99 protein-coding genes and 3 pseudogenes (1 of these 102 only partly in view) are annotated in these 97,940 nt (G+C 61.5%); 66 read left to right on the forward strand and 36 right to left on the reverse strand.

Annotation, left to right across the window (positions count from 1 at the left end):
• The 13 genes from HUS57_RS17300 to HUS57_RS17360 all read left to right on the forward strand — a co-directional run.
• Positions 1–1,213, forward strand: the 3' portion of a protein-coding gene (locus HUS57_RS17300; RefSeq protein WP_210256089.1) for a site-specific DNA-methyltransferase. It extends 161 nt beyond the left edge of the window; 1,213 of the gene's 1,374 nt are visible here — the last part of the coding sequence; its start codon lies beyond the left edge, outside the window; the stop codon is at positions 1,211–1,213.
• A complete protein-coding gene (locus HUS57_RS17305) occupies positions 1,210–1,440 on the forward strand; it encodes a hypothetical protein (RefSeq protein ID WP_173935098.1) in 231 nt (76 codons plus the stop codon). Before HUS57_RS17300 ends, HUS57_RS17305 begins: the two co-directional genes overlap by 4 nt.
• Positions 1,441–1,510: 70 nt before the next feature.
• Entirely contained in the window at positions 1,511–1,903 is a 393-nt protein-coding gene (locus HUS57_RS17310; protein ID WP_173935099.1) for a hypothetical protein, read from the forward strand.
• A 93-nt stretch (positions 1,904–1,996) separates the two neighbouring features.
• Positions 1,997–2,467 (forward strand): phage terminase small subunit P27 family, encoded by a 471-nt coding sequence (locus tag HUS57_RS17315; RefSeq protein WP_173935100.1) that lies wholly within the window; start codon positions 1,997–1,999, stop codon positions 2,465–2,467.
• Positions 2,451–4,244, forward strand: coding sequence for a terminase TerL endonuclease subunit (locus HUS57_RS17320; protein WP_173935101.1), 1,794 nt, complete (start codon positions 2,451–2,453; stop codon positions 4,242–4,244). Before HUS57_RS17315 ends, HUS57_RS17320 begins: the two co-directional genes overlap by 17 nt.
• Positions 4,245–4,271: 27 nt before the next feature.
• Positions 4,272–5,582, forward strand: coding sequence for a phage portal protein (locus HUS57_RS17325; RefSeq protein WP_173935102.1), 1,311 nt, complete (start codon positions 4,272–4,274; stop codon positions 5,580–5,582).
• On the forward strand, positions 5,579–5,734 hold the full coding sequence (locus HUS57_RS17330) for a hypothetical protein (RefSeq protein WP_173935103.1): 156 nt from the start codon (positions 5,579–5,581) through the stop codon (positions 5,732–5,734). Before HUS57_RS17325 ends, HUS57_RS17330 begins: the two co-directional genes overlap by 4 nt.
• The gene (locus HUS57_RS17335) at positions 5,731–6,576 is read left to right on the forward strand and encodes a head maturation protease, ClpP-related (protein WP_173935104.1); all 846 of its coding nucleotides are present in this window, start codon (positions 5,731–5,733) and stop codon (positions 6,574–6,576) included. The genes HUS57_RS17330 and HUS57_RS17335 overlap by 4 nt, the downstream gene beginning before the upstream one ends.
• An 11-nt stretch (positions 6,577–6,587) precedes the next feature.
• Positions 6,588–7,862, forward strand: a complete 1,275-nt coding sequence (locus HUS57_RS17340; protein WP_173935105.1) for a phage major capsid protein — start codon at positions 6,588–6,590, stop codon at positions 7,860–7,862.
• A gap of 94 nt (positions 7,863–7,956) precedes the next feature.
• Positions 7,957–8,346: a hypothetical protein gene (locus HUS57_RS17345; protein WP_173935106.1), complete on the forward strand. Its 390-nt coding sequence runs from the start codon at positions 7,957–7,959 to the stop codon at positions 8,344–8,346.
• Positions 8,347–8,399: 53 nt separating this feature from the next.
• Positions 8,400–8,999 carry a head-tail connector protein gene (locus tag HUS57_RS17350; RefSeq protein WP_173935107.1) on the forward strand — a complete coding sequence of 200 codons (600 nt, stop codon included), beginning with the start codon at positions 8,400–8,402 and terminating at the stop codon, positions 8,997–8,999.
• A complete protein-coding gene (locus HUS57_RS17355) occupies positions 8,999–9,343 on the forward strand; it encodes a head-tail adaptor protein (protein WP_173935108.1) in 345 nt (114 codons plus the stop codon). The genes HUS57_RS17350 and HUS57_RS17355 overlap by 1 nt, the downstream gene beginning before the upstream one ends.
• A 33-nt stretch (positions 9,344–9,376) precedes the next feature.
• Entirely contained in the window at positions 9,377–10,210 is an 834-nt protein-coding gene (locus tag HUS57_RS17360; protein ID WP_173935109.1) for a hypothetical protein, read from the forward strand.
• 74 nt (positions 10,211–10,284) lie between these two features.
• Here HUS57_RS17360 and HUS57_RS17365 read toward each other — a convergent pair whose 3' ends face one another.
• The 4 genes from HUS57_RS17365 to HUS57_RS17380 form a co-directional block, all read right to left on the reverse strand.
• Positions 10,285–11,082, reverse strand: coding sequence for a hypothetical protein (locus tag HUS57_RS17365; RefSeq protein WP_173935110.1), 798 nt, complete (start codon positions 11,080–11,082; stop codon positions 10,285–10,287).
• A 43-nt stretch (positions 11,083–11,125) separates the two neighbouring features.
• The gene (locus tag HUS57_RS17370; protein WP_173935111.1) at positions 11,126–11,773 is read right to left on the reverse strand and encodes a DUF924 family protein; all 648 of its coding nucleotides are present in this window, start codon (positions 11,771–11,773) and stop codon (positions 11,126–11,128) included.
• 100 nt (positions 11,774–11,873) lie between these two features.
• Entirely contained in the window at positions 11,874–13,823 is a 1,950-nt protein-coding gene (locus HUS57_RS17375) for a cation-translocating P-type ATPase (RefSeq protein ID WP_246727919.1), read from the reverse strand.
• 76 nt (positions 13,824–13,899) lie between these two features.
• Positions 13,900–14,127, reverse strand: coding sequence for a heavy-metal-associated domain-containing protein (locus tag HUS57_RS17380; RefSeq protein ID WP_173935112.1), 228 nt, complete (start codon positions 14,125–14,127; stop codon positions 13,900–13,902).
• 108 nt (positions 14,128–14,235) lie between these two features.
• On the opposite strand from HUS57_RS17380, the gene HUS57_RS17385 reads away from it, so the two are divergent.
• The 6 genes from HUS57_RS17385 to HUS57_RS17410 all read left to right on the forward strand — a co-directional run bounded on the left by HUS57_RS17385 (position 14,236) and on the right by HUS57_RS17410 (position 20,068).
• The gene (locus HUS57_RS17385) at positions 14,236–15,168 is read left to right on the forward strand and encodes a LysR family transcriptional regulator (protein WP_173935113.1); all 933 of its coding nucleotides are present in this window, start codon (positions 14,236–14,238) and stop codon (positions 15,166–15,168) included.
• A 96-nt stretch (positions 15,169–15,264) separates the two neighbouring features.
• Positions 15,265–15,663, forward strand: a complete 399-nt coding sequence (locus tag HUS57_RS17390; protein WP_169289221.1) for a cupin domain-containing protein — start codon at positions 15,265–15,267, stop codon at positions 15,661–15,663.
• A gap of 227 nt (positions 15,664–15,890) precedes the next feature.
• Entirely contained in the window at positions 15,891–17,825 is a 1,935-nt protein-coding gene (locus tag HUS57_RS17395) for a cation-translocating P-type ATPase (RefSeq protein WP_173935254.1), read from the forward strand.
• Positions 17,826–17,958: 133 nt separating this feature from the next.
• Positions 17,959–18,405 (forward strand): pseudoazurin, encoded by a 447-nt coding sequence (locus HUS57_RS17400; RefSeq protein WP_173935114.1) that lies wholly within the window; start codon positions 17,959–17,961, stop codon positions 18,403–18,405.
• Between the two features lie 45 nt (positions 18,406–18,450).
• Positions 18,451–19,584 carry a copper-containing nitrite reductase gene (gene nirK / locus HUS57_RS17405; RefSeq protein ID WP_173935115.1) on the forward strand — a complete coding sequence of 378 codons (1,134 nt, stop codon included), beginning with the start codon at positions 18,451–18,453 and terminating at the stop codon, positions 19,582–19,584.
• Positions 19,585–19,729: 145 nt separating this feature from the next.
• Positions 19,730–20,068, forward strand: coding sequence for a cupin (locus HUS57_RS17410; protein WP_173935116.1), 339 nt, complete (start codon positions 19,730–19,732; stop codon positions 20,066–20,068).
• A 709-nt stretch (positions 20,069–20,777) separates the two neighbouring features.
• Here HUS57_RS17410 and HUS57_RS17415 read toward each other — a convergent pair.
• On the reverse strand, positions 20,778–21,245 hold the full coding sequence (locus tag HUS57_RS17415) for a very short patch repair endonuclease (protein WP_173935117.1): 468 nt from the start codon (positions 21,243–21,245) through the stop codon (positions 20,778–20,780).
• 67 nt (positions 21,246–21,312) lie between these two features.
• On the opposite strand from HUS57_RS17415, the gene HUS57_RS17420 reads away from it, so the two are divergent.
• On the forward strand, positions 21,313–22,953 hold the full coding sequence (locus tag HUS57_RS17420; protein ID WP_173935118.1) for a DNA cytosine methyltransferase: 1,641 nt from the start codon (positions 21,313–21,315) through the stop codon (positions 22,951–22,953).
• A gap of 994 nt (positions 22,954–23,947) precedes the next feature.
• On the opposite strand, the gene HUS57_RS17430 is transcribed toward HUS57_RS17420, so the two are convergent.
• The 16 genes and pseudogenes from HUS57_RS17430 to HUS57_RS17500 form a co-directional block, all read right to left on the reverse strand.
• Positions 23,948–24,856: a hypothetical protein gene (locus HUS57_RS17430; protein WP_173935119.1), complete on the reverse strand. Its 909-nt coding sequence runs from the start codon at positions 24,854–24,856 to the stop codon at positions 23,948–23,950.
• Positions 24,853–25,173, reverse strand: coding sequence for a hypothetical protein (locus HUS57_RS17845; RefSeq protein WP_210256090.1), 321 nt, complete (start codon positions 25,171–25,173; stop codon positions 24,853–24,855). The genes HUS57_RS17430 and HUS57_RS17845 overlap by 4 nt, the downstream gene beginning before the upstream one ends.
• The gene (locus HUS57_RS17435; protein WP_210256091.1) at positions 25,113–26,720 is read right to left on the reverse strand and encodes a hypothetical protein; all 1,608 of its coding nucleotides are present in this window, start codon (positions 26,718–26,720) and stop codon (positions 25,113–25,115) included. The genes HUS57_RS17845 and HUS57_RS17435 overlap by 61 nt, the downstream gene beginning before the upstream one ends.
• Positions 26,717–27,730, reverse strand: a complete 1,014-nt coding sequence (locus HUS57_RS17440; protein WP_173935120.1) for a PD-(D/E)XK motif protein — start codon at positions 27,728–27,730, stop codon at positions 26,717–26,719. The genes HUS57_RS17435 and HUS57_RS17440 overlap by 4 nt, the downstream gene beginning before the upstream one ends.
• Positions 27,723–30,332, reverse strand: coding sequence for a Z1 domain-containing protein (locus HUS57_RS17445; protein ID WP_210256092.1), 2,610 nt, complete (start codon positions 30,330–30,332; stop codon positions 27,723–27,725). Before HUS57_RS17445 ends, HUS57_RS17440 begins: the two co-directional genes overlap by 8 nt.
• A 137-nt stretch (positions 30,333–30,469) precedes the next feature.
• Positions 30,470–30,850, reverse strand: coding sequence for a hypothetical protein (locus HUS57_RS17450; RefSeq protein ID WP_173935122.1), 381 nt, complete (start codon positions 30,848–30,850; stop codon positions 30,470–30,472).
• The gene (locus HUS57_RS17455) at positions 30,847–32,157 is read right to left on the reverse strand and encodes a recombinase family protein (protein ID WP_173935123.1); all 1,311 of its coding nucleotides are present in this window, start codon (positions 32,155–32,157) and stop codon (positions 30,847–30,849) included. The genes HUS57_RS17450 and HUS57_RS17455 overlap by 4 nt, the downstream gene beginning before the upstream one ends.
• Positions 32,154–32,342: pseudogene (locus tag HUS57_RS18045) on the reverse strand (DUF2924 domain-containing protein); the annotation flags it as partial. The pseudogene HUS57_RS18045 and the gene HUS57_RS17455, both read right to left, overlap by 4 nt.
• 11 nt (positions 32,343–32,353) lie before the next feature.
• Positions 32,354–32,923, reverse strand: coding sequence for a hypothetical protein (locus HUS57_RS18050; protein ID WP_173935124.1), 570 nt, complete (start codon positions 32,921–32,923; stop codon positions 32,354–32,356).
• Positions 32,924–32,926: 3 nt separating this feature from the next.
• Positions 32,927–33,823, reverse strand: coding sequence for an ATP-binding protein (locus HUS57_RS17470; RefSeq protein WP_173935125.1), 897 nt, complete (start codon positions 33,821–33,823; stop codon positions 32,927–32,929).
• Positions 33,820–34,110, reverse strand: a complete 291-nt coding sequence (locus HUS57_RS17475; RefSeq protein WP_173935126.1) for a hypothetical protein — start codon at positions 34,108–34,110, stop codon at positions 33,820–33,822. Before HUS57_RS17475 ends, HUS57_RS17470 begins: the two co-directional genes overlap by 4 nt.
• Positions 34,111–34,259: 149 nt before the next feature.
• A complete protein-coding gene (locus HUS57_RS17480; protein ID WP_173935127.1) occupies positions 34,260–35,882 on the reverse strand; it encodes a DEAD/DEAH box helicase in 1,623 nt (540 codons plus the stop codon).
• A gap of 11 nt (positions 35,883–35,893) precedes the next feature.
• On the reverse strand, positions 35,894–36,577 hold the full coding sequence (locus tag HUS57_RS17485; protein ID WP_173935128.1) for a sigma factor: 684 nt from the start codon (positions 36,575–36,577) through the stop codon (positions 35,894–35,896).
• Positions 36,578–36,736: 159 nt separating this feature from the next.
• On the reverse strand, positions 36,737–37,270 hold the full coding sequence (locus HUS57_RS17490) for a hypothetical protein (RefSeq protein WP_173935129.1): 534 nt from the start codon (positions 37,268–37,270) through the stop codon (positions 36,737–36,739).
• Positions 37,271–37,370: 100 nt separating this feature from the next.
• Positions 37,371–37,841 (reverse strand): hypothetical protein, encoded by a 471-nt coding sequence (locus HUS57_RS17495; RefSeq protein ID WP_173935130.1) that lies wholly within the window; start codon positions 37,839–37,841, stop codon positions 37,371–37,373.
• On the reverse strand, positions 37,810–39,009 hold the full coding sequence (locus HUS57_RS17500) for a hypothetical protein (protein ID WP_173935131.1): 1,200 nt from the start codon (positions 39,007–39,009) through the stop codon (positions 37,810–37,812). The genes HUS57_RS17495 and HUS57_RS17500 overlap by 32 nt, the downstream gene beginning before the upstream one ends.
• 233 nt (positions 39,010–39,242) lie before the next feature.
• Between HUS57_RS17500 and HUS57_RS17505 the strand changes: the two genes are divergently transcribed.
• The 21 genes from HUS57_RS17505 (at position 39,243) to HUS57_RS17595 (ending at position 54,282) form a co-directional block, all read left to right on the forward strand.
• Positions 39,243–39,449 (forward strand): DUF6511 domain-containing protein, encoded by a 207-nt coding sequence (locus HUS57_RS17505; protein WP_173935132.1) that lies wholly within the window; start codon positions 39,243–39,245, stop codon positions 39,447–39,449.
• Positions 39,449–40,195 (forward strand): PD-(D/E)XK nuclease family protein, encoded by a 747-nt coding sequence (locus HUS57_RS17510; RefSeq protein WP_173935133.1) that lies wholly within the window; start codon positions 39,449–39,451, stop codon positions 40,193–40,195. The genes HUS57_RS17505 and HUS57_RS17510 overlap by 1 nt, the downstream gene beginning before the upstream one ends.
• Positions 40,192–42,582 carry a phage/plasmid primase, P4 family gene (locus HUS57_RS17515; RefSeq protein ID WP_210256093.1) on the forward strand — a complete coding sequence of 797 codons (2,391 nt, stop codon included), beginning with the start codon at positions 40,192–40,194 and terminating at the stop codon, positions 42,580–42,582. The genes HUS57_RS17510 and HUS57_RS17515 overlap by 4 nt, the downstream gene beginning before the upstream one ends.
• Positions 42,583–42,698: 116 nt before the next feature.
• Positions 42,699–43,238, forward strand: a complete 540-nt coding sequence (locus tag HUS57_RS17520) for a hypothetical protein (protein WP_246727920.1) — start codon at positions 42,699–42,701, stop codon at positions 43,236–43,238.
• Positions 43,235–43,435, forward strand: a complete 201-nt coding sequence (locus tag HUS57_RS17525) for a hypothetical protein (protein ID WP_173935134.1) — start codon at positions 43,235–43,237, stop codon at positions 43,433–43,435. The genes HUS57_RS17520 and HUS57_RS17525 overlap by 4 nt, the downstream gene beginning before the upstream one ends.
• On the forward strand, positions 43,428–43,808 hold the full coding sequence (locus HUS57_RS17530) for a DUF6362 family protein (RefSeq protein ID WP_173935135.1): 381 nt from the start codon (positions 43,428–43,430) through the stop codon (positions 43,806–43,808). Before HUS57_RS17525 ends, HUS57_RS17530 begins: the two co-directional genes overlap by 8 nt.
• Before the next feature lie 5 nt (positions 43,809–43,813).
• The gene (locus tag HUS57_RS17535; RefSeq protein ID WP_246727921.1) at positions 43,814–44,320 is read left to right on the forward strand and encodes an HNH endonuclease signature motif containing protein; all 507 of its coding nucleotides are present in this window, start codon (positions 43,814–43,816) and stop codon (positions 44,318–44,320) included.
• 139 nt (positions 44,321–44,459) lie between these two features.
• The gene (locus tag HUS57_RS17855; RefSeq protein ID WP_210256094.1) at positions 44,460–44,993 is read left to right on the forward strand and encodes a ParB/Srx family N-terminal domain-containing protein; all 534 of its coding nucleotides are present in this window, start codon (positions 44,460–44,462) and stop codon (positions 44,991–44,993) included.
• The gene (locus HUS57_RS17860) at positions 44,994–45,833 is read left to right on the forward strand and encodes a DNA methyltransferase (RefSeq protein WP_210256095.1); all 840 of its coding nucleotides are present in this window, start codon (positions 44,994–44,996) and stop codon (positions 45,831–45,833) included. It abuts the gene before it with no gap.
• Positions 45,830–46,060 (forward strand): hypothetical protein, encoded by a 231-nt coding sequence (locus HUS57_RS17545; RefSeq protein ID WP_173935136.1) that lies wholly within the window; start codon positions 45,830–45,832, stop codon positions 46,058–46,060. Before HUS57_RS17860 ends, HUS57_RS17545 begins: the two co-directional genes overlap by 4 nt.
• 16 nt (positions 46,061–46,076) lie before the next feature.
• Positions 46,077–46,547 carry a phage terminase small subunit P27 family gene (locus HUS57_RS17550; RefSeq protein WP_173934296.1) on the forward strand — a complete coding sequence of 157 codons (471 nt, stop codon included), beginning with the start codon at positions 46,077–46,079 and terminating at the stop codon, positions 46,545–46,547.
• Positions 46,531–48,312, forward strand: a complete 1,782-nt coding sequence (locus tag HUS57_RS17555; protein WP_173935137.1) for a terminase TerL endonuclease subunit — start codon at positions 46,531–46,533, stop codon at positions 48,310–48,312. The genes HUS57_RS17550 and HUS57_RS17555 overlap by 17 nt, the downstream gene beginning before the upstream one ends.
• Positions 48,313–48,342: 30 nt before the next feature.
• Positions 48,343–49,641 carry a phage portal protein gene (locus HUS57_RS17560; protein WP_173935138.1) on the forward strand — a complete coding sequence of 433 codons (1,299 nt, stop codon included), beginning with the start codon at positions 48,343–48,345 and terminating at the stop codon, positions 49,639–49,641.
• The gene (locus HUS57_RS17565) at positions 49,638–49,790 is read left to right on the forward strand and encodes a hypothetical protein (RefSeq protein WP_173935139.1); all 153 of its coding nucleotides are present in this window, start codon (positions 49,638–49,640) and stop codon (positions 49,788–49,790) included. The genes HUS57_RS17560 and HUS57_RS17565 overlap by 4 nt, the downstream gene beginning before the upstream one ends.
• Positions 49,790–50,635: a head maturation protease, ClpP-related gene (locus HUS57_RS17570; protein WP_173935140.1), complete on the forward strand. Its 846-nt coding sequence runs from the start codon at positions 49,790–49,792 to the stop codon at positions 50,633–50,635. The genes HUS57_RS17565 and HUS57_RS17570 overlap by 1 nt, the downstream gene beginning before the upstream one ends.
• Positions 50,636–50,644: 9 nt before the next feature.
• The gene (locus HUS57_RS18055) at positions 50,645–51,016 is read left to right on the forward strand and encodes a hypothetical protein (protein ID WP_246727922.1); all 372 of its coding nucleotides are present in this window, start codon (positions 50,645–50,647) and stop codon (positions 51,014–51,016) included.
• Entirely contained in the window at positions 51,013–51,927 is a 915-nt protein-coding gene (locus HUS57_RS17575; RefSeq protein WP_246727923.1) for a phage major capsid protein, read from the forward strand. The genes HUS57_RS18055 and HUS57_RS17575 overlap by 4 nt, the downstream gene beginning before the upstream one ends.
• A 56-nt stretch (positions 51,928–51,983) precedes the next feature.
• Positions 51,984–52,424 (forward strand): hypothetical protein, encoded by a 441-nt coding sequence (locus tag HUS57_RS17580; RefSeq protein WP_173935141.1) that lies wholly within the window; start codon positions 51,984–51,986, stop codon positions 52,422–52,424.
• A 53-nt stretch (positions 52,425–52,477) separates the two neighbouring features.
• On the forward strand, positions 52,478–53,077 hold the full coding sequence (locus HUS57_RS17585) for a head-tail connector protein (protein ID WP_173935142.1): 600 nt from the start codon (positions 52,478–52,480) through the stop codon (positions 53,075–53,077).
• Complete coding sequence (locus tag HUS57_RS17590; protein WP_173935143.1) at positions 53,074–53,421, forward strand: head-tail adaptor protein; 348 nt, start codon at positions 53,074–53,076, stop codon at positions 53,419–53,421. The genes HUS57_RS17585 and HUS57_RS17590 overlap by 4 nt, the downstream gene beginning before the upstream one ends.
• Before the next feature lie 33 nt (positions 53,422–53,454).
• Positions 53,455–54,282 carry a hypothetical protein gene (locus HUS57_RS17595; RefSeq protein ID WP_173935144.1) on the forward strand — a complete coding sequence of 276 codons (828 nt, stop codon included), beginning with the start codon at positions 53,455–53,457 and terminating at the stop codon, positions 54,280–54,282.
• A gap of 601 nt (positions 54,283–54,883) precedes the next feature.
• On the opposite strand, the gene HUS57_RS17600 is transcribed toward HUS57_RS17595, so the two are convergent.
• Genes HUS57_RS17600 through HUS57_RS17610 form a run of 3 tightly spaced genes read right to left on the reverse strand, consistent with a single transcriptional unit; the run spans position 54,884 to position 57,869 of the window.
• On the reverse strand, positions 54,884–55,549 hold the full coding sequence (locus HUS57_RS17600) for a response regulator transcription factor (RefSeq protein ID WP_173935145.1): 666 nt from the start codon (positions 55,547–55,549) through the stop codon (positions 54,884–54,886).
• A complete protein-coding gene (locus HUS57_RS17605; RefSeq protein WP_173935146.1) occupies positions 55,546–57,357 on the reverse strand; it encodes a PAS domain-containing sensor histidine kinase in 1,812 nt (603 codons plus the stop codon). The genes HUS57_RS17600 and HUS57_RS17605 overlap by 4 nt, the downstream gene beginning before the upstream one ends.
• The gene (locus tag HUS57_RS17610; RefSeq protein ID WP_210256096.1) at positions 57,354–57,869 is read right to left on the reverse strand and encodes a molybdopterin-dependent oxidoreductase; all 516 of its coding nucleotides are present in this window, start codon (positions 57,867–57,869) and stop codon (positions 57,354–57,356) included. The genes HUS57_RS17605 and HUS57_RS17610 overlap by 4 nt, the downstream gene beginning before the upstream one ends.
• Positions 57,870–58,047: 178 nt before the next feature.
• Here HUS57_RS17610 and HUS57_RS17615 point away from each other — a divergent pair, with 178 nt between their 5' ends.
• The 4 genes from HUS57_RS17615 to HUS57_RS17630 are packed head-to-tail and all read left to right on the forward strand — an operon-like array spanning position 58,048 to position 62,495.
• The gene (locus tag HUS57_RS17615; RefSeq protein WP_173935147.1) at positions 58,048–59,025 is read left to right on the forward strand and encodes a hypothetical protein; all 978 of its coding nucleotides are present in this window, start codon (positions 58,048–58,050) and stop codon (positions 59,023–59,025) included.
• A gap of 26 nt (positions 59,026–59,051) precedes the next feature.
• Complete coding sequence (locus HUS57_RS17620) at positions 59,052–61,067, forward strand: VWA domain-containing protein (RefSeq protein ID WP_173935148.1); 2,016 nt, start codon at positions 59,052–59,054, stop codon at positions 61,065–61,067.
• A complete protein-coding gene (locus HUS57_RS17625; protein ID WP_173935149.1) occupies positions 61,068–61,934 on the forward strand; it encodes a hypothetical protein in 867 nt (288 codons plus the stop codon).
• A 24-nt stretch (positions 61,935–61,958) separates the two neighbouring features.
• A complete protein-coding gene (locus tag HUS57_RS17630) occupies positions 61,959–62,495 on the forward strand; it encodes a hypothetical protein (RefSeq protein ID WP_173935150.1) in 537 nt (178 codons plus the stop codon).
• Positions 62,496–62,716: 221 nt separating this feature from the next.
• On the opposite strand, the gene HUS57_RS18165 is transcribed toward HUS57_RS17630, so the two are convergent.
• Positions 62,717–63,166 carry a BA14K family protein gene (locus tag HUS57_RS18165; protein WP_348640576.1) on the reverse strand — a complete coding sequence of 150 codons (450 nt, stop codon included), beginning with the start codon at positions 63,164–63,166 and terminating at the stop codon, positions 62,717–62,719.
• Positions 63,167–64,417: 1,251 nt separating this feature from the next.
• Here HUS57_RS18165 and HUS57_RS17640 point away from each other — a divergent pair.
• Positions 64,418–65,056: a hypothetical protein gene (locus HUS57_RS17640; RefSeq protein ID WP_173935151.1), complete on the forward strand. Its 639-nt coding sequence runs from the start codon at positions 64,418–64,420 to the stop codon at positions 65,054–65,056.
• A gap of 39 nt (positions 65,057–65,095) precedes the next feature.
• Here HUS57_RS17640 and HUS57_RS17645 read toward each other — a convergent pair.
• Positions 65,096–66,044 (reverse strand): IS630 family transposase gene (locus HUS57_RS17645; RefSeq protein WP_173931600.1). Its coding sequence is split into 2 segments (ribosomal slippage): positions 65,096–65,707 and positions 65,709–66,044, totalling 948 coding nucleotides; the frame shifts between segments, so codons are not numbered across the junction.
• 147 nt (positions 66,045–66,191) lie between these two features.
• On the opposite strand from HUS57_RS17645, the gene HUS57_RS17650 reads away from it, so the two are divergent.
• Positions 66,192–67,361: an abortive infection family protein gene (locus HUS57_RS17650; RefSeq protein WP_210256097.1), complete on the forward strand. Its 1,170-nt coding sequence runs from the start codon at positions 66,192–66,194 to the stop codon at positions 67,359–67,361.
• 185 nt (positions 67,362–67,546) lie between these two features.
• Positions 67,547–70,885 carry a hypothetical protein gene (locus HUS57_RS17655; protein WP_173935153.1) on the forward strand — a complete coding sequence of 1,113 codons (3,339 nt, stop codon included), beginning with the start codon at positions 67,547–67,549 and terminating at the stop codon, positions 70,883–70,885.
• Between the two features lie 197 nt (positions 70,886–71,082).
• Here HUS57_RS17655 and HUS57_RS17660 read toward each other — a convergent pair whose 3' ends face one another.
• From HUS57_RS17660 to HUS57_RS17690, 7 genes are all read right to left on the reverse strand, one after another.
• Positions 71,083–71,574, reverse strand: a complete 492-nt coding sequence (locus HUS57_RS17660; RefSeq protein WP_173935154.1) for an RES family NAD+ phosphorylase — start codon at positions 71,572–71,574, stop codon at positions 71,083–71,085.
• Between the two features lie 577 nt (positions 71,575–72,151).
• Entirely contained in the window at positions 72,152–72,532 is a 381-nt protein-coding gene (locus tag HUS57_RS17670; RefSeq protein WP_173935155.1) for a hypothetical protein, read from the reverse strand.
• Positions 72,529–73,587, reverse strand: a complete 1,059-nt coding sequence (locus tag HUS57_RS17675) for a recombinase family protein (RefSeq protein ID WP_348640577.1) — start codon at positions 73,585–73,587, stop codon at positions 72,529–72,531. The genes HUS57_RS17670 and HUS57_RS17675 overlap by 4 nt, the downstream gene beginning before the upstream one ends.
• Positions 73,500–73,853, reverse strand: coding sequence for a recombinase family protein (locus HUS57_RS18170; RefSeq protein ID WP_348640578.1), 354 nt, complete (start codon positions 73,851–73,853; stop codon positions 73,500–73,502). Before HUS57_RS18170 ends, HUS57_RS17675 begins: the two co-directional genes overlap by 88 nt.
• A complete protein-coding gene (locus tag HUS57_RS17680) occupies positions 73,850–74,305 on the reverse strand; it encodes a DUF2924 domain-containing protein (protein ID WP_173935156.1) in 456 nt (151 codons plus the stop codon). The genes HUS57_RS18170 and HUS57_RS17680 overlap by 4 nt, the downstream gene beginning before the upstream one ends.
• Before the next feature lie 781 nt (positions 74,306–75,086).
• Positions 75,087–76,157, reverse strand: coding sequence for a glycine betaine/L-proline ABC transporter substrate-binding protein ProX (gene proX, locus HUS57_RS17685; protein ID WP_246727924.1), 1,071 nt, complete (start codon positions 76,155–76,157; stop codon positions 75,087–75,089).
• 172 nt (positions 76,158–76,329) lie between these two features.
• Entirely contained in the window at positions 76,330–76,620 is a 291-nt protein-coding gene (locus tag HUS57_RS17690) for a hypothetical protein (RefSeq protein WP_173935157.1), read from the reverse strand.
• A gap of 102 nt (positions 76,621–76,722) precedes the next feature.
• Here HUS57_RS17690 and HUS57_RS17695 point away from each other — a divergent pair, with 102 nt between their 5' ends.
• Positions 76,723–76,977 carry a helix-turn-helix transcriptional regulator gene (locus HUS57_RS17695; protein WP_246727925.1) on the forward strand — a complete coding sequence of 85 codons (255 nt, stop codon included), beginning with the start codon at positions 76,723–76,725 and terminating at the stop codon, positions 76,975–76,977.
• A 1,497-nt stretch (positions 76,978–78,474) separates the two neighbouring features.
• On the opposite strand, the pseudogene HUS57_RS17865 reads toward HUS57_RS17695, so the two are convergent.
• Both HUS57_RS17865 and HUS57_RS17700 read right to left on the reverse strand, forming a co-directional pair.
• Positions 78,475–78,597: pseudogene (locus tag HUS57_RS17865) on the reverse strand (ATP-binding protein); the annotation flags it as partial.
• 327 nt (positions 78,598–78,924) lie between these two features.
• Positions 78,925–79,683, reverse strand: a pseudogene (locus HUS57_RS17700) (IS5 family transposase).
• A 390-nt stretch (positions 79,684–80,073) separates the two neighbouring features.
• On the opposite strand from HUS57_RS17700, the gene HUS57_RS17705 reads away from it, so the two are divergent.
• The 17 genes from HUS57_RS17705 (at position 80,074) to HUS57_RS17780 (ending at position 97,103) form a co-directional block, all read left to right on the forward strand.
• Positions 80,074–80,439 carry an OB-fold domain-containing protein gene (locus HUS57_RS17705; RefSeq protein ID WP_173935159.1) on the forward strand — a complete coding sequence of 122 codons (366 nt, stop codon included), beginning with the start codon at positions 80,074–80,076 and terminating at the stop codon, positions 80,437–80,439.
• Positions 80,436–81,578 (forward strand): thiolase family protein, encoded by a 1,143-nt coding sequence (locus HUS57_RS17710; RefSeq protein WP_173935160.1) that lies wholly within the window; start codon positions 80,436–80,438, stop codon positions 81,576–81,578. The genes HUS57_RS17705 and HUS57_RS17710 overlap by 4 nt, the downstream gene beginning before the upstream one ends.
• A 12-nt stretch (positions 81,579–81,590) precedes the next feature.
• Complete coding sequence (locus HUS57_RS17715; RefSeq protein WP_173935161.1) at positions 81,591–82,814, forward strand: CoA transferase; 1,224 nt, start codon at positions 81,591–81,593, stop codon at positions 82,812–82,814.
• Complete coding sequence (locus HUS57_RS17720; RefSeq protein WP_173935162.1) at positions 82,811–83,950, forward strand: MaoC/PaaZ C-terminal domain-containing protein; 1,140 nt, start codon at positions 82,811–82,813, stop codon at positions 83,948–83,950. The genes HUS57_RS17715 and HUS57_RS17720 overlap by 4 nt, the downstream gene beginning before the upstream one ends.
• A gap of 28 nt (positions 83,951–83,978) precedes the next feature.
• Positions 83,979–85,472, forward strand: a complete 1,494-nt coding sequence (locus tag HUS57_RS17725; protein ID WP_173935163.1) for a class I adenylate-forming enzyme family protein — start codon at positions 83,979–83,981, stop codon at positions 85,470–85,472.
• A 15-nt stretch (positions 85,473–85,487) separates the two neighbouring features.
• Complete coding sequence (locus tag HUS57_RS17730; protein ID WP_210256098.1) at positions 85,488–86,459, forward strand: flavin reductase family protein; 972 nt, start codon at positions 85,488–85,490, stop codon at positions 86,457–86,459.
• 9 nt (positions 86,460–86,468) lie between these two features.
• On the forward strand, positions 86,469–86,711 hold the full coding sequence (locus HUS57_RS18175; RefSeq protein WP_348640579.1) for a hypothetical protein: 243 nt from the start codon (positions 86,469–86,471) through the stop codon (positions 86,709–86,711).
• The gene (locus tag HUS57_RS18180) at positions 86,668–86,916 is read left to right on the forward strand and encodes a glutathione S-transferase C-terminal domain-containing protein (RefSeq protein WP_348640580.1); all 249 of its coding nucleotides are present in this window, start codon (positions 86,668–86,670) and stop codon (positions 86,914–86,916) included. Before HUS57_RS18175 ends, HUS57_RS18180 begins: the two co-directional genes overlap by 44 nt.
• Before the next feature lie 11 nt (positions 86,917–86,927).
• The gene (locus HUS57_RS17740; protein ID WP_173935164.1) at positions 86,928–88,256 is read left to right on the forward strand and encodes an NtaA/DmoA family FMN-dependent monooxygenase; all 1,329 of its coding nucleotides are present in this window, start codon (positions 86,928–86,930) and stop codon (positions 88,254–88,256) included.
• A 165-nt stretch (positions 88,257–88,421) separates the two neighbouring features.
• Entirely contained in the window at positions 88,422–89,576 is a 1,155-nt protein-coding gene (locus tag HUS57_RS17745; RefSeq protein WP_173935165.1) for an LLM class flavin-dependent oxidoreductase, read from the forward strand.
• Positions 89,577–89,612: 36 nt separating this feature from the next.
• Positions 89,613–90,950 (forward strand): LLM class flavin-dependent oxidoreductase, encoded by a 1,338-nt coding sequence (locus tag HUS57_RS17750; protein ID WP_173935166.1) that lies wholly within the window; start codon positions 89,613–89,615, stop codon positions 90,948–90,950.
• A 141-nt stretch (positions 90,951–91,091) separates the two neighbouring features.
• On the forward strand, positions 91,092–92,471 hold the full coding sequence (locus HUS57_RS17755; RefSeq protein WP_173935167.1) for an amidase: 1,380 nt from the start codon (positions 91,092–91,094) through the stop codon (positions 92,469–92,471).
• Between the two features lie 113 nt (positions 92,472–92,584).
• The gene (locus HUS57_RS17760; RefSeq protein ID WP_246727926.1) at positions 92,585–93,778 is read left to right on the forward strand and encodes an ABC transporter substrate-binding protein; all 1,194 of its coding nucleotides are present in this window, start codon (positions 92,585–92,587) and stop codon (positions 93,776–93,778) included.
• Between the two features lie 25 nt (positions 93,779–93,803).
• Positions 93,804–94,670, forward strand: a complete 867-nt coding sequence (locus HUS57_RS17765) for a branched-chain amino acid ABC transporter permease (protein ID WP_173935169.1) — start codon at positions 93,804–93,806, stop codon at positions 94,668–94,670.
• Positions 94,667–95,668 carry a branched-chain amino acid ABC transporter permease gene (locus HUS57_RS17770; protein WP_173935170.1) on the forward strand — a complete coding sequence of 334 codons (1,002 nt, stop codon included), beginning with the start codon at positions 94,667–94,669 and terminating at the stop codon, positions 95,666–95,668. The genes HUS57_RS17765 and HUS57_RS17770 overlap by 4 nt, the downstream gene beginning before the upstream one ends.
• 26 nt (positions 95,669–95,694) lie before the next feature.
• A complete protein-coding gene (locus HUS57_RS17775) occupies positions 95,695–96,399 on the forward strand; it encodes an ABC transporter ATP-binding protein (protein WP_173935262.1) in 705 nt (234 codons plus the stop codon).
• Entirely contained in the window at positions 96,396–97,103 is a 708-nt protein-coding gene (locus HUS57_RS17780) for an ABC transporter ATP-binding protein (RefSeq protein WP_173935171.1), read from the forward strand. Before HUS57_RS17775 ends, HUS57_RS17780 begins: the two co-directional genes overlap by 4 nt.
• On the opposite strand, the gene HUS57_RS17785 is transcribed toward HUS57_RS17780, so the two are convergent.
• The gene (locus HUS57_RS17785) at positions 97,098–97,691 is read right to left on the reverse strand and encodes a TetR/AcrR family transcriptional regulator (RefSeq protein ID WP_210256099.1); all 594 of its coding nucleotides are present in this window, start codon (positions 97,689–97,691) and stop codon (positions 97,098–97,100) included. The genes HUS57_RS17780 and HUS57_RS17785 overlap by 6 nt on opposite strands.
• Positions 97,692–97,940: the final 249 nt, after the last annotated feature.

Consider the following 97,940-nt stretch of genomic DNA (forward strand, 5'->3'; position numbering starts at 1 on the left):
TTTTACCAACCCGGTGCTGATTGCCGAGGATGGAACCTTGATCGCCGGCCATGGCCGGGTGCTGGCCGCCCGCAAACTCGGCATGGAAACTCTGCCAGCCATCGTGCTGTCGGGCTTGTCGGAAACACAGCGCCGGGCACTGGTGCTTGCCGACAATCGCATCGCCATGAATGCCGGTTGGGACGAGGACCTGCTGGCGCTTGAACTTTCCGACCTGCAGGAGGCAGGCTTTGATCTTGGCCTCACCGGCTTTGACGATGACGAATTGCAGGATTTGCTTTACGGCAATCGCGATGAACAGGACGGGCTGCTTGAAGATGATGCCATTCCGGAGGTCCCAACGACGCCTGTTTCCCGGCGCGGTGATCTTTGGTTGCTGGGTGACCATCGTCTTCTCTGCGGTGACAGCACGGATCCAGATGATGTGACGCGCTTGATGAATGGCGAGCGGGCCGCATTATTCGCCACCGACCCGCCCTATCTCGTCGATTATGATGGCACCAACCATCCGACGAAAAAGAACGCCTCCAAACGAGCGAAGAAAATCGCCAACAAGGATTGGTCGGAAGATTATATCGAACAGCCGCACTGGGATGATTCCAGCCAAGGCCCGGAGTTTTATGAAGCCTTCTGCCAGGTGGCAATTGATCATGCCATCGACGAGAACGTCGCCTGGTATTGCTGGCATGCTTCGCGTCGCCAGCGCATGCTGGAAAATGTCTGGGACAAGTTTGATGTTCTGCATCACCAGCAGATCATCTGGGCCAAATCTCGCCCGGTGCTGACACGTTCGGTGATGCTATGGGCGCATGAGCCCTGCATGTTCGGCTGGATGCGTGGCAAGAAGCCAAGGATCAACCGCGAGGGATTTGAAAGCTGGCCGACGACAGTGTGGAATATTCCGTCGTCCGAGATCGAAACCCGTGATCATCCGACATCGAAGCCGGTGCGCGTGTTTACGCTGCCGATGCAGCTGCACACAAGGACCGGCGATATCTGCTACGAGCCGTTCTCTGGCTCGGGCTCGCAGGTAATCGCCGGCGAAAAGACTGGCAGGAAGGTTTATGGCCTCGAACTGTCAGAGGCCTTCTGCGACGTCGTCGTAAAACGCTGGCAGGAATATACGGGCAAGCAGGCGGCGCTCGAAGGCGATGGCCGCAGCTTTGACGCGATAGCGGCCGAGCGTGTGCCGGAACAGGTTGATGCGGCATGAAGCAGTCACGCGCCATGTCGCTGGTGGAGTCGCTCACCAATGTTGCAGTCGGTTATGGCATCGCGGTCATCACCCAGATTGTGGTGTTTCCGCTGTTCGGGCTGACGACGACGCTTTCCGAAAACATGGCGATGGGCGCCATCTTCACCGTGGTGTCGATCGCACGCTCATACATGCTGCGTCGCTTATTCGAAGCCGTGCGCTTGCAGCACTCGACGACCGGATGAAAAGTTCAACGTGCAGCGTTCAATCTGCACAACCTTGTTATTCTGAGAAACAGTCGGCACAATCCTGGCCATGAGCTCGACGACGATCTTTCTTGGCAAGCTGCTTGGCCTTTATTTCATCGCCGTTTCACTGGGCATGCTTGTTAGCAGGGAACGGACCTTGCTGGCCCTCGATGAGATGGCGCGCAACGGGCCGTGGATGTTGTTTTCTGGCATGGTCGCGACAGCCGTCGGACTTTCGATCATTTTGGGGCATGGTGTCTGGTCAGGCGGCGCATTGGCTGTTGCCATCAATCTGGCTGGTTGGGGTGCTCTCATCAAGGGAATAGCGTTGCTGGCCATTCCGCATCAAAGGATGGCCGACGCATATCAGGCCATGGGCCTGGTGCGGTTTTTCTATGGGTGGATGGTCATCATCCTGGCTTTGGGGCTGTGGATGACGCTGCTGTCCTTTTCAGCCTGAAAGCAACCGCTGACACCATCGGCATAAAATATACTGGACCCGAGCACAGCGCATCCGTGCTCGAGCCATCACACTTGAACCTGGAGTTTTGACATGGCCGGCCGCAAGCCGCTGCCGACACATCTGAAACTGGTCAAAGGCACCGCCCGTCCGCACCGCATGAACAAGGCCGAGCCAAAGCCAGTGGTGGCAGTGCCCACGCTGCCGGATCATCTTGATGAGGAGGCAAGCGCCAAGTTCAAGGAGATGGCCGAGATGCTGGCCCGCCATGGCGTCATGACCGAGCTCGATTCTGGCGCGCTGGCCCGTTATGTCGTCATCTGGCGGCGCTGGATTGAAGCGGAACAGGAAGTCAAACGCCGCGGGCACGTGGTGAAGACGTCCAACGACAACATCATCCAGAACCCGTTTCTGGCGGTGGCCAACAAATGTCTCGCCCAGATGCACCAGATCGAAAGCGAGTTTGGTCTGACGCCATCGAGCCGTTCGCGCATCCGCATGGCAGAGCCAGCCGAGACCACCGATCCATTCGAGGACTTTTTAACCCGTGGCCGAAAAGCGTAAGCCAGGAACACCGCGCGGCAGGACGAAATCCGCATGCCCGGTCACCGCATATGCAAACGCCGTCGTCAGCGGCAAGATCGTCGCTGGCCGTCTCGTTCGGCTGGCCTGCGACCGGCATCTCGCCGACCTCAAGCTCGGCGGCAAGCGTGGCCTCGTCTGGGATGTTGATGCCGCGCGTCATGCGATCGACTTCTTTGGCCATCTGCGCCATTCCACTGGCGAATGGGCCGGTGAACCGTTCGTGCTGCAGGACTGGCAGCAGTTCGTCGTTGGCTCGCTTTATGGCTGGAAGCGCAAGACCCGTTCGGGCCAACATTACCTGCGCCGTTTTCGTACGGCCTATGTCGAGGTGGCGCGCAAGAACGGTAAATCGGTGCTGCTGGCAGGGACCGCACTTTATGCCCTGATCGCCGATGGTGAACCGGGAGCGCATGTCTATTCGGCTGCCACTACTCGGGATCAGGCGCGGATCGTCTTTGGCGAGGCCGAACGCATGGTGGCGGCAAGTGCGGCGCTGCAAGCAAGGATTACCAGGACCGTGAACAATCTCGCCGTGCTGCCGACCTCGTCCTGGTTCCGGCCACTGTCAGCCGATGCCACCAAGATGGACGGATTGAACATTCACTTTGCCGCGGTCGATGAAGTCCATGAACATCCAGGCCCTGAGATCATCCAGAAGCTGAACACCGCCACCGGAGCACGGCGCCAGCCATTGATCTTTGAGATCACCACCGCAGGCTATGATCGCCATTCCGTCTGCCGCCAGCATCACGAATTCTCGGTCAAGGCACTGGAAGGCACGCTGCCGACGGACTCATCCGACAGCTGGTTTGCCTATATCGCCACCATTGATGATGGCGATGACTGGACCGATCCTGCGGTCTGGGTGAAGGCGAACCCGAGCCTTGGCGTCACCGTCAAGGTGGATGATCTGAAACGCCAGATCGATGAGGCGAAGGAAATGCCGGCGCAGCAGAACGCCATCCGGCGATTGCGGCTGAACGAATGGACCGAGCAGGTCACGCGCTGGCTCGATATGGCAGTGTGGGAGGAAGGAGGCCTGCCAGCCTCAACCGACTGGCGCATCGTCAAGCACGAGCTGGAGGAGCTCGAACAAAAACTGCTTGGGCGTGAATGTTTTGGTGGGCTAGACCTTGCCCGCGTCAACGACCTCTCGGCCTTCGTGCTGGTGTTTCCGCCGACACTCGATGATGAACTCGAGGCGCTTGCCAACAAATGGATCGTCACCTGCCGCTTCTTTATCCCCGAGGACGACATATTACGCCGCGTGCGCCGTGACCGCGTGCCCTATGATGTCTGGCGCGATCAGGGATTTTTAACAGCTACCCCCGGCAACGCTACCGACTTTGCCTTCGTGGAAAAAGAAATCCTGGATCTTGCCTCCCGCTATGACCTGCGCGAGCTTTCCTATGATCGCACCTTTGCCGGCGAGATTGTCCAGCATCTGCAGGATGAAGGCTTGAACCTCGTCCAGTTTGGTCAGGGGTTCCTCAGTATGGCAGCACCAACAGCAGAACTGGAGCGCCTCGCAGTATCACGCGCGCTCTGGCATGGTGGCCATCCGGTGCTGCGCTGGAATGCCTCGAACGTTGCGGTACGCCATGATCCGGCCGGCAACATCAAGCCGGACAAGGAACGATCGAAGGAACGCATCGACGGCATTGTTGCGATCTGCAACGCGCTCGGGCGCGCGCTGGTGCGTGACGTCAATGCCGGCCGCTCGGTCTATGAGAACCGCGGCATCCTGATGCTGTAGCGGCGGCTGCCTGGAAGAAGAGAACCGATGGCATTCTGGTCAAACTGGTTCGCTGGCACGAAGTCGCCGGCTGCATCGCCGCGCGCCTCATTGCAGGGCGCGGGCGGCGGCCTCGTCCTTCGGACCAGTGCAGAGTTTGAGGAGGCGCTGCGCACGGGATCGCTCACGGCATCCGGAACGCGCGTTACTCCCGATACCGCGATGCGGGTGGCCGCCGTCTATGCCTCGATCCGCATCATTGCCGGTGCCGTTGCCACCTTGCCGTTGCACATCAAGCGCCGGGTCGATGCGCGCACCCGCGAAGATGCGTCCGATACACCGATCTGGACGGTTCTGCGGAGAAAGCCGAACCGCTGGCAGACACCCTCGCAGTTCCGCCGCATGCTGCAGGCGCATCTGCTCTTGCGCGGCAATGCCTATGCAATGATCGTGCGCTCGCGTGGCAATGTACAGGAACTGATCCCGCTGCATCCCGATCGGATCGAGGTCAAGCAACACGACGATCTGGCGCTGGAATATCTTTATACGCGCCAGGACGGCCGCAGGATCCAGTTGGCACAGGCAGAGATGTTCCATCTCGTCGGGCTGACGCTGGATGGTGTCCATGGTGTCTCGCCAATCACCTATGCGCGCGAGACGATTGGCCTGTCGCTCGCCATGGAAGATCATGGCGCGGCGACCTTCCGCAATGGCGCCCGCGTCAGCGGTGTCCTGAAGCACCCGAACAAACTCGGGCCGGAAGCGATCGCCAATCTGAAGGCGGGTCTGGAAGAGTTCCGCTCCGGCGGCGAGCAGGAAGGCAAGAACCTGATCCTTGAAGAAGGCATGGACTATGCCCGCATCGCCATGACGGCCGAGGATGCGCAGTGGATCGAGAGTCGAAAATTCTCGCGCTCCGACATCGCCATGTTCTTTGGCGTGCCGCCGCACATGATTGGTGACACGGAAAAGAGCACGTCATGGGGCACCGGCATCGAGCAGCAGTCGATCGGCTTTGTCGCCTATACGCTCGAAGACCATCTGACCATGTGGGAAGAGGCCATCAACCGCGACCTGATTGGTGCGGATGACAAGCTTTATGCCCGCTTCAACCGGGCGGCCCTCGTCAAGGGCGATATCAAGGCCCGCTGGGAGGCCTACGTCAAAGGCCTGCAATGGGGCGTGTGGAGCCCGAACGAAATCCGCGCCCTTGAAGATGAAAACCCACGCGACGGCGGTGACGTTTTCTATCCGCCGCCCAACACGGCCGGTGTGCCAGCAGATGGCATGAGCCGTGAAAATACCCACGCCAGTGATGGCGACGCCAACGAACCTGATAGTGAGGATCGAACCCGATGAGTCTTTTGAACACGCTGAAGCTGACATCAGCCATGATCACCATTGCGGTGGTGGCCCTTGCCCTTGTCAGCCCCGCCTTTGACTTCGGCATTTTCATGAGCGGCTTTGTCCTTGGCTGGTTCCTGCTGCTTCTGATGGAGAGCAAGCCATGAGCCTGCGCAGCCTGCCCGAGGCGCGCACGCTCAAGCGCCCGCAAAACTATCAATGGGATGCACCGAGTGATGTGCTGGCCAAATGGGCGCAAATGCCGGTTGCCACCATAAAGGACAGCGACACCACCATCTCCATCCTCGACGTCATTGGTGAGTATTATTGGTCAGGCACCGGCGTCACGGCAAACCGCATCTCGGCGGCGCTGCGTTCAATCGGTGAGCAGAACATTACCGTCCGGATCAACTCGCCGGGTGGCGACATGTTCGAGGGGATTGCGATCTATAATCTCCTGCGGACCCATCCTGCAAAAGTCACTGTCGAGGTTCTGGGCTGGGCGGCATCTGCTGCCTCGATCATTGCCATGGCCGGCGACGAAATCCGCATGCGGCTTGGCTCCTTCATGATGGTCCACAATGCTTGGGGGCTGGTGATCGGCAATCGCCACGACATGCGCGAGGCCGCCACCCTGTTCGAGCAGTTCGATGCGGCGCTCGCCGACATTTACGAAGCACGCACCGGCATGAAACGTGCCGATATCGAGCAGCTGATGGATGCAGAGACCTTCATGACAGCGGCCCAGGCTGTCGAATACGGCTTTGCCGATGTCGTCGACCATACCGAAATCCACCCAGAGACCAATGCGTCCGCGCAGGTCCGCCCCGAAGTCCACGCCAAGCGCCGCATCGATGCGGCGTTGGCGCAACAGGGCATCTCGCGCACGGAGCGGCGCAAGATGTTTTGCCAGATTGCCGGCACGCACGACGCTGCCGACACCGCCACGCACGACGCTGGCTTCCATACAGTCGCCATCCAGCGGCTGATCGACACCATCAGATCATAGGAGATCCCGTCATGGGTATCGAACTCACCCCGCGTGCGCGCGGGATCCTCGCCGTTCGCGCTGATTCCGGCAGCACCACAAAGATCCTCGCCGAACTGCAGAAGACTTTTGAGGACTTCAAACTCGAGCGCGACAAGGAGCTGGCCGACATCAAGGCCGGCATGGCCGATGTGGTGCAGACCGAAAAGGTCGACCGCATCAATGCCGAGATCACCTCGCTGCAAAAGGCGCTCGACGAAACCAACGCCATGCTGGCAGCGGTGAAGGTCGGTGGTGTCGGCCGGACGACCGATCCGGACAAGGCCGAACACGCGCAAGCCTTCGACCGCTTCTTCCGCCGCGGCGTCGATGCCGGCCTGCGTGATCTCGAGGTCAAGGCCAAGCTGACCACCCAGTCCGACCCCGATGGCGGCTATCTGGTGCCAGAAGAAACCGAAGCCGGCATCGATCGTGTTCTCGGCACGGTGTCGACGATCCGCTCGCTGGCCCGCACCATCTCGATCTCGACCAATATCTACAAGAAGCTGGTCAATATGGGCGGCGCAACGTCCGGATGGGTCGGCGAGGAACAGGATCGTCCTGGCACGGCCACGCCGACGTTGCGTGAGATCGCCATCAATACCGGCGAGATCTACGCAATGCCCGGCGCCACGCAAACCTCGCTCGACGATGCCCGCCTCGATCTGGCGGCATGGCTGGCCGACGAGGTGTCGATCGAGTTCGCCGAGCAGGAAGGGGCAGCCTTTGCCCATGGCGATGGCATCAACAAGCCGCGCGGCATTCTCGCCTATGACACGGTGGCGAATGCTTCCCATGTGTGGGGCAAGCTCGGCTTTATTGCCTCGGGCAAAGCGGATGGCTTCCTGGCTGCGACCGCTTCGGTCAGTCCGGCCGACTGCCTGATCGATCTCTATTATGCGCTCAAGTCCGGCTACCGGAACGGGGCATCGTGGCTGATGTCGGATGCGACCATGAACACGGTGCGCAAGTTCAAGGATGCAGAAGGCGCTTATATCTGGGCACCGCCGTCGGGTGCTGCGGAAGTGGCCACCATCCTCGGCAAGCCGGTTCATACCGACGACAACATGCCGGCGGCCAGCGCCAGTGAGTTCCCGATTGCCTTCGGTGACTTCGCCCGCTCCTATCTGATCGTTGACCGCATCGGCATCCGGGTGCTGCGCGATCCGTTCACCAGTAAGCCGAACGTGCTGTTCTACACGACCAAGCGCGTCGGCGGCGGCGTGGTCAACTTCGAGGCGCTCAAGCTTCTGAAGATCAGCACCTGATCACCGGCGTGATCCAGCAGCGGGCGGCCATCACACGGTCGAAGGACGGTCGCCCGTCTCTTCATCATTCCCATTCATCGAAAGGACTTCTGTCATGAAGGACGGTATCTCCGGCCTCGGCCTTGTCGCGTCGCTCGCTCCCGCCGTGGTCACCGCCACCACCAAGGGCAGCCATGCCGATCTGCAAGGCTTCAATTCCGCAACCCTGATCATCAATACCGGCGCGATTGCTGGCGACGGCCTTTTCGTCATCGCCATCCAGGAAAGCGACACCACCACGGATGGCGACTTTGCCGATGTGGACGCCACTGACCTGCTTGGAACCCTGCCAGCGGCACTCGATGCCGACACGGTCTATGCCCAAGGCTACAAGGGCAACAAGCGTTTCATCCGCGCGGTTATCACCAAGACCTCCGGCACATCGATCGCTGCCAGCGCGGTCTTTGCGCTTGGTCATCCTCACGATGCGCCCGTCACCAGATAGTCATGGGTACCAGAAGGGATAGCTGATTGGCTGTCCCTTCGATGGAGAATGATATGCACCGTCCCGTCCTGATCACGCCGCCAGCGATCCAGCCCATCACATTGGCCGAAGCCAAGCTGCATCTACGTGTCGATCACAACGATGAGGATGCGCTGATCGAAAGCCTGATCAGGGCGGCAACGGAATACCTTGATGGCTGGACCGGCATTTTGGGCCGCTGCCTCGTTGAACAGGTCTGGCGCCAGGATCATGATCGCTTCGCGCGCCAAATGATCATTCCGCTCGGGCCGGTGATTGCCGTGCAATCGCTCACATGGCGCGATCCAGCCGGTCAGCTCAGTACCATACCATCTGGGAGCTATGACCTGCGCATCGATGAAGCGGGCAACGCCGTCATCCGCTTTGATGCAGATTACGCGTTCCCGACCAATCTGCATGAAAGCCGCGCCGTCGGCATCACATTCAAGGCCGGGTACGAGACCAAGCCGGGACCACCCTCGACCAGCACGGTTCCGGACCCGCTCAAAGTCGCCATCCTGCTTCTGGTTGGCCACTGGTATCAAAACCGCGAGGCCGTCAGTACAACGGGCATGGCTTCCTTGCCCTTTGCCGTGGAAGCGCTGATTGCGCCCTATCGCAGGATGCAGTTGTAATGACTGGCGCAGGCGACCTTCGCGACCGTTTCACTGTCCAGCGCGATATGGCCGAGCCCGACTGGACGGGTCATCCGGGTGAACCGGACTGGCAGGACCAGTTTACCGTCTGGGGCAAGATCATCTTCATGCGTGGCGGCGAAACCGTCATTGCCGCACGACTGACTGCCCGGCAGCCGGCAATCCTGACCATTCGCATCAGCGCACAGGCACTCACCATCCTGCCATCGGATCGCATCGTCGATGCGCGCACCGGCGAAATGTTCAACATCCGCGAGCAGCCACGGCTCTCACGCGATGATCCGGGCCTCCTCGAAATGCTGATTGAAGCCGGTGTCACCTGAACCGCCGGCATCAGCCAGTCAAGGATATCAACCATGACCACGACCTCGCCTCAAAGCGCGGCGCCGGACGTTGCGCACGACAAATATCATGTCTACCGGCCGCTGCTGGATCTCATCGGTTATGCCGAAGGTACCGACAGAAAGCGCGGCTACAACGAAACCTTGGCCTATGGCGCCTTCACCGGGGGTGATGTCGATCTCGTCACCATGACGCTGCTGGAGATTGATGCGCTGCAGACCAGGATGCTGAAGCATCCGAAAAACCGCTTCAACTCCTCAGCACTCGGCCGTCATCAGATCGTACGCACCACGCTGCGCGCTATCCGCAAGACGCTCAAGCTTTCACCATCGGCCCTGTTTGATGCCGAGATGCAGGATCGCTGCGCCTGCTACCTTCTCGGCTTGCGTGGCATCGACAAATATCTGGCCGGCCGTCTCTCGGAAGATACGCTGATCAACAATCTCGCCCATGAATGGGCGTCACTGCCAACAACCTCTGGTAAGGGGGCATATGCCGGTCAAAACGCCTCTGTCAGTCCGGATCGCGTGCGTCAGATGCTGGCCGAGGTCCGGCAACGCCATGGCGCCAGTCAGCCGACACGCGAGATTGTGGTAGAGAAAGAAATCGACAAGCCCATCGTTCCCGTCACTGTCGAAGCTGAAATTCGCAAGCGCACAGATCAGTGGAGCTGGATCACCACCATCTTTGGCAGCGGTGGAGCCGGACTTGCCGCACTTGCTGGCATGGACTGGCAGACTGTCATCGCCATTGGTGCGCTTGCGTTGGGTGGGTTGCTCATCGCGCTGCTGCTGCGACGACAGATCGTTTGTGCGGTGCAGGATGTTCGGAAGATGATCGAGGGGTGAGCCAAAGGATTTATCGAATGATAGGGTCTTCTGCGAACAACCTCTCCCGACTCCAAGTGTTCGATGGTCGTGACTTACATCACCATCATAAGTATTAGGAAGAGAAGGAAGCCGGCAGCGGCCATGGCAATTGTTCCGGCATTTTCCTTGATTTCGTATGCCTCTACCAGCAGTTCGGCAACCGCAGTGAACAGCAGCGCTGCAGCGCCAAATCCCAACCCCATCACCAGAAGGGGCGCTGAGACACCAGCAAAAACCAGTGCGCCAAGCACCGCACCGACAGGCATCATAGTCGCGACAAAGGCACTGACTCCGATCGACTGGCTGATCGACCCGCCACCTGCCCGCGTGGATCCAGCCGTGGAGGCGGCCACGAAGAGCAATTCTATCGAGAGTGCAACCGCAATCAGTAGGGCCGCTGCCCCACCGGCCGATACGGCAACGCCGATGATCGCCCCGTCAATCAGGACAACGATGGCGAGCGCGGTGATCAGCCGCAGATTGATGCCGGTATCATCTCCTTCACGGGTGACATCATGGACGTGAGCGTGGCTGTGGCCAGAGTGACCTTCGCCCGCGTGGCCGTGTGAGTGGCTGTGGCCGAAGCGGATGAGCAGTTCACGTATTGCCAGCATGAAGGCGGTACCCGCCACGAAACCCCCGATCAGTGGAATTCCACCGCCTAACTCCATTGCCTCGGGGATCAGATCGAGGGTGGCCGCGGCAATGATCAGACCGGCAGCGAAGTGCTGGACATAACTTGTCAGGGTGGAGGTCTCGCTGCGGGTCGCATAAGCCGCAATCACCGCGCCCATAAGGCCTGCCACCAGACCAATGGTCCCAAAAGCAAGCGCTGTTCCAAATAGTCCCATTGTTCAGTCTCCTTTAAGGGGGATGTCGCGGCACCGTACATCATCATTGAAATGCCCGTTCATGCGGAAAATCGCCATTCTTTAAATAGGTTTCTTCTGCAGGAGTGGATACCCGACCGAGAACGCGATTGCGGTGAGGATGACGACCGAAAGCTTCGATCACTTCTTTTACGTCCCGTGCCTGTTTCACCAGTGATTGGTAGATCGGCTGTAATGGCTCTGGTGCTTCTGCAGCGATCTCCTCGCGCAGCCCGATGAGGCGATTGATGCGTGCAAGGTGATCCGGCCCTTCGCAATGACCGAGCGGCAGGCCGTGAATGATCTTGAACCAAGGGGTTGGCAGGGCGGCATAGTGATCATTTGCCAATCCCTCCAGCGAAAGCTCCAGTGCCGCCGGGTCCTGCGCGAAGGCAAGTGGGGAGCCGCGCCAGACCGAGCGCGAAAATTGATCCAGCAATATGATGAGTGCGAGCCTTCCTTCAGGATCGGCGGCCCAGTGATCAAGATTGCCAGCCGCAGCTTGTGCGGTCATGTCTGAGAAGCGGGCGATGACCTCGCGGTCCGCGCCGCCTCGCATCCGCCAGAACCAATGTTCCCGGTGGGCGTTCAATGCGATTGCCGCGGAGCGTCCTTCGGGGAACCAGAACTGAAGAACCTCGTCCCAGGGTTGTTCGTGGGAGTGAGTATTCATGTCCGCGTCTCCGTCAAATCATTCCTGCCGTACATTATGTACCTTATCGTAAGTTCCATCCCCGCGCCGGTGGGCGCGGGGAGACTCGTCATGAACACAGTTAGGTTCTAACCGTGGCTATCGTTGCGGCGGACGCCTGCGTTTCCCGACTGATGGCCGCGCGCCGGGCCGCCTTCGGCACCCGCAGCAGCCGCATGCCATTGGCGATGACGATCAGCACCGACAACTGATGCACCAGCATGCCGCCCGCCATATGAATGTCGCCCGAGAACACACCGGCCAGCAGTCCGGCGACGGTCACCAGAGCGATCACCAGATTCTGGCGCATATTGCCAAGTGTCGCACGCGAGATCGCCATGGCCTCGGGGATCTTGCCGAGATCATCGTTGAGGAGCGCAATATCGGCGGTCTCGATGGCAACATCGCTGCCCGCGGCACCCATGGCAATGCTGGTGTCTGCAGCCGCAAGCGCCGGTGCATCATTGATGCCGTCGCCGACCATGGCGACATGGGCACCTTCTTCCTTCATCTTGCGGATCAGATCCAGCTTGTCCTCGGGCATCAGGCCAGCATGGACCTCATCAATCCCAACCTCGCGGGCAATGGCTTGCGCCGCGCCCTCCTGGTCACCGGTCAGCATGACGACGCGCTTTATGCCGATCTCGCGCAGGCGGGCAAGGGCATCCTTGGCACCCTCGCGGGCCATGTCGGACATGCCCAGCAACCCGATCAGCCTGCCGTCAGCCGCAACCAGGATCGGTGTCTGGCCGGCCTTCAGCAGCCGCTCCAGCCCGGCTTCAGCCTCCGCGCCGAGCGGGATGCCCAGCTTTTCCATCAGGCGGCGGTTGCCGGCGGCAACGTCATGCCCTTCGATGCGGGCGCTGATGCCCATTCCGGCATGTTCGTCCAGCGTCTCGGGCGTGGGCAGCGGACCTTGCTTGCGACCAGCTTCGACGATGGCGCGGCCAAGCGGATGGTCCGATCCGGATTCAGCAGTAGCGGCAAGGCGCAAAAGCCCATCTTCGCCGAAGCCTTCAAGCGCGATCACCGTAGCCAGACGCGGCTTGCCTTCCGTCAGCGTGCCGGTCTTGTCGAGCGCCAGCGTATCGATCCGTCCGGCACTTTCCAGATGCTGACCACCCTTGATCAGGATGCCGCTGCGTGCCGCCCGTCCGATACCGGCGACAATCGACACCGGCGTCGAGATCACCAGCGCGCCGGGGCAACCAACGACCAGCAGCGTCAGCGCCAGTCGGATGTCCTGCGTGAAGGCGAAGGCTAGAACGGCAAGCCCGATGATCGCAGGCGTATACCATTGCGCAAAACGCTCGATCATGCGCTGGCTTGGCGCCTTTTCATCCTGCGCCTCCTCAACACGCTGGATGATGCGGGCAAGCGTCGTATCTGCGCCGACATTGGTGGCGCGAATGCGTAGGAGACCGTTCTCCGCGATGGTTCCGGCATGGACGAGGCTGCCAGGTGCCTTCTCGGCCGGCATCGGCTCGCCAGTGATCGCAGCCTCGCTGACGGCAGCTGTGCCCTCGCTGACCTCGCCATCGACGGGGATGCGCTGGCCGGCCTTGACCAGCACGATTTCGCCAGGCTGCACTTCATGGGCGGGTATTTCGACCGGCTCACCATTGCGCAGGACGGTGGCGGTGGCAGGTGCAGCGTCCAGAAGTTCCTTCAATGCGCCGCGGGTCTGGCCCATGGTCCGCACTTCCAGCCATGCGCCGAACATGAAGAGAAAGGTGACGGCAGCCGATTCCCAGAATTCGCCAATCACCAGTGCGCCGACGGCGGCGACGGTGACCAGAAGTTCGATGCTGAGATGCTTGACGCGCAAAGCTCGCCAGGCGCGCACCGCAATGTCGGAGCCAGCTAGCAAGGCGGCGGCGACCATCAGAGCCGACCATAACTCGATCATGCCAAAGCCATAGCGCGCCAAAAGACCGATGGCGATCAGCCCGCCACTGCCCACAGTCAGCCAGAAGCGCCGGCGCGCTGGGTGCGCGACGGCGCTTCTGATCTTCATAGTGACACCGCTCATCTCAACTCTCCTATTTCAGCATCCGCGAGGCGAACCGGCCGCGCCCTTTCTCGACGCGGCCGGTGAGTGGGGTTGGTCAGAAGGCCGATGGTCTTGCTTCGTACCCGGTGCTCCTGACCGCCTCGACCAGCGCCTCGACGCTCGACTGGCTGGGATCGTGTTCAACCTCGATCTTGCCGGTATTGAAGCGCACAGCTGCCTTCTCGACGCCCGGCAAGGCATTTAGCGCCTTCTCGATCTTCGGCACGCAGGACGGGCAGGAAAGTTCGTCGCTACGCAGGACGGTTTTCATCGCTTGAGACATGGCTTGCTCCTTTCAGCTTCGGCCAGACGGGTGATGCTGGCCCTCGCTTTCAGATATGGTCTGTGCGAGACTGCATTTTGATTGGCAAAAGCAGCAAAGACATCTTGCATGGATGCAAAGGCACAAAATTGGGATGACCTGCGCTACTTCCTGGCAGTCGCGAAGACCGGGTCGCTATCTGGTGCTGCAAGAAGGCTCGGGGTGAATCACTCGACCGTATTTCGCCGCATTGGGGCCTTTGAGACGGAGCTTGGGGTTCGTCTGTTTGAACGCCTGCCAAGTGGTTACCTGCTTACCCAAGCGGGAGAGGAGATGCGCGAAGGTGCGCTGCGGGTCGAGGATGAGATTGCAAGCCTCAGCCGCAAGGTGACCGGGCAGGATCTGCGCCTCAGCGGCATGATCCGCGTGACCACGCTTGACATGCTGGCCTTTGGTTTGCTGCCGCGCCACCTTGCCAATTTCCGGACCGTCTATCCTGGCATCGAGGTGGAACTGATCGTTGGCAATGTAACGTTGAACCTGAACCGGCGCGAGGCCGACATCGCCTTGCGGGTTGGAAACGCTCCACCAGAAACCCTGGTCGGCCGCCGTGTCGGACAGCTGGTCTTCGCAATCTACGGCTCCGAGAACTATCTGGCCGGCAAGGGCGGCACCGGGCTGGAGCAGCATGACTGGATCGGCTTCGATACCGAGCACGCTGCGCTCACGCGACGTTTTAGTGCCTTCCTGCCATCGGCCCAGCCGCTGCTGCGGACAAATTCGATTGCTGCCGCCATCGCCGCCACAAAAGCTGGCTTGGGATTAGCTCCCTTACCTTGCGGGCTTGCCGACCTTGAAACTGATCTCGTGCGTGTGGCCGCGCTGCCGGAAGACTTCACGCTCGATCTGTGGCTTCTGACCCATGAGGATCTGCGTCAGACGGCACGGATTCGTGCGTTCCTTGATTTCATGGCCAAAGAATTGGCAAAGGAAGCATCTGTGCTGGAGGGACGGAGTTCCAGCGATGCCACGCGGACCGGATGGAAGGATGATCTTTGCTAAATACCTCCCACCGACGACAACTAGCCTTTCGCTTGAACGCGATCAAGATTCGACCCAGATTATTGGTACAAAGCTGATGAACGAAGGAGCAGATTAATGCACGGATTTGTCGATGACATCGAAAAGTTGACCGAGGAGAACGCCGACTATCGGCGGGTCCTCTATACGGCGAGGAACATGCAGTTGGTCCTGATGGCGCTACAGCCCGGCGAAGAGATTGGCGAAGAGGTGCATGACGGTGGCGACCAGTTCTTCCGTGTCGAGAAGGGGCAAGGCGAGATCCTGATCGATGGCGCCGCACACAAGATAAAGTCGGACATGGCGATGATCGTACCGGCGGGCGCGCGACACAATGTCAGGAATACGGGCGACGAGCCCCTCAGGCTTTACACGATCTACAGTCCTCCCGAACATGTCGATGGCGTCGTCCATTCGACCAAAGGCGAAGCCGACGCTGCCCACGAGCACTTCGACGGAAAGACGACCGAAGAATAGCTCGGCTTTGCCGACTCTGTCGGAAACCGGCACCAGTCTCACTGACAGGAGCCAGCGGCGACCATCGTCGAACGTTCATGATCTCGTCGCTACGGCGGGCGGCGCGCGTTGTTGCGCCCGGAAGCATAGTTTCGGCATGAGAGCCTGCGCCGCGATTAGGAGATGAAGTGGGAAAAGCATTCGAGATCGATCGTTCGTTCGTTTTGACGGTCCTGACCGTCGCTGGGATGCTTCTGGCCATACTCGCTCTTTGGCCGCTGCAGGGTGCCGCCGCCGCGTACTTTTCCCTCGCAGGTCTGTTGCTCGTTTATCTAGCGGGCGGACTGCCAGCCGCTTGGCGGGCGGCCGCCACCTTGTGGGAGGAGCGGATCCTCGACATCGACCTCTTGATGGTCGTTGCAGCGGTCGCGGCTGCGGCCGTCGGGGCGCCTTTCGAGGGCGCCGTCCTGCTGACGCTGTTCAGCCTCTCGACTACGCTGGAGGACCGAGCACTCGGCCGCGCGCGCCGCGCTATCGAGGCTTTGATGGAGCTCCGTCCAGAGACGGCGCTGCGCAAGGCGGGGGGCGCAGTTTCCGAGATCCCTGCCGCCGATCTCGAGATGGATGACGTCGTGGTGCTGCGACCAGGGGCGCGCGTTCCGGCGGACGGCGTGATAGTCGCCGGGCGCGGCTCGCTCGACGAAGCAAACATCACGGGCGAGTCGATGCCCGTCGCCAAGGAGCCGGGCGCACAGGTCTTTGAGGCGACGGTCAATCTCGATGGCGTGCTTGAGGTCGTCGTGACCAAGACTGTCGAGGAAAGTACGATTGCCCGCATGATTGCCCTTGTGACGGAGGCGCAGGCGGCCAAGGCTCCATCCGAACGCTTCAGCGCCTGGTTCGGCCAGCGCTATACGGTCGCGGTGATGGCGGGTGCGGTCCTCGCCTTTGCCGCCTTCTACTGGCTCGGGCGCGACTGGGAAGGAGCACTCTATCGCTCCGCGACATTGCTGGTGGCGGCCAGTCCTTGCGCCATTGTCATTTCTGTTCCTGCCGCAATTCTCTCTGCCCTCTCCGCTGCCGCGCGTGGCGGCGTGTTGTTCAAGGGCGGCGGCGCACTTGAAACCCTTGCTGCCGTCGACACTTTCGCCTTTGACAAAACCGGAACGTTGACGACCGGGAAGGCAACAGTCACCGCGATTGTGGCGCTTGACAGCGATGAACGAGGTTTTCTGTCGCTGCTCGCCGGACTTGAAGCCCATTCCGAGCATCACAGCGCGGCGGCAATCCGGCAGGAAGCAGCAAGCCGCGATATCGAACCTATGGTTGTCGCAAATGTTGCAACCCGACCGAGCGCTGGCATCGTTGGTGAGTGGGGCGATGATCAGGTTTGGGCTGGCAATCCACGCCTTGCTACCCAGATGAAGGCTGCGATCGACCACCCGGCCTTGAAAGTTCTGGCCGCCGACACTCAGACCGTCATTTATCTGGGTCGCGGTGCGCAGGTGTTAGGGGCGGTCACGATTGCAGACCAGATTCGCCCGACTTCGGTTCGCGCCGTTGCGGCATTGCGGCAAAGCGGGGTCGCCACCATCGTCATGATGACGGGCGACAGATTGCCCGTGGCGCAGCGGATCGGCGCTGAGCTTGGATTGAAGCCTGCAGAGATCCACGCGGACATGCTGCCTGAAGACAAGGTGCGGATGGTCAGCGAATTGGCAGCGGCAGGCAAGATTGCGTTTGTCGGCGATGGCGTCAACGATGCAGCGGCGCTGGCTCGTGCCGATGTTGGCATTGCCATGGGGGCGGCAGGGTCGGACGTGGCATTGCAGGCTGCCGACGTGGCGCTGCTTTCGGAGGATATGGGCCGGCTGGCCGATGCACATCGGCTGGCGCAGCGCTCGGCGTCGATTATACGTCAGAATCTGGCATTCGCGATGGGCGCAATGGCAATCCTCGTGACGGGAGGTCTATTCTTCGAATTGCCGCTGCCGCTCGCCGTGATCGGCCATGAAGGCGGAACGGTCCTTGTGGTCCTGAATGGCCTGAGACTGCTCAGAGATCCCATCCGTTACGAAAGGAACCAATCCAGATCAAGCTCTCACGCGCCGGCGATTTCACGCTCAACCTCGTCAGCTCAGCGGCAGGCCTATCATCGCAAAATCTCGCGGCGAGTGGGTTGAACTTGATCAATAGTTGATCTGCCGCCCCTGATTTAGTTCCAGCCGGCTGTGCGGACTGCAGATTGGCTGTAGCAGGAACAAGTACCACCGGAGGACGTTGCACCTCGATGCCCATCAGATGGAGGATTTTCTAATGAACATCAACAAGACAGCCTGCTTTGCGGCCGTTGCAGTTTCTGTTTTCGCAAGTGGTGCTCTGGCGGCAGATCACGAAGTCCAGATGCTGAACAGGGGATCAAACGGACAGCCAATGCAGTTTGAGCCCGCATTCCTAAGAGTTGAACCGGGTGACACAGTAACGTTCGTTGCCACCGATAAATCCCACAACTCGGAATCGCTGAAGGACGGCATTCCCGAGGGAGCTACGGATTGGAAGGGTAAGATCAACGAAGAGATTACCGTGACATTCGACGTCGAGGGACTCTATGCCTACAAATGCACGCCGCATCTTGGAATGGGAATGGTGGGATTAATTCAGGTCGGCGAAGATTCAAGCAACCTGGAAGCGGTCGAATCACTGAAGATTCCTCCGAAAGCAAAAGGCTTGATGGAAGAACTTATCGCTCAGATTGAGCCATAGGCGATCGATGCCGCACATTTTTTCCGTACCGAAAAGGACAAATTCATGAAAGATGACGACAGCCATCGCGACGAACATACCGATGCAGGAATTTCGAGACGATCCCTTCTCGCTGGCACGGCAAGTTTGACGCTGGGTACAATCGCAGCTGGCGCCGCAAGTGCGCAGGATGCACAACGTCCCGTTCACTTGGCAGCACACGGCGGCTCGCATGGGAGTTCATCGGGCAGTTTGAGCCAGCGCGCTTACTCGGTGCCCCCTCTCGTCGCCAATGACATTGCGCACGACCCGGCAGTGTTGCCGCCGCCCATCGACAGATCCGAGCCTCAAACGGTTCAGGTCGAACTCGAAGCGATTGAAGTGGAGGCTCGCCTCGATCAGCGTGCCACATTCCGCTTCTGGACGTTCAATGGCACGGTTCCAGGCCCCTTCGTACGAGTCCGAGTTGGCGATACGGTCGAGGTTCGTGTCAAGAACCACGAAGATAGCTGGATGATGCACAATGTGGACTTTCACTCCGTGAAAGGTCCGGGCGGTGGCGCGGAACTGACGAATGTCGCTCCTGGTGAGACGGCGGGCTTCAGCTTCAAGGCTCAGCGGCCGGGCCTCTATGTCTATCACTGCGCCGTGCCGCCCGTTGCCATGCATATCGCCAACGGGATGTACGGAATGATCCTGGTCGAACCCGAAGAGGGCCTGCCGCCTGTCGACCGGGAATACTATGTCATGCAAGGCGAAATATACACTACAGAGCCGTTCGGATCCGAAGGCCTTTTGAATGAAGATTACGATAAACTGCTGAACGAACGGCCAGAATATTTCGTCCTCAACGGACATGTCGGCGCGCTGACGGACCACTACCCGATGAAGGCTAATGTTGGAGAGACCGTCCGAATTTTCTTTGGTGTAGGTGGACCGAACTTCGTGTCATCTTTCCACGTCATCGGCGAGATATTTGACCGGGTTTACACCAATGGCAGCGTAACGACACCGCCGCAGACGGACGTGCAAACGGTGGTTGTTCCAGCTGGTGGAGCAGCAATCGTGGAGTTCACACCGCAAGTCCCTGGTAGGTACGTGCTTGTGGATCATTCGCTGTCGAGAGTGGAGCGAGGTCTCGCTGGCTGGCTTGATGTCGAAGGTGAAGAAAACCCTGAAATTTTTGCACCGTTGACATAAGCGGCGAGAAAGGACGTCGGGGGAGACACAACCGGCCGCTCCCCCGACACCTTACGACCTTGGTCGCCTATACGATCCTTCACTGACGTGACCAAGACTGGCGGCGCTCGGCTCTATCCATTTTCTTGCGGAGAAAACCATAGCAATGGCAATGCATCGTGCTATCCCCGGCGAGATTTACGATCTTGCACCTCTGGGCCCTAACCTGAAGGCAGCTCGAACCACCGCAATCGTCAAATCAGAGATGTTCGAGACCGTGCGCCTCATTGTCCACGCCGGCGTTGAGATCAAGACGCACAAGGTGGAGGGTCCCATTACCCTGCATTGCCTGGAAGGTCGGGCCCTGATCGGCTTGCCTGACAAGACGCTGGAACTATCAGGTGACCAGTGGCTCCATCTTGAAGGGGGTGTTCCGCACTGGGTCAAAGGAATCGAAGACACGTCTCTGCTGCTGACGATCCTCTTTCCCACTCGACTCCGGTAAGTCGGAAAAAGAAGCGGAATAGCCATAGGCAAGCTGGGCGGAAACGTTGATGATTGAGCTACGACAGACGGTGTTCGGCAGCACCATGCGGCATGCCCATGAAACAGCGAAGTCAATGACTTAAACGGAGATGGGGTGAATGTGGATGCTGCTCTCCCCTGACGGCGTCGCGATGTGCCAAGCTAGTGGCGTCGAAACAAGAGCTGGAAATATAGAATCTGAGCACCCTCGCGCGGCATGGTCAGTTCAGGCGGGGATCATGGATGAGTGACTGAGGACAGCCGGGTCTGCGGTGATGCATGCGCGTCATGATCCGACGAGATCAATAAAAATAATAACTTACAGGTGGAGACGGTTGGACTTCAGGCCCCTTCCCTCCGCCACTTGCCCCCGCGAAAGCGTTCTCCCCATCTGGCTCCGGCCGGATTTTCTCGTTGTTTTCGAGGGTTATGCGCGATGGGCTGAGCACTGGCCCCCGGTTCAGGAGGCCCGGAAGCGGTCTCTACGGGGCGATATTCTCCGGACCTGTTGACTGGACGTGCAAAGGTTCAGTTCATGCAAGATGTTGAAATATCATCGTTTCGGTCGATGCAAGGCTGTTGACTTCGACGACGGGGGCTGCCCGTCGAGATGGAACGGAGATCGAACCTTCGCCGATGAAGCGATGCGATCGGAGGATCAGGCAGGGTTGCTTTCAGCACTCCTCCAGTCATTCCGTGTCGCGAATGTCGCCTTCGCCGATCTCGATACTGGGCGCGCCAGTTGCCAGCCATGAGACCAGCGCAGCGCAGGTCGCCGTGACCTGGTTCGGCTTTCGCAACGCGCATTCCCATATCGTTGCCACGCGCCACCCATCTGCCACCAGCGCATCGCATGTCGCACGATCACGCCTGACATTCGCGGCGAACTTCTCTGCCCAGAACTCGGGGCGGGTCGCGGGCGTGGTCGCATAGCGGCAGCCTTCGTGACGGTGCCAGAAGCAGCCATGCACGAAGATGACGGCCCGGTGCTTCGCGAGGATCATATCCGGCCGACCGGGCACACCCTTTCCATGCAGCCGATACCGGAAGCCGCGCGCGTGCAAGGCGCGCCTCAGCACCATTTCCGGCTTCGTGTCCTTGCCCCGTATCCCGGACATCATCCGCGAGCGGGTCTGCCTGTCGACGATATCTGCCATTTGCCTCCTGGCCTCTGCGTCCGGACCTGGTATACAGCCTGAAACCCGAATTCGAGAGGCCCCTGATTTGCCAGCCACTTTCGGCATCGTCGATCTGTTTGCCGGCCCGGGCGGGCTGGGCGAGGGATTTGCGTCCTTCGATTTCGGCGGCCACGCGCCGTTCCGGATCGGCATCTCGGTCGAGAAGGAGGCCTCGGCGCATCGCACGCTGACCTTGCGCGCCTTCCTGCGGGCATATCAGGCGCGTCACGGGGTGTTGCCGCAGGCCTTCATCGACTTCCACGCCGGGCTGATCCCCGAGCCCGACTGGAGCGCGGTGGATGCGGCGGCCTGGCGGCATGCGACGGCGGAGGCGCAATGCCTCGAACTCGGGACGGAACCGGCTGCCGCCGCCATCGATCATGCCATCGGTATGCTGCGCCGGGAGTTCGACGACACCATCCTGATCGGCGGCCCTCCCTGCCAGGCCTATTCGCTTGTCGGGCGCGCGCGGGCAAAGGGGAAGGTCGGATACGTCCCCGAGGAGGACGAGCGGCATTACCTCTTCCGCGAGTACATCCGCGTGCTCGACCGCCTGCGCCCCGCCGCCTTCGTCATGGAGAACGTCAAGGGCATGCTGTCCTCGACGGTCGAGAGCCGCCTTGTCTTCGAGATGCTGATGGAGGACCTCGCCTCGCTCGGCACCGGGCGGCGGCATCACTACGAGATGCGGGCGATCCGGGTGGCGGACGGCAGCGCCAGCCTGCAGGAAGCCGCGCAGCCTTCGGATTTCATCGTCCGCGCCGAGGAATGGGGGGTGCCGCAGCGGCGTCACCGGGTGATCATCGTTGGCATCCGTTCAGATCTGGCGGACAGGGCTACCGGGACGAGTGTACCGGTTTCCGGGGTGACACGGACTGTCGATGACGCCATCGGCATGATGCCGGAACTGCGCAGCGGCCTGAGCCGCGGTCGCGATGACCCGGCGAGCTGGCAACGAGAGGTCGTCGAGGCCGCCCGGTTGCTGGCAGGCATCCACCGGGGCAAGGAAGACGGGCCGCTGCGCGACGTCTTCTCCGCCGTTGCAAGGGGCCTGCAGAACGGGCTGCCGGCACCCCGCCAGTCGGCACGTCTCCCAGAGGGCTACGGCACATCGAACGACGAACTCCTCGCCTGGCTGGAGCGCCCTGCGTTGCGTGGCATAGCCCAGCACGAGACACGCGGGCACATGCCCTCGGACCTCGGGCGCTATCTGTTCGCTGCCGTCTTCGGTGCGGTGCGCGGTTACAGCCCGAAGGCTTCCGATTTTCCGATGTCGCTCAGTCCCGACCACCGCAACTGGCACAGCGGCGTCTTCAACGACCGCTTCCGGGTCCAGCTCGCCGGCGAGCCATCGACCACGGTCACGAGCCACATCTCGAAGGACGGCCACTACTTCATCCACCCCGATCCCATGCAGTGCCGCAGCCTGACCGTGCGCGAGGCGGCGCGCCTGCAGACCTTCCCGGATGACTACCTGTTCCTCGGCAACCGGACGCAGCAGTATGTGCAGGTCGGGAACGCCGTGCCGCCCTACCTCGCCCGCCAGATCGCCCAGCTTCTCTTGCGCGGCCTTTCCGGGCCACCGTCTTGCGAACCGCCGGGGACCGAAGCCTCTGCCATGGCAGCTCGCAGGCAAGAGATTTCGTCGGCCAAGACGCCCGCGCCCGAGAGTTTGCCGAGGAGATAGTCGAGTGCGTTACGTTCGCCCCGGTCAAGATGAGCGTGGCCTTCCTGAAGGGTTTCGAGCGCGGATTGCGACTTCGGTGAAAGCCAACCGCGCTTCCCGGCTTCCTGCCTCACTTTCCGGGCAGCATCCGCCACGCTCGAACCTGGCATCGAGCGCTTGTCCTCGAGTGCCTCAACCTGCTTGTCGTCTTCTGATCGCCTGCTAGGTGCAGCGTCGGGGCCGTCCAGGACCCCCAATGTTCCGCCTCGAGTGGTGGCGGACTGATCGGGCACGCCGAAGACTCCGTCGAGAAAACTGGCGAGGTCGCCCGGCGGCAGGTCCGCAAGGGACCTGATCTCGTTGCGGACCCGGATGCGGAGGATCGCGCGACGCATGATGTCCTCCATGGCCCCCTTGCCATGATGGCGCGCAGCGCGGAGCCAGGCCTCTGCGACCGCAAGGGCAAGAACGTGATCGCCCCCGATGCTCGGTCGCTCGGTAATCTGCACGAGGGCATCTTCGGTCAGCGCATCGAGCAATCCCCAGCGCTCGGGATGCCCAGGCCCCCGGTCGAGTGCACGGCCACGCATCCAGAGCCTTTGGAAGGTATTGCGCACACCTCCGGCATAGCGCTCTGTCGAGTTGCCGAAGCGCCAGTAGGTGATGTCCGGGGCCATGACAGCGGCAACAAAAGCCCAGACATCATCCCGGAGGGCCTCGCCGGTAGTGAAGAGGTCGGATCGAGCAAGCCAGGCGGCGGCCTCGGCATCAAAGCCGGCATGGGACTGCCGGGCGCCCTGCTGTCCAAACCCATGTTTCCGGGCAATTGCGACGAGCTCTTGCCGCACGGATGCGAGGGATCCTGCAGGGACGGGTGCGCCGCCCGTCGCTGCAAAGCGTACCTGATCAGGAAGGTCATCGGAGCGAAAGCCGGCCCAAGCTGATGGTCCATGCTCGAGAAACCTGCGAACGATGACGTCGCAGGCAGGTCCGGGCAGTCTTGGAAGCAGAAACGTCATTCCGGAACTCCCGGCTCTGCGAGCGCAAGCATGGTTGAGCGGAAGACGCCCGGACGGCTTTCGAGTACGGAACGGATGAAGGAAGCGTCCTTGCCTGGCCACGCCTTGCGCAGCCACGTTGCGGCCTGAGCACCGAGCGACCCTGGCTCCGCCGCATCCATCATCGTCTCGGCTTCGGGGTCGGCAAGAAACCGCTCGCAGATCTGACACATGACATCGCCAAGAAGGAACTGGATCGTGACCGGGTCCTCGTCCTCGATCCGCTGAAGGGTCTCGGCGGACTTCGCGTTGAGGTAAAGACGAACCGCTCCGTGGAAATCGCGCGTCCACTCCCCCGGCGACCAATGCAGGTGCCACGGCGCAGCACCCGCTATTCCGCCAGCGAGCATCTGCGCGAGGTCCACCGTCTCGATCGGGAAGCGTGGCTCCTCGCCCTCGAGCCTGACCCGAATATTCTCCGACCAGAGCCGGTCACCGGGATGGACGGGCGACAGCGCCGAGGCCTCTGCGGGGGCATTCGTCAGAAGGAACTCCGTCTGCAGGTCGAGGACCATCGAAAGCCGGCGGCCCTCGATGGTCTGCTCGAACTCCCAGGAGGTGTCCCCCGAACGAAGTTCCCGACGCGTGCGGGAAAGGACCTGGCGGGGTAGCCTGCCCTGACCCGTCCCGATCCTCACCGAGGCCGCCGCGGCGAGATGATCGGCCGGGATGCCGAGGTCGGACGCTGCCAGTTCGAGATTCAGTCGCAGCGTCCTTCGAACTCGGATGTCGCTGGCGCTGTCCCAGTGAGGAAGGAACTCGCCCGCGGCGGACCATTCGGCACCGTCCAGAGAAATCTCCCATGCGGAGGCTTCCACGGCCGAATCGGAAAGCGTGAGGAACGGAAACGCAACCCGACGATTCATGTTCCGGCCTCCGGAATGACGTCAGCATCGGCCGTCACCGCGCAATCTTCCGGCACACGGACACGGATCTCGAACCGTCCTTCCCGGCCGCCAAGGTCGATGGTGTCGCCAACGGTTTCCGCATTTCCGTCCAGCCACCTTACCGACAGGACGTCAGGCCTGCCGACGGTGTCGTCGACTGATCCAAGCGTCGTGCCTTCCACTGCCACGGAGGCCGAAGCAATCAGCTTCGCACCACTTCGCAGCGCGTCCTGCGTCACCTCGGTGAGGAAGACGGCAATCCGTCCGGCATCGCCAGCCTCGAGGCGCTGAAACACGGGACGACTTGCCCGCGCCCTCGAGGGTCGCCCGCCTCCCGAACCTCCCGAACTGCGACGCCGCCCTGCGCCGTCGCCCCCGACGTTCTCGAGCACAGCCCCAAGGGCACAGCCCCAAGGCGCCCGGCAAGGCGGGCAAGCGGTGGGCCGGATCCGTCCCCCGGCCTGCGCGAGATCGGCTCCATGCCCATTCCGGAAGCGATTTCCTTCAGGCGCTTCAGCGCGATGTTGACGTAACGCTTCTCGTTGCCTTTCGGCAGGTTGTCGGGAACCCAGTCGTCATGGGCCGGCGGCTCGGCATCCGCAAAGGCCTGCTCTACCTCATCCTCGTCGCTGGCGATGAACACGCCTGCCCATTCCAGCCGCGCGTCGGGGTGTGGGTTGCCCTCGAGATACTTCACGACGAGCTCGACAGGCCGCATCAGTGCGATGTGGTGCATCTGCTCCGGGACAAGCCGGACGTCCTCATCCGCAGTCAGGTAGCGTCTCGGCGACCGCGGGCCCTTCTCGATCGCGAGCGTGCCGAGGAACTTCTGTGGCCTCTGGGACTCGATCCGCCGAACATCGTTCCCCTTGCGGGCCCGCGCCGCGCTCATCGCCTTGCACAACAGATCGAACGGGGCGAAGTCTTCAGGCGTCGGAACGGGTATTTCCCGATCCTCCACCATCACCCTGCAAGCAAACCGGTGCATGGCGGGAGCGTTGCGCATGATCCGCGGCCAGAAGTTCCAGAGCAGTGTCTCGATGATCCGGTTTCCGGTTGCCGTCAGATCGCCCTCGTCGGTCTGGAACCCGAGGATCATGATCGTGGTCCCCGATCGGCCGGGGCCGCGTGCCGGCAGACCGATATGACCGGCAAGAGCCGAGGCGGCAGCACCCGTTGCCGGATCGGCGATCCCGTCCGCCGGATCCCTGACGCCCCACCAGTGACGGCCCGTGAAGCGCCTCCTCATCCCGTTTTCCGGCTTCTCGAATGAGCGGCCGACATGACATGCCATCAGGCGCCGCCCCTCCGGACCGGCTCCGTCGGGCAGCGTATCGACGATGATCGTGCTGCACGCGCTGGCGCGATACAGGGCGACCTTGCCGAAGCCGTAGGTACCGCCCCCCTGTTCGGTGTCCCGAGCTGTGCCGATATTGCGAAGGAAGTCGATGAAGTTGGTCTGTCGGGTTCCTACAGGGATCCGGTCCGATCGTGTCGGGCCGCCAAGGCCGACAGTGCCGAAGTCGCAGATCTCGAGAACGACAGCCCTCTCGGCCTCGAGGAAGGCTGAAATCGTTGCGGACGACCCGGGTTCCTCGGGTATCTCGGCAAGGATGAAGCTGCGAAGGCCGTCGCGCTGGGTGTCCGAGAGAGTCCGCAGCCTGATCAGGATCTCGGGCCCGACGCCCGGTCGCGCGGCGTCGGCAATATTCTGGACCGCTTCCCGGATGACCGTCTGCAACGGATCAAGGGTTGGCGCACCGAGCAGACGGCGAAAGTTCTCGCCGATGTTTCCGGTCGAACCGTAGGGCTCGGAATGGAGTTCGAGCGGGCGCAACGTCATCCAGACAGCTCCCTTAGGAGCGAGGCGAATTCCTCCGGCGGGCATTCTGCGTCAGAGGCATGACCGAGATCGATTCGGTAGGTCGCATCGACGATGCCTGCTGGGATCGCTCCCCCGACAAAGCTCGAAGGCGCTATCCGGGGAAAACCCGGGCCGACATGATAGAGGCGCTCTGCCTCCGCCCTGAACGCAAAACGGTTCCATGCGGCGTCATGTACGTCCGTGCATCCGACCGCCGCGAACATCGCCCGCAGTCCCGCGGGGTCATCGGCCCGCAGCAACGCCCTGTCTCCAAGCGAAGCCACTGTGAGAAGCCCGCCCTCGACCGCTTCGAGGACCAGATGCGCAAGGTACAGAGACCCGCCCGCAGGCGGTTCCAGCTGATCGATCCCGTTTATGGTGACCTCGCGAACCCCTGCGCCGAGCGATGCCTTGACCTCGAGCGAGGTGTCTCCGGCCCGGAAGTCGTGCCGATCTCCGGCCGGTCCGCGCCAGCAGCGCCAGGCCGAGGGCGAAATGTCGAGCAGCCGGTTCAACACGACCAGCTCCGCCACGAGGCCGACAACCCGCGATCTGTCCAGCTCTCTCCCCACTGGTGGGACGAGAAGTTCGCGGAAGTCATCGAGCGCACCAGCCACTGCCGCGACCCCGTCCTTCCGGTCGGCCAGCCGGCGGACGATGTCATCCACGACCTCGCCGAACACGGCTTCGAGATCCGGCGACATGCAGATGACATCGAGAAACCGGATCGCGCGTTGCCCATGCGTGAGGGTTGTCAAGCTGATCGTCAAGGCACTGCCCGTCGCGAGAGCATCGATCTTCTCGCCCGCGGCAAGCGGCACCAGCAGCCGCGCCTCCCCGCCGGGGCCAACGGCAAGCCGGACGGGCCCCGTCTTCGTCATTGCGTCAAGAGGCAACGAGGGGATGCCGAGACCATCTCCGTCGATGTGCTCTGCCCGAAGGACATTCCAGCGTCCCTGCGGCGGGCTCTCCTGCTCGGGTCTAGACACCTGCCGCCTCCGTCTGCGCGGCCTCCTCTGCCTCGATCTCGGCAACTTCCTCGGCCGACAGCAGCTGCAGCTCCACCGAGACGAAGTTCCCGCCCTCCGTGACCGAGCCAGGGAAGACCATCCCGATACCGAGCACGTCATGCACGGCATCGAGCGGAACTCTCAACTGGCTCTCGCGCTCGGGGCGCGAGTCCCGCGCGATGGGATAAAGCAGGAGCAGCGGAACCTGTCCCAACGCGTCCAACCTCGCCGCCTTCAGTTCCTCCCAGCTTCCGTTGCCTCCGACAGCGTCAGCACAGTCGAAAACCACATCGCGTCTCGACATGAGTGCCTTGATGTCCGCGATCCCGTTCGTGTCCTTCAACCTCGCGCGGTTGACCGTCCTGACGGAACCGATCGTACCGAGAGGAGCATCGGAATCGCGACCGCGGCCGGACTCGACGATACCGATGTTCCATGATGAAAGGCGCGGATCCGGCCCGTCGATGAACGGCACCAGCATGGCAGGCAGCAGGTCCGCCTGGGAGGACTCGACCGAATAGGCCTCGAGGAATCTGCGGACCGACGACCTCGGCACGTTGCGCCAGAGCTTGCGATCCCCTGCGTCCCGATCGCGCAGTCCAAGCGCCTCGATACGGCTGACAAGTTCGCTGCCTGCAGCCCAGTTCCTTTCGAGCAGTCCGGCGTCGGTGTGAGCAAAACGGAACGTCTGGCGATGGGTTCCCCAATAGCTGACAGCACAGCGCCTCGCGGCGCGCATCTTGTTTGCCGCCGTGATCGCCATGCCGGGAATTGCCCTGATCCGGACCGCCAGGTCCATCGGCGTGAGGTCGCGGAGCCGATACTGCTCGATGTCTTCCCTGATTTCCTGTTCGACGGAGGCAAGCGCCCTGAATCGCAGCTTGAGATCGCTCGGCATCCAGATCCGTGGAAGATCCTCGTAGCCGGGCCGATAGCCGAACCAGCGTCCCATCTGGAGGAGCGTGTCGTACTGGTTTGCCGTTCGCAGGAAGTAACTGACCATGAGGCCTTCGAGGGTCAGCCCCCGGGCAAGGATGGAGCCGCCGACCACGATGTAGGTCTTCGGCCCGCCGGAATAATCGATCCTGTCGTCGCTTGCGCCGTTCTCGACCGGGAACTCGATGCCGTCGAGCACCTCCGGCAGATACCGGAAGACATCTTCCAGTGTGACCGGCTTCGCATCAGTCAGGTCGTCCGGCAGTCGTCCCTGTTCCTCGTCCCAGACCCGACCGAGCCGGGATCCGATGTCCGATGCCGGATCGACAAGATCCTTGCGGTGCACGTCGACCCAGCCCTCGATCAGCGCTGCAACCCGCTCGTGCGCGCGAACGTAGGCTGATGTGTGCACCAGCATCGTCATGTGCTGGTCCCCATGTCCGCGGGCGCGCCGTGCGGCGCAGCACGCGAGGAAGTAGAGGATGGCGGCCTCGAGACTCGGCGTCATGGCAGGCTGGAAGGCGTCACGCTCCTTCCTGCTGCGCGGCTGCAGTCCCGCCTCGTCCTCATCCGGCACGTCGCGGATCATGTCGAGCCCTTCCTCGTCGGGCCGCACGTCCTCCGGGTCGACCGGTGTCTTCCCGAACAGACGCTCGGTGCCGAAGTACCTATCCGGTTTCGGCAGTGCCGTGATGAAGTCCCGTGGATAGAGGTCGTCGAGCTCCTGGCCGTCGACACGATAGGGGTTGATCAGCACATTCGCAAAGGGCGTGGCAGTGTAGCCAACATAGGTAACAGCCGGGAGAAGGCCGAGAAGTTCCCGGATGCGATGGTTGATGGCCGTCATGTCGAGCTCGCCCCGTGCCGAGTTCACGCTCGCCTGGTCGCATTCGTCGTCGATGACCAGGACCCGGAGCTGCTGCAACACGGCCGGCAATGTCTCCCGGATGGCCTTGCGCAATTCTCCGAGGGGCGAAACGTTCTTCTTGATGACGGCCAGCTGCGCCTTGTCGGAATGGGAGAGGAAACCACCCTGAGGCGGTGCGCGGAAATCCCTGTCCACTTCGTTCGACGTGAGCACCTGCCAGTTAAGCGGATTGCGCCGCACCAGGTCGGAATACAACCTGATCTGGGTCTGATGGCGCAGCTTGTTCGTCAGACCGGCGAGGACAATCACGGTGTCGTAGCCGGCGTCGAGTGCCTTGGCGATCACGGCCGTCATGTTGGCCGTCTTTCCTGACTGGACGTGGCCCACGACCAGTCCGCGGCAGGAGAACTGGCTCCTCGCCGGATCCCGCGGGTTCTCGAGAAGCGAGACCACCTCGTTCGAGGCGTCATCGATGCCGCGCACGTCGTCCTCGTGCCACTTCTTCTCGTTGAGAAGGAAGGACTTTACGGCAGGCCAGTGCAGGTCCGTCGGTCTCGGACCAAAGTACCATTGCGGTCGCTTCCTGATCACCGAGTGGCTGTGGAGAACCTCGATCTGTTCGAACTCTCGGGCAACATTCGCGGTCGCCTCGTCGATTTCAGCAGACAGATGAGCCGCAAGCCCGGGGGAGAGGAGGTCGAGTTCTGCGCGAACGGCAGCAACCGCGCTTTCGAGATTGCCATGCCGAGGCAGCGCCTGGCGAATGCGTTCAACCAATCCATCAACCTGAGGCCCCGGCACAATGCCCTCCCGACTGCAACGCTGGCAATATCCAGAAGAACTGGATCAAGCCCAAGCAATCACGCGATGAATTCGGGATCAAGTCGAGGATTGGACTGGAAGTGCCGAAAATGTCAGAAAGACTCCCGCTGCCCCTCCCACTCCTTCGGGAACCCGTCCATCAGCCGGGCCAAGGTCACATCCGGTCCCTGCCTTCCCTCCAGGATCGCCTCGACGATGTCCGGCGCGAGCAAGGTCAGCCGCAGAACGCGCGTCATGTAGGATGGCGCGATCCCCTCGCGCTCGGCGAGCTCCGCGATGGTCGCGAACTCGCCCGACTCGAGCATCCGCTTCCAGCGGAAGGCGCGGGCCAGTGCCTTGACCAGGGCGTCGTCGGGGCGGCGGGGCGCGGATGCGCCGTCGGGGAGTGCGATTGCCTTCCGCCCGCCGCGCTTCACGATGCGGAACGGGACGTGTAGTATCACCGTGTCGGGGATGAGAGTCTCGCCGGTCATGCAGCCGCTCCCATGTTTCCGGCCATCATCTCGCACGCAAGGTTGTCGAGGCCGTCGATGCGCAGCCGGAGGTTCAGCCCGTCCGTGCCGATGTCCACGCGCTCGACCAGCAGCGCCACAATGCGCGCCTGCTCGGCGGGGAAGAGTTCCTCCCATAGCGCGTCGAGCTGCTGCAGGGCCGCGCGGGCGTCGGCCTCGGAGATGTCGTCGGCGTGGGCCCGCGCCGCCTTCCACGTCCCCACAATGATCTCGGGCTGGCGGAGCACGGCGCGCAGCTGGTCGATGACTGCTGCCTCGATCTCCCCCGCAGGCACGCGACCGATGGGGCACGACCCGGCGCCGTGCTTCAGCACCGTCTGGCTCACATAGTAACGGTAGAGCTTGCCGCCCTTGCGCGTGTGGGTCGGCGAGAACGCGGCGCCATCGGGACCGAACAGCAGCCCCTTCAACAGCGCGGGCGTGTCGGCGCGGGTGCGGGCGGCGCGCTTGCGGGGGCTCTCCTGCAGGATGGTGTGGACGCGATCCCACGTCGCGCGGTCGATGATCGCCGCGTGCTCGCCGGGATAGCTTTCGCCCTTGTGGACAGCCTCGCCGATATAGGCGCGGTTCGACAGCATCCGGTAAAGATACTTCTTGTCGATCCGGTTGCCGCGCGGCGTCCGAATGCCGCGCGTCGCCACCTCGCGGGCCAGCACCGTGCAGGACCCGATCTCGAGGAAGCGGGCGAAGATCCAGCGGACGTGCGCCGCGGCGTCCTCGTCGACCACCAGCTTCCTATTCTCGACGCGGTAGCCGTAAGGCGGCACGCCACCCATCCACATGCCCTTCTTGCGGCTGGCGGCGACCTTGTCGCGGATCCGCTCGGCCGTGACCTCCCGCTCGAACTGGGCGAAGGACAGCAGGATGTTCAGCGTCAACCGGCCCATCGACGTGGTGGTGTTGAACGACTGGGTGACGGACACGAAGGTCACGTCGTTGCGGTCGAAGACCTCCACCAGCTTGGCGAAATCGGCGAGCGAGCGGCTGAGGCGGTCGATCTTGTAGACCACGACCACGTCGACCAGCCCGTCCTCGATGTCGTCCAGCAGCCGCTTCAATCCGGGCCGTTCCAGCGTGCCGCCGGAGACGCCGCCGTCGTCATACTGATCGCGGACCAGCACCCAGCCCTCGGAGCGCTGGCTGGCGATGTACGCCTCGCAGGCCTCGCGCTGGGCGTGAAGGCTGTTGAACTCCTGCTCCAGCCCTTCCTCGGACGACTTGCGGGTGTAGATCGCGCACCGCAGCTTGCGGACAGCAGGCTTCGTCATCTCCGTGCCCTGTGATTCCTGAGCCCGAAGAACACCCAGCCGTTCCAGCGCGTGCCGGTGATGGCGCGGGCGATGGCCGAGAGCGACTTGTAGGGCCGACCCTGCCATTCGAAGCCGTCGGCGGTGACGGTGACGATCTGCTCGACGCCCTGCCACTCGCGCAGCAGCCGCGTGCCGGTGATCGGGCGGTCGCGATCTACTGCGCCGGGGGCGTTTGCGGCGGCGCCGACACCGCCTTGCCGGCCGAGGGCGCCGCCCCCATCACGGCGGCATATTGCGCGTGTTCGGGGCCGATCGCCGCCTTGATCACGTTGCGACCGGCATCGTCGGGGTTGTTGCGGTCCTTCTCGACGCCGACCTTGGCCACGAAATCGAGCCCGTTGAGATCGCCGAGGCTGCGGATCATCCGGGCCGTGCGTGCCACCTCTGATTGGTCGCTGGCCTTGATGCCGCGCGCCGATTCCAGAATGCCGCGAATGAGGGCGCGGCCACGGTTGGCATAGGTGTCCTCGCCGCGCTCGTTGACGCTTTTTCCCTTGAATCCGATGCGGGTGTAGATGCGCCGCCGGGCATGGGGGCCTTCCAGCACCACGGCTTCGGTGTTGAGGTAGAGGGCGGAACTGGTGCGGCTCTGGGAGAGCCAGCCCTCGGGGCCGGTGCCGCCGGGGCGAATGCTCAGCGTCACCTTGACGAGGGTGTTTGCCGGAATGAGGTCGAATGCGGCGTCCTGGGTCTCGGCGCCGTTGAAATCCATGCTGTCCGCCATGGGTCAGGCTCCTTTCGTCATGGGATTGGTCTGGGCCGGCTGCTGCGGTAGATCGAAGTCGAGATCGGCGCTCGCCTGCGCGCCGGAACCCGCGCGGATCTTCGCCATCAGGCGGCCGAGATGGGCCTGCTCGATCATCGAGAGCCGGCCGCTGCGGTCCTTCGCCGGAAAGCCGAAATCGTTGATCGTGGTGCAGACGAAGGCCCGGAAGGGCGCGCCTTCCTGGGGGCGGATTTCCGCGAGGGTGATGACCTCGTCGACGATGCCGGGCAACTCAAGGCCGGTCTTCGAGCCCTCGATCTGCATCGCGAAATACGGCTTGCCGAAATCGTCGATCTTCCGGTCGAGCAGACCCACGAGCCAGATGTTCTTTCGCGGCGTGTGCTGCAAATGCGTGAGCCAGCCGATCATTTCCTGGCCCAAAAGCCCGTAGGCGCCCCGCAGGTCGAGCTTGCCGCTGCGATCCGACTGCGCCTGCGGCTGCCCCTTGCACCACTGCATGCAGATGCGCGAGGCGACGGAGATCGAGTCGACGAAGATCGTGTCGTATTTGTCGAGCAGGGACGGATCGCCGAAGGCGGCGCAGACGCGGTCGTAGTCGCGCTGGCTGTAAGGTTGATCCTCGCGCATCGCCGGGTTGGGACCGCCGATCCAGCAGGCGAGGTCGCGGGCGCGCTCCCAGTCGCGGACCCGGATTTCGTCGCCGGGCCAGCCCTGAACGGCCAGTTCGCCGGCCTCGAGATTGACGAACAGGGTGCGCTCGGGATCGAGCGTCCAGAGCTGGCTGGTCTTGCCGATGCCGGAAATGCCGGTCAGCACCCCCTTGATGCCGCGCGTCTTGCGCAGGCGTTCGTCGGCGGTGATGATCTTCAGCGGGGCGGGTTGGAAGGGCGCGCTCATTTGCGCGCCTCCAGATCGCGGACGGCGGATGCGACGGCGTTGTCGCTGCCTTTCGCACCCTGACGCCGCGCCATGCGCAGCATGTCCTCCAGCGCCATGATGGTCTGGCCAAGGCTGCGGCGCTCTTCCTCGAGCGCGACGAGGGCAAAGGCGATGTCGTCGACGCTTGCGCGGTCCACCGGGCGTGTGCGCGCGGCGCGATCCGCCAGCGGCGGGATGGCGATGGTATCGGGAAGTGGCGCCAACCAGGTCGACTGCCGGAGTTTTTCGAGGGGGGATTTGAACATCTGCTGCTCCTTTTCGTCTTGCCCAGGGCTCGTCCGTAAGGTGTCGGCTGCCGGGCCCGACGCCGCCCTGGAGCTCGCGGTCGGGGTGTTTCCCTGAGGGTCTTTCATTCCCCCGAAGGCCCGGCATGAATTGGCTTGAGTGCTTGCCCTCACTTACCGGCGCGGGGCCGCAACTGTCGGGACAGCCTCGAAATACCCGTCGAGGCCCATCTCGGTGGCGATCTCGCGGATCCTGCCCAGACGCTCGTAGATCGTGCTCCGGTGAACGCCGAGCGCGCGTGCTGCCTCCGAGATGCTGAGCTGGCTGACGGCCAACGCGACCTGCCGCGTCGCCGGGCAGAGCGCGGCCAAGAGCCTGCCGGGGGGCGGATCGCCTGGCCCTTGGGCCGGCCGAGCGCGTGCCAAAGCGTACCGTCGTGGAATACGCCAGCCCAGCCCTGGAAGCCGCTGGCCATCAGCGCCTGGCCGTCGCCATGCAGCGCTACCCAGAAGAACGGAGAGCGATCCAGAAGATCGATCTCGGTCATCTCGAAGGCGGTCAGCAGGCGTTTCTCGCCGATCTCGCGGGTGAAGACGTGGCCGCAGAGATCGCAGATGGAGGCACCGAGCGGCAGTTCGGCCTCGCAGGACGGGCAGGTCTTCCACGGGCGCTCGCCAGGCGGGGTCTCGTCCTCGTCGAGATCGATCTCCTGCTCTAGCGTGCCATGGCGAAGTGCCGCGCCCGCAAAATCCAGCACGATGCAGTCGGTCTTGACGATGCCGGGGAAGCGTTCGGGATCCACCCGGCGCAAGCCACGTCCGACCGCCTGAATGAAGGTGCCCTTGTGCAGCATGGGGCGCAGGATGCCGATGCAGCCCACGGGCTGGCTGTCGAAGCCTTCGGTCAGCACCATGCAGTTGGTGAGAACCTGAACCTCGCCCCGGTCGAAGCGGGCGATGAGCTTCGCGCGCGCCCGCGCCGGCATGTCCCCCGCGATCGTCTCGGCCGAAACGCCCGCAGCCCGAAACGCGTCGGCCACGGCTAAGGCATGGTCCACGGTCGCGCAGAAGAAGATCGTGCGCCGGTCGGCGGCCTTGTCCATCCAGTGCTCGACCACGGCCTCGTTGAGCACAGCGCGATTGAGCACCTTGTCCGCCTGGCGCATGTCGAAATCGCCGGCGGTGCTGTCGATGCCGGAGAGTTCATTCTCGATCCCGAGGTCGATGGTGAAGGTCCGGGGCGGGACCAGCAGGCCACGCGCGATGAGCGTGCCGATCCGCAGGTGATAGCCGACATTGCTGAAGGTCTTGCGCAGGCTGCGGCCATCGCCGCGGCCGGGCGTGGCGGAGAGGCCCAAGAGCTTCAGGCCAGGACTGACCTCGCGCGCATGGGCCAGGATCGCCTGGTAGCTCGCGGCGGCCGCGCGGTGGCATTCGTCGATCACCAGATGGCTCAGTTTCGGCATGGATGCGCGGCGGTGTTCCCGGGCGAGCGTCTGCACGCTGCCGAAGATCACCGGGCCGTCCCAGCAATCCTGTTCTGCCTTCACCACCGAGGTGCCGAGGCCCGAGATCTGTCCGATCGCCGACCGGTTCTGCTCGATGAGTTCGTCGGTGTGCTGCAGCACGAGCACCTTGGCATCGCGATCCCGTTCCGCCTGTTCGCCGACATAGAAGCCGGCGATGGCGGTCTTGCCGGCTCCGGTCGGCAGCACGAGCATGGTATTGCCGTGCTCGGCCGAGCGGTCATGGGCGGCGTCGACCGCGGCCCGCTGATAGTCGCGAGGGATCATGGCGGCCTCCCTCAGCGCGCCCAGAAGGGTGCGCCGCCGGCAGAAGGCGCCTGATGCGTGGACTGCGCCGGGGGCGTTTGCGGCGGCGCCGACACCGCCTTGCCGGCCGAGGGCGCCGCCCCCATCACGGCGGCATATTGCGCGTGTTCGGGGCCGATCGCCGCCTTGATCACGTTGCGACCGGCATCGTCGGGGTTGTTGCGGTCCTTCTCGACGCCGACCTTGGCCACGAAATCGAGCCCGTTGAGATCGCCGAGGCTGCGGATCATCCNGCAGAGCGCGGCCAAGAGCCTGCCGACATCGCCGCGCAGGCCGGGACCGTGGGCGAGCGAAAACGCGTCGACGGGATCGAGTGCGGCGGCCTCGGGCAGCACGTCCGAGAGGGTCAGGCCCCCGTCGTCATCGCTGACCGGCGCGTCGATGCAGAGCATGGCCCGTTCGGCGTGCATGGCCATGGTGCTGCTCGCAAGCGTCGCCACGCGATTGGCGACGATGCGATCTGCGAAGGTGTCGAAGGAGGATTTCGCCGGATCGAAGTTCCGTGCGCGCCGGATCAGATCGAGGCGCAGTTCCTGCTCGATGTCCTCGGCATCGAGCCCCGGCACGGCGCCCGAGCGCGCCAGGCGCGCTGCGCGGATGCGGATATTGCGGGAAATGCGGGTGGTGGGATCGGTAAGCTGTTGAAGCTGCTCCATGGTTTTCGCCTTCGTCCAGGTGGACGGGCACGCGGCCCGAGTACCCGGCTCCGGCGAAATTTCGCTGGGACGGCGGTTGGAGCAGCTTCGGCACGAAGAAAAATCGCCGAGGAGCCTTGCTCCCCGGCGGTTTCACAACCCAGATTTTTTCGAGATTTTTCAGCGGCGCCCGGCGAAATTTCGTTGGCGCTGACCCTGGCGGCCCTGTTCGAGATCATCCGCGCGGACAACGAAGCGGGTGACATAGTTACCCTCGTCGGTCGGGATGGGCTCGTCGGCAATCCCGAAGCTGTCGCGCAGCGCCTTGGACAGGGCCTGCTTCTGTTTCTGGTGCTTCGAGGTTTCCGTTGGATTGCCCCTGTGCACCGCAAGCCGGCCGCCACTCAGCGCGAACGCCTTGAGATAGGTCCACACGGCCTTCGGCTTGCCGTTCTTTGCGTTCTTCATGCCGAGTTGATCGGGCTCGAAACGTCGTGTCTCGCCCCGGAAGGTGACATTCAGAACCTCGTTGGCGATGAAGCGCATGGTGATGTCTTCCCAGCGCGCATCGGGCGGAAGCGGCCAGGCCAGCCCCTGTGCCGAGTCCTCCGCGTCGCGCCCAACCGCGTCACGCAGTGGCGCGAACATCTCGGTTGCCGGACGGGCTGGCGCGAACACCCCATCATCCACGATCAAGATGTCCGCGAGCGCCATGCGCGTCACGCCGGCCCGGTCGAGGGCCGTGATCAAGGCATCGGGCAGCGATACGGACGTGGGGGTGAGAAGCAGCCGTGGACCGGGGGTATCGAGCACTTCAGCGAAAGGGCGAGGATCGGCGTCGGCCGAAGGGCCGGGGGAGTGCGAGAAATACCGGGAACCCGCGGCCGGCGTAGATGTCGTGGGTTCCGATGCGGGTGACCGGTCCGGTCGTGCCGCGCCCCGGCTGATGCGGTGAAACTCCAAGCGCCCGGGCGATGCGCTTCGCCAGGTCGGTGCGATCCACGCGCAGAATGGCGATGTCGTCTGCATCGAGGTCGAGATGGGCACAGGCCCTGGGCCGGTCGCCGCAGACCGCGCGGATCGAGCCGTCGGCATGGTGAATGACACGGCGCGGACAGCCCGCGCCGCCGGGCGAAGGACAGGGCAGTTCCCGTACCCGGCCTGCCTGTTTCAGCAGATGTTCGACACTTGCGAATTCGTTCCCGATGGTCGCCGTCCATTCCCATCGGCTGGCGGCGGCGTCCGAAAAATCGTCAAGCGCTTTCCAGAACCTCGAAATCCGCATCCTCGTCCGCCTCGCCTGGAACCCGCCAGAAGCCGCGCGCCCGCAGCCAGGCCTCGATGAGATGTTCGTCCTCCTGCCGCTCGTAGCGGGCGATGTTGGCTGGGCGGATGGTCACGGAACGCTCGCGTTTCGAGCCTTCGAAGGCGAAGCGGAAGGTCGCGTGCGTGAACTGCCCACCGTTCAGACGCCTTTCCCAGTTCTCGCCGAACGCCTTGAACAGGTTCTCGGACTTGCGGATTTCAAGTTCCGAGACCTTGCCCGGCCACCGGCGGCCGAATTCCACCAGACGCACCCCGGCGATACCATCGATGTCGTCGTGGACGAGCGCCTCGGGGCCGTGTTCGAGAAGCGGTGCGAGCGTATAACGCTCCGCCAGGTCGAAATAGGCGTCGCTGCCGAACAAGAGCTCGCCGAAGGTCTTGAGGTAGAGTTCACGCTCGCCCTTGGTGGAGGCATTGACGCCCATCTCGTCGGTGGCGCTGTCGTAGATCAGCACGTCGTGCTGTTGCGGGCGATAGAAGGCGTGGCTGCCTTCACCCTCGTCCTCGTGCTTGCCCTCGCGCCGCATGGGGCTGCCGTGCCGGACGAGGATCCAGATCTTTTCGTCGCGGGGAAAGACGAAGATGCGGCTGTTTCGCCCCCGGCGCTTCTTCTCGAACCAGTCGTCCATCCGATCCTGGATGGTTTTCGCTACCTCATCCGAAATTTTGGGCAAGTCCTTCTTTGCCTTCGCCAAGCGCGAGCCCGCGAAATACATGAAGTTCGAGCGCTTGAAGGCCACGGTTTCCGCGTGCTGGCGTTGCAGGAGCATCGGGTTTGCGAGCCAGATCTGGACGGAAACATCGGCCGCGGTCGGTTCGTGCTCTGCGTCGATCGCGATTCCTGCCGCCTCGGCCTGTTCGAGCAATTCCTCCATGCTCTCGTGGCTGGCGGTCTCATGCACGTAATAGAGCGCATCGACCATCGCGTCGGGGACGTTCTCGTCGGGGTTCATCAGGATGGCGGCGATGTCCTCGAGCGGCAGTTCGTCGACGGGCGCGGCGGCAAGATCAAGGCCCCGACCAACGAAATAACCGTTCCACCTGGAGAGGAAGGTCTTCAGGCGGTCCGGGGAAATTTGCTTCAGGCGATCGGGATTGGTGAAAATTCTTGGATTGAATGAAGGCATCAGAATCGCTCCGGCCAAGCTGCTCGTGAGGCGAAAATAGATGCGCGCCGTGCTCGCCACAAGATTGTGTTCATGAAACGTTCCATCCTGCCGATCCGACAGGCCGAGAGCCGCGCCGGTATGTGAGGACAGGCAGCTGGAGCATTCCCCATGATCGCAATTCTCGATCGCGCCCGGCGCGGTTCCATCACCACGTTTCTCATCCGTCTCGCGCGCATCGCGGGAGGCGTTTCATGATCGATCCGGACGCGCGCGAGCGGCAAGCGCTTCACGCCGCCATGAAATTCATGGGCGAGCTGATGGCCGAGATCGGCTGGGCGACCCGTTTCAACGAACTCTCGGCCGAGCAGGCCCGGGCGCTCGCCGAAGCCGCCATCGACGGATTTCAGGAGGCCATGGCCACCTCGGCACCGAAGTCCGACACGGAGATTCCCTTCTGATGGCGGCGCTTCTGGACTTCAACCATCGGGAGAAGAAACCCGGTTTCGCGGACGTGGTGAACGCTCTCATCGATACCGCCCTGACAGCCGAGAACGCCGAGCGACCTGCGCGCGACTATCTCGGGGGCAGCCGGCTGGGCGATGCCTGCCAGCGACGGCTGCAATACGAATATCTCAAGGTGCCGAAGGACGACGGCGCGGAATTTACCGGGCGCTCCTTGCGCATCTTCGCGCTTGGTCATGTGCTCGAGGAGCTCGCGATCGGCTGGCTGCGCAAGGCCGGCTTCGATCTCAGAACGCGCAACCGCCATGGCGAACAGTTCGGGTTTTCCGCCGCTGGCGGTCGCCTGCAGGGGCATGCGGATGGCGTCATCGTGGCCGCGCCAGACGGCATGGCGGTTCCGGCGCTCTGGGAGTGCAAGTCGGCCAATGCGAAGAACTGGCGCGACATCGCCAGGCGCGGCGTGGTCAAGGCCAAGCCGATCTATGCGGCGCAGATCGCGCTCTATCAGGCCTATCTCGGGCTCACCGATGCGCCGGCGCTCTTCACCGCGATCAACAAGGACAGCTGCGAGATCTGGCACGAGCTGGTCCCGTTCGATGCCGAACGCGCGCAGTCCGCCAGCGACAAGGCGGTGCGGATCCTGCGCGCCTGCGACGCGGGCGAACTCTTGCCCCGGCACACGGAGGATCCCGAGCATTTCGAATGCCGCTTCTGTGCCTGGAAGGAGAGGTGCTGGGCATGACGGACGCGCCAATGTGCAGCCCCGACACGACGCTCGCTCCGGATCGCGACATGATCGCGACCTACGCAAGCGTGGTGTTCGGCTATTGCGAGCATCTGGTGCCGGTGCGGGCGCTGGCCGAGAAGGGGGCGACGGACGCGCCTCCGCACACGCCGTTTCTGCCCGCCGACGACAGGCTCGCCGAGATGCTTGCGCGCCAGGCGAGCTGGGCGGCGAACGCGGACATGGCGCTTTTCGTCGTGCCAGGCACGGTCGAGAATCCTGGCGATGCCCGCGCCGAGCACATCCTGCAGACGCAGGTCTTGCTGGTCGATCTCGACCATGGCGACATCGCGGCGAAACGCGCCCATCTCGAACGCCATGTTGGGCGACCCACTCTGGTCGTGGCCTCGGGCGGTGTGACGGCGGAGGGTCAGCGCAAGCTGCACCTCTACTGGCGCCTGACCGAGCCGGCGGAAGGCGAAGACGTCGCCCGCGTGTGCCGGCTGCGCCAGACGATTGCCGCGAAGGTCGGCGGCGATCCGGCCTTCAAATCCGCCCATCAGCCGATCCGCGTCGCGGGCAGCATCCACGCGAAAGGCGGCAGCCGACGGCTCGTCGAGATCGTCGATCACGCCGAGATCGATCACGACCTTGGCGAACTCACCGAGGCAATCCTGGCGATGCCGCCGATGGAGGGGCTCTCGGATGACGCGCTCGATTTCAACGGCGCCGGTCGCGGAGGCGACTCGGTCCCGGAACTGTTCGGGCGTCCGGTTCGCGAAGGCGGCGTCGACGGCACGACCCGCTTCGATGCGCTTTCGCGCGTCATCGGCTACTGGATCCGACGCTGCCGCGAAGGGCACGTCACGCCGGGCGAGGCCTGGGACGAGATCAAGAGCTACAACCTCGCCCGCATCGATCCGCCCTGGCCAGAGGACAGGCTGAAAAAGGAAGCCGAGCGTCTCTGGCAGCGCGATCTCGAGCGCAATGGGGCCTTCGACGACGAACTTTCCGAGGGCGCCGATGGCGGTGGCGGAGACAATAACGGCCCGACACCCGTGCGTTTCAGCGAGGACGCGCTGGCGGCGCGCTTTGCAGAAAGGCACGCGGATCGCTGGCGCTACGTGGCCGGATGGGGACAGTGGCTCACCTGGACCGGGGTGGTCTGGCGGCGCGAGGACACGCTGCAGGCCTTCGATCTCGCGCGCCAGGTCTGCCGCGAGGCGGAGGTCTGCCGCGAGGCGGCGGTCCGCGCACCGTCTGCGCGTGTTCGCACCAAGCTGTCCACGGCCGCAACTGTGGCCGCTGTCGAGCGGCTCGCCCGCAGCGATCGCAGGCATGCCAGCACGACCGAGATCTGGGACCGCGACCCCTGGCTTCTGAACACCGGCGATGGCGTGATCGACCTTCGCACAGGCGCGCAGTCCGCCCACGATCCGCAGCTCTTCATGACCAAGGTCGCGGGCGCGGCCTCGAAGGGCGCCTGTCCGACATGGGAGGCGTTCCTTGACACGGTCACGGGCGGCGATGTCGAGCTGCAGGCCTATCTGCGCCGAATGGCCGGTTACTGCCTGACCGGTGTGACCACCGAACACGCGCTGTTCTTCCTCTACGGCACCGGCGCCAACGGCAAATCGGTCTTTGCCAACACGCTGACCGCGATCATGGGCGATTACGCGACTGTCGCGGCCATGGACATGTTCATGGCCACCCATGGCGACCGCCATCCGACCGACATGGCGGGCTTGCGCGGCGCGCGGATCGTGACCTCCATCGAGACCGAACAGGGAAGTCGCTGGGCCGAAAGCAAGCTGAAGGCCCTCACCGGCGGCGACAAGATCACCGCCCGCTTCATGCGGCAGGACTTCTTCGAGTTCATCCCGCAGTTCAAGCTTCTGATCGTCGGCAACCACAAGCCGTCCATTCGCAACGTGGACGAGGCAATGAAGCGACGGCTGCACATGGTGCCCTTCACGGTCACCATCCCGCCGGCCAAACGCGACCGCCGCCTGTCCGACAGGCTTCTGGCCGAGCGTGACGGCATCCTCGCTTGGGCGCTCCGGGGCTGCCTGGAGTGGCAGGAGACCGGACTGCGCCCGCCCGAGGCCGTGATGGCGGCGACCGAGGATTACTTCGAGGCAGAAGACGCGCTCGGGCGGTGGCTGGAGGAGTGCTGCGATGTCGGCAGCTCATCGTTCGAGTCCGGATCGACCGAGCTTTTCAACAGCTGGAAGAGCTGGGCGGAGGCGAACGGAGAATACGCCGGCTCGATGAAGCGCTTCTCGGAGACCCTGAGCGCCCGCGGCTTCGAAAAATTCAAGACCAGCACGGTGCGCGGGTTTCGCGGGATCGCCGTGAGGGACAACAAGACCGACCTTTTCGAGGGGGACTACAATGACCAGTAAAACAAGGGAAATGGCGGATGTGGCGGGTTATGACCATATAACCGTCACGCGTGCGCACACGCGCGCCCGTGAGATGTTAACCGAACAACCCGCCAGCGCACACGCGCGCCCGTGAGATGTTAACCGAACAACCCGCCACATCCGCCACAACCGCCACCGAAGCGCGGGCCACGAACGGAGACGTACTCCCCGACACGGTGCTTGCGCTCGATCTCGGAACCACGACCGGCTGGGCACTGCGCGGCCATGACGGTCTGATCACCAGCGGCACCGTCTGCTTCAAACCCCGGCGATTTGATGGTGGCGGCATGCGGTATTTGCGCTTCACCAACTGGCTGACCGAGATCGACCGGATCTCGGGGCCGATCTCGGCGATCTGGTTCGAGGAGGTCCGCCGCCACGCCGGCACCGACGCGAGCCACATCTACGGCGGGCTCATGGCCACGCTGACCGCATGGGCTGAACTGCGGGGTGTGCCCTACGAGGGCGTCCCGATCGGCACGATCAAGCGGCACGTCGCCGCCAAGGGCAACGCCGACAAGGCTGCCGTCATGGCCGCCGTTCGCGCCCGCGGCTTCTCGCCCGCGGACGACAATGAAGCCGACGCCATCGCCATCCTCCTCTGGGCGATCGAGACGAACGGGGGTGTCGCATGAGGTGGCATCCTAAAGGCTACGGCGGCGAACGCCGGGATCCCGAGCAGGTCAAGCGCGAGGGCTGGCAGGAACAGGGTGTCCTCGCGGTCTCTGCCGATGATGACCGCCTGACATGGCCCGAGCGCGAACTGGTCCGGCAGTTGTGCGAGAAGCTCTACGGCCCGCGCCCCACGGAAGTGGAGGCACGCCATGGCTGACCGCATCTGGACCGCCGACTGCGTCGCCGATCATTTCGAGGAGGCATTTCGCACCCTGCGCAAGCTGCCGCCGGTGAAGGTGCAGGGCTATTTCAACACCTGGCCGGAGATCGTGCGGACGAGTCGCGAGATTGCCTTCATGGAACCCGAGCCGATGCATATCCGGCCGTCGGCCGCCGCCATCACGCGGCTCGAGCAGACGTTCGACTGGGTGCTCTGGATCGAGGAGGCGGAGCGCAAGCTGGTCTGGTCGCGTGCGGCCCGCGTGCCTTGGAAGGTGATCAGCCATGAGCATGGCTGCGATCGCACTACGGCGTGGCGACGCTGGCAGCTCGCCCTCACCAAGATTGCGGCGCGGCTCAATGCGCAGTGACTCCAATGTGTTGCAACACTTTTCCATGCAACAGATGGGGGCAAATCAGATATGTTTCTGGCTATGCTCGGGAGAGGCGCGCCCGCGACGGATCGCCCCCCCTCGCGGGCGTTGTCGTTTCCGGTGTCGTCGCCATTGCCATCGTCACCATCATCGAGACCAGCATCATGCCCGTCCGCCCTCCGATCCATCGCCCGGTTGGCCGGCGCGAGAAGCGCGAGCGCGATCGTGATTACGCAAGCAGGCGCAATCCGGTGGCACGTGCGCTCTACCGCTCGAAGCGCTGGCGAACGGAACGCGCATCCTTCCTGCACGATCATCCGCTGTGCGTGGAATGCGCGCGCCATGATCTGATCCGACCGGCCAGCGTCGTCGACCATATCGATCCGCATGGCGGTGATGAGACGGTGTTCTGGGACCGCAGCCGCTGGCAGGCGCTGTGCGCATCGTGCCACGGCCGGAAGACGGCCGGCAGCGACGGTGGCTTCGGCAATGTGTGCCGCCGCTCGTGAGCCCAAGCCCTCCCCCCCGGGGAGGTCAAATCTCTGGAGAGTTCGCTCCCAGGACCGCGCGCCACCAAAAACATATGCGTGGCCAAAATGGCGATGGGGGGGTGCATGGCTAACCAATTGATTTCATTGGATACAGAAAATGGCAATCGCTGAAGCTGCGCATATCGGTGTTGATGGCGGCGACCGTCAGCTGGTCGTCGAATATCGCAAGCTTGATGATCTGGTTCCCTATGCGCGCAATGCCCGCACCCACTCGGAAGCACAGGTCGCTGAGATCGCCGGCTCGATCCGCGAGTTCGGATTTACCAATCCGGTGCTGATTGCCGAGGATGGCACCTTGATCGCCGGCCATGGCCGCGTGCTTGCCGCGCGCAAACTTGGCATGGAAACCGTGCCGACCATCATGCTGTCGGGCTTGTCGGAAACACAGCGCCGTGCGCTGGTAATCAGCGACAACCGCATCGCCATGAATGCCGGATGGGACGAGGATCTGTTGGCGCTCGAACTTTCCGACCTGCAGGAGGCCGGCTTTGATCTCGGCCTGACCGGCTTTGATGACGACGAATTGCAGGATCTGCTCTACGGCAGCAGCATTGAACAGGGCGGCCTGACCGAGGACGACGCCATTCCGGAAGTGCCGGCAACGCCGGTCACAAGGCGCGGTGATCTCTAGTTGCTTGGCGATCATCGGTTGCTCTGCGGCGACAGCACAGACCCGGATGATGTGATGCGGCTGATGAATGGCTCACGCGCGGCGCTGTTTGCCACAGACCCGCCTTACCTGGTCGATTATGACGGCACCAATCATCCGACTAAGAAGAACGCTTCCAAACGCGCCAAGAAGATCGCCAATAAGGATTGGTCTGAAGACTATATCGAACAGCCCCATTGGGATGATTCCAGCCAGGGGCCAGAATTTTATGAAACCTTCTGCCACGTGGCGATCGAACATGCCATCCAGGAGAGCGTCGCGTGGTATTGCTGGCATGCTTCGCGTCGCCAGCGCATGCTGGAAAATGTCTGGGACAAGTTTGACGTCCTGCATCACCAGCAGATCATATGGGCCAAATCCCGCCCGGTGCTGACACGCTCGGTGATGCTGTGGGCGCATGAGCCCTGCATGTTCGGTTGGATTCGCGGCAAGAAGCCTCGCATCAACCGCGAGGGTTTTGAAAGCTGGCCGACGACGGTGTGGAATATTCCGTCGTCCGAGATTGAAACCCGAGAGCATCCGACATCAAAACCGGTACGCGTGTTTACGTTGCCGATGCAGTTGCACACAAGAACCGGTGATATTTGTTACGAGCCGTTCTCGGGTTCGGGATCACAGCTGATTGCTGGCGAAAAGACCGGCAGGAGGGTCTACGGGCTGGAGCTGTCGGAAGCCTTCTGCGACGTCGTCGTGAGGCGCTGGCAGGAATATACCGGCAAGCAGGCGACGCTGGATGGTGATGGCCGCAGCTTTGACGCGATAGCGGCCGAGCGTGTGCCGAAACAGGTCGACGCGGCATGAAGCAGTCGCGCACCATGTCGCTGTTGGAATCGCTCACCAATGTCGCCGTTGGCTACGGCATCGCGGTCATCACCCAGATTGTGGTGTTTCCGCTGTTTGGGCTGACGACCACGCTTTCCGAAAACATGATGATGGGCGCGATCTTCACGGTGGTGTCGATTGCACGGTCCTTCACCCTGCGCCGCTTTTTCGAAGCACTACGCCTTCAGGATGAAGGCTCTGAATGAACACAGGAGTCATGACATGGCCGGCCGCAAGCCGCTGCCGACGCATCTGAAGCTGGTCAAGGGTACTGCCCGACCACACCGCATGAACAAGGCAGAGCCACAGCCGGTGGTTGCAGTTCCCGCGCCGCCGGATCATCTTGATGAGGAGGCAAGTACCAAGTTTACCGAAATGGCTGAGCTGCTCGCCCGGCACGGCGTCATGACCGAGCTCGATACCGGTGCGCTTGCTCGTTACGTCGTGATCTGGCGCCGCTGGCTGGAAGCCGAAGCTGAAGTCAAACGCCGCGGCCATGTGGTGAAGACGTCCAACGACAATATCATCCAGAACCCGTTTCTCAGCGTGGCCAACAAATGCCTCGCACAGATGCACCAGATCGAGGCCGAGTTTGGCCTGACGCCATCCAGCCGTTCACGCATCCGCGTGGCGGAGCCAGCTGAAACTACCGACCCCTTCGAGGATTTTTTAACCCGTGGCCGCAAGAAATAGATCGCGATCTGGCAAGAATTCCTGCCCGGTCACGGCCTATGCTCGCGCTGTGGTCAGCGGCAAGATCATTGCCGGTCATCTGGTGAAACTGGCCTGTGAGCGGCATCTCGCCGACCTCAAGCTCGGCGGCAAGCGTGGCCTCGTCTGGGATGTTGATGCCGCGCGTCATGCGATCGACTTCTTTGGCCATCTGCGCCATTCCACTGGCGAATGGGCCGGTGAACCGTTCGTGCTGCAGGACTGGCAGCAGTTCGTCGTTGGCTCGCTTTATGGCTGGAAGCGCAAGACCCGTTCGGGCCAACATTACCTGCGCCGTTTTCGTACGGCCTATGTCGAGGTGGCGCGCAAGAACGGTAAATCGGTGCTGCTGGCAGGGACCGCACTTTATGCCCTGATCGCCGATGGTGAACCGGGAGCGCATGTCTATTCGGCTGCCACTACTCGGGATCAGGCGCGGATCGTCTTTGGCGAGGCCGAACGCATGGTGGCGGCAAGTGCGGCGCTGCAAGCAAGGATTACCAGGACCGTGAACAATCTCGCCGTGCTGCCGACCTCGTCCTGGTTCCGGCCACTGTCAGCCGATGCCACCAAGATGGACGGATTGAACATTCACTTTGCCGCGGTCGATGAAGTCCATGAACATCCAGGCCCTGAGATCATCCAGAAGCTGAACACCGCCACCGGAGCACGGCGCCAGCCATTGATCTTTGAGATCACCACCGCAGGCTATGATCGCCATTCCGTCTGCCGCCAGCATCACGAATTCTCGGTCAAGGCACTGGAAGGCACGCTGCCGACGGACTCATCCGACAGCTGGTTTGCCTATATCGCCACCATTGATGATGGCGATGACTGGACCGATCCTGCGGTCTGGGTGAAGGCGAACCCGAGCCTTGGCGTCACCGTCAAGGTGGATGATCTGAAACGCCAGATCGATGAGGCGAAGGAAATGCCGGCGCAGCAGAACGCCATCCGGCGATTGCGGCTGAACGAATGGACCGAGCAGGTCACGCGCTGGCTCGATATGGCAGTGTGGGAGGAAGGAGGCCTGCCAGCCTCAACCGACTGGCGCATCGTCAAGCACGAGCTGGAGGAGCTCGAACAAAAACTGCTTGGGCGTGAATGTTTTGGTGGGCTAGACCTTGCCCGCGTCAACGACCTCTCGGCCTTCGTGCTGGTGTTTCCGCCGACACTCGATGATGAACTCGAGGCGCTTGCCAACAAATGGATCGTCACCTGCCGCTTCTTTATCCCCGAGGACGACATATTACGCCGCGTGCGCCGTGACCGCGTGCCCTATGATGTCTGGCGCGATCAGGGATTTTTAACAGCTACCCCCGGCAACGCTACCGACTTTGCCTTCGTGGAAAAAGAAATCCTGGATCTTGCCTCCCGCTTCGACATGCGTGAGCTTTCCTATGACCGCACCTTTGCCGGCGAGATTGTCCAGCATCTGCAGGATGAAGGCCTGAACCTCGTTCAGTTCGGCCAAGGGTTCTTGAGCATGGCGGCACCAACAGCAGAACTGGAGCGCCTCGCAGTATCACGCGCCCTCTGGCATGGCGGCCATCCGGTGTTGCGCTGGAATGCCTCCAACGTTGCCGTGCGTCATGATCCGGCCGGAAATATCAAGCCGGACAAGGAACGTTCTAAAGAACGGATCGACGGTATTGTCGCCATCTGCAACGCGCTGGGGCGGGCCCAGATGCGTGATATCCATGCCGGCCGCTCGGTCTATGAGAACCGCGGCATCCTGATGCTGTGATCTGAACAGCGCAGCTTACGAAAGAACCCAATGGCATTCTGGTCAAACTGGTTTGGTGGCAAAAAGTCACCGGCTGCATCGCCGCGCGCGTCGTTCCAGGATGCTGGTGGTGGTCTTGTCATCACGACGAGCGAACAGTTGGAAGAGGCACTACGCTCTGGCGCGCTGACGGCATCCGGCGCTATGGTGACGCCAGAGGCGGCGATGCGGGTCGCCGCCGTCTATGCCTCGGTGCGGATTATTGCCGGCGCCGTTGCCACCTTGCCCTTGCATATCAAGCGCCGGGTCGATGATCGTACGCGCGAGGATGCATCCGACACACCGATCTGGATGGTGCTGCGGAGAAAACCCAATCGCTGGCAGACGCCCTCGCAGTTTCGGCGCATGCTGCAGGCGCATCTGCTTTTGCGCGGCAATGCCTATGCAATGATCGTGCGTTCGCGTGGCGATGTACAGGAACTGATCCCGCTGCATCCGGATCGCGTGGAGGTCAAGCAACGCGACGATCTTGCTCTGGAATATCTTTATACCCGCCAGGATGGCCGGCGGATCCAGCTTGCACAGGCAGAAGTCTTCCACCTGGTCGGGCTGACGCTCGATGGTGTCCATGGCGTGTCGCCGATCACCTATGCGCGCGAGACGATTGGCCTGTCGCTCGCCATGGAAGATTATGGCGCGGCGACCTTCCGCAATGGCGCCCGCGTCAGCGGTGTCCTGAAGCACCCGAACAAACTCGGGCCGGAAGCGATCGCCAATCTGAAGGCGGGTCTGGAAGAGTTCCGCTCCGGCGGCGAGCAGGAAGGCAAGAACCTGATCCTTGAAGAAGGGATGGACTATGCCCGCATCGCCATGACGGCCGAGGATGCGCAGTGGATCGAGAGTCGAAAATTCTCGCGCTCCGACATCGCCATGTTCTTTGGCGTGCCGCCACACATGATCGGCGACACCGAGAAATCGACCAGCTGGGGCACCGGCATCGAGCAGCAGTCGATCGGCTTTGTTGCCTATACGCTCGAAGATCACCTGACCATGTGGGAAGAGGCGATCAACCGCGATCTGGTTGGTGCGGACGACACGCTTTATGCCCGCTTCAACCGGGCAGCCCTCGTCAAGGGCGACATCAAGGCCCGCTGGGAGGCCTACGTCAAAGGCCTGCAATGGGGCGTGTGGAGCCCGAACGAAATCCGGGCGCTAGAAGACGAGAACCCACGCGAGGGCGGTGACGTCTTTTATCCACCGCCCAATACCGCCGGCGTACCGGCGGATGAAATGCGTCCAGACGAAAACGCCGACGCCAGCTCTCTTGAAACAAAGGAGAACGAGCCATGACCCTTCTTGGTGCTTTGAAACTTGCCTCGACGGCGATCGTTATCTGTGTCGTTGCGCTGGCCATCTTCAATCCCGCCTTCAACTTTGGCATCTTCATCGGTGGCGTCACGCTTGGCGGTTATCTGTTCCAGCTCCTGGAGGAGTTCTGATGAGCCTGCGCAGCCTTCCCGAGGCGCCAACAATGGCACGCCGGCGAAACTACCAGTGGGATGCGCCGTCCGATGTTCTTGCCAAATGGGCTGAGACTGCGCCCATGGCAGCCGCAGAGGATGACCGCAGCATAAGCATCTTGGACGTGATTGGCGAGGAACCCTGGTCCGGAGGCGGCGTCACGGCAAAGCGCATCTCGGCCGCCCTGCGCTCGATCGGCAGCCAGGACATCGTGGTTCGGATCAACTCACCGGGAGGCGACATGTTCGAGGGGATTGCGATCTACAATCTGCTGTGCGCCCATCCGGCCAAAGTCACCGTCGAGGTTCTGGGTTGGGCCGCATCTGCTGCTTCGATCATTGCCATGGCCGGTGACGAGATCCGCATGGGGCATGGGGCTTTCATGATGGTGCACAATGCCTGGGGCATGGTGATCGGCAACCGCCACGATATGCGTGAGGCAGCCAGTCTGTTCGATCAGTTCGATGCGGCGATCGCCGACATTTATGAAGCACGCACTGGCATGACTCACGCTTCGATCGAACAGCTGATGGATGCAGAGACGTTCATGGATCCGGCACAGGCCATCGAATACGGTTTTGCCGACGCTGTCGACGATGCCGAAATCCACACGGTGACCAATGCGCGCGCGCAGGCCCGGCCTGAAATCCTCGCCAAGCGGCGCATCGATGCCGCCTTGGCGCAACACGGCATCCCCCGCACTGAGCGACGCAAGATGTTCAACCAGATTGCCGGTACGCACAACGCTGCCGAACCTGCCATGCACGACGCTGGCTTCGACATCGCTGCAATGCAGCGGCTTATCGAGACCATCCGCTCATAGGAGAACATAATGAGCATTCATTTGAACGCCCGCGCCCGCGGGCTGATCGGCGTTGCTCGCGCGGACGCAAGTGATGCCGGCCGAGTTCTGGCCGAACTTCAAAAGACCTTCGAGGACTTCAAGGCCGAGCGCGAGAAGGAAATCGCGGACCTTAAAAAGGGCATGGAAGATGTGGTGCAGACCGAAAAGGTTGACCGCATCAATGCCGAGATCACCAGGCTCCAGGGCGAACTGGACCGGGTGAACGCCTCCCTCGCCGCACTCAAGGTGGGCGGTGAAGGCGAGGCCAAGGCGCTCTCTGCCGAGAAGCGTGAACACGCCCGTGTCTTCAACCAGTTCTTCCGCAATGGCGTTGAGAACGGCTGCGTGAACTGGAAGTGAAGGCGGCGCTGCGCACCGACAGCGATCCGGACGGCGGCTATGTCGTGCCGGAAGAGATGGAGAACACGATTGACCGGGTGCTTGGCACGGTGTCGGCCATGCGCTCGATCTCGCGCGTGATCTCGATTTCGACCGGGACCTACAAGAAGCTGGTCAACCAGGGCGGTGCTGTTGGCGGATGGGTCGGCGAGCATGATGCGCGGTCGGAAACGGACGGGCCGCGTCTTTCCGCGCTGGAATTTCCGGCGATGGAGGTCTACGCCAACCCGGCCGCCACGCAGACATTGCTGGACGATTCCCGCATCAGCATCGAGCAGTGGCTGGCCGATGAGGTGTCGATCACCTTTGCCGAGCTGGAAGGCGCCGCTTTCATCGCCGGCACCGGCGTGAACCAGCCGCGCGGTCTCCTGTCCTACGACAAGGTGGCCGACAGCAGCTATGCCTGGGGCAAGCTTGGCTATCTCGCCACGGGCGTTGCAGGCAAGCTTTCCGACAGCACGCACAACGGTGTCGATGCGCTCCTGGATGTGGTCTACGCGATCAAACAGGGCTACCGTCAGAATGCCCGCTGGCTCATGAACAGGAGCACCCAGGCGGCGATCCGCAAGCTGAAGTCGAAGCAGGAGGAGCTTTACCTCTGGCAGCCTTCGATGCAGCTTGGCCAGCCGGCCACGATCCTCGGCTATCCGGTTGTCGATGACGACAACATGCCGGACATCGGTGCGGACGAGTACCCGATTGCCTTCGGTGACTTCCAGCGCGGCTACCTGATCGTCGACCGCATGGGCGTCCGCGTTCTGCGCGATCCGTTCACCAACAAGCCCTACGTGCATTTCTACACGACGAAGCGCGTTGGCGGCGGCGTCCAGAACTTCGAGGCCATCAAGCTCTTGAAGGCTGCGGCGAGCTAATTGCGGGCGGCAGCCGCCGCCTGTTTCCCCATTCTGTTCAAAGAAGGATCACTCCGATGCGGGATATGCATTCCGGAATGTCGGTGGTTGAGGCCATTGCTGTCGCTGCATATGACGACGACAACACGCCTGCGGCCATCGATCTGCAAGGCTATGACGCTGCCGAGATCGTGCTTGCGATTGGCGCCGGCGGCATCACCTTCACGAGCACAAACAAGATCGAGTTCAAACTGACGCACTCGGACGACGATACGTCCTATGAGGCCGTCAGTGAAAAAGACGTGCTCGGTCTCTCGTCTGTTGGCGAGGGCGGGATCATCAAGGCGCTCACCGCTGCCCATGCCGCTGCTGCCGTCTATCGGTGCGGCTATGTCGGCGGCAAGCGCTACTTGAAGCTGCTGGCGGACTTTTCCGGCACGCATGGCACCGGGACGCCGCTTGCCGCGATTGTCGTCAAGAGCCACGGCATGGTGCAGCCGGAAGCCGATCAGGCGTAACGGCCTGGAGGCGGCGGGCCTCCTGCCGCCCCTTTCTCCTTGAGGAGGACATCATGCACCGCCCTGTTCGGATCACCCCGCCAGCCATCCAGCTGGTGACGCTGGCGGAGGCCAAACTGCATCTGCGGGTCGATCACGATGATGAGGATGCGCTGATCAGCAACCTGATCCAGGCCGCGACCGAACATCTGGATGGCTGGACCGGCATTCTTGGCCGCTGTCTGGTCGAACAGGTCTGGCGACAGGACCATGATCGCTTTGCGCGTGAACTGGCAATTCCCCTCGGTCCGGTCATCTCGGTGCAGACGGTCACCTGGCGCGATCCTGCCGGTCAGCTCAGCACCATACCATCTGGATGTTATGACCTGCGCACCGATGAAGCTGGCAACGCTATGGTCCGCTTTGATGCCGACTATGTCTTTCCAGAAAATCTGCATGAAAGTCGCGCGGTCGGCATCACCTTCAAGGCAGGCTACGAGTCCAACCCCGGACCTCCCGCAACCAGCACAGTGCCGGATCCCCTCAAGGTCGCAATCTTGCTTTTGGTCGGGCACTGGTATCAAAACCGCGAGGCAGTCAGTACCGCCGGCATGGCTTCCCTGCCCTTTGCGGTTGAGGCTCTCATAGCCCCCTATCGCAGGATGCAGATATGATGACAGGAGCTGGTGAACTTCGTAATCGGTTCACTGTCCAGCGCGATGTCGCCGAGCCCGACTGGAGCGGTCATCCGGGCGATCCAGACTGGCAGGACCAGTTTACCGTCTGGGGCAAGATCACCTTCATGCGTGGTGGCGAGACCGTTATTGCCGCGCGTCTGACCGCGAAGCAGCCGGCAATCCTCACCATTCGCATCAGCGATCAGGCACTCACCATCACGCCCTCAGACCGCATTGTCGATGTGCGCACTGGCGAAATGTTCAACATTCGCGAGCAGCCGCGCCGCTCCCGCGACGATCCGGGCCTCCTCGAAATGCTGATCGAGGCTGGCGTCACCTGAACCGCCGGCTTTATCCAGCCAAGGATATCAACCATGACCACGCCTCAAAGCGCGGCGCCGGACGCTGCGCGCGACAAATACCATGTCTACCGCCCACTGCTGGATCTGATCGGCTTTGCTGAGGGCACCGACAGAAAGCGGGGTTACAACGAGACGCTCGCCTATGGCGCCTTCACCGGCGGTGACGTCGATCTGGTTGCCATGACGCTGGAGGCAATTGATACGCTGCAGACCAGGATGCTGAAGCACCCGGACAACCGCTTCAACTCCTCAGCGCTCGGCCGCTACCAGATTGTCCGCACCACGCTGCGCGCCATCCGAAAGACGCTCAAGCTTCCGCCGCCGGCCCAGTTTGACGCCGAGATGCAGGATCGATGCGCCTGCTATCTGCTCGGCCTGCGTGGCATCGACAAATATCTGGCAGGGCGGCTCTCGGAAGACACGTTGATCAACAATCTGGCCCAGGAATGGGCTTCACTCCCCATCACTACAGGCAAGGGTGCTTATGCCGGCCAGAACGCAGCCGTCAGCCCGGATCGCGTACGTCAGGTGCTGGTCGAGGTTCGGAAACGCCATATTGCCAGCCAGCCAGCACGCCAGATTGTGGTGGAGCGGGAAGTCGAAAAGCCCGTCGTTCCCGTCACCGTCGAAGCTGAAATCCGCAAGCGTGCCGATCAGTGGAGTTGGATCACCACCATCTTTGGCAGCGGTAGTGCTGGCCTCGCCGCGCTAGCCGGCATGGAATGGCAGACCGTCGTCGCGATCGGAGCGCTTGCCCTTGGAGGGCTCCTCATCGCGTTGCTGCTCCGGCAGCAGATCGTTTGCGCGGTGCAGGATGTAAGGAAGATGATTGAGAGGTGATGCGAGCCGTATCGCTCAGTTTACGGCGATAGTGCAGCGTCACCTTCCAACGTTACAAGGTTCCCTCTTTTCGGAGAGCGAGCCCGAGTTATCGCTCAGTAAAGGCAGCAGTGTCTTGTTAATGTCGCAGCGACATTTCAGGCGCGCCGCCATGCGTGTTCATGCGCTTTTCTCCGCCGGCGCCAGATACTGCTTCAGACCCGCAAACTCGGCAAAGCGCTTCTGGCTAACCGGTGTATGGCGCGCGCCCATGTGAAGAAGGAGACGAGATTGGTGATCAACAAATCCCGCCACCACTGCGAGCGCGCGGCTCGAACTCGATCTGCAACAGCAACAGGGCGCTCCTCCGGCAAGGGTCAGCCCGATAAAACCGACGAGTAGCCAGTTTTTGTCCTAGAGCATCGGACCGAAAAGTGTATTCGGTTTTCGGATGTTTTCGATGCTCAATCAAAATGTTAGAGCGTCCTTTGTGCGTCCGAAAGGACGCACGGCGCTCTAGTTTGCGCCAAGTTGAGCGTCAAGCATGGCAATTGCCGCAGAGAATAGCTGCTGGCCGCCTCATCGAGCGACCTTCCCGAAAGACAGGAATAGTCCACAATGCTCACATCTCCCTGGGCGGGTATCCGCGTATCAGCACCGCAACAAGTTCGGTCTGCCGGTTCACTCCGGTTTTCTGGAAGATGTTGCGCAGATGGTAGGCGACGGTAGTTCGCGATACGCTGAAAGCTTCGGCAATTTCCGCCAGTGTTTTTCCCTCCGTCAACGCCAAGGCGACACGTGCCTCGGCATTGGTGAGTTCGAAGCTGCGCGAAAGCGTTGAGGGGTCCAGATCAGGACTTTGCGCCTTCTGCACGGAACGGATGCGCGCGATTTGACGCAGCCGCGCATCGACCGTGGCAAGCAGGAGGTCATAGTCTATCGGCTTGACGAGATAATCGTCCGCGCCCAGGCGTTTGCCCTCCACAATCTCCCGCGGGTCGCTCAGCGCGGAGAGGAATACGAAGGGGGTTTCAGCGTAATCAGGTCCTTTGGCCCGAACGACGCGCAAAACATCATAGCCGCTCAGACCGGGCATGGAAATGTCGCACAAAATAAGGTCAGGGCGGGACGCATCCAAAAGATCGAGCGCCTCCCGACCCTCGCGTGCCTCTATCACCGCATAGCCGGCTTCTGAAAGCTCATCAGCAATGTCGCGGCGCAGATCCGGTTCGTCCTCGATGCATAGGATGAGCGGCACATGCCGGTGAGTGTCGAGATTGCCGGTCATACGGATTCCACGAGAAGCGAAGGCACGGTAGCGTCATCTTCCGCGCGCGCCTGGGGAAGGACGAGCGTGAAGGTGATCCGTCCTGTTTCATTCCCGGGCTCGAGCCGCAGATCGCCGCACTGCATCCGCGCCAACGCACGCGCCATGTAAAGACCGATGCCGATGCCGGGTCGGCCTTCCGAGTTGCTGCCGCGATAATATCGTTCGAATACTGCCTCCCGCTCGGAGGGCAAATCGATGCTGCCTTGATTGCTAAGGGCGCATTCCACCCGATCCGCATTGCATGCGACACGCACGGCAATTAATGTCTCGGGTGGCGAGTATTTCACCGCGTTGGACAGAAGATTGACCAGAATGTTCTCCGCATGGACAGGGTCGCAATGCGCTAGGATGGGGTGCTTATCCGGCAATTCGACCGTGATCTGTTTTTCTGGCGTCTGTTCGGTCTGACGATTGCAGACATCGGTAACAATTTGCCCGAAATCGCTCGTCAACGCACGGACCTCAATCTGACCTGCATCGAGGCGCGCGGCATCCAGCGTGCTTTCAATCAGACCTGTCATCCGGAAAATGGCATGGCGCGCCCGCCCCGTCCGCTCCATAATCTCTGCCGCCGTCAGGTGATTGCTGCGCCGCATGAGGCGCTGCAGCGCGGAATCGACAATGGCAAGCGGCGTGCGGAACTGGTGTGAGATCATTGCACCGAAATTGCGATAAAGCTCGGCGGCCGCACGTTCACGCTTTAAAGCCGCATCAAGCTCCTTTGTACGCGCGTGCACCTGTTGCTCCAGATCGTTGCGATGATAGGCGATCTGGCGTTGCGCCGCGCGCTGTTCGGTAACGTCGAAAACAAGGAGAATGGAGCCGATGATGTGTTCCCCTTCGCGCAGTGAGAAGAAGCGAAGATCGAGGTAGCACGGGTCCCCTTTTTCCTCCGGAAAGAAGGGTTGATCCAGCAGCACCGCCGGCTGGCCCTTGAAAGACGTGACGATCGCTTGCTCGACCCTGTCGATCTGGAAAAAGCCCGAGGCGTCGCCTAGACCGCGTCCAATTGTTTTGTCGGCCGGAATGCGAAACAGCCGCTCCGCTGCCTCGTTCCACACGGTGCAGCGGCATTCACGATCCACGGCAATGATACCCTCGCCGCTGGAGGCGATCAGCAACTCCGAAAATGCCTTTTCCTTCTCCAACAGACGCGCGCGCCGTCTTGCATCTCGTGTGGCCATCAGCAGATGCGCACAAAGGGCAGCGCCCGCCAGCGCAATTCCCGCAATCGAGCCGATGAGCTGCCAAAGCCGCTCGCGCGAGCTGTCGAGCTTGCTGCCGAGGGCATCCCATTCGGCGACCATCGCCTTATTGGCAGCACGACCCAGCAGAAAGACGTATGGTTGAAGCAACGCTTGCAGGCGAGGTGCATCACCAGGCACAAAATTCTCGACCAGACCGCCCAGTTCAGGGAGATTAACGCTCAATTCATTGAGCGCCTCCGCGAACCCGAGTTCCTCCATCCGCCGTCGCTGCGGGCCGTCGTTCAGCAAGGCCAGGCGGCTAAGGAAGACATTATGGTGCATTTCGAGCGCAGATTGATCGATTTCGCCGAGGCCGCGTTCGACACCGGCTGCACTCAGCTGGAAGGCGGCAACTTCCGCCCGCGAAATCACCCACAGCATGTTCTGGGTGGCTTCAATGCGCATATCGCGTTCGATAGCGGCGATGCGCAATAGTGAATATCCTGTCAGGACGGCAAAGGCGCCGATCGTTAGCGCCAGCAGGGCCACGCCAAGAAATGGGCGCCACGATCTGCTCATCGGATATCAAGCCGCGTCAACTGCCAGACCCAGCGATAGTCATAGCGGATGTCCTGAAGCTCGGGGTGTTGGTCCCGGGGATAGACGATCCACAACGGTCCCTTGTCGCTGGACAGAAGTGGCGCTCCGTCCATACGATATGCGATCAACACATCAAAGCGTTCAAATTCGCGAATATCAAAGTCAATTGCGTAGTTGTTGAGAGCCGTGGCGGTCACGGTCTCACCTTCTGCCCCGACATAGGCCAGCAGGTCCCGCATCAGGAAGCCTTCGAAGAGATGCACTCCATCGGTTACCGCCGTGGACGTTTCCAGCCGCATTATCGGCAGCGCTTGTAGCATCGCCATGTCGAATAATGCGACGCCATCCTTATTGGTTTTCTTGATGGTGCCGCGCACTTCAAGGATGGCCTCTCCCTGCAGCTCGGGAAAACTTGCGGATACGGCCGCCGTTGCCCATTGAGCAACGATCAGCAGCCCGGAAAACAGCATGCTAAGAAATATCGGACGCAATTTCCCCCTCGCCTGCTCATCGACACCTCGCCGCCGCCCTTGCGGAAGGGAGTATGGTGGATATCGAGCATTTACGCCAGTATAGCCTGGATTCCGTATTATCCCCCCTTCAAACGAAGGGGGCTTTTTTGCTTTCCTCCCGCTAGCTTGCACAAGGTTTTAATGGCTGGAGGTTCGTATGTGGGATTTCAGCATTGGCAGCGCTCTGGGGATGATGGCGCGGACCATGCCATTTATCGTGCTGCGCATGGCCGTATATTTCGGCATTGCCCTTGGCTACATCCTGGTGACGGGAACCGGCGCAGGCGTCGGCTACGGTATCGGTGCTTTCGGGGACACTGGATTCCAGGCAAGCTCGACTTTCTGGGGTGGGGCGATCGGCTTCGGCCTTTTCGGAGCCGTCATGTACTGGGCTCGCGAATACATCCTGTACATCGTGAAGGCCGGACACATCGCCGTCCTGGTCGAGCTGCTTGACGGCAAGCCCATGCCGGATGGCCGCTCGCAGGTCACTCATGCGACAGCCGTCGTAAAGGAGCGGTTTGTACAGGCCAGCGTACTTTTCGCCATAGACCAGCTCGTCAAAGGCGTCATCGCTGCCATTACCGGCCTGGTGCGTGGGATTCTGTCCATCCTGCCGCTGCCCGGTATGCGCCAGCTTTCGAGCATTCTGCACGCTTTCCTGCGGGTTGCGGTCGGTTTCATCGACGAGGTCATCCTCGCCCATGCCATGCGGACCCGCTCCGACAATCCCTGGGCTTCGGCGAGAGAAGCGCTCGTCCTATACGGCCAGAACTATAAGGTGATGCTCAAGAATGCGGCTTGGCTAGCAATCATCGTCTATCTGCTGAGCTTCATCGTGTTCCTGATCATGCTGGTCCCTGCGGGCCTTGTCGTGTACCTCATGCCCGGCGCATGGGCTGCTGGTGGCTTCGTTTTTGCCCTCTTGTTTGCCTGGAGCGTGAAGGCGGCCCTTCTTGAGCCTTTTGCCATCACCTGCCTGATGCAGGTTTACTTCGAAACGATAGAAGGGCAGCAGCCCGATCCGGAATGGGAGGCCCGTCTCGAGCAGATGTCCGACAAGTTCCGTAAGCTAAAGGCGCGCGCGCTGGGCGAATCCCAACCCAGCACGGCCGACAGCCTGCACCCCGCATGATTTAATTAACGATCCAGGAGATGATGATGAAGGTAAAGTCCGTCCTGGTCTCGGTCGTGGCGACGTTAATGTCCGTTTCGGTTGCCACATCGGCCGAAGGTGTCGTCGTCGTCTACGACGCTTCCGGGTCCATGTGGGGCCAGATTGACGGCGTCAGTAAGATCGAGATCGCCCGCGAAGTGCTGGCCGATCTCGTCACCGACTGGTCGGCTGACACCAATCTGGGTCTTGTTGCCTATGGTCACCGTTCGGAAGGCGATTGTCGTGACATCGAGACGCTGATTGAGCCGGGGTCTGTAGATCGAACAAGCTTTATCGATACGGTCAATTCCATCCGCCCCAGGGGTAAGACGCCTATTTCAGCCGCGGTGCGGCATGCTGCTGAAGCCCTTTCCTACCGGGACGTTCCGGCCACGGTCGTTCTGATCTCCGACGGGGTGGAGACCTGCAATGCGGACCCCTGCGCCCTAGCCGCGGAACTCGCACAGCAGGGCGTGAAGTTTACGGCGCACGTGGTTGGTTTCGACCTTGAGGATGAGGCGCATGAAAGCCTCGCCTGTATCGCGGAAAACACCGGCGGTGTGTTCGTCGCCGCGCAGGATGCCGCCGAACTGCGCGATGCCTTGGCGCATGTGCAGACCGTCATGGATCTGCAGCCGATGGAGATCGAAGAGCCCGAACCGGAGCCGGAGCAGGCCGATGCCGATATCGAGCTTACGACCCCCGCCACCGTAACCACCGGTGCAAACTTCACCATTTCATGGTCTTCCTCGGTTCACCCGCAAGACTACATAACCATCGTGCCCGTCGGCGCGGATGAAGGCTCTTACGGCAACTACGCGCGCGTCCGTGACAACTCCGAAGGCCGCCTCGTCGCGCCGGCAGAGCCCGGGCTTTACGAAGTACGCTATATGCTTCAGGAAGGCAGGCGCACCATGGCCAGCGCCTCGATAGAGGTGGTTGAAGCCGAGATCGTTGTCGCTGCTCCCGAGCAGGTGACGACCGGTGCAAACCTCACGGTTTCATGGTCGTCCTCCGTTCATCCGGAAGACTACATGACCATCGTGCCCGCCGGAGCGGATGAAGGCTCCTACGGCCACTATTTCCGTGTCCGCGACAACTCCGAAGGCCGCCTCGTCGCGCCGGCAGAGCCCGGGCTTTACGAAGTGCGCTATGTGCTGAGGGAGGGAGGGCGCACCATGGCCAGCGCTTCGATAGAGGTGGTTGAAGCCGAGATCGTTGTCGCTGCTCCCGAGCAGGTGACGACCGGTGCAAACCTCACGATTTCATGGTCGTCCTCCGTTCATCCGGAAGACTACATAACCATCGTGCCCGCCGGAGCGGATGAAGGCTCCTACGGCCACTATTTCCGTGTCCGCGACAACTCCGAAGGCCGCCTCGTCGCGCCGGCAGAGCCCGGGCTCTATGAAGTGCGCTATGTCCTGCGCGAGGGGGGGCGCACCATGGCCTCCGCAGCTCTGGAAGTGATCGATGCCGAAGTCGGCATAGCGGGACCGGTTGTTGCGAGGGCTGGAACCAGCATACGTGTGACCTGGTCCGCCTCCATCCATCCAGAGGACTACATCACCATCGTTCCTGCGGGTTCCGATGAGGGGACATACGGCGACTATAGCCGCGTGAGGGACAAGCTTGAGGGTGACATCAAGACTCCTGAAGAGCCGGGCCTTTATGAAATTCGCTACGTGCTGAACGAAGGGTCACGCACGCTTGCCCGCCATGATCTGGAAGTGGTCGCGGCGGATGCGCCTCTCGATGAAGGCGCGGGGCTTGACGTGCCGGCGGAGGCCCGCGCCGGACGGGTGATCACCATAAGCTGGAGCGGCGGAGGCGATAGCGCCGATCAGCGCATTTCGCTTGCCCGTGCCGATCAGGCGGATTTCAGCTGGATCGAGGCCCATCGTGTGGGGGGCGAAAAGACACTGGAACTCAGGATGCCTGACCAGGCGGGCACCTATGAGGTGCGCTTCCTTGACATCAGCGGCCGTAAGGTCCTTGGCCGCGCCATCGTGGAGGTGAAGTAATTGAAGGTGAAATTTGGTGGGCGTATCGCCGCGTCCTGCATGATCCGGACGGCCATCGCAGCTCTTGCGATGGCCATCTCGGCCCCCGCCGCGAAGGCCGATCTCGATGGCCATGGACCGGATTCCTGGCGTGTAAGCGGTGTTGCGCCCAATGACGTGCTTAATGCGCGCATGGGACCCGGCACCAATTACCGGGTGATCGAAGCATTCGCGCATGATGAGCGCGGACTGCAGCAGATCACCTGCGTCCCCTTCTATACGATGAAGCATTTTTCCGAGATGACCGAGGTGGAAATCAGGGCGCTGCCGCCGCGCTGGTGCCTGATGCGCTCGGCAGACATGACCAAGGCAGGATGGGTTGCGCAGCGCTACATCACGCCTGACGATACGGAGGAAACGGTGGCGGTGTCAGGCCGGACCGCAACATCCCCGGCATCCGTCTCGAACAGGCAGGAAAAGTCGAACCCCGGAGCGGCCGGCTCGGGCGATGCAATGATCGCGGAAGCGGTGCGGATCGTTCGCGATCTTTATGAGGCGCAGATGCGGGCCGAGCGGGGCCAGGGAGAAGATCCCTTATTCGGCAATTCTGCCGGGAGCTATTTCACCGCGGACATTGTTGAAATCCTACACTCACGCCATATCGAGGCGCATCCCCTGTGGGGCGCACAGGATTTCGACGGCCACGTCACAAGTATCGCGCCCGATCCCGACAGCCCCATGTTTCGCGGGATGATCACCGTCAATGTCGATTTCGTCAATTTCGGAGCGAACCGGCGGGCAATCCATTATCTGCGCGCCGACACAACCCAGCCGGGCGCGCCGCTGCGCATCATCGGCATCGAGCATGACGGCTGGTCCTTTCCATAGTGGCGTAGAGGCAAGGATTAGCAAATGAAAATGAGTCTTCAACTGCCTCTCGCGGCAGGGACCTGGCTTGTCCTTGCATACACTGCGATTGCAGAAGGAGCGCCGGCTGGTGAGGTGAAGGTAACCATCGACGGCGCTCCCTATGCCGGTGTGACCCTTGATGTTCCTTCCGAGGGGACATCGACTGCGGAGTTCCGCCGTTTCGGTCCTGTAACGTCGCTCACCATCCAAGCCCATGATCCGGACGCGAAAAGCATCCTGCGCAATGTCTTGTCGCTGGAGATCTCCCTGATGGGTGATGACGCTTCCTCTTCGATCATGGAAGCGTCCGTTTCCTGGTGGCCGGAGGGAATGCGCAAGGCCTTCTATCACAGCGAAGGCAGCGAGAGCGAGTTGAACGTGGCCCTCGATGTCCTTTCGTTGGAAGATCGCACGGCCAGCGTCCGGGGTAGCTTTTCGGCGCAGCTGTGCCGCAAGGACAGCTTTTTTGCCGAAACGGATATGAGCAATTGCCTGCCGGTGGAAGGAACCTTCGAGACGGCGCTGCGCAAGGCCGATTGAGGAAGCGGCTCAAACCACCAGATCGATGGGCTTTCCATCGTGGCGCGGATGGCACTGCCATCCTGGCGAGGCCGGGATTTTTTCCCCTGGCAATTACCCAAACCTCTTGCCTCGGAGGTTTGGGCAACTAAAGGTGCCTGTTCCCAGCTATACTTCCGCAGCCGATTTCAGGCGATCCCTTTCCAGCGATTCATAGATCGCATTCGTCCCGCGGGCTACCGTCACCTGTATGGCGACCTGCACGGACGACGCGGACCATTATATGGCTGGAATGTGTTGTCGGAAGCGCGATAGGAGCGGTACTTTTCGTAACACCACGCCACATGCGGATCGTATCTTTCTGCTCTGGCGGACGGCTGGCTTGCAATGGCACCGCCAACGATCGCTCCCAGGGCAAAGGCTGCCGGTGGAAACCAATAAGCGCCGTGCCGGCGATATCCGGGTTTTGGGCTACGGGAGCCGCGATAACCCCGATAGTAGGTATGTCCACCCCGCCGCTCAAGCCGATGATGCCTGTGGTTTCTGCGATGTTGCACCTCGATTACATTTTCGGTCGCCTGACCCAGTGCCGTCTGAGGCGCGACCCGAGTGAAAGCAGGGCCGGCTGAAACTGGCAGGGCAAGCGTTAGAAAGCTGCACGCGGTGATGAGCGAAATTGCTAATTTTCTCACCAATCATTCCTCCAAACGATGGACCTCTTCTTCGTAGCTCATGAAGCTCGGATGCGCCCCGTCTGTTTGGATAGGTTTGGCGCTCAACGCCATCTTCATCGCTTTGGCACAAGTCCACGGGCGTTTTTACAGCCGCTCCTGAAAGTTTCTTTTCTTGGTGGCTGCGGCTTTGTTTGCTTTTCGAGCCGACCCGACGAAGAAGGTTCGCTGTGAAGAGTGCAGAGCTCCCCTGTTTAGCTCCCACATCTACAGCTATGGCCGTGACGATAGGGGCTACGCCCAGCGCCGGTTACGCCCCCACGAGTTCACTGGAAACCTATTCAGGGTGATCAGGAGTGGGTCTGTGCGCTATGGGTTTCATGCGGAGACTTGATCTACTCACACAATGCCCAGAGAAGGTTGGACCGCAGTCCCTTTCCCTCCGCCACTTACCCTTTCGACAACATTCTCCTCATCCGGCCACCGCCGGATTTTCTCGTTGTTTTAGAGGGTTATAGCGATTGGGCTAAACACTGGCTCCATCGCGAGGAAGCCCGAAAATGCTCTCTCCCGCCCCTTATTCTCTAAACCTGATGACTCGTCGTTTTTAGTGAATAGCTTTGTAAGCTATTGAAATACATCAGTTTTCATTGGGAGCATGAATGGAGTTGGATCCCGGTTCCATTAGGTCAAGATGAAACTGGGATCGAACCACCGCGTCCCTTCTAAGGCGCTGAGCAGCGCGTCTTTTGCTGCGGCAAGTTGCTGTCAGCGATCGAACTTATCTCAGTCGTTCCAACATCACGGGCACCTTCCGAAAGCCGTCGCTCCCAGCGCACCACCTTCGGCATGATCGGGACCGACAGCGGACTGACCGGTTTTGGCAAGAAATTGGAGAAAGCCGCCATTCGGCATCTATCCCATTGTGGCCATTGACGGGGACCCTGAGTAGCTGACAGCAGTCATCTAGCGAAAAGCAAAGTGCATCGATCGCGGTCTGGTGGACGCTGCTGTGCCGATACAGCACGCGACCGGACGAACAGCTCGGGATATTCTGGCACCCTGCGAACACTGTATCGATGTGTAGTTCAATCGTCCCCTCGGCCGAGATCAACGTGACCGATTACGAATGGTAACATGACCTGAGCGATGGTGGCGCTCGGGAAACGGGGCCAAAAGGGCACCATATGGTTGCGTTTCCATCCATAGGTTTGGACAAAAACACCGCCACGCTGCAACATACAGAATCAAATATTGGATGGAGGTCGCCGCTTGGACGTTGAGAAAGAAAAGCGAGCGGCACTGGTCAGTGCGCTTGGTGAGAGCTTCGAGTGCTTCGAAGAGGTGCCTCTCCAGCATGCTCTTTTTTCCAGGCGCACAGTCAGGGCCGATATTCTTGCCGTTCCCAAAGATGAACGCCTCGCGAGTTATGCGTTTGCTTTCGAGGTCAAGCAGCCTGATACAACTTGGGATTACTCGGCCTGGGCGCGAGCTATCCGACAAGCTACTGACTATATCTATGCGTCCATTCAACCCAAAGGGCCTGCCGCAATGTACGCGGGCCGGCGGATAACTGCTGCATTTATGTTTCCCGCACCACCAGTCGATCCTGAAGGTCGGAGGTTGGACAAGGGGCCTTACGTACGTCCAGACACCAGCGTTATGGTGACCGGCGTTTTCCATATGGCTCTTCATCTCAGAGTAGGACGAGCTTACTGGGAGGACGACCGACATGGTCGTCGCTTCCGCTTGGATTTCGGTCCCAACCCCGTCTGGTGCAGCCGAAGGGGCTTCCGCGACCAAGGCATCAATCTCGTTGCGGGTAAACGAACGCTCGGCTCACAGCGCATCGAGATTCGGTCCGAACTGGACGGATGGGGCGGCGCCGTTGGGACAGGAGCCTCAGATTGAAGGGCATCGCTGAGCATCCCGAGCCGGTTCTAGAGTCTTTCATGTTTTGACGGAAGCGTATCCGGCGTTTGCGAGGTAGTTTGCGCATTCGCCGGGTTCGATGGTTGAGACGAGGTGCCCGATGTGACGCCATGTGTCCTCGACGGTTCGTTTCTGGGCATGGCGCATCCAGTGCTTGATCTTGGCAAAGGCCTGTTCGATCGGGTTGAGGTCTGGTGAATAGGGCGGCAGGAACCAGAGCCTGGCGCCGGCCGCCCGGATTGAAGCTCGGACGGTGGCCGACTTGTGGGAACCCAAATTGTCCATAACGACGATGTCGCCGGGTTTGAGGACCGGCACGAGCTGCTGCTCAACATAGGCCCGGAAGCACTGTCCGTTGATTGGTCCGTCAAAGACGCAAGGTGCTGTCAGCCCATCGCAGCGCAGCGCGCCCACGAAGGTCAGCGTGCGCCAGTGACCGTGCGGGGCAAAGCCGCGCAGGCGCTTGCCGCGTGGTCCCCAGCCGCGCAGGGGCGCCATGTTGGTCTTGATCCAGGTTTCGTCGATAAAAACCAGCCGGTGCGGGTCAAGGCTCGCCTGAAAGGAACGCCAGCGCTGACGCCTGCGCGCTATGTCGGCCCGCGCCTGCTCAAGGGCGAACAGTGTTTTTTTTGAACCGAAGCCCCTCGCGCTGCAGAAACTGCCACACGGCATTGTGCGACACCTTCACCCCGCGCGCAGCCAGTTCATCCTTGAGCCGGTGCAGCGACAAATGCGGCACCTGATTGATGCGCTCGACGATGAACGCCCGGTGCGGCTCGAGCACCCGCTTTCGGTGGCCGCCCATCTTGCCCGGCGCGACCGAGCCCGTCGCACGATAACGTTGATGCCACTTCACCACCGAAGAAACCGAGACACCGAACCGGGCGGCCGTCGACCGGCAACTCTCCCCGGCCTCGATCGCTCCAATCACGCGCTTGCGAAGATCATTGGAAAGAGGTGCTGTCATAAGATGCTGGCCTCCTCTCCAGCCAACATCTTGAATCACAAAAAGGACCCGATGGGAACCCCAACCGATTCAGACAAAGAATGAACCGCTCTAGCCACCGCTGCTGCGATGTTGTCGGCAGAGGGCCTACACGAAGCGGCGACCTTGTTGAGGTTATTCGACGTTCGGTTCGAGGAGACCGGGTTTGACAACTGGGATGGCGGCACCGCGATCTGGACGATCTATATTCTGATTGACGCCCCCGAGTACGCTCGAGTGGGACCAAGAAGGACTACTCTCGAAGAGCAGATCGCAGCGAGGCTCAAGCCTATTATAGACCAATATTCTCGCGATTGGTTCAGCGTTTCGATCGCACCGAAGCTTCAAATGCCAATATCCGGTTGGAGGGGACAGGACACAGAGTTATCGGCCCTCACTCGACAGAACATTTTTGACGGATTGCGCCTAGAGAAAGTCAGGTGGAGCGGAGTACTTGAGGACGTCGAATTTCTGCAGAGGATTTTCGATCTGAAGGCTATGCCCTCTTTCGACACTCGATTTACCGATGCAGCATCTGACATCTGGCAGCACCGCGTGAACAATGACGACTGGGACGACGATTGGGTGTTTGGAGACACCCGCTTCAACCTTCTTCACTGTTCTAGTGAGCAGTTCGTTCGCTTCTTGGCTGAGATGGTCCACCCAGTTGTCCGACCTGATCGCAATGAAGCGCTGCAAATTGTTCAGCACATCAATGAACAGTTAAAACCCGAACGTTGGCACTTGGTCGAGGAAGAGAGGATAGCTGGCCGTCCCCGGTTCGTGGGAAGACGATTTGCAGGAACGGCAGCGCGGTCGGTTTCTCGAGCACGCACAGTCGCGGACGCATTGGACGCCGGGTGGATGCAAAAGGAGATCGAGAGACTTGAACGGTCCGTTGACACTGATCCTGCCCTGGCCATCGGCACCGCAAAGGAACTCGTCGAATCTTGTTGCAAAAGCATTTTGGCCAAAAGAAACGTAGAGGTCTCTCGGAAGGCAGATCTTCCGGAACTCACGAAACTTGTGGCAAAGGAACTGAAACTGGTTCCTGACGGGATTTCGGATGAGGCAAAGGGAGCTGAGACGGTTCGTCTCATCCTTCGCAACCTCACCGCACTGACACAGTATTTGGCGGAACTGCGTGGAATGTACGGTTCGGGCCATGGTAGAGACGGCAGACACCGCGGCTTAGAGCCACGGCATGCCCGGCTTGCCGTGGGCGCTGCGGTAGCTTTCATTGACTTCGTGGCAGACACCCATCATCGGCGACTGCTGGATGATACGGAGGTCCACTAACCTTCTGATTTCTTCGATAAACTACAAATTGACTATCCTTGCCTGTCACGGCCACTCACACTGCCAAAGCCGAACCCCACTGGTGAAGCGTGCGCCGGACTGGGGGGAGCGAAGCGGACGAATGGAGCGGGCCGGACGGCTTCCGTATCGGGGCACGTCACCGCCGTCGGTACAAGATGGACAGAATGAATACCAACGGCACGATTAGCGCACCGTGTAAAAACGTAAATACTGTGCCGGAGAATCTGTTAGAGTATTCGTTAATGACACAATATCCGACTCCCTCCGAAATGATGCGGGCGAAACGCCCCTATTTGTACTCTGATAGTGCAAACACTGATGCCTATCGATTGAGCCAATCAGAGTTGAGCCATCATCTCGACACACTGACGGATCGCAATCAGCACAAAGACTTCGAGAATTTTGCGCGCAAGATCTGCGAACGGGAGATTTGCCCGAACTTGAGGCCGCAAACCGGCCCCGAAGGCGGTGGGGACGGCAAGGTCGATACGGAAACCTACCCAGTCGATGAGTTGATTTCAGAGCGGTGGTTTATGGGCGATAAAGCCAATGGCACCGGAAAATTAGCGTTCGCCGTCAGTGCCAAGAAAGATTGGCCCTCCAAGGTTCGCTCGGATGTCAAAGGCATCGTTGGGACGAAACGCGGTTACGATAAGATATATTTTGTCACCAGTCGTCCGGCACGACAGAAGGATCGTCTCGATATCGAAGATGAACTTCGGACGACCTATGGCGTCCCGGTGACTATACTGGACCGCGAATGGATCATTGATAAGGTATTTTCCCATCAGCACAAAGACATCGCCTTTGAGCAGCTTGGGGTCGGAGAGCATGACTCGAGCAGTCTGAAGCTCGGGCCGAATGATTTCAAGAACCAGCAAGCGCTCGATGAAATTGAAGAGCGGCTGGCGAGGATGGGGTCGTCACGGGCAGAGTACACACAGGCTGTTTCGGACACCTATGATGCCGCGACCCTCTCGCGACGCCTCGAGAAGCCCAAATATGAAACCGACGGACGTTTCCAGCGAGCTATCGATTTCGCGAAAAAGTACGGTGCCGATTACCAGCACTTGCGCGCGATGTACGAACACGCTTGGACTCGGTTTTGGTGGTACGACGATGTTGAGGGGACACTGGATTTATACGAGCGTGTAGAGGAACTGGCCTTCGCGACGAACCACGCCAAGCACATCAGCAGGGTATGCAATCTGCTGCAATTGGTTTTCGGGCGTGTACTTCAAGGGCATGAAAGCGCTGAAGCGCTCAACTTGACTGATCGGTCAGGACGTCTGAAAGCTAAGCTGACCGAGTTGGCTCAAGACAAGACGCGTCCCAACAACGCACTTCACTCTGAAACGCTGCTTTTGCTTCATCAGTTGAACGAATCTGCGCTGCGCGGCGAAAGCAGTTTTGATGACGTTTGGGATGATTTGTCTGACATTGTTGGCAGGGCCGAAGGCCTTGGAGAGTACCCGGCTGACTTGCTGGATTCAGTCCTGGAGGTCCTCTCGCCCCTGGGGGCTGACAGCAAAGCACTTGATAGACTTGTGGAGAAGCTGGCCGAATTCATGGCCGAGCGCAGCAAGGAGCTTGAGGCGGGACGATTCTATCTAGAGCGAGGCGAACGCAAGCTTGACGCCAAAAAGCCGCTTGAGGCGATTAAATTTCTGGGACGGGCTGTCGTCAACTTCATGAAAGATGAAAGCAAGGAGGAGCAATTTCGGGCACTCTATTGCCTTGCTGTGGGCTATCGAGGAGCAGGACTCCTCTGGGCAGCAAGAGGCGCGGCGATGGGGGCTGTCGCCCAAGTGTGCGCCATCGCCGAAACTGATGGCGAGATTCCCGCGGCGTCGATTCCGACCTTCAATCTCTTCACAATGATCGCTCTCCAGTTGGGGCATGTCACCGACTTCTTATGCGGCATTCAATTTCTAAATGCGGCTCGTCAAACCCTGCCACTCGATGATGATAGTAGCGAGAGGTTGTCGGCCAAGCTTCTTGAGTTTGATCAGTTGTGCGCCTGTTTGTTTACGGCCATTTCCGATGACGAGATCAATCGCCTGACATCATGTCCCGACATATTGGAGGAACTCCATCTCTTCACTGCGCGAACCACGTTACTATATCGCCTCGGCTATCTTGAACTGCTGAAATCAGACGGCTCCATCCCGGATGGCACGAGCGACAATGATGTTCACGAAATGATGTCGATGATCTCTGCGCAACCGGCCACTCGCGACCTGCCGAAACAGATCGTGCTACTGGACGATAAGCATGACCGCCTTGAGACCAAAATCATGGGCATCAATGTTCAGGTCTCATCATCAGCAAATGTCGAAGGCTTCCTTCTGGCAGAGGCGCACATTTCATTTGCCGAAGCCTTCTTCTCAACACTGCTCAATTCCGGGGCGTACCCGCATCGCGAAAACCTCAAAGTTGATATACGCCAGAACGAAAGCGCGAACGAAGGAAGTATCCAGTTCAAAGGCGCGAGTGGAGCGCTGTCCGTGCTCTTGCCGCAATCGTGGGATCCGACTGAAGTTGAACACCACGAGGAGCTAAACGATCACCTCGTGGCGTTTGGGTGCGAAATCCTGGTTAACTGCTTCGCGCTGCCGGACCACGATGAAACGTTAAAGACACTGATTGGGGTTGAGCGGGGTTTTGAACGGGCAACCTTATTTTGCCGAACCGGTATAACCCGTCACAGGTTTCTGGGCAGTCATGTCGGTCGGGTGGCCGAGTGGGCATACATGATCATGCGCCCCTATGCGCTTCAGGACGACGCTCCGCAAATTTCCCCAACCTTGCTTCCCGATGAGCAAACTGATGCGGAAAAGGATGCAGTTCCGCTTGGAGAACTGAACAGCCATCGGGATATGTCTGTCAGCTCAATCATCAATCAGTCCCTTTGGAACAATGCAGGTTGGCGGGGAATGATGTTCGGGTACAGCGCGCCCGACCAGCCCCCGTTCTTGGGATTGATCTTTGATAATGCCGAGATGGCAAAGGCCATATTTGATGAGTGGCAGGATCGGTTCGGTCGCAGCGATGAAAACGACGAGATTCGTATCAGCGTCATCAAGGGGATAGATCGCAAGAACCCGTTCCATTATCGGGGTAGCATCAGCAGAGACATGGAGGCGGTCGCAAAGGACGACTTCAGGCAGTTCGTAAGCATTTCTCGAATGACGACTATGACTGTCACGGATCACAGAAACGTTGATGCTTTCTCCGGCGCATACGCATCGACCGGCTGTTATTTTCTCTTGCCTGCCTTGCTCAACGAAAATGGAGAGCCTGAGCTTCTCACGGAACGCGCCATTCTGAAGCGCAAGTTCCACGTCCGCAACGCTTGGGAAATCGGCCGCCATGACCTCGACTCGATGGCGGTCACGCCAAAGGATGATGTCATCATTCCCGAGGGTGAAACGAACCCTCCCGTCCATGATCTTTTCGAGTGGCGCCGCGAAGTGGAAGCTCAGCGCGGCAAAAAGAAATGACCGGTGCAACGGAGGGTACTCGCTGCAAAGTCGGAGCACGATAACAACCGGCGGAAAGCATTTTTGCTTCGTGATCTCAGGCTGATGCGCAGTGTACGTGTGATGGTGTCGCCGTCCCGTCGGCACGAGCAAATTGGGGATGACGCTGACACATCTCGCGGAACGCCTTAAGTGACGGGATTCTTTTAGGGGTAGCGTCAGAACGGGGTGTCAGTTTTGGTCCACCGATGCCGACGGACCTTATGCTCGTTCGTTTCGATTGTGACGCCCTCGACGAAATGCACCCAGACTTCCTGCGGATCAGTTCGCAGAGTGACCTCGCGATAATCGCTGCCAATAATGTCGTCCCAGTTAGGGCTAGGTATCATAAATGGGTGAAGCGGAGTTTCGCGCTCCTGCTCCGGTTCCGGTGGGGGCACGGTTTCATACACGGTGTAGTCAGGGTAGGAGCCGTCTTCATCGGTCACATGACTATGAGATGCAACCTCTGTGCCCTTCGGGATGTCCAGTTCGTCAACGCGGGAGGATTTTTGGAACAGGACGACGTTCAACCCTAATCCGTTCGCCTGAACGGACGGAAAAATGATGCCGTCCAGAGGAACTTTGCTCTCTGTAGCGAGAAAGTCAGCGACGGCCTGTGTTGGTAGATAGTCCGACAGTTGATCGTCTGGCATAACCGGGCGCGACATGCCTCGTGCGAGGGTTTCAAAAACCGCATGCGTCCCAGACGAAATGCATATTCGGGATCAAATATGCTGCCGCTCTCGATGAGTCCAGAAAGGGCGGTCAAGTCAAGAAGACGAATGGAGCGCACGATGTTGAAGCGGGCGACCATCACCTGAGAACCGACCGGCGGACGCACCTCAGCCAGCGCAATCCCGGTCTCGGTTGCCCCATAGAAAACGGAAATGTCAATCGGCGTCTGAAGTTTACCCCCTTATCGGCATCCAATATTGACCCCCTGGTTTTGTGGAGCGGGCGAACCGGTGGAGCTGGTCAGGGTTGCGGAGACGGTTCTCCCGGCAGTCATCGAAGCTCTGTCCATTAAGTGAGAGGCTTCCATCAGGGAGCCTCTTTCCATATCCGGACGGCAGCTTTCGGGACATCGAGTCTAACGCGCGAACGACCGAGATGGGGGCGCGTAGCGGTCGAAGTGCGGCGGCCACCTAAATGGCCGTATTTCCTGTATCGCGCCCAGAAACGATCAGGCAGGAGCCCACCCCTTATTGGCCTTGCGAACGGCTTGGCGGGTCGGTAGCCTTTTTCTCATCCGAAGTGCCGCCGCTGCTCATCCCAGTCCAGTGGAAAAGGCTCCAGCATCCTGGTCAGCGTCACCTCCGGCCCGTGTCTGCCGTCCAGTATCGCCTCGACGATATCGGGGGCGAGCAGGGTTAACCGCAGGACGCGGGTCATGTAGGAGGGGGCGATGTTTTCGCGCGCGGCCAGTTCGGCGATGGTGAACGTGCCGGACTCCAGCATGCGCTTCCAGCGAAAGGCCCGGGCGAGGGCTTTGATCAGCGTGTTGTCGGTACGCGGCGTTGGCAGGGCGCCCTCGGGAAGCACGATTTCCTTGCGTCCGCCGCGCTTTGCCACCTTGAAGGGCACTGTAAGGGTGATCGTCCCCGTGGTGGGCAGGGCACCGCTCATGCCGCAGCCCGCATCGGTGCTGGCATCGTCTCTCTGGCCAGCCCGCTGAGCCCATCGATGCGAAGCCGGATATTGAGACTGTCCATGCCGATATCGACCCGCTCGACCAGCAGCGCCACGATGCGGGCCTGCTCGGCGGGGAACAGTTCCTCCCACAGCGGATCGAACAGGTTGAGGGCGGCCTGGACATCGGTCTCGGTGATATCCTCGACATGGGTGCGCGCCGCCTTCCATGTGCCCGCGACAATCTCGGGTTGGCGGAACACAGCGCGCAACTGGCCGATGACGGCGGCCTCGATCTCGCCGGCCGGAATGCGGCCGACCGGGCACGACCCGGCGCCATGCCTGAGCACGCTCTGGCTGACGTAATAGCGGTAGAGCTTGCCGCCTTTCCGCGTGTGGGTCGGCGAGAAGGCGGCGCCATCCGGGCCAAACAGCAGCCCCTTCAATAGCGCGGGCGTATCGGCGCGGCTGCGCGCGGCGCGCTTGCGCGGGCTTTCGGTGAGGATGGCGTGAACCTTGTCCCACACTTTCCGGTCGATAATGGCCTCGTGCTCGCCGGGATAGCTGTTGCCCTTGTGGACCGCCTCGCCGATATAGGCGCGGTTGTTGAGCATGCGGTAGAGATAGGTTTTGTCGATCCGGTTGCCGCGCGGGGTGCGCAGACCTTTGCTGGCGATCTCGCGTGCGAGATCGGTTGCCGAGCCGATCTTGATAAAGCGGGCAAAGATCCAGCGCACATGGGCGGCACGCTCTTTGTCGATGACCAGCTTGCGCGTCTCGACGCGGTAGCCATAGGGCGGCACGCCGCCCATCCACAGGCCCTTTTTGCGCGAGGCGGCGAACTTGTCGCGGATACGCTCTCCGGTGAGCTCGCGCTCATATTGGGCAAAGGACAAAAGGATGTTGAGCATAAAAATGCCCATGGAGGTCGCGGTGTTCAAGCTCTGGGTGATTGAGACAAAGGTTACGCCATGGCGGTTGAACACCTCGGCCAGCTTGGTGAAGTCAAGGAGTGAGCGGCTGATGCGGTCGATCTTGTAGACCACGACCACATCGACAAGACCATCCTCGATGTCGGCGATGAGCCGCTGCAGGGCAGGGCGCTCCAGCGTGCCCCGGAAAGGCCACCATCGTCATAGCGATCGCGAACCAGCACCCAGCCTTCCGAGCGCTGGCTGGCGATATAGGATTCGCAGGCCTCGCGCTGGGCATCGAGGCTGTTGAACTCCTGGTCCAGTCCTTGCTCGGACGACTTTCGGGTGTAGATGGCACAGCGCAGTTTGCGCACCACCGCCGTTTTCTCCAACGACCGCGTCATGCCCGCCCCCTGTGGTTCTTGAGCCCGAAGAAGGTCCAGCCGTTCCAGCGCGTGCCGGTGATGGTGCGCGCGATGGCCGAGAGCGATCTGTAGGGCCGCCCCTGCCATTCAAAGCCATCGGCGGTGACGGTGACGACATGCTCGACACCCTGCCACTCGCGGATCAGCCGCGTACCGGTAATAGGGCGATCGCGGTCGAGACGGATGCCGCGCTTTTTCTTGTCGCCGCCATCCAGTTGCTCGCCCAGCTTTTCGAGCCGCCGGACCGTCCCGGGCTTTAACCCGCCCAGGCTGAGCTCCTGAATGCGATAGGCCAGCCGGCTTTCGAGATAACGCCGGTTGAAGGGCGGCGGTTCGCTCTCGAACAGATCGCGCCAATGCTGTTTCAACGCGGGCGTCGGCATCGTCCTGAGCGCCAGAAGGCGGGCCGGGATGGAAGCGGAACCGTTCATAAGGACCTCCATGGATCATCGAGATGATGTCGGCATGGTTCTGCACCTTTGTGTAGTCGAACCTGCTCTGTCAGCCCCTTGTGTCCACTGCTCAATCCCTGTCTCGGGCGCAGGCGCAGCAAACCATGGGCAAGCATCTGGCAGAACTCCCGGCGCCGCTCCGCTGGCGTCATCAGATCGGGCGACAATGGATTGGGGCCGGCTTTGGGCATTGCCTCCTCCAGGCTGGTAAAACCTCTGTCGCTGGCCGAGGGCTCTTTGCGACATACCCAGAGTCTGCCAGATGCGATCCGATTGTGTCGCTCGAAAAGTTCAACGTCCCGGGCCGCTTCAACCCGTCCCCACCACGTCGAGAGCCGTTTCAACCCCGTACTCATTCACGGCGCTTTTTCCCCGCAGGGATGATTCGTTCCGAATCGCCCTTTGCATCCAAATGCTTGGTGAAGATGATGGGGGTTGCAGCAATGCGCGGCGACGCAATTTGCCCAATACGGCCCGTTCGGCTGCCGGTTCCCTTATTCCAGCGCGCGTCAGGAACGTTGCTATCAGTGAGGATGGTGGTGTCTGCAGTGTACCAAAGTGTCGGGCCAATGGTATTGCTGCGAGGCCCGACTGTGGACGCGCTTCGGCGTTACCAGATGCGGTGACGCGCATCAGTTTGTGGCGCTCGGGTCTCTACATATCTGTAACCCGTCATTTCCGCCCCGAAAGGCGGTTGGATAAATCCGGCGCGCCATGCCCGCCGGATCCTTTCTAACATGCAAGTGAGGTCTGGAAAAAACTACTGCGCTGAGGCGATAGCTTGCTCGATCCAGCTGTCCACCGCTTCACGGTTCGCCTCGATATACTCGGCCGCCTGGCGGCGGAGATCCTCTTGGGAATTCTCGCCAGCGCGCATTGCCGCGTTCTGAGCGTAGATGAAGTTGATATCGACAAAAGCCAGTTCGAGCAGGGTGCGTGCCGCGGGGTTCTCTTCGAGAAACGCACGACTGGCAACCACACTGATGTCGTTCACTGGCCATCCAAGCTGACAAGGATTGGACACGCAGCCCTCAACACCCGAGACAATGGCCGAATCGGCAAGTTCCTGCTGCTCTGCGGGCAGTTCGATGGACGGGGTCTCGATCCAGACGACATCCTCACCTGGCACCAGCTCATTGACAGTCCAGTTCGGTGTCCATGTGTAAAAGAAGATTGGCTCGCCGCTCTGGTAGGCAGCGATCGCATCGGCCATCGAGGCTGAATAGCCAGCTCTGATCTCGTTGACATGATCGCGCAGGTCGAAAGCATCCAACTGATAGGTGATGGTCAACTCACATCCCCAGCCTGCCGGGCACGCAACCAGATCGGCCTTTCCGTCGCCATCACGGTCAAACGCCTGCTTCACCTCATCGCGTTTGAAATCCTCAAGCGAGGTGATGCCGAACTTTTCGGCCGAAGCACGATCGACCAGATAGCCCTGCAGCGCGCCTTGCTCGACCACATGCCCAACGATCTGTGCATCACCGTACGAGCTTTCGAGATAGGTGTTGTGCAGCGGGAACCAGCCATAGGGATAGATGTCGACATCGCCGGTTGCCATGGCTGCGTAGGCCACGGGGAGATCAATTGTGAGGGTATCCAGCGGCGTATACCCCAATTCTTCCAAAAGTTGTGCGTAGATATTGGACAGAATCCATCCAGTATCTTCTCCAGTCGGCTGGGATATCCGCACAGTCCTCCCTTCACCAGGAAGCTGTGTTTGAGCGTATGAGGCCGAACCGGAAAAAGAAATAGCCACAGAAGCCAGCAATGACAGCGACAGTTTACTACTAAAGTTCAAGAGTCTGTTCTCCTTAACGTTGTGAACCAACGAACAGTATCCAACTAAAACCGCAATTACACCCTTGACAGCGATATTTTACGATTCTGAACGAACGGCGTTTAACTGGTTTCCGTTGTGCGCCCGTGCAGATTGTCGGTACATAGATGCGCCCGGATTTGGGCGCATCTCCACGGGCTTGAGCTGCAACGTCTCCGTCCTGCTATTCCCACTCGCCGACCCTGTGCCGCCGCCACAACTCGCGACGGATCCGGCGCCACCGGCCTTGCTGGACGATGTCGGACCTATGCCACGCCTCTTCTTCGTAAGAGCGCGCCCAGTCTTCAGCGTCAGGCCCGTGCCGATCGATCAGTTCATCCACAATGGCGTCTATCTCGGCTTTGGGGATCGCCAGCGGTTTGAGATAAAACGCCCACACATGCCAGAACGCCACCGCCGCGATCATGACGATAACGATGGCGACCGCCAGATGATCGATCAGAACCTGTCCCATTGGCCTTGCCCCCGAAAGACTGATACGAGGAACGGTAACCTTGAATGGGATAATCCGATAATCGGATTAGTGCTCAATGCACATAATCTTTGTGAGGTGCGTGTGCCCAAATCGACCCACTCAGACCAGTACCGGACGCTGACCGCACTTCTCGTGGAGGCGCGCAAATCTGCTGGCCTGACCCAGCAGCAGGTTGCCGACCGGTTGGGCAAGCCGCAATCGTACGTGGCCAAGGTCGAGGGCAATGAGCGCCGCATCGACGTGGTTGAGTTCATCGCACTGGCCAACGCGCTTGGCGTCGATCCAGCCGCCACGTTCAATACCCTTTTGGCCCGCATCGACACGCCGCAGCCGTGACCGATCAGTGGCCGTGATGTGCGTTTTACCCTCGACTTGCAGCCAAGCAGTCGGAGCGCCTGAAAGGCTCGGAGCCTGGAAACCCTCGGCAGCCACCGCAGTGGAAACCTGGAAACCCAAAGTGGAAACCTGAGTGGAAACCCAAGGGTGGAAACCCAGAAAAATCCTTTGTCGCTAGCGCTTTGGCGGGCAAAGACACCCCGCATACGTCAACCGCGCGGAAGGACCCAATGGGGTGGGGGGGCATCGGAGATGACGCTGCTCCACAATGACGGGCCGATGGCCGGTGATGCGGCCGCAATCGAGGCCATCAAACCTCGCCCTCCTTGCCGTCGCCCGTTTCGTCGCGCATCGACAGCATGCGCAGATGATGGGTTTCAGCGATGGCCTGGGTGAAGTAAGCCCAGGTAGTGATCGGTTTCGCCCGCACTCGCTTCTGACGTCCTCGCTCTGATCGAGGCACTCGCACGGATCAGGGCGATGGCAGTCCGGGCAAGGCGTATTGTTCCAATCGAGAACCATGGCAGCCAGCAATCTGCTTCTCCATCGAAGGTAAGGACGCCCGGGTATTTTGCTGCCATTTCGGCGGCGATTTCGGGGGCGGTTTGCCGTTTGGTCGCGAGTTGTCCACAGGCTGGGGAAATGGTCTCGCGCCCGCGAAGGTTCTATTACTGGTTCTATTACAGGTTAATCTCCACCTGCGTGGAGATGGTGGGAGGCCTGAATTGGAGTTGGTGAGGGCCCCAAACTGGAGTTGGTTTGAGATCTGTCCACAGACTTATCCACAGGCTTTCCCAGGGGTTTCCAACCCGCTCACCATCTCCATTTTGTGGGGATGGCGCTCGTGCCAATCGCGGTCGCACCCAAGAATGTAGTAGGTCTGCCCCCTTATCCCGTCCGGATTCCAGATGCGCCGCCGACGGATCAGCTTTGCCGCCTCGAGCGCATTCAAGCCTTGTTGAGGCCGCCATTCGAAAGGCCGGTCCAGGCCCGCAACGTCTTTGCCTCGTAGAGCAGGCGGTCTCCGGGCTCCGCCAAGCGTTGTGGGTATTGCACAGATGGAACAGCACGCGAAAGGCGTCGGCGGTAGGTGTCGGGCTGGAATGTTGGCCAGCCAGTGCAGGGCTTTATAGCTCATGACGACATCTCCGAGGGCGTAAGATCATCCGGCATGAAGAATCCCCTTTGTGGCTGTGCCGGGCAGGAGAGCAGAGCGCGTTGGGTAGAGCACCAGGTCGCCCGCATTGCGCGGCAGTGGATTCGCAATTTATGCATCATAGCTCGATTTCAGGGTGATGGTGTGCCCGCGATCAGGGTAAGAGGCGGACACGCAACCGCGATTGTTATGCTCGCACTGCCACCCATGCCGGAGATGATCCAAATCTGGATCATCCCAAATTTGCGACAAGATGGTGTCACAGCGATGCAAAAGACAGCGGTGCAAAAGTCGGCCATGAGATCGTAGCCCGATCGATGTTTGAGCCCTAACATCGCGTTTCAGGACGCGCGTCTAGCTTTCCGTGCCCAGCTTTGGGTAAGACGATAGCTGTCACCATTCATCTCGAGGATGTTGACGTGGTGGGACTGTCGGTCGAGGAGCGCGCCGGTGAGGCGCTCGGAACAGGCGGTTGCTGCGCTTCTTTTTGTCGCCGCCAGCCAGTTGCTCGTGCAGCCTTTCGAGCCACCGGGCCGTCTCTGGCTTCAGCCCGCCCAAACTGAGCACCAGGACATTGCGCCTGACCTTCGATATCACCGTCGAAGCCACGGGTATCCGAGGCCGCCTCCGGCCTCCCCGTTTATACAGCCAACGGCGGGACGTGTTGTTCTGTGGGGTCTGCCGCCCCCAGAACGCCCGCGTCGAGGTTTCCCCGTTCGAGATCTTCCGCCGCCAATTTATTGTTCGACATCCATTCGCTCAGCCACAACATCCTTAGGAAGTGTAGACACTTACCTGAGCCATAGGATTGTTGCTGCGATGGTGACGACGGCGAGATAGTTTTTCGCCGTCTTTTCGTAGCGTGTGGCAACCCTTCGGAACTGCTTTAGTTTCGAGAAGCAGCATTCGACGAGATGCCTCTGGGCATAGAGGTGCTTGTTGACCTTGTGTTTGCGGGCGCGTGACGGGTTGTTCGGGATGACTGCAATGGCTCCTTTATCGGCGATGACCTTGCGCAGACGGTTGCTGTCGTAGGCTGCATCTGCCAGCACCACGTCGGCAGGCAGGGCTTGGATCAGGGCATCGGCCCGCGGGGCATTCCCCCTTCTGACCAGCCGTGAGCGTGAAGTGTACCGGGCAGCCCAAGCCGCGCACGGCCATGTGGATTTTGGTGCTCAGGCCCCCGCGTGAGCGGCCAATGACCTGATCTTCAGCCCCTTTTTTGCGCCGGCGGCGTGCTGGTGGGCGCGGATGAAGGTGGAATCGATGATCAGATGTTCAAAGTCAGGATCGTCCGACATCGTGGCGAAGATGCGCCACCAGATACCCTTGTGGCTCCAGCGGCTGAAACGCCGGAAGACGCTGTTCCAGCCCCTGAACACCTCGAGTAGATCGCGCTAGGGCGAACCCGTTCGCACAATCCATAGCACGGCTTCAACGAACATCCGGTTATCGCGGCCCGACGAGCCACGGGTGCGCTCGTCACCGATATGCGCCGACACGCGCTCCCACTGATCGTCTCGCAGGATCAGGCGGTCCAGAACTCCCATTGCTGCCTCCAAAAGACAGCAGTGAATCTGATTTTGCTCACTCGTGGGAAGCCCAAGAGTCCACACTTCCTAGGCTCAGGAAATGACACGCGTCATTGAGCCCGAGATCGACAGGTTGGTTACCCATAGACTGCCGATGGGGGACGTGGCCGAAACCCTCGTCGACGCCGCCATGAAGGTCCGGATGGAACTTTGAACCGCCGCACCGATGAATGGCATCCACCCCGCTCACGCAACTTGGGATTGCTGCGATGGATCGGTTTGCGTCTCTGCAGCAAAACACATGTTTCAATAAGCGCTTGACCCATCCCGTAGTTAAAAGTAGTACTAGAGAGAACAATCATTCTCTTAAAAAGAACACTAAGAGCGATAGCGCTGATGAACCCAGAGATGTCCCCCAGTACCGAGGCCCGGCTTGTCGGCATGCACTGCACGTCGTGCGGTGCCATGGCCTATCCGTTCCAGGCCGTCTGCCCCATCTGTATGGCCGAAGACGCGGTCGCGGAAACCGACATGCCCACCACGGGCACGGTCTATGCCTTTTCCACCGTCCATGCGGCACCCAAGAAATGGCGGCTGCCCTACACCGTCGGCTATGTCGATCTGCCCAATGGCGTGCGAGTGTTCTCCCATCTCGACCCCGAAGGGTTGAGCGTCGGAGCTGCCGTTTATGCGTCCACCGGAATCGTGAGCGGGGAGGCCGCCGAGGAGCCGCGATCCCAGCTTGTCTTCAAGGCCGTGAGGGAAGCGAAATGACCACAGGAGTATCCGTTATCGGCGCCGGCATGGTGCCGTTTGGCAAGTTCCCCGAGCGTTCTCTGGCCGATCTGGCATGGCCGGCGGTGAAGCAGGCTCTCAACGATGCGGGCGTCGATCCGCGTCGCGTGCAAGCCGCCTTTTGCGGCACCGCTTTTGGCGGCATGATGTCGGGCCAGCGCATCCTGGGACGCATCGGCCTTACCGGCATCCCGATCACCAATATGGAAAATGCCTGCTCGGCCAGTTCCACCGCCCTCCACCACGCGGTCAGCAGCGTGCGCTCGGGACAATACGATATCGTCCTGGTCATTGGCGTCGAAAAGCTCACCAAGTTCGGTGGTGGCACCCTGCCTCTCGAAGAGGAGGACTGGGAGGTCAGCAACGGCATGGTCATGCCGGCCCTCTACGCCATGCGCGCCCAGCGCTATATGCACGAATTCGGCCTCACCGAGCGCCAGCTCGCCCTTGTCTCCGTCAAGAACCGCCGGCATGGCTTGCTTAATCCCGACGCCCAGATGCGCAAGGAGACAACGGTCGAGGAAGTGCTAGCCTCGCGCCCCATTGCCGAGCCGCTGACCCTGTTCCAGTGCTGCCCTGCCGGCGACGGCGCCGCGGCCCTCATCATCTGCTCGGACAAGGTCGCCCCGCAATTCCGCACCGATCCGGTCCGTATCCTTGCCTCCGACCTCACTTCGGGCAAATACACCCCCGGCTTCCGCGACCTCACCACGCCCGAGATCACCCGGCGCGGCGCGGCGGAAGCCTGGGAGCATGCCGGGATCGGCCCCGACGCCGTCGATCTCGCCGAAGTCCATGACGCCTTCTCCATCGCCGAGCTGCTCTATTACGAAGCCTTCGATTTCTGCGCGCACGGCGAGGCCGGGGCCTTTCTCGAGCAGGGGCATTCGACCTTTGGCGGCAAAGTGGTCGTCAACCCCTCCGGCGGGCTTCTGGCCAAGGGGCACCCCATCGGCGCGACCGGCGCGGCCCAGGCCGTCGAAGTGGTCCGGCAATTGCGCGGCGAAGCTGGCGAGCGCCAGGTCGAAGGGGCCCGGATCGGCCTCAGCCATGCGACCGGCGGTGGCATTGCCGGCTTCGATCACGGGGCCTGCTCCATCCACATCTATGCGCGTTAGGAGGCTCGGGCCATGCAGCTTCCGCCGCTCGACACCATCCGGGTCATCGACCTGACCCAGTTCCTCTCCGGGCCCCATTGCACGCAGATCCTTGCCGATCTGGGGGCCGAGGTGATCAAGATCGAATCCCCCGAGGGTGATCTGTCCCGGCACATCCCGCCCCATTTCATTGGCGCGGACAGCCTCTATTATATGTCGGTGAATCGTGGAAAGCAGAGCGTCTGCATCAACCTCAAAACCGACGAGGGCCGGAAAATCGCGCGCGATCTCATCAGCACCGCCGACGTGGTCGTCGACAATTTCCGTCCCGGTGTGTTAACCCGCCTCGGGCTCGATCATGTCGAACTGCGCGCGGAGAACCCGCGCCTCGTCTGGTGCTCGATTTCGGGCTTCGGGCAGGACGGGCCCTATCGCGACAAGCCCGCCTACGACATGATCGTGCAGGCGCTGTCGGGCGGCATGAGCATGACCGGCGAGCCCGGCCGCGCATCGGTGCGGGCCGGCATCCCGATCGGCGATCTCTCGGCGGGCATGTATGCCGCCATCGCCATCTCGGCGGCGCTCTACCGGCGCGGCGAGACCGGTCGGGGCGATTATGTGGATGTCTCCATGCTCGATTGCCAGGTGGCCATGCTAAGCTACCAGGCCGCCTATTACCTGTTCTCCGGTAACGTCCCCGGCCATCAGGGCAGCGCCCATGATTCCATTCCCACCTATCGCGGCTTTCGCGCTGCGGGCGGCGGCGAACTGGTGGTCACCGCCAACACCGATCGCATGTGGCAGGGCCTGTGCCGGGTGCTTGGCCGCGAGGACTTGCTGGCCGACCCGCGCTTTGCCACCAATCTCGAGCGCTTCGAGAACCGCGACGTGCTCTTGCCCGAGCTCGAGGCCGCCTTCCTCACCCGCAGCGTGGAGGAGTGGCTGCCCCTTCTGGAAGCCGAAAGCATCCCCACCGGCGTCGTCAACACCCTCGATCAGGTTATGGCCGATCCCCAGGTACTGCATCGTGAGCTGATCGTGGAGATGGAGGGCGACGATGGCGCCAGCGTGCGCACCATCGGCAATCCGCTGCGCTTTTCCGATAGTGCAGCGCCAACTGCCGGCTACCCGCCTGCCTTGGGAGAGGATACACGGCGCATATTGGGTGGGGTCCTCGGCCTCTCCGACGCTGATGTCGACCGCCTCGCTGCCCAGGGCGCGGTCGTGGCAAGGGCAGGGGGAGTGGCCGGACGATGAGCGAAGCGAGCGCCCCTGGTGACGTCACCCAACGCGCCCTTGCCGAACTGCATGCGCAGATCGGCACGCCGCTGCGCGTCGAGCAATGGAACCATGAGGCGACCCGCGACGCCATCCGCCATTACGCCCACGGCATCGGCGACGACAATCCGCTGTGGAGCGATCCCGACTATGCCCGCACTGCGCGCTATGGTGGGATCATCGCCCCGCCGACCTTTCTCTATTCCATCTTCGACGGCGTCGTGGCCCCCGGTCTCCCGGGCTACTCCTGGTTCTATGCTGGCGCCGACTGGCAGTTTGACCGGCCGGTACGGCTCGGCGAGGCCATCACGGCCAGCGCTACGGTGTCTGGCGCCCGCGACGTAGGCGGCAAGCGCGTCGAGCGCATGATCCTCCAGAGCGGGCGCACCGAATACCGCACCCTTGCGGGGGAGCGTCTCGCCCGGCTTGAGGCTCACACCTTCCGCGTCGCCAAAAAGAGCGACGGCAATGGCGGCATGCCCTTCGCACCCCGCCCCCAGCACCGCTATACCGAGCAGGAATTCGCCGCCATCGAGCGCATGGTGATGAACGAATACCGCCGTGGCTCGGGATGGCTCGAAGTCTCCGAGGTCGCGGTCGGCATGCAGCTTCCGACCATCGCGCGCGGGCCCCTGGTGCCCATCGACATGACCACCTATTACGCCGGCGCCATCGGCACGGCGGGCTACAAATCGACCAAAATGCGCTGGCTCTATCGCGACTTGGCCCTCAACGCGCCCGACCGCCTGCCCAATACGCTGCCGCCGGAATATTTCTCCGAGGGGCTGACGGCCTCCATGGGCCATACCGATCCGGCAGCCGCTGCCGCTGCTGGCATGCCGGGGGTCTATGACAACGGCCTGCAGCGCACCGCCTTCATGATCACCGCCGTCACCAACTGGATGGGTGACAATGCGATGCTGCGCGCCGCCTCGGTGCGCATCAAGGCGCCGGTAATCTTCGGCGATACGACTTTCGTCAAGGCGTCCGTCTCGGCACTGTCCGAGGAGGACGGGGCCGATCTCGTCGAAATCGCGCTCAGGGCGGAAAACCAACTCGGCGAGACGACCGCCACCGGAACCGCCACCGTGGAACTCCACCGCCCCGCACCATGACACAGCCGGCCAGGGAGGATCGTTGGATATGAATTTTGCAGTTTTTCTCGAGATGCGCGCCCGCAGCGCCCCTGATGAAACCGCGCTCGTCGACAAGCGCCACCGTTTCACCTGGTCCGGGCTCGACCGGGCTGCCAGCCGTTTCGCCAGCCTGCTCGTCGCGCGCGGGGTGAAGCCGGGCGATCGCGTCGCCACCTTCATGACCAACCGGGCGGAAATGGTCATCGCCTTTCTGGGCGCCCTCAAGGCGGGGGTCGTCTTCCTGCCGGTCAACGCCCGGCTGCAGGAAGCCGATCTTGCCCGCGTGCTCGATCACGCCAGGCCCGCCATGGTCCTCGTCACCGAGGACCGCGCCGGCCTCGTCGCGGCGCCCCATGCGGACAACACCGTCGTCGTCGATGGCGCGGCGAGCCTTCTGGCTTTGCTCGACACCATGCCCGACGATTTCCCCATGCTCGGGCGGCAATCGCACGACATCGCCAATATCGTCTATTCCTCCGGCACTACGGGCATGCCCAAGGCCGTGATCCACACCCACGGGGTGCGCGTGGCCATCGCCGGCGGCATGGCCGACCATTTCAAGCTGTCCATCCACGACGCCGCCCTCGTCGTCTCGCCGCTCTTTCACATCGCCGGCCTCAACGTGCTGTGCAACGCGCTGTTTGCCGGCTGCAAGATCGTGCTGCTGGAAAAGTGGGATCTGGCCGATTTCCTCTCCATCCTCACTGCGGAACGCATCACCTATATGCAGATGGTCTCGACTATCCTGGTCGATATCGCCGCCGCGCCCGCCAGCGCCTTCGCGGGGTTGGATTCCGCCGTCCGCTTCACCTGGGGCGGGGGCCACAATGTCGATACCGAGACCATCACCCTTTATGAAAAGCGTATTGGCGGGGTATTCCTGCAGGGCTGGGGCCGGACCGAGGGCGGCTTTACCTACAATCTTCTGGACCGCGACAAGCGGCGCTTTGACACCCATGGCAAGGTCAACACCAACGCTTCCGAGGTCGCCGTCTACGACCACGCGGCGGGAAGGCTGGCGGCCCCCGGCGAAATCGGCGAGATCGTCGTGCGGGGCGATGGCGTCTCGCCGGGCTATTGGGACGGGGACTATGTACGGGTCCGGCCCCCGCTCGAGGGTGGCTGGCAGCCGACCGGCGATCTGGGCCGGTTCGATGCCGACGGGCAGATGCATTTCCTCGGCCGCGACGACCACATGATCAAGACCGGGGGCGAGAACGTCTACCCGGCCGAGGTCGAGGCCGTACTGCTCGACATGCCCGAAATCTCCGATGCGGTGGTGCTCGGCATTCCCGATCCCCGGCTTGGCCAGCGCATCGCGGCGGTGCTGGTACCGACGCGGCCCGGAGTCGCCGCTGCCGATGTGGAGGCCGTCTGCCGCCGCGCGCTGGCGGGCTTCAAGATTCCGCGCGCCATGGCCTTCGTCGATAAACTGCCGCGGTTGGGCAGCGAGAAGGTTGACCTCGCCGCCTGCCGCGAGTTGCTGCGCAATGCCGACTAACTGGAGGATAGTCTTTTGAGTGACAAGAACGCTTTGCCCCCCGCCGTCGATATGGGTGATCCGCTCGCCGATCCGCGCGCCTTTCGCCGTTGCCTCGGCCAATACGCGACCGGCGTCACCATCGTCACCGCAAGCGCTGACGGTGCCATGGTGGGGGTGACCGCCAATTCCTTCGCCTCGGTTTCCATGACGCCTCCGCTGGTCCTCTGGTCGTTGCAGAACAATTCCACCAGCTATGACGTGTTCACCAGGGCGACCCATTTCGCCATCAATATCCTCGCCGCCGACCAGATCGAGCTGTCGCAGCGCTTCGCCAAGTCCGGCCCGGAGAAGTTCGACGGCGTGACCTTTTCCGAGGGTGCCGGCGGGGCGCCGATCCTCGATGGCGCCGCCGCCGTTCTCGAATGCCGGCGCGAAGTCGAACACCCGACCGGCGACCACCTCATCATGGTCGGCCATGTGGAGCGCTACCGGCGCAGCGAAACCCCCGCCCTCGTCTTCGAGCGCGGGCGCTACGCGGCGGCGGTTGAGCATCCTGCTACCCGCTTCAAGGAGAACCAGCCTCAGAGCAGCACCATGTTACACCGTTATTTCATCGTGCTGCTCAACCGCGCCTATAACCGGATGAGCGAGGCCATGGCCGCCGCGCGCGCGAGCGAGCATCTTGGCTTTAACGAGAGCCGCGTCCTGAGCGTAGTCTCGGCCTATCCCTCACGCTCCCTCGATACCTTGCAGCCCATCACCTTTCTCGACCGCGTCGCCGCCGAAGACGCCGTGGCGGGCCTTTGCGCGAAAGGCTTCCTCACCATCGGGCAGGCCGGCGTGCTCACGATGACCACCAGCGGTTCCCAGGCCCTTGGCGCGCTCTACGAGGCCACCCTCGCCATCGAGCAGCAATTGCTGTCGTCGATTCCGGAGGACGAGCTTGCAACCACCGAACGCACCCTGCGCGCCATCGTGGGCGCCGATGTCTTCACCCGGCAATAGGAAGCCCAGATGCGTCTCTACCATTCCCCCAATTCGCCCTATGTCCGCAAGGTGATGGTCAGCGCCCATGAATTGGGGCTCGCCGACCGGATCGAGCTTGTCGCATCCGCGCCCGCGCCCGTCGCGCCCGACGCGGCGCTGATGGCCCTCGGGGGCGACCGAGGCCGCGCAACTCGTCCGCTACGAGACCGTGGCCCGCCCGTCCCAATTGCGCTGGCGCGAATGGGAGGAGGGGCACCGCACCAAGCTTGACGCCGCCATCGATGCCTTCGACCGGGCCGTGCCCGCGCTCGCTTGGGACATTGGCGGGGTATCGGTCGCCTGCCTGCTGGGCTATCTCGATTTCCGCTTCCCCGATCTCGACTGGCGTGCCCGGGCCCCGGCCGCCGCCGCATGGTTCGCAGAACAGGATGCCCGCCCGTCGATGAGAGCGTCCGCGCACCCCATCCAGAGCTAGAAAGCAGGATCATGAAAAGAATTCGTCTCGCCCTCTTCCTCTCCGGTTCAGTGACCCAGCACAGCCTGGGGAGCTGGCGTCATCCCCATTCGGCTTCCCAGCACAACCGCTCGCCCTGGGATCGGGTACCGTTCTGGCTCGATATAGCCCGCTCGGCCGAGCGGGGGGGCTACGACCTCATCTTCTTTTCCGATTCCAACGGCATGAATCTCGGCCATGCCGACCGGCATGACGATGCGGTCCGCTATGCCGCCCAGGCGCCGCGTCTCGATCCGCTCCAGATTCTCCCCGCCATGGCGGCGGTGACCACGCGCATCGGCCTTGCCGCCACCCAGTCCGTACTCGCCGTGCCGCCCTTTGTCGGCGCGCGCACCTGGGCTACGCTCGACCACCTCTCGGGCGGTCGCGCCGGCTGGAACGTGGTGGCTGGATATTTGAAGAGCGAGGGCCAGAATCTGGGCTATGACGACCTGCTGGCCCATGACGAGCGCTATGCTTATGCCGGTGAATATATCGAGGTCTGCAACCGGCTGTGGCAGAGCTGGGACGAGGATGCCATCGTCTCGGACACCGCAGGCAGCATGTTCGCCGATCCAACCAAGGTCCGTGAGATCAATTTTGCCGGAAAATGGTTCCGCAGCCGCGGTCCGGCGCAGGTGCACCGCTCGCCCCAGGGCCGTCCCCTGATCATCCAGGCGGGCCAGTCCCCGGCCGGACGCGCCTTCGGGGCGCAGAACGCCGACGTAATTTTCGCCATCTGCCGCAGTGCCGCGCAGATGAAGAGTTTCCGCGACGACATGCGCAAGCGCGCCATCGAGGCCGGACGGGACCCCGACCGCATCAAGATCCTGTTCGGCATGCAACCCATCGTCGGGGAGACCGACGAGATCGCCCGCCAGAAGGCCGACTTCCACCAGACGCTCGTGCCGCTCGAGGCCGGCATCTTCTACCTTTCCGGCCATCTGGGCGTCGATCTTTCAAGCGAGGACCCGGACCTGCCCCTGCGCTCCATCGACGTGCCGGGCGTGCAGGGCATTCTCGACGCCTATGCCGACACCAGCGGCGATGGCGAGGCGCTGACCGTGGGCGAGGCGGCCCGGCGCCACGCCGGCAGCGTCGGCTTTCCCCAAGTGGTGGGCTCGCCCCAGCGCGTGGCGCGCTGGATGCTCGACATGATGGAGGAGGCCGGCGGCGACGGCTTCATGATTTCGCCGATCCACCTGCCCGGATCGGCCGACGAATTCAGCAATCTGGTCATCCCGATTCTCGAGCGCGAAGCCGGTCGCTCCGCTCTCGACCTCACCGGGCCGACCCTGCGCGAACGCATGATGGAAGAATGAACAGAGCCAGCCGTCCGCCCATCGCTGTCGGGTGGCCGTAACGTCTTGACTTCACCGGCCAACCTTTATAGCTTGGAGGAGAACGGATGTTCCGCTATATAGAACATATGCCTAGGGAGAAGCGGATTGACTAGCCCGCAAGTAAAAGAAACCTCGAAGTCGGACTTGCGGTTTGGCGTCTTCATGCCGCCCTTCCACAATCTGGACGACAATCCGACCCTGGCCTTGCAGCGCGACTTCCAGCTCATGGAGCATCTCGATCATCTGGGCTTCGACGAGGCGTGGATCGGCGAGCATCACTCCGGCGGCCTCGAGATCATCGCCTCGCCCGAGCTGTTCATCGCCGAAGCCGCCGCCCGCACCAAGCGCATTCGCTTTGGTACCGGCGTTGTCTCCATGCCCTTCCATCACCCCTTCATGATCGCCGAGCGGATCATCCAGCTCGACCATCAATTGCGCGGGCGTCTGATGTTCGGTGCAGGGGCTGGGTCGCTGGCCACCGACGTTTATTCCCTGGGCCTCGAGCAGACCGAGATTCGCGCAAAGACCGATGAGGCGCTGGACGTCGTGCTCCGGCTCATGAAGGGCGAGGTGGTCTCCAAAACCACCGACCAGTACGTGCTGCGCGAAGCGCGGGCCCAGTTGCGCCCCTTCACCCGCCCACACCCGGAATTGACCATTGCCTCCACCGGCACCCCCTCCGGCCCCCGCGCAGCGGGCAAATATAATGGCGGGCTCCTGACGCTCGGCATTGCCGCCAAGCCGGGCACCGATTTCCTCGGCGATACCTGGCGTCACTGGTCCGAGGCTTGCGCCGAATATGGCAATACGCCCGACCGCTCGCGCTGGCGCATCGCCGGTCCGGTCCATATCGCTGAGACGCGCGAGCAGGCCCGCAAGGACGTACATTATGGTATCCGCGACTGGATGAAGTACCTGCGCCTGTCGCCGGCCTTCAAGGCTTTCGCTCCCGATATCGGCGAGAAAACCCCCGACGAGATGATCGATGCCTTCCTCGAGACCGGCACGGCGGTGATCGGCACCCCGGACGATCTCATCGCCCATATCGAAAAGCTCTGGGAGCGCTCGGGCGGCTTTGGCTGCTGGCTCGACCTCACGCCCAACTGGGCCGATTTCGCCCAAAAAAAGCGCTCCTACGAACTGATCGCCAACCACGTGGTGCCGCATTTTCAAGAGATGAATGCCGGCCGCCAGCAATCCTTCGACTGGGCAGAAGGCAAGCGCGAAGAGCTTTACGCAGCACGGGTCGAGGGTGTGAACCGCGAGATCGCCAAGTGGGAACGCAAGTCGGCCGAATAGCCGCCATTCCACAGTCAGGAACCAGAAAGACGAACGATGACGCGTAAACGGCAAATGCGGCTGGGGCTTTCCATCAGGGGGCTCGGATACCATCTCGCCGCCTGGCGGCACAAGGACATGGATCCCGGCGGGGCGCTCGATTTCCATCATTTCCTCAAATCTGCGCAGATCGCCGAGGCGGCCAAGTTCGACCTCGTCTTCCTTGCCGATTCCGTTGCGGTGCGTCAGCGCGACGAGCCGGCCGGCTCGCTCTGCCGCTCCAGCCAGAATGTCGAGCTCGAACCCATCACGCTGCTGACCGCCATCGCGGCCCGCACCACCCATATCGGCGTCGTCGCCACGGGCTCGACCAGCTATAACGAGCCCTATCACATCGCACGCAAGTTCGCCTCGCTTGACCATATCAGCGGCGGGCGGGCCGGCTGGAACGTGGTGACCTCATGGTCCGATGAGGAGGCCCGCAACTTCAACCGCGACCAGCATTTTGACTATGATACCCGCTATGAGCGCGCCGCCGAGTTCGTCGATGTGGTGACGGGTCTCTGGAATGGCTGGGAGGACGACGCCTTCATCCGCGACAAGGCATCGGGCGTGTTCTACGATCCGGCCAAGCGCCATGTGCTCAACCATGTGGGCAAGCATTTCAAGGTGCAGGGGCCGCTGAGCTCGGCACGCACCCCGCAAGGCAGGCCGATCATCTCCCAGGCCGGAGCCAACGACGCCGGCAAGGAAATTGCCGCGCGCTATGCCGACATGGTCTATACCGGCAATGTCGACCTCGAGCCGGCCCAGGCCTTCTACGCTTCGCTCAAATCCATGCTGCCTCGTTATGGCCGCCACCCGGACGAGCTCAAGATCATGCCGGCCATCTCGCCCTATGTTGGCCGCACCGAACAGGAAGCGCGCGACAAGTTCGAGGAGCTCCAGGCGCTGATCGATCCTGCTATCGGCCTGCAGCAGATCTACCGCCAATTGGGCGACATGTCGGGCTATCCACTCGATGGCCCCGTGCCGCCGCCGCCGGCCAATGTCGAGATGGTTTCCGACGCCGAGCGGCTCTACAACATGGCGCGCAAGGACAATCTGACCATCCGCCAGCTTTACGAACGGGTCGCCGCCGCCAGCAGCATGCGCGTCGTGGTGGGCAGCGCCGAGCAGATCGCCGACACCATGGAGGAATGGTTCACCCAGGGCGCTGCGGACGGCTTCAACATCTGCCCACCCATGCTGCCGCACAGCGCGCAGGAATTCTGCGAGCTGGTGGTGCCCGAGCTCCAGCGTCGCGGCCTGTTCCGTACCGAATATGAGGGCACGACCCTGCGCGAGAACCTCGGCGCTGCCCCTCGACCTTTCCCCGAGGCGGCGGAGGTTTAGTATTTTACCACTCAGGATTTTCGCTTCGATAGATGAGGGCAAGTATAAATATAAATTTCAATAATCACTTGTGATGGAAGACTATCGAAATTCTGGAGTTTTTATTTCCATCAAATCTTGAATCGATCTCAAGGGGGGAGCATGCATTACGAGTCTATATACAATCTGGGCCGGGCCATCCGCGACAAGGATGTCTCGCCCGTGGAAATCGCCAGACACACGATCAGGCGCATTGAAGAGTACGATCCAGCCTACCGCGCTCATATCAGTTTCAATCCCGACCGGCTTGTCGAGAATGCGAAGCTTGCCGAAAGAGAGATCGGGGAAGGGCTGTATCGCGGTCCGCTGCATGGAATTCCGATCGGTCTGAAGGATAATATCTATACGAGCTTCGCAAGGACGACGTTCGGATCGTCCATACACAAGGACTTTACCCCGGATTTCAACGCGACGGTGGTGAACCGCCTCGGCCATGCCGGGGCCAATATATCCAGCAAGTTCAAGACGACCGAATATGCATGGAGCAGCCATCATTCCGACTACGGTCCTCCGGTAAATCCCTGGAACAAGGAGCGCTGGGCCGGCGCATCGTCTAGCGGGTCGGGCGTTGCGGTCGCCACCGGGATGGCCTTTGGCGCGCTTGGGACCGATACCGGCGGATCGATCCGCAATCCGGCTGCCGCTAACGGAATTGTCAGTCTCAAGCCGACATGGGGTCGGGTCAGCCGTCATGGCGTTTTCCCGCTCGCCTATTCGTTCGACGCGGTCGGGCCGATGGCTCGTTCCGTCGTGGACGTGGCGCTCATCTTCGAGGCGATCGCGGGGTGGGATGCTGACGATCTCACGACATCCCGTTCGCTGGTGGAAAGCGTCGTGGCGGGGATTGGCGGGGGCGTGGCCGGGCTGAAGATCGGGCTCCCGCGACCCTACATCCTCGATGGCGTCGACCCCCTCGTCGTGGCGGCGGTCGAGGCGGCGGCCGAGGTTCTGGCCCGGCTCGGAGCCAGCATACGCGAGGTTTCCATGCCGGATCACAGGCCGGCCCTCGATGCGCACGCGTCCATCATGGCCGCAGAGGCAGCTCATGCGCATCGGGAGACCTTTCCCGAACGGGAGGGCGACTACACCCGGGATTTAGGGGAATATCTCCGCCGCGTGTCCGGTCGCGCCGCTAGCGATGCTGCCTATGCGCATATCGTAAAGCACGAATACACTAACAGGCTGGATGATCTGTTCGAGTCCGTCGACCTCATGATCATTCCCACCTTTCCGACCCCCACGCCGTCCATTGCAGAATGGGATGCGCTGGCTGGTGGCGGGTTTGAACCGTTCCTGCGCTTTACCCAGCCCTTCAGCCTCACCGGACACCCGACGCTGACCATGCCGTCCGGGCTCGACTCCGAAGGGACGCCGCTCAGCCTGCAGATGGTATCGGGACGGTTCCGCGAAACAACGCTTTTCAGGGCCGGCGCTGCGTTTCAGACGGCAACGGCCTGGCATCTGCGGCGCCCCGTGCCGTAACCGGGCAAGGGCCCGCCCGCTCGCATTGAATGCATCATTTCATCTTGTCACATAGGGAGGAAACCATGTCGTCGACAAGAATAACCAGAAGAAATGTTCTAAAATACGGAGCCATGCTGGGAACGGCGCTGGCCGCGCCCGCGCTCATCCAGGGCCGGGCCCTGGGAGCCGACCCGATCAAGGTGGGCTTCATCACCGACCTGACCGGCCCCATCGGCGCTTCGGGACAGGCCGCCAAGCCGGGGCTGGAGTTCGCCGTCAAGAGGATCAATGAGAATGGCGGATTGCTCGGGCGTCCCCTCGAGATCATTGCCTATGACGCCCAGTCCAACATTCAGCTCTATACCCAGTATGCCCAGCAACTGGTCATGCGCGACAATGTCGATATTATCTTCGGTGCGACGAGCTCGTCCGCGCGCGAAGCGATCCGGCCGATATTTACCCGCCAGAACAAGCTCTATTTCTACAACGGGGCCTATGAAGGCGGGGTATGCGACCGCAATACGTTCTGTTTCGGCACCACGCCCGGCCAAACGATGCGGCGCCTCGTTCCTCATGCGGTGGAAAAATGGGGCAAGAAAGTCTACGTTCTCGGCGCGGACTATAACTATGGCCAGATCACCGCGAAATGGATGACCAAATACGCCACGGACGCCGGGGCGGAAATCCTCGGGAGCGACTTCTTTCCGCTCGACGTCGCGGATTTCTCGTCCACCATCGCCAGAATCCAGGGCGCCCAGCCAGACCTCATTCTCGAAGTCCTCGTCGGCTCCAACCATCTCGGCTTCTATCGGCAGTGGGAGGCGGCCGGCCTCAAGAATTCCATCCCCATTGCCGCGGCGGCGTTCGGGGTCAGCAGTGAACTGCTCAACCTCGACACGTCGACCACGGAGGGCATTCTGACCTCTTTCGGGTTCTACGATACCGTCGAAACCGAGACGAGCCAGGATTTTGTCGATGCCATGCGCCAAGAGCTGCCGGACAGCGTCGAAGTCACCGAAGTCGGCACGTCCCACTATGAAGCGGTAACCGCATGGGCGAAAGCGGTCGAACTCGCCGGCACGCTCGATCGCGACAGCCTCATCGACGCGCTGGAATCGGGGCTCTCCATCGATGGCCCGACCGGCCGTGTCACCATCGACCCGCAAACCCACCACACGGTCCGCAGCATCTATCTCGGCCAGGCAAAGGGCGGGAAGTGGGACATCCTCGATTCATACGCCGACCAGCCGCCGGTCGATACGGCCATGGTGTGTGACCTGCAGGCCAATCCCGATACCAACACGCAGTTCGTCATCGATATCTGATGAACGGGCCTGCTGGAAGCTGGATATGAACACGGCGATCATCATACTCTTCAATATTTTTCTCGGCATCGGGGTGCTCGTGCTCACCACGATGAGCCTTGCCGTAATCTATGGATTCATGAGGATCATCAATCTCGCGCATGGCGAGTTCATGATGCTTGGCGCCTATTCGGTCTGGTTCTCGACCAGTCTCGGCGTGAACATATGGATTGCGATCCTGATCATCGCGCCGCTGGTGGTTGCCATAATCGGCGTCATCATCGAACGCACCATCATCCGGTTTCTCTATGGCCGCATCATCGATACCATGCTCGCGACCTGGGGAGTCAGCCTGCTGCTGATCGGCACGGTTACCGCACTGTTCGGAAACCATGTCCGCGGCCTGTCGACGCCTCTGGGCAGTTTCTCGATCGGCGATTATGGGGTGAGTTATTACAGCCTTGCGCTCGTGGTGATCAGCTTCGTCGCGCTGTTCGGACTTTGGGCGGTCTTCCGCTTCACCCGGTTCGGCCTCATCGTCCGCGCGACCATGCTCCGGCCGGAAATGGCGGCGGCTCTCGGCATCAACCGGGACCGCGTATACGTCATGACCTTCGCTTTGGGCGCGGGTCTGGCCGGTCTGGCAGGAGGCGTTATCGCGCCGCTTGCGGGCGTATTTCCGAGCATGGGCATGGTCTATATCATCAAGGCCTTTATTGCCGTCCTGATCGGAGGACCAGCCGCCATCACCGGCATAACCATCGCCTCCTCCCTGCTGGCCCCCGTCAGCGTCGTCGGTTCGTTCCTGGCCAGTTCCGTGGTTGGAGAAATCGCGCTCCTGACGCTCGCCATCGTGCTGATCCGCCTGTTGCCCATGGGGATTACCGGCAGGTGGCCGAGGTTGAGCCTATGACCAAGCGCAATGATCTCACCGAAACCGTAGGCGTGGTCGGGGCGTCCCTGATCGCCATGATCCTTGCCCCGTTCTTCATGGACCAGTTCGGGCTGTTCCAGTTCACGGTCTATATCGTCATCGCCCTGTTTGCTCTCAGCCAGGCCTTCGTCTGGGGCATAGGTGGCATCGTATCGTTCGGCCAGGCGATGTTCTTCGGGATCGGGGGCTACGCCTACGCGATATTGTCGATCCACTTCGGGGACAGCACCTATGGGGTTATCGGAAGTCTGGTGTTTCCCGGAATCTTTGCCGCGGTGTTGGGATACTTCATATTCTATGGCCGCATCAGTGACATCTATGTCGGGGTGATCACCATGGCCGTCAGTCTCATGTTCCTGCTGTTCTTCAATGCCTCGTCGGGCGACGGCTATGCGATCCTTGGCGTTCCCCTTGGCGGCTACAATGGCATACCGGCCCTGCCGCCCCTCAACATACCGGGAAATCCGGCTTCGACGCTCGGCTACAGCGCGATGTGGTATGTGGTGATGTCCTCTCTGCTGCTGGTCTACGCGCTCCTGCGCTGGATGCTGACACGACGTTTCGGCAAGGTGGTGGTCGCCATCCGGGAAAATGAGGAGCGGGTTGGTATGCTGGGCTACGACCCGCGCCGCTATAAGCTTGCAACCTTCGTTATCGGTGCGCTCATCGCCGGACTGGCGGGCAGCTTCTATGCGAGTTGGGGCGGCTTTATCAGCCCCACCGTATTTTCGTTGACCATGTCTGTGCAGGTCATCGTCTATGTTCTGGTTGGTGGCCTGGGCACTCTGGTGGGCCCGATCCTGGCGGCAATCGCGTTGCAGATGCTCGTGTCCTATGCGGGGACGCAGGCGGCCGTAGATCCCACCTTCCTGCTGGGGACGGTCCTTCTGCTGTTCGTTTTGCTCATTCCCAAGGGGTTCATGCCCGCCATCATGGATCTGTATACGCGGGCCAAGCAGGGCAGGGCGCAGAATTGACGGGATCCTCCGATACCTCAGCCATCATGCTCCAGACTCGCGACCTGACGAAGCGGTTCGGCGGCGTCGTGGCCGTAGATGGGGTGAACTTCCTGCTCCACGAGGGCGAGGTTCACAGCCTTATCGGCCCAAACGGGGCAGGCAAGACCACGTTCTTCAAGCTGCTGACCGGGCTCAAGCCCTCGGCCGGGGAAATAATCTATCGTGGCCGGTCGATTGCCGGTCTCATGCCCCACGAGATCGCCCGGCAGGGCATCGGGATCAAAAAGCAGGTGCCCAGCGTCTTCGACGGGCTTACCGTAGAGGAAAGTCTTATGGTCGCGGCCCTGAGAGTGCGGTCCAGGCGAACGGCCACGGCGGAGGTCGCGGCTACCATAGATCGGTTGAAGCTCGGCGAGATTGCGGGAAAGCAGGTCGGGATCCTGGCCCACGGACAGCGTCAGTGGGTCGAGATCGGCATGGTTCTCGCCCAGGGCTGCGAACTCATCCTGCTCGATGAACCGGCTGCGGGGATGACGAGCGAGGAGGTCGCCCGGACCGTTGAGCTCATCGGGGACATCAACCGCGACCGTACCATCATCGTGGTGGAGCACGATATGAAGTTCATCCGCATGATCTCGCATCGTGTGACGGTTTTTCACCAGGGGCGGATTCTCGCTGCCGGCACCCCGGACGACGTGCTGTCCGATCATCGCGTGAAGGACATTTATATCGGGAATTCAGCGGCATGATGCTCGAAATCCGTAACCTTACGGCGGCCTATGGCAAGGTCCCCGCCCTGTTCGGCGTCGATCTTGATGTGCGAAAAGGCGCCGTTCACGGCGTGATGGGGCACAACGGGATGGGCAAGACCACACTGCTGCGCACCGTCATGGGCATCATGCGCAGCTCGGGAGGGTCGATTGTCCTCGGAGGGATGAACGTTTCCGGAATGGAAGCCCACCAGCGCGCGCGCCGGAAACTGGGATATGTGCCGCAGGGAAGGGAGATATTCGGCCCGCTGAGCGTCAGGGAAAACCTTGAGCTCGGCTGCTTGGCCGAACGGAACCCCGAACACCGCATCAATGAGGTTCTGGAGACTTTCCCGCGTCTCAAGCGGCTGCTCGACCGCCGCGGGGGGGACCTGTCGGGTGGTGAACAGCAGCTTCTGGCCCTGGCGCGCTGTTTGTGCGCGCGTCCCGAACTCGTGCTGCTGGACGAGCCGACCGAGGGCATACAGCCCTCGATCCGCGACGAGATAAGGGACGTTCTGAAAAGCCTGGCCGACGCAGGACTGACGATTCTGCTCGTCGAGCAAAACATCGATATGCTGTCCAGCCTGTGCGAAAGCGTCTCGCTGCTCGAACGGGGCAGGATAGTGAAAACCGTCCACAGGCAAGACCGCTCGCCTTCCGTCCTCGCAACCGAACTTATCGATCTCCTGTCCGCTCTATAGCCCGGTGAGGCTGCCATCGACCATGGCGGTATAGAGATCGGACAGTTCGGTAAGGCTCAGTTTCCCGTCAACGCTGTACCAGGTGAATATCCCGGTCAGCATGGCGAGGACGGCAAAGGCCATTACCAGCGCGTCGCCCTGCCGGAAGCGGCCCGCTGCCTGACCGCGATCGATGATGTCCGCCAAGACGGTTTCGTATTGGCGGCGCAGGGCGAAGATTTCGCCGCGATAGGCGTCCGCCAGTCCGCGCAGTTCCATGTTGGAGATGAATATCTCGTCCCGCTTGCCCATGTGGTAGCGGATATGGAATGCGACGAAAGTATGCAATTCGTGCTCGGGCGAAACCTTGGCCGGCGCGGCTTCGGCCCACGCTTCGAGCAGCCGCGTCATATGCTCCTTGAGGATTTCGTAGAGCAGCGCGTCCTTGCTGGGGAAATAGCGGTAGATCGATCCGGCCTGGATGCCGACTTCCGCAGCGATTTCGCGCAGGGTGACCGCCTTGAAGCCATCTCGGGCGATCAGCGCAATGGCCGCCCGGCGGATGTTCTCCTCCGTTTTCGCCCCGTCTGAACCCACCGTCCGAACCAACTTGGTGCTCCTCCCAACCCGATAGCGCCGTTCACAATGGACTTGCATAGCATTGAAGAGAGGTCTATGGACAATAAACAAACGGTTGACCGTTTCTTTAATCGCTTGTGGAGGCGCCATGCCCGTCCTGCCCAGTGGAGTTGAGGTCCGCTCCGCGCAATTTGCCGCCAACGCCGCGGCGATGCGCACGCTTGTGGACCAGTTGCGCGGGGAACTCGATGCTGCCGCCATTGGCGGGTCCGCCGAGGC

The organism is Chelativorans sp. Marseille-P2723 (genome assembly GCF_902809845.1).
Taxonomy (GTDB): domain Bacteria; phylum Pseudomonadota; class Alphaproteobacteria; order Rhizobiales; family Rhizobiaceae; genus Chelativorans.

Coding starts and splice junctions, on each gene's coding strand:
- HUS57_RS17305 (WP_173935098.1), top strand. CDS start 1,210: ATGAAGCAGTCACGCGCCATGTCGCTGGTGGAGTCGCTCACCAATGTT.
- HUS57_RS17310 (WP_173935099.1), top strand. CDS start 1,511: ATGAGCTCGACGACGATCTTTCTTGGCAAGCTGCTTGGCCTTTATTTC.
- HUS57_RS17315 (WP_173935100.1), top strand. CDS start 1,997: ATGGCCGGCCGCAAGCCGCTGCCGACACATCTGAAACTGGTCAAAGGC.
- HUS57_RS17325 (WP_173935102.1), top strand. CDS start 4,272: ATGGCATTCTGGTCAAACTGGTTCGCTGGCACGAAGTCGCCGGCTGCA.
- HUS57_RS17330 (WP_173935103.1), top strand. CDS start 5,579: ATGAGTCTTTTGAACACGCTGAAGCTGACATCAGCCATGATCACCATT.
- HUS57_RS17335 (WP_173935104.1), top strand. CDS start 5,731: ATGAGCCTGCGCAGCCTGCCCGAGGCGCGCACGCTCAAGCGCCCGCAA.
- HUS57_RS17340 (WP_173935105.1), top strand. CDS start 6,588: ATGGGTATCGAACTCACCCCGCGTGCGCGCGGGATCCTCGCCGTTCGC.
- HUS57_RS17345 (WP_173935106.1), top strand. CDS start 7,957: ATGAAGGACGGTATCTCCGGCCTCGGCCTTGTCGCGTCGCTCGCTCCC.
- HUS57_RS17350 (WP_173935107.1), top strand. CDS start 8,400: ATGCACCGTCCCGTCCTGATCACGCCGCCAGCGATCCAGCCCATCACA.
- HUS57_RS17355 (WP_173935108.1), top strand. CDS start 8,999: ATGACTGGCGCAGGCGACCTTCGCGACCGTTTCACTGTCCAGCGCGAT.
- HUS57_RS17360 (WP_173935109.1), top strand. CDS start 9,377: ATGACCACGACCTCGCCTCAAAGCGCGGCGCCGGACGTTGCGCACGAC.
- HUS57_RS17365 (WP_173935110.1), bottom strand. CDS start 11,082: ATGGGACTATTTGGAACAGCGCTTGCTTTTGGGACCATTGGTCTGGTG.
- HUS57_RS17370 (WP_173935111.1), bottom strand. CDS start 11,773: ATGAATACTCACTCCCACGAACAACCCTGGGACGAGGTTCTTCAGTTC.
- HUS57_RS17375 (WP_246727919.1), bottom strand. CDS start 13,823: ATGAGCGGTGTCACTATGAAGATCAGAAGCGCCGTCGCGCACCCAGCG.
- HUS57_RS17380 (WP_173935112.1), bottom strand. CDS start 14,127: ATGTCTCAAGCGATGAAAACCGTCCTGCGTAGCGACGAACTTTCCTGC.
- HUS57_RS17385 (WP_173935113.1), top strand. CDS start 14,236: ATGGATGCAAAGGCACAAAATTGGGATGACCTGCGCTACTTCCTGGCA.
- HUS57_RS17390 (WP_169289221.1), top strand. CDS start 15,265: ATGCACGGATTTGTCGATGACATCGAAAAGTTGACCGAGGAGAACGCC.
- HUS57_RS17395 (WP_173935254.1), top strand. CDS start 15,891: ATGCTTCTGGCCATACTCGCTCTTTGGCCGCTGCAGGGTGCCGCCGCC.
- HUS57_RS17400 (WP_173935114.1), top strand. CDS start 17,959: ATGAACATCAACAAGACAGCCTGCTTTGCGGCCGTTGCAGTTTCTGTT.
- nirK (WP_173935115.1), top strand. CDS start 18,451: ATGAAAGATGACGACAGCCATCGCGACGAACATACCGATGCAGGAATT.
- HUS57_RS17410 (WP_173935116.1), top strand. CDS start 19,730: ATGGCAATGCATCGTGCTATCCCCGGCGAGATTTACGATCTTGCACCT.
- HUS57_RS17415 (WP_173935117.1), bottom strand. CDS start 21,245: ATGGCAGATATCGTCGACAGGCAGACCCGCTCGCGGATGATGTCCGGG.
- HUS57_RS17430 (WP_173935119.1), bottom strand. CDS start 24,856: ATGAATCGTCGGGTTGCGTTTCCGTTCCTCACGCTTTCCGATTCGGCC.
- HUS57_RS17435 (WP_210256091.1), bottom strand. CDS start 26,720: ATGACGTTGCGCCCGCTCGAACTCCATTCCGAGCCCTACGGTTCGACC.
- HUS57_RS17450 (WP_173935122.1), bottom strand. CDS start 30,850: ATGACCGGCGAGACTCTCATCCCCGACACGGTGATACTACACGTCCCG.
- HUS57_RS17455 (WP_173935123.1), bottom strand. CDS start 32,157: ATGACGAAGCCTGCTGTCCGCAAGCTGCGGTGCGCGATCTACACCCGC.
- HUS57_RS18050 (WP_173935124.1), bottom strand. CDS start 32,923: ATGGCGGACAGCATGGATTTCAACGGCGCCGAGACCCAGGACGCCGCA.
- HUS57_RS17470 (WP_173935125.1), bottom strand. CDS start 33,823: ATGAGCGCGCCCTTCCAACCCGCCCCGCTGAAGATCATCACCGCCGAC.
- HUS57_RS17475 (WP_173935126.1), bottom strand. CDS start 34,110: ATGTTCAAATCCCCCCTCGAAAAACTCCGGCAGTCGACCTGGTTGGCG.
- HUS57_RS17480 (WP_173935127.1), bottom strand. CDS start 35,882: ATGATCCCTCGCGACTATCAGCGGGCCGCGGTCGACGCCGCCCATGAC.
- HUS57_RS17490 (WP_173935129.1), bottom strand. CDS start 37,270: ATGGCGCTCGCGGACATCTTGATCGTGGATGATGGGGTGTTCGCGCCA.
- HUS57_RS17495 (WP_173935130.1), bottom strand. CDS start 37,841: ATGCGGATTTCGAGGTTCTGGAAAGCGCTTGACGATTTTTCGGACGCC.
- HUS57_RS17500 (WP_173935131.1), bottom strand. CDS start 39,009: ATGCCTTCATTCAATCCAAGAATTTTCACCAATCCCGATCGCCTGAAG.
- HUS57_RS17505 (WP_173935132.1), top strand. CDS start 39,243: ATGATCGATCCGGACGCGCGCGAGCGGCAAGCGCTTCACGCCGCCATG.
- HUS57_RS17510 (WP_173935133.1), top strand. CDS start 39,449: ATGGCGGCGCTTCTGGACTTCAACCATCGGGAGAAGAAACCCGGTTTC.
- HUS57_RS17515 (WP_210256093.1), top strand. CDS start 40,192: ATGACGGACGCGCCAATGTGCAGCCCCGACACGACGCTCGCTCCGGAT.
- HUS57_RS17520 (WP_246727920.1), top strand. CDS start 42,699: ATGTTAACCGAACAACCCGCCACATCCGCCACAACCGCCACCGAAGCG.
- HUS57_RS17525 (WP_173935134.1), top strand. CDS start 43,235: ATGAGGTGGCATCCTAAAGGCTACGGCGGCGAACGCCGGGATCCCGAG.
- HUS57_RS17530 (WP_173935135.1), top strand. CDS start 43,428: ATGGCTGACCGCATCTGGACCGCCGACTGCGTCGCCGATCATTTCGAG.
- HUS57_RS17535 (WP_246727921.1), top strand. CDS start 43,814: ATGTGTTGCAACACTTTTCCATGCAACAGATGGGGGCAAATCAGATAT.
- HUS57_RS17855 (WP_210256094.1), top strand. CDS start 44,460: ATGGCAATCGCTGAAGCTGCGCATATCGGTGTTGATGGCGGCGACCGT.
- HUS57_RS17545 (WP_173935136.1), top strand. CDS start 45,830: ATGAAGCAGTCGCGCACCATGTCGCTGTTGGAATCGCTCACCAATGTC.
- HUS57_RS17550 (WP_173934296.1), top strand. CDS start 46,077: ATGGCCGGCCGCAAGCCGCTGCCGACGCATCTGAAGCTGGTCAAGGGT.
- HUS57_RS17560 (WP_173935138.1), top strand. CDS start 48,343: ATGGCATTCTGGTCAAACTGGTTTGGTGGCAAAAAGTCACCGGCTGCA.
- HUS57_RS17565 (WP_173935139.1), top strand. CDS start 49,638: ATGACCCTTCTTGGTGCTTTGAAACTTGCCTCGACGGCGATCGTTATC.
- HUS57_RS17570 (WP_173935140.1), top strand. CDS start 49,790: ATGAGCCTGCGCAGCCTTCCCGAGGCGCCAACAATGGCACGCCGGCGA.
- HUS57_RS18055 (WP_246727922.1), top strand. CDS start 50,645: ATGAGCATTCATTTGAACGCCCGCGCCCGCGGGCTGATCGGCGTTGCT.
- HUS57_RS17580 (WP_173935141.1), top strand. CDS start 51,984: ATGCGGGATATGCATTCCGGAATGTCGGTGGTTGAGGCCATTGCTGTC.
- HUS57_RS17585 (WP_173935142.1), top strand. CDS start 52,478: ATGCACCGCCCTGTTCGGATCACCCCGCCAGCCATCCAGCTGGTGACG.
- HUS57_RS17590 (WP_173935143.1), top strand. CDS start 53,074: ATGATGACAGGAGCTGGTGAACTTCGTAATCGGTTCACTGTCCAGCGC.
- HUS57_RS17595 (WP_173935144.1), top strand. CDS start 53,455: ATGACCACGCCTCAAAGCGCGGCGCCGGACGCTGCGCGCGACAAATAC.
- HUS57_RS17600 (WP_173935145.1), bottom strand. CDS start 55,549: ATGACCGGCAATCTCGACACTCACCGGCATGTGCCGCTCATCCTATGC.
- HUS57_RS17605 (WP_173935146.1), bottom strand. CDS start 57,357: ATGAGCAGATCGTGGCGCCCATTTCTTGGCGTGGCCCTGCTGGCGCTA.
- HUS57_RS17615 (WP_173935147.1), top strand. CDS start 58,048: ATGTGGGATTTCAGCATTGGCAGCGCTCTGGGGATGATGGCGCGGACC.
- HUS57_RS17620 (WP_173935148.1), top strand. CDS start 59,052: ATGAAGGTAAAGTCCGTCCTGGTCTCGGTCGTGGCGACGTTAATGTCC.
- HUS57_RS17630 (WP_173935150.1), top strand. CDS start 61,959: ATGAAAATGAGTCTTCAACTGCCTCTCGCGGCAGGGACCTGGCTTGTC.
- HUS57_RS17655 (WP_173935153.1), top strand. CDS start 67,547: ATGAATACCAACGGCACGATTAGCGCACCGTGTAAAAACGTAAATACT.
- HUS57_RS17660 (WP_173935154.1), bottom strand. CDS start 71,574: ATGTCGCGCCCGGTTATGCCAGACGATCAACTGTCGGACTATCTACCA.
- HUS57_RS17670 (WP_173935155.1), bottom strand. CDS start 72,532: ATGAGCGGTGCCCTGCCCACCACGGGGACGATCACCCTTACAGTGCCC.
- HUS57_RS18170 (WP_348640578.1), bottom strand. CDS start 73,853: ATGACGCGGTCGTTGGAGAAAACGGCGGTGGTGCGCAAACTGCGCTGT.
- HUS57_RS17680 (WP_173935156.1), bottom strand. CDS start 74,305: ATGAACGGTTCCGCTTCCATCCCGGCCCGCCTTCTGGCGCTCAGGACG.
- HUS57_RS17690 (WP_173935157.1), bottom strand. CDS start 76,620: ATGGGACAGGTTCTGATCGATCATCTGGCGGTCGCCATCGTTATCGTC.
- HUS57_RS17705 (WP_173935159.1), top strand. CDS start 80,074: ATGTCCCCCAGTACCGAGGCCCGGCTTGTCGGCATGCACTGCACGTCG.
- HUS57_RS17710 (WP_173935160.1), top strand. CDS start 80,436: ATGACCACAGGAGTATCCGTTATCGGCGCCGGCATGGTGCCGTTTGGC.
- HUS57_RS17715 (WP_173935161.1), top strand. CDS start 81,591: ATGCAGCTTCCGCCGCTCGACACCATCCGGGTCATCGACCTGACCCAG.
- HUS57_RS17720 (WP_173935162.1), top strand. CDS start 82,811: ATGAGCGAAGCGAGCGCCCCTGGTGACGTCACCCAACGCGCCCTTGCC.
- HUS57_RS17725 (WP_173935163.1), top strand. CDS start 83,979: ATGAATTTTGCAGTTTTTCTCGAGATGCGCGCCCGCAGCGCCCCTGAT.
- HUS57_RS18175 (WP_348640579.1), top strand. CDS start 86,469: ATGCGTCTCTACCATTCCCCCAATTCGCCCTATGTCCGCAAGGTGATG.
- HUS57_RS17740 (WP_173935164.1), top strand. CDS start 86,928: ATGAAAAGAATTCGTCTCGCCCTCTTCCTCTCCGGTTCAGTGACCCAG.
- HUS57_RS17750 (WP_173935166.1), top strand. CDS start 89,613: ATGACGCGTAAACGGCAAATGCGGCTGGGGCTTTCCATCAGGGGGCTC.
- HUS57_RS17755 (WP_173935167.1), top strand. CDS start 91,092: ATGCATTACGAGTCTATATACAATCTGGGCCGGGCCATCCGCGACAAG.
- HUS57_RS17760 (WP_246727926.1), top strand. CDS start 92,585: ATGCTGGGAACGGCGCTGGCCGCGCCCGCGCTCATCCAGGGCCGGGCC.
- HUS57_RS17765 (WP_173935169.1), top strand. CDS start 93,804: ATGAACACGGCGATCATCATACTCTTCAATATTTTTCTCGGCATCGGG.
- HUS57_RS17770 (WP_173935170.1), top strand. CDS start 94,667: ATGACCAAGCGCAATGATCTCACCGAAACCGTAGGCGTGGTCGGGGCG.
- HUS57_RS17775 (WP_173935262.1), top strand. CDS start 95,695: ATGCTCCAGACTCGCGACCTGACGAAGCGGTTCGGCGGCGTCGTGGCC.
- HUS57_RS17780 (WP_173935171.1), top strand. CDS start 96,396: ATGATGCTCGAAATCCGTAACCTTACGGCGGCCTATGGCAAGGTCCCC.